This window comes from Temperatibacter marinus (assembly GCF_031598375.1).
GTDB lineage: Bacteria > Pseudomonadota > Alphaproteobacteria > Sphingomonadales > Kordiimonadaceae > Temperatibacter > Temperatibacter marinus.
Map to the genome: position 1 here is coordinate 2,042,501 of NZ_CP123872.1, position 115,343 is coordinate 2,157,843.

At 43.4% G+C, this 115,343-nt stretch carries 90 protein-coding genes, 4 tRNA genes and 2 rRNA genes (2 of these 96 running past the window's edge); 56 read left to right on the forward strand and 40 right to left on the reverse strand.

What is annotated here, in order from left to right:
- From QGN29_RS09055 to QGN29_RS09065, 3 genes are all read left to right on the forward strand, one after another.
- Nucleotides 1-733 (forward strand): 23S ribosomal RNA (locus QGN29_RS09055); it begins 2,014 nt to the left of the window's first position.
- An 81-nt stretch (nucleotides 734-814) separates the two neighbouring features.
- Nucleotides 815-929 (forward strand): 5S ribosomal RNA (rrf, locus tag QGN29_RS09060).
- A 206-nt stretch (nucleotides 930-1,135) separates the two neighbouring features.
- A tRNA-Met gene (locus QGN29_RS09065) sits at nucleotides 1,136-1,212 on the forward strand.
- A 330-nt stretch (nucleotides 1,213-1,542) separates the two neighbouring features.
- Here the strand turns inward: QGN29_RS09065 and QGN29_RS09070 are convergent.
- Nucleotides 1,543-1,944 carry a hypothetical protein gene (locus QGN29_RS09070; protein WP_310797533.1) on the reverse strand — a complete coding sequence of 134 codons (402 nt, stop codon included), beginning with the start codon at nucleotides 1,942-1,944 and terminating at the stop codon, nucleotides 1,543-1,545.
- Nucleotides 1,945-2,088: 144 nt separating this feature from the next.
- Here QGN29_RS09070 and QGN29_RS09075 point away from each other — a divergent pair, with 144 nt between their 5' ends.
- The gene (locus tag QGN29_RS09075; RefSeq protein ID WP_310797534.1) at nucleotides 2,089-4,236 is read left to right on the forward strand and encodes a TonB-dependent receptor plug domain-containing protein; all 2,148 of its coding nucleotides are present in this window, start codon (nucleotides 2,089-2,091) and stop codon (nucleotides 4,234-4,236) included.
- A gap of 5 nt (nucleotides 4,237-4,241) precedes the next feature.
- Here the strand turns inward: QGN29_RS09075 and QGN29_RS09080 are convergent, their stop codons facing one another.
- The 6 genes from QGN29_RS09080 to QGN29_RS09105 form a co-directional block, all read right to left on the reverse strand.
- On the reverse strand, nucleotides 4,242-6,164 hold the full coding sequence (locus QGN29_RS09080) for a YfiR/HmsC family protein (RefSeq protein ID WP_310797535.1): 1,923 nt from the start codon (nucleotides 6,162-6,164) through the stop codon (nucleotides 4,242-4,244).
- A gap of 198 nt (nucleotides 6,165-6,362) precedes the next feature.
- Entirely contained in the window at nucleotides 6,363-7,376 is a 1,014-nt protein-coding gene (locus QGN29_RS09085) for a hypothetical protein (RefSeq protein WP_310797536.1), read from the reverse strand.
- Nucleotides 7,369-7,836 carry a VOC family protein gene (locus tag QGN29_RS09090; RefSeq protein WP_310797537.1) on the reverse strand — a complete coding sequence of 156 codons (468 nt, stop codon included), beginning with the start codon at nucleotides 7,834-7,836 and terminating at the stop codon, nucleotides 7,369-7,371. The genes QGN29_RS09085 and QGN29_RS09090 overlap by 8 nt, the downstream gene beginning before the upstream one ends.
- Nucleotides 7,811-8,728: a class I SAM-dependent methyltransferase gene (locus QGN29_RS09095; protein WP_310797538.1), complete on the reverse strand. Its 918-nt coding sequence runs from the start codon at nucleotides 8,726-8,728 to the stop codon at nucleotides 7,811-7,813. The genes QGN29_RS09090 and QGN29_RS09095 overlap by 26 nt, the downstream gene beginning before the upstream one ends.
- Complete coding sequence (locus QGN29_RS09100; RefSeq protein ID WP_310797539.1) at nucleotides 8,718-10,394, reverse strand: HAD-IIIC family phosphatase; 1,677 nt, start codon at nucleotides 10,392-10,394, stop codon at nucleotides 8,718-8,720. Before QGN29_RS09100 ends, QGN29_RS09095 begins: the two co-directional genes overlap by 11 nt.
- A gap of 21 nt (nucleotides 10,395-10,415) precedes the next feature.
- Nucleotides 10,416-10,700, reverse strand: a complete 285-nt coding sequence (locus tag QGN29_RS09105; protein WP_310797540.1) for a hypothetical protein — start codon at nucleotides 10,698-10,700, stop codon at nucleotides 10,416-10,418.
- Nucleotides 10,701-10,837: 137 nt separating this feature from the next.
- Between QGN29_RS09105 and QGN29_RS09110 the strand changes: the two genes are divergently transcribed.
- Both QGN29_RS09110 and QGN29_RS09115 read left to right on the forward strand, forming a co-directional pair.
- On the forward strand, nucleotides 10,838-11,761 hold the full coding sequence (locus QGN29_RS09110) for a polysaccharide deacetylase family protein (protein WP_310797541.1): 924 nt from the start codon (nucleotides 10,838-10,840) through the stop codon (nucleotides 11,759-11,761).
- Nucleotides 11,762-11,806: 45 nt separating this feature from the next.
- Nucleotides 11,807-13,183 (forward strand): ADP-ribosylglycohydrolase family protein, encoded by a 1,377-nt coding sequence (locus QGN29_RS09115; protein ID WP_310797542.1) that lies wholly within the window; start codon nucleotides 11,807-11,809, stop codon nucleotides 13,181-13,183.
- Between the two features lie 38 nt (nucleotides 13,184-13,221).
- Here the strand turns inward: QGN29_RS09115 and QGN29_RS09120 are convergent, their stop codons facing one another.
- The 6 genes from QGN29_RS09120 to upp form a co-directional block, all read right to left on the reverse strand.
- Nucleotides 13,222-13,620, reverse strand: a complete 399-nt coding sequence (locus QGN29_RS09120; protein WP_310797543.1) for a nuclear transport factor 2 family protein — start codon at nucleotides 13,618-13,620, stop codon at nucleotides 13,222-13,224.
- A gap of 123 nt (nucleotides 13,621-13,743) precedes the next feature.
- Nucleotides 13,744-14,925, reverse strand: coding sequence for an acetyl-CoA C-acyltransferase (locus QGN29_RS09125; RefSeq protein ID WP_310797544.1), 1,182 nt, complete (start codon nucleotides 14,923-14,925; stop codon nucleotides 13,744-13,746).
- An 11-nt stretch (nucleotides 14,926-14,936) separates the two neighbouring features.
- Entirely contained in the window at nucleotides 14,937-16,031 is a 1,095-nt protein-coding gene (locus tag QGN29_RS09130) for an acyl-CoA dehydrogenase family protein (RefSeq protein ID WP_310797545.1), read from the reverse strand.
- A gap of 14 nt (nucleotides 16,032-16,045) precedes the next feature.
- A complete protein-coding gene (locus QGN29_RS09135) occupies nucleotides 16,046-17,221 on the reverse strand; it encodes an acyl-CoA dehydrogenase family protein (protein ID WP_310797546.1) in 1,176 nt (391 codons plus the stop codon).
- Between the two features lie 129 nt (nucleotides 17,222-17,350).
- Nucleotides 17,351-17,935, reverse strand: coding sequence for a thymidine kinase (locus tag QGN29_RS09140; protein ID WP_310797547.1), 585 nt, complete (start codon nucleotides 17,933-17,935; stop codon nucleotides 17,351-17,353).
- Nucleotides 17,936-17,949: 14 nt separating this feature from the next.
- Nucleotides 17,950-18,585, reverse strand: a complete 636-nt coding sequence (gene upp / locus QGN29_RS09145; protein WP_310797548.1) for a uracil phosphoribosyltransferase — start codon at nucleotides 18,583-18,585, stop codon at nucleotides 17,950-17,952.
- Nucleotides 18,586-18,735: 150 nt separating this feature from the next.
- On the opposite strand from upp, the gene cdd reads away from it, so the two are divergent.
- The 3 genes from cdd to QGN29_RS09160 are packed head-to-tail and all read left to right on the forward strand — an operon-like array spanning nucleotide 18,736 to nucleotide 21,770.
- On the forward strand, nucleotides 18,736-19,176 hold the full coding sequence (gene cdd / locus QGN29_RS09150; RefSeq protein ID WP_310797549.1) for a cytidine deaminase: 441 nt from the start codon (nucleotides 18,736-18,738) through the stop codon (nucleotides 19,174-19,176).
- A gap of 14 nt (nucleotides 19,177-19,190) precedes the next feature.
- Entirely contained in the window at nucleotides 19,191-20,534 is a 1,344-nt protein-coding gene (deoA, locus tag QGN29_RS09155) for a thymidine phosphorylase (RefSeq protein ID WP_310797550.1), read from the forward strand.
- A gap of 3 nt (nucleotides 20,535-20,537) precedes the next feature.
- Nucleotides 20,538-21,770, forward strand: coding sequence for a NupC/NupG family nucleoside CNT transporter (locus QGN29_RS09160; RefSeq protein WP_310797551.1), 1,233 nt, complete (start codon nucleotides 20,538-20,540; stop codon nucleotides 21,768-21,770).
- 2 nt (nucleotides 21,771-21,772) lie between these two features.
- Here the strand turns inward: QGN29_RS09160 and QGN29_RS09165 are convergent, their stop codons facing one another.
- A complete protein-coding gene (locus QGN29_RS09165) occupies nucleotides 21,773-22,279 on the reverse strand; it encodes a hypothetical protein (RefSeq protein WP_310797552.1) in 507 nt (168 codons plus the stop codon).
- A 208-nt stretch (nucleotides 22,280-22,487) separates the two neighbouring features.
- Between QGN29_RS09165 and QGN29_RS09170 the strand changes: the two genes are divergently transcribed.
- Nucleotides 22,488-23,804 (forward strand): methyl-accepting chemotaxis protein, encoded by a 1,317-nt coding sequence (locus QGN29_RS09170; RefSeq protein ID WP_310797553.1) that lies wholly within the window; start codon nucleotides 22,488-22,490, stop codon nucleotides 23,802-23,804.
- A gap of 231 nt (nucleotides 23,805-24,035) precedes the next feature.
- Here the strand turns inward: QGN29_RS09170 and QGN29_RS09175 are convergent, their stop codons facing one another.
- Together QGN29_RS09175 and QGN29_RS09180 are read right to left on the reverse strand one after the other, a co-directional pair.
- Nucleotides 24,036-24,641, reverse strand: a complete 606-nt coding sequence (locus tag QGN29_RS09175) for a peroxiredoxin (RefSeq protein ID WP_310797554.1) — start codon at nucleotides 24,639-24,641, stop codon at nucleotides 24,036-24,038.
- A gap of 182 nt (nucleotides 24,642-24,823) precedes the next feature.
- A complete protein-coding gene (locus tag QGN29_RS09180; RefSeq protein ID WP_310797555.1) occupies nucleotides 24,824-26,620 on the reverse strand; it encodes a hypothetical protein in 1,797 nt (598 codons plus the stop codon).
- A 420-nt stretch (nucleotides 26,621-27,040) separates the two neighbouring features.
- Here QGN29_RS09180 and QGN29_RS09185 point away from each other — a divergent pair, with 420 nt between their 5' ends.
- Entirely contained in the window at nucleotides 27,041-27,523 is a 483-nt protein-coding gene (locus QGN29_RS09185) for an Lrp/AsnC family transcriptional regulator (protein ID WP_310797556.1), read from the forward strand.
- 74 nt (nucleotides 27,524-27,597) lie between these two features.
- On the opposite strand, the gene greA is transcribed toward QGN29_RS09185, so the two are convergent.
- The 3 genes from greA to carA all read right to left on the reverse strand — a co-directional run bounded on the left by greA (nucleotide 27,598) and on the right by carA (nucleotide 32,757).
- Nucleotides 27,598-28,071, reverse strand: a complete 474-nt coding sequence (gene greA, locus QGN29_RS09190) for a transcription elongation factor GreA (protein WP_310797557.1) — start codon at nucleotides 28,069-28,071, stop codon at nucleotides 27,598-27,600.
- 215 nt (nucleotides 28,072-28,286) lie between these two features.
- Nucleotides 28,287-31,574, reverse strand: coding sequence for a carbamoyl-phosphate synthase large subunit (gene carB, locus QGN29_RS09195; RefSeq protein WP_310797558.1), 3,288 nt, complete (start codon nucleotides 31,572-31,574; stop codon nucleotides 28,287-28,289).
- Between the two features lies 1 nt (nucleotide 31,575).
- Nucleotides 31,576-32,757 carry a glutamine-hydrolyzing carbamoyl-phosphate synthase small subunit gene (gene carA / locus QGN29_RS09200; protein WP_310797559.1) on the reverse strand — a complete coding sequence of 394 codons (1,182 nt, stop codon included), beginning with the start codon at nucleotides 32,755-32,757 and terminating at the stop codon, nucleotides 31,576-31,578.
- A 327-nt stretch (nucleotides 32,758-33,084) separates the two neighbouring features.
- On the opposite strand from carA, the gene QGN29_RS09205 reads away from it, so the two are divergent.
- Nucleotides 33,085-33,540, forward strand: coding sequence for a GatB/YqeY domain-containing protein (locus QGN29_RS09205; protein ID WP_310797560.1), 456 nt, complete (start codon nucleotides 33,085-33,087; stop codon nucleotides 33,538-33,540).
- A gap of 64 nt (nucleotides 33,541-33,604) precedes the next feature.
- Here QGN29_RS09205 and QGN29_RS09210 read toward each other — a convergent pair whose 3' ends face one another.
- Nucleotides 33,605-33,937, reverse strand: a complete 333-nt coding sequence (locus tag QGN29_RS09210; protein ID WP_310800029.1) for a glyoxalase superfamily protein — start codon at nucleotides 33,935-33,937, stop codon at nucleotides 33,605-33,607.
- Between the two features lie 120 nt (nucleotides 33,938-34,057).
- Between QGN29_RS09210 and dnaG the strand changes: the two genes are divergently transcribed.
- Both dnaG and rpoD read left to right on the forward strand, forming a co-directional pair.
- A complete protein-coding gene (gene dnaG, locus QGN29_RS09215) occupies nucleotides 34,058-35,980 on the forward strand; it encodes a DNA primase (RefSeq protein ID WP_310797561.1) in 1,923 nt (640 codons plus the stop codon).
- A gap of 140 nt (nucleotides 35,981-36,120) precedes the next feature.
- Nucleotides 36,121-38,091, forward strand: a complete 1,971-nt coding sequence (gene rpoD, locus QGN29_RS09220; RefSeq protein WP_310797562.1) for an RNA polymerase sigma factor RpoD — start codon at nucleotides 36,121-36,123, stop codon at nucleotides 38,089-38,091.
- Between the two features lie 56 nt (nucleotides 38,092-38,147).
- Here the strand turns inward: rpoD and QGN29_RS09225 are convergent, their stop codons facing one another.
- From QGN29_RS09225 to QGN29_RS09235, 3 genes are all read right to left on the reverse strand, one after another.
- The gene (locus QGN29_RS09225) at nucleotides 38,148-39,443 is read right to left on the reverse strand and encodes a DUF418 domain-containing protein (RefSeq protein WP_310797563.1); all 1,296 of its coding nucleotides are present in this window, start codon (nucleotides 39,441-39,443) and stop codon (nucleotides 38,148-38,150) included.
- Nucleotides 39,444-39,524: 81 nt separating this feature from the next.
- A complete protein-coding gene (locus QGN29_RS09230; RefSeq protein ID WP_310797564.1) occupies nucleotides 39,525-40,394 on the reverse strand; it encodes a hypothetical protein in 870 nt (289 codons plus the stop codon).
- Nucleotides 40,395-40,579: 185 nt separating this feature from the next.
- Nucleotides 40,580-41,992 (reverse strand): calcium-binding protein, encoded by a 1,413-nt coding sequence (locus QGN29_RS09235; protein WP_310797565.1) that lies wholly within the window; start codon nucleotides 41,990-41,992, stop codon nucleotides 40,580-40,582.
- A gap of 155 nt (nucleotides 41,993-42,147) precedes the next feature.
- Between QGN29_RS09235 and QGN29_RS09240 the strand changes: the two genes are divergently transcribed.
- Nucleotides 42,148-43,074: an aspartyl protease family protein gene (locus tag QGN29_RS09240; RefSeq protein ID WP_310797566.1), complete on the forward strand. Its 927-nt coding sequence runs from the start codon at nucleotides 42,148-42,150 to the stop codon at nucleotides 43,072-43,074.
- A 1-nt stretch (nucleotide 43,075) separates the two neighbouring features.
- On the opposite strand, the gene QGN29_RS09245 is transcribed toward QGN29_RS09240, so the two are convergent.
- Entirely contained in the window at nucleotides 43,076-43,906 is an 831-nt protein-coding gene (locus QGN29_RS09245) for a flagellin (protein ID WP_310797567.1), read from the reverse strand.
- 250 nt (nucleotides 43,907-44,156) lie between these two features.
- Between QGN29_RS09245 and QGN29_RS09250 the strand changes: the two genes are divergently transcribed.
- From QGN29_RS09250 to QGN29_RS09280, 7 genes are all read left to right on the forward strand, one after another.
- Nucleotides 44,157-44,372 carry a Clp protease/crotonase-like domain-containing protein gene (locus tag QGN29_RS09250; protein WP_310797568.1) on the forward strand — a complete coding sequence of 72 codons (216 nt, stop codon included), beginning with the start codon at nucleotides 44,157-44,159 and terminating at the stop codon, nucleotides 44,370-44,372.
- Between the two features lie 104 nt (nucleotides 44,373-44,476).
- Nucleotides 44,477-44,553, forward strand: a tRNA-Met gene (locus tag QGN29_RS09255).
- A 164-nt stretch (nucleotides 44,554-44,717) separates the two neighbouring features.
- Nucleotides 44,718-45,725, forward strand: coding sequence for a hypothetical protein (locus QGN29_RS09260; RefSeq protein WP_310797569.1), 1,008 nt, complete (start codon nucleotides 44,718-44,720; stop codon nucleotides 45,723-45,725).
- Nucleotides 45,726-46,083: 358 nt separating this feature from the next.
- A complete protein-coding gene (locus QGN29_RS09265; protein WP_310797570.1) occupies nucleotides 46,084-46,509 on the forward strand; it encodes a GntR family transcriptional regulator in 426 nt (141 codons plus the stop codon).
- On the forward strand, nucleotides 46,502-47,410 hold the full coding sequence (locus QGN29_RS09270; protein WP_310797571.1) for an ABC transporter ATP-binding protein: 909 nt from the start codon (nucleotides 46,502-46,504) through the stop codon (nucleotides 47,408-47,410). The genes QGN29_RS09265 and QGN29_RS09270 overlap by 8 nt, the downstream gene beginning before the upstream one ends.
- A 9-nt stretch (nucleotides 47,411-47,419) precedes the next feature.
- Nucleotides 47,420-49,243, forward strand: a complete 1,824-nt coding sequence (locus QGN29_RS09275; RefSeq protein ID WP_310797572.1) for a hypothetical protein — start codon at nucleotides 47,420-47,422, stop codon at nucleotides 49,241-49,243.
- 100 nt (nucleotides 49,244-49,343) lie between these two features.
- On the forward strand, nucleotides 49,344-51,332 hold the full coding sequence (locus tag QGN29_RS09280) for a S9 family peptidase (protein ID WP_310797573.1): 1,989 nt from the start codon (nucleotides 49,344-49,346) through the stop codon (nucleotides 51,330-51,332).
- Nucleotides 51,333-51,348: 16 nt separating this feature from the next.
- Here QGN29_RS09280 and QGN29_RS09285 read toward each other — a convergent pair whose 3' ends face one another.
- The gene (locus tag QGN29_RS09285; RefSeq protein WP_310797574.1) at nucleotides 51,349-53,070 is read right to left on the reverse strand and encodes a response regulator; all 1,722 of its coding nucleotides are present in this window, start codon (nucleotides 53,068-53,070) and stop codon (nucleotides 51,349-51,351) included.
- Nucleotides 53,071-53,387: 317 nt separating this feature from the next.
- Between QGN29_RS09285 and QGN29_RS09290 the strand changes: the two genes are divergently transcribed.
- The 7 genes from QGN29_RS09290 (at nucleotide 53,388) to QGN29_RS09320 (ending at nucleotide 65,534) form a co-directional block, all read left to right on the forward strand.
- Nucleotides 53,388-54,515, forward strand: coding sequence for an endo-1,4-beta-xylanase (locus QGN29_RS09290; protein ID WP_310797575.1), 1,128 nt, complete (start codon nucleotides 53,388-53,390; stop codon nucleotides 54,513-54,515).
- 137 nt (nucleotides 54,516-54,652) lie between these two features.
- A complete protein-coding gene (locus QGN29_RS09295) occupies nucleotides 54,653-55,207 on the forward strand; it encodes an RNA polymerase sigma factor (RefSeq protein ID WP_310797576.1) in 555 nt (184 codons plus the stop codon).
- A complete protein-coding gene (locus QGN29_RS09300) occupies nucleotides 55,204-56,232 on the forward strand; it encodes a FecR family protein (RefSeq protein WP_310797577.1) in 1,029 nt (342 codons plus the stop codon). The genes QGN29_RS09295 and QGN29_RS09300 overlap by 4 nt, the downstream gene beginning before the upstream one ends.
- 5 nt (nucleotides 56,233-56,237) lie before the next feature.
- Nucleotides 56,238-59,624 (forward strand): TonB-dependent receptor, encoded by a 3,387-nt coding sequence (locus QGN29_RS09305; protein ID WP_310797578.1) that lies wholly within the window; start codon nucleotides 56,238-56,240, stop codon nucleotides 59,622-59,624.
- Nucleotides 59,625-59,680: 56 nt separating this feature from the next.
- Nucleotides 59,681-60,880, forward strand: a complete 1,200-nt coding sequence (locus tag QGN29_RS09310; RefSeq protein ID WP_310797579.1) for a M14 family metallopeptidase — start codon at nucleotides 59,681-59,683, stop codon at nucleotides 60,878-60,880.
- The gene (locus QGN29_RS09315) at nucleotides 60,880-62,436 is read left to right on the forward strand and encodes an N-acyl-D-amino-acid deacylase family protein (RefSeq protein ID WP_310797580.1); all 1,557 of its coding nucleotides are present in this window, start codon (nucleotides 60,880-60,882) and stop codon (nucleotides 62,434-62,436) included. The genes QGN29_RS09310 and QGN29_RS09315 overlap by 1 nt, the downstream gene beginning before the upstream one ends.
- 107 nt (nucleotides 62,437-62,543) lie before the next feature.
- Complete coding sequence (locus tag QGN29_RS09320) at nucleotides 62,544-65,534, forward strand: TonB-dependent receptor plug domain-containing protein (protein WP_310797581.1); 2,991 nt, start codon at nucleotides 62,544-62,546, stop codon at nucleotides 65,532-65,534.
- 77 nt (nucleotides 65,535-65,611) lie between these two features.
- On the opposite strand, the gene QGN29_RS09325 is transcribed toward QGN29_RS09320, so the two are convergent.
- Nucleotides 65,612-66,994 carry a sensor histidine kinase gene (locus QGN29_RS09325; protein WP_310797582.1) on the reverse strand — a complete coding sequence of 461 codons (1,383 nt, stop codon included), beginning with the start codon at nucleotides 66,992-66,994 and terminating at the stop codon, nucleotides 65,612-65,614.
- 202 nt (nucleotides 66,995-67,196) lie between these two features.
- The gene (locus tag QGN29_RS09330) at nucleotides 67,197-67,499 is read right to left on the reverse strand and encodes a hypothetical protein (protein ID WP_310797583.1); all 303 of its coding nucleotides are present in this window, start codon (nucleotides 67,497-67,499) and stop codon (nucleotides 67,197-67,199) included.
- 130 nt (nucleotides 67,500-67,629) lie between these two features.
- On the opposite strand from QGN29_RS09330, the gene QGN29_RS09335 reads away from it, so the two are divergent.
- The 4 genes from QGN29_RS09335 (at nucleotide 67,630) to chrA (ending at nucleotide 72,786) form a co-directional block, all read left to right on the forward strand.
- Nucleotides 67,630-68,442 (forward strand): helix-turn-helix domain-containing protein, encoded by an 813-nt coding sequence (locus QGN29_RS09335; protein WP_310797584.1) that lies wholly within the window; start codon nucleotides 67,630-67,632, stop codon nucleotides 68,440-68,442.
- 46 nt (nucleotides 68,443-68,488) lie between these two features.
- On the forward strand, nucleotides 68,489-69,397 hold the full coding sequence (locus tag QGN29_RS09340) for a haloalkane dehalogenase (protein WP_310797585.1): 909 nt from the start codon (nucleotides 68,489-68,491) through the stop codon (nucleotides 69,395-69,397).
- 210 nt (nucleotides 69,398-69,607) lie between these two features.
- Complete coding sequence (locus tag QGN29_RS09345; protein WP_310797587.1) at nucleotides 69,608-71,557, forward strand: DEAD/DEAH box helicase; 1,950 nt, start codon at nucleotides 69,608-69,610, stop codon at nucleotides 71,555-71,557.
- Between the two features lie 53 nt (nucleotides 71,558-71,610).
- Entirely contained in the window at nucleotides 71,611-72,786 is a 1,176-nt protein-coding gene (gene chrA / locus QGN29_RS09350) for a chromate efflux transporter (protein ID WP_310797588.1), read from the forward strand.
- A gap of 66 nt (nucleotides 72,787-72,852) precedes the next feature.
- On the opposite strand, the gene QGN29_RS09355 is transcribed toward chrA, so the two are convergent.
- Entirely contained in the window at nucleotides 72,853-73,923 is a 1,071-nt protein-coding gene (locus QGN29_RS09355) for a saccharopine dehydrogenase family protein (protein ID WP_310797589.1), read from the reverse strand.
- Between the two features lie 215 nt (nucleotides 73,924-74,138).
- On the opposite strand from QGN29_RS09355, the gene QGN29_RS09360 reads away from it, so the two are divergent.
- From QGN29_RS09360 to QGN29_RS09370, 3 genes are all read left to right on the forward strand, one after another.
- The gene (locus QGN29_RS09360) at nucleotides 74,139-77,219 is read left to right on the forward strand and encodes a TonB-dependent receptor (RefSeq protein ID WP_310797590.1); all 3,081 of its coding nucleotides are present in this window, start codon (nucleotides 74,139-74,141) and stop codon (nucleotides 77,217-77,219) included.
- A gap of 91 nt (nucleotides 77,220-77,310) precedes the next feature.
- Nucleotides 77,311-78,069, forward strand: coding sequence for a DUF4886 domain-containing protein (locus QGN29_RS09365; RefSeq protein ID WP_310797591.1), 759 nt, complete (start codon nucleotides 77,311-77,313; stop codon nucleotides 78,067-78,069).
- 60 nt (nucleotides 78,070-78,129) lie between these two features.
- Nucleotides 78,130-78,921 carry a substrate-binding periplasmic protein gene (locus QGN29_RS09370; protein ID WP_310797592.1) on the forward strand — a complete coding sequence of 264 codons (792 nt, stop codon included), beginning with the start codon at nucleotides 78,130-78,132 and terminating at the stop codon, nucleotides 78,919-78,921.
- 656 nt (nucleotides 78,922-79,577) lie between these two features.
- On the opposite strand, the gene QGN29_RS09375 is transcribed toward QGN29_RS09370, so the two are convergent.
- Nucleotides 79,578-80,948 (reverse strand): sigma-54-dependent transcriptional regulator, encoded by a 1,371-nt coding sequence (locus QGN29_RS09375; protein ID WP_310797593.1) that lies wholly within the window; start codon nucleotides 80,946-80,948, stop codon nucleotides 79,578-79,580.
- Nucleotides 80,941-81,345, reverse strand: a complete 405-nt coding sequence (locus QGN29_RS09380; protein ID WP_310797594.1) for a hypothetical protein — start codon at nucleotides 81,343-81,345, stop codon at nucleotides 80,941-80,943. The genes QGN29_RS09375 and QGN29_RS09380 overlap by 8 nt, the downstream gene beginning before the upstream one ends.
- Before the next feature lie 199 nt (nucleotides 81,346-81,544).
- Here QGN29_RS09380 and QGN29_RS09385 point away from each other — a divergent pair, with 199 nt between their 5' ends.
- The 9 genes from QGN29_RS09385 (at nucleotide 81,545) to QGN29_RS09425 (ending at nucleotide 93,338) form a co-directional block, all read left to right on the forward strand.
- Nucleotides 81,545-82,093 carry a heme NO-binding domain-containing protein gene (locus tag QGN29_RS09385; protein WP_310797595.1) on the forward strand — a complete coding sequence of 183 codons (549 nt, stop codon included), beginning with the start codon at nucleotides 81,545-81,547 and terminating at the stop codon, nucleotides 82,091-82,093.
- Nucleotides 82,094-82,103: 10 nt separating this feature from the next.
- Nucleotides 82,104-83,483 carry a response regulator gene (locus QGN29_RS09390; protein WP_310797596.1) on the forward strand — a complete coding sequence of 460 codons (1,380 nt, stop codon included), beginning with the start codon at nucleotides 82,104-82,106 and terminating at the stop codon, nucleotides 83,481-83,483.
- A 113-nt stretch (nucleotides 83,484-83,596) separates the two neighbouring features.
- Nucleotides 83,597-84,262 carry an ABC transporter ATP-binding protein gene (locus tag QGN29_RS09395; RefSeq protein WP_310797597.1) on the forward strand — a complete coding sequence of 222 codons (666 nt, stop codon included), beginning with the start codon at nucleotides 83,597-83,599 and terminating at the stop codon, nucleotides 84,260-84,262.
- Nucleotides 84,259-86,736 carry an ABC transporter permease gene (locus tag QGN29_RS09400; RefSeq protein ID WP_310797598.1) on the forward strand — a complete coding sequence of 826 codons (2,478 nt, stop codon included), beginning with the start codon at nucleotides 84,259-84,261 and terminating at the stop codon, nucleotides 86,734-86,736. Before QGN29_RS09395 ends, QGN29_RS09400 begins: the two co-directional genes overlap by 4 nt.
- Before the next feature lie 71 nt (nucleotides 86,737-86,807).
- Nucleotides 86,808-87,932, forward strand: a complete 1,125-nt coding sequence (locus tag QGN29_RS09405; RefSeq protein ID WP_310797599.1) for a type 1 glutamine amidotransferase domain-containing protein — start codon at nucleotides 86,808-86,810, stop codon at nucleotides 87,930-87,932.
- Between the two features lie 35 nt (nucleotides 87,933-87,967).
- Complete coding sequence (locus QGN29_RS09410; RefSeq protein ID WP_310797600.1) at nucleotides 87,968-88,672, forward strand: response regulator transcription factor; 705 nt, start codon at nucleotides 87,968-87,970, stop codon at nucleotides 88,670-88,672.
- Nucleotides 88,669-89,928 (forward strand): sensor histidine kinase, encoded by a 1,260-nt coding sequence (locus QGN29_RS09415; protein WP_310797601.1) that lies wholly within the window; start codon nucleotides 88,669-88,671, stop codon nucleotides 89,926-89,928. The genes QGN29_RS09410 and QGN29_RS09415 overlap by 4 nt, the downstream gene beginning before the upstream one ends.
- Nucleotides 89,929-90,100: 172 nt before the next feature.
- Nucleotides 90,101-92,179, forward strand: a complete 2,079-nt coding sequence (locus QGN29_RS09420) for a methyl-accepting chemotaxis protein (protein WP_310797602.1) — start codon at nucleotides 90,101-90,103, stop codon at nucleotides 92,177-92,179.
- A gap of 244 nt (nucleotides 92,180-92,423) precedes the next feature.
- On the forward strand, nucleotides 92,424-93,338 hold the full coding sequence (locus QGN29_RS09425; RefSeq protein WP_310797603.1) for a TolB family protein: 915 nt from the start codon (nucleotides 92,424-92,426) through the stop codon (nucleotides 93,336-93,338).
- A 64-nt stretch (nucleotides 93,339-93,402) separates the two neighbouring features.
- On the opposite strand, the gene QGN29_RS09430 is transcribed toward QGN29_RS09425, so the two are convergent.
- Nucleotides 93,403-93,476 (reverse strand) — tRNA-Cys (locus QGN29_RS09430).
- A 245-nt stretch (nucleotides 93,477-93,721) separates the two neighbouring features.
- Between QGN29_RS09430 and QGN29_RS09435 the strand changes: the two genes are divergently transcribed.
- From QGN29_RS09435 to QGN29_RS09450, 4 genes are all read left to right on the forward strand, one after another.
- On the forward strand, nucleotides 93,722-94,378 hold the full coding sequence (locus QGN29_RS09435; protein ID WP_310797604.1) for a protein-L-isoaspartate O-methyltransferase family protein: 657 nt from the start codon (nucleotides 93,722-93,724) through the stop codon (nucleotides 94,376-94,378).
- Nucleotides 94,379-94,577: 199 nt separating this feature from the next.
- Complete coding sequence (locus QGN29_RS09440; RefSeq protein ID WP_310797605.1) at nucleotides 94,578-95,951, forward strand: TolC family outer membrane protein; 1,374 nt, start codon at nucleotides 94,578-94,580, stop codon at nucleotides 95,949-95,951.
- Between the two features lie 245 nt (nucleotides 95,952-96,196).
- A complete protein-coding gene (locus QGN29_RS09445; RefSeq protein ID WP_310797606.1) occupies nucleotides 96,197-96,814 on the forward strand; it encodes a DUF2497 domain-containing protein in 618 nt (205 codons plus the stop codon).
- A 161-nt stretch (nucleotides 96,815-96,975) separates the two neighbouring features.
- A complete protein-coding gene (locus QGN29_RS09450; RefSeq protein WP_310797607.1) occupies nucleotides 96,976-99,642 on the forward strand; it encodes a valine--tRNA ligase in 2,667 nt (888 codons plus the stop codon).
- Nucleotides 99,643-99,723: 81 nt separating this feature from the next.
- Here QGN29_RS09450 and QGN29_RS09455 read toward each other — a convergent pair whose 3' ends face one another.
- From QGN29_RS09455 to hutI, 3 genes are all read right to left on the reverse strand, one after another.
- Nucleotides 99,724-100,107, reverse strand: a complete 384-nt coding sequence (locus tag QGN29_RS09455; RefSeq protein WP_310797608.1) for a VOC family protein — start codon at nucleotides 100,105-100,107, stop codon at nucleotides 99,724-99,726.
- Nucleotides 100,108-100,177: 70 nt separating this feature from the next.
- Nucleotides 100,178-101,686, reverse strand: coding sequence for a UbiD family decarboxylase (locus QGN29_RS09460; RefSeq protein WP_310797609.1), 1,509 nt, complete (start codon nucleotides 101,684-101,686; stop codon nucleotides 100,178-100,180).
- Between the two features lie 63 nt (nucleotides 101,687-101,749).
- Entirely contained in the window at nucleotides 101,750-102,973 is a 1,224-nt protein-coding gene (gene hutI, locus QGN29_RS09465; RefSeq protein ID WP_310797610.1) for an imidazolonepropionase, read from the reverse strand.
- Nucleotides 102,974-103,076: 103 nt separating this feature from the next.
- On the opposite strand from hutI, the gene QGN29_RS09470 reads away from it, so the two are divergent.
- From QGN29_RS09470 to hutG, 5 genes are read left to right on the forward strand one after another with little or no spacing between them, the layout of a single operon-like run.
- Nucleotides 103,077-104,453, forward strand: coding sequence for a formimidoylglutamate deiminase (locus tag QGN29_RS09470; protein ID WP_310797611.1), 1,377 nt, complete (start codon nucleotides 103,077-103,079; stop codon nucleotides 104,451-104,453).
- Nucleotides 104,450-105,160, forward strand: a complete 711-nt coding sequence (hutC, locus tag QGN29_RS09475; protein WP_310797612.1) for a histidine utilization transcriptional repressor HutC — start codon at nucleotides 104,450-104,452, stop codon at nucleotides 105,158-105,160. Before QGN29_RS09470 ends, hutC begins: the two co-directional genes overlap by 4 nt.
- A 37-nt stretch (nucleotides 105,161-105,197) precedes the next feature.
- A complete protein-coding gene (gene hutU, locus QGN29_RS09480; protein ID WP_310797613.1) occupies nucleotides 105,198-106,859 on the forward strand; it encodes a urocanate hydratase in 1,662 nt (553 codons plus the stop codon).
- A 12-nt stretch (nucleotides 106,860-106,871) separates the two neighbouring features.
- A complete protein-coding gene (gene hutH / locus QGN29_RS09485) occupies nucleotides 106,872-108,401 on the forward strand; it encodes a histidine ammonia-lyase (protein WP_310797614.1) in 1,530 nt (509 codons plus the stop codon).
- 30 nt (nucleotides 108,402-108,431) lie between these two features.
- Nucleotides 108,432-109,208, forward strand: a complete 777-nt coding sequence (gene hutG / locus QGN29_RS09490; RefSeq protein WP_310797615.1) for an N-formylglutamate deformylase — start codon at nucleotides 108,432-108,434, stop codon at nucleotides 109,206-109,208.
- 10 nt (nucleotides 109,209-109,218) lie between these two features.
- Here the strand turns inward: hutG and QGN29_RS09495 are convergent, their stop codons facing one another.
- The 5 genes from QGN29_RS09495 to QGN29_RS09515 form a co-directional block, all read right to left on the reverse strand.
- Nucleotides 109,219-109,674, reverse strand: a complete 456-nt coding sequence (locus QGN29_RS09495) for a methyltransferase family protein (protein ID WP_310797616.1) — start codon at nucleotides 109,672-109,674, stop codon at nucleotides 109,219-109,221.
- A gap of 54 nt (nucleotides 109,675-109,728) precedes the next feature.
- Nucleotides 109,729-109,953 carry a helix-turn-helix transcriptional regulator gene (locus tag QGN29_RS09500; RefSeq protein ID WP_310797617.1) on the reverse strand — a complete coding sequence of 75 codons (225 nt, stop codon included), beginning with the start codon at nucleotides 109,951-109,953 and terminating at the stop codon, nucleotides 109,729-109,731.
- Nucleotides 109,954-110,424, reverse strand: coding sequence for a hypothetical protein (locus QGN29_RS09505; protein WP_310797618.1), 471 nt, complete (start codon nucleotides 110,422-110,424; stop codon nucleotides 109,954-109,956).
- Between the two features lie 137 nt (nucleotides 110,425-110,561).
- Nucleotides 110,562-111,530: an alpha/beta hydrolase gene (locus QGN29_RS09510; RefSeq protein WP_310797619.1), complete on the reverse strand. Its 969-nt coding sequence runs from the start codon at nucleotides 111,528-111,530 to the stop codon at nucleotides 110,562-110,564.
- Between the two features lie 54 nt (nucleotides 111,531-111,584).
- Nucleotides 111,585-112,004 (reverse strand): VOC family protein, encoded by a 420-nt coding sequence (locus tag QGN29_RS09515; protein WP_375164701.1) that lies wholly within the window; start codon nucleotides 112,002-112,004, stop codon nucleotides 111,585-111,587.
- 140 nt (nucleotides 112,005-112,144) lie between these two features.
- Between QGN29_RS09515 and QGN29_RS09520 the strand changes: the two genes are divergently transcribed.
- Nucleotides 112,145-112,234: transfer RNA gene (locus tag QGN29_RS09520), tRNA-Ser, on the forward strand.
- A 220-nt stretch (nucleotides 112,235-112,454) separates the two neighbouring features.
- Here the strand turns inward: QGN29_RS09520 and QGN29_RS09525 are convergent.
- The gene (locus tag QGN29_RS09525; protein WP_310797621.1) at nucleotides 112,455-114,245 is read right to left on the reverse strand and encodes a tetratricopeptide repeat protein; all 1,791 of its coding nucleotides are present in this window, start codon (nucleotides 114,243-114,245) and stop codon (nucleotides 112,455-112,457) included.
- Nucleotides 114,246-114,568: 323 nt separating this feature from the next.
- On the opposite strand from QGN29_RS09525, the gene QGN29_RS09530 reads away from it, so the two are divergent.
- On the forward strand, nucleotides 114,569-115,343 hold the 5' portion of the coding sequence (locus QGN29_RS09530; protein WP_310797622.1) for a TolB family protein. Its footprint extends 125 nt past the window's final position; only the first 775 of its 900 coding nucleotides appear in the window; it begins with the start codon at nucleotides 114,569-114,571; its stop codon lies beyond the right edge, outside the window.

A 115,343-nucleotide genomic window follows, 5' to 3' on the forward strand; every position in this document is an offset into this window, starting at 1 on the left:
GAGCCAACCCTTGAAATACCACCCTTGTTGTCTCTGATATCTAACCACGGCCCATGAACCTGGGCCTGGGACCCACTGTGGCGGGTAGTTTGACTGGGGCGGTCGCCTCCTAAATGGTAACGGAGGCGCGCGAAGGTAGGCTCAGAGCGGACGGACATCGCTCGTTGAGTGCAATGGCATAAGCCTGCCTGACTGTGAGACTGACAGGTCGAACAGAGACGAAAGTCGGTCATAGTGATCCGGTGGTTCTGCGTGGAAGGGCCATCGCTCAACGGATAAAAGGTACGCCGGGGATAACAGGCTGATACTGCCCAAGAGCTCATATCGACGGCAGTGTTTGGCACCTCGATGTCGGCTCATCTCATCCTGGGGCTGGAGCAGGTCCCAAGGGTATGGCTGTTCGCCATTTAAAGAGGTACGTGAGCTGGGTTTAGAACGTCGTGAGACAGTTCGGTCCCTATCTGCCGTGGGCGTAGGATACTTGAGAGGAGCTGCCCCTAGTACGAGAGGACCGGGGTGGACGTACCTCTGGTGGACCTGTTGTTGCGCCAGCAGCATTGCAGGGTAGCTATGTACGGAAGGGATAACCGCTGAAAGCATCTAAGCGGGAAGCCCCCCTCAAGATAAGGTATCCCTTGAGAGCCGTGGAAGACCACCACGTTGATAGGCCAGGTGTGGAAGCGTAGCAATACGTGAAGCTTACTGGTACTAATTGCTCGATAGGCTTGAGAATTCCCCATAGCCAATGATAAGAATCATTACACAAAAGAACTTTAATCAACTTTCTCGAAAACTTATAAGACTTATATGATGATCTGGTGGTCATAGCATGCCTGTCCCACCCGATCCCATCCCGAACTCGGAAGTGAAAGGGCATCGCGCCGATGGTACTTCGGCTTAAGCCGCGGAAGAGTAGGTCGCCGCCAGATCTTCATATCAGTCTTATCCTTATAATTTATCACAATAAAGTCCATTTAAACCAGCCAAAGGCTGGTTTTTGCTTTTTATAAACCAGTCTGGGTATAAAATTATCTACCGCGGCAGGGCGCGCCGCAAAGCTTTGAACACTCAAAGCCGAAAATAAGCTCCCAGGGAGTATTCAGGATTATCCAGGGTTATCCCTTAACTATACCGACGCGGGGTGGAGCAGCCCGGTAGCTCGTCAGGCTCATAACCTGAAGGTCGTCAGTTCAAATCTGGCCCCCGCAACCAATTAAAGGCCCAAGGCACTCAGTGCCTCGGGCCTTTAACTTTGTTACGAGGACACAGCTTTTAACTGTGCACGCTAGCAGGAAAGGCTAGTGTGCCAGTTCGGCCAAAGTGAGCAAGCGAACGGCGGCAACGTGAGGATCGCAGAGCGACCGCAAACGGTAAATCTGACACCGCAAACGTCGCGAAGCGGACGGAGTATAACGACGTCAACTAAGGCCCGTTAACTCAATAAGTTAACGGGTTTTGTCGTTTTAGAAGGGCTACAGATCCGAACACCACGGTAGCAATGCGGAAGCAGGGGAAAGAGGTATAGAACATATATCATTAAGTTTATATATAATTAGTATAAGTTGATTTGACCTTGCCACCACTCTTCAAATAAGTCTGAGGCTGCAACTGAGAGGGGAAGGGTGCGAGGGGAGGCTTGATCGTGTTGCCTTGAATATAGGACCATTTCAGTGTTTGCATTTCTCCAAGCTTGCTGCCAGTGAGGATGAGCATCTTAAAGGCGGCGATCATAGAAGGGCTCTCCAGCCTTTCCTCTAGGCGCGTATCAAATACTTGCCAAAGCTCTCTCAGTTCTTCAGGTGATAGGAAGCGTTCTCGCTTCTTTTCCGGATATTTCTTCACATGTCTGGTGGGATTGCTGCCATCAGGCCGTAAGCCCCATTCTTCGGCCATATTAAACATCTTAGAGTGAACACCGAGTGTTCTATTCGCCTGATAGGGCATTTCATTATTCTTATGAAGGAGAGCCTCGCTTTCATTCTGTATTCTATGATTTTGCAAGGCTGAGAATATTTTCTATAAAATTTGATGACAGATGAGACTGTTTTGTGGATAGTAAACGAGACACGGTAATAGGGGAAGTTTACAATGCCAGCAGATGACAATACCATTGGTATATGCATGATCTTGTGCCTTGCGGGGATGCAGGGCATGAGCCAGATGTCTGTAGCTGACGATCAATTGCAAGAACTCTCCTTACAAGAGCTATTAAGCATTCCAACCAAGCAGGCAACGTTGATTGAGACAACGATTGGTGAGGCTCCGGCAACCATCACCACGATCACAAAAGAAGATATTGCTCGGTCCTCGGCTCGAAGTTTGGATGAATTATTGCGCATGCATGTTCCTGGATTTCAGACAATGCGGAAGTCTAACGGCACAGCAATTGGTATTCGGGGTGTCATCAGTGATCGAAATGGAAAATTCCTCTTAATGGTGAATGGTCGAGTTATGAATGAGCGTTCTGTTCTTGGGGGGATTTCCGAACGATTTATGACGATGCTTGGGGATATTGAATATGTGAATGTGATTAGAGGCCCCGGCTCAGTGATTCACGGACCAGGCGCCATCGCAGGCACAATTGATATTATTACACGAAGCGGCAAAACCCAAAGCGGCGGTCAAATCTCTGCGCGGCAAGGATTTATTGATACTTTCACATCTCTGGAATATAGCCAGACAATCGCTCTCAGCAATGGTACCCTTTATGGCTATATTGGAATCGACAATGATAACGGCGCCAGTACAAAAGAAGCAGAGCATATCTTTAGTCATGATTTTGTAAGCTCGCTTGGCCCTGTTGAGGCAGGGGTTCCCGTTGGGTATGATTTGCCCAACAACGGTGTCTCCTATCGCGGGGAACCTCGCCTGAAGGCTCATATTCAATATAATAGCGACAATTTAGAAATTTGGGCTCGTTATACCAAAGGTGGGGAGTTGATGAGCTCAGCCCCTGGCAATTGGCGTGAAAGATTTGACACTTCTTCTATAACATTTCGCGGTCTTGGATATCAGCAAGTCACTTTGATGGCTGACTATGACTATCAAGTCTCGGAGGCCTTTCGCGTGAATTTCCAAGCCAGTTTTGACACCCTCGATTCTGAACGAGAGAGTGGTCATCAGACTCCAGAATACCGCGCCTATAAAGAAACAGAGTTTTATACAAGGGTTATAGGACACTGGATGCCAGGCGACCGCCATGAAATAGCTATTGGTCTAGAATATCGTAATGAAGAATTTGGATTACCATCAGATGGATACCCAAATCAGGATGCTTTTGTAAGCCGCAGACTACCGCTTGGTGTGGAGCCTTGGCGGACAAAAACTTTATCGCTCATGGGGGAATATCAGTGGCGCATAAGCGATTATTTTGCTTTTCACGGAGGGCTAAGAATTGATGATAGCAGTGATCTTGATGCCGCGACGTCGGCACGTCTTGCCGCCGTGTTAAAACCAAGCGACTCTGATCGAGTGAAGCTCATATACAATAGCAGTGTGCGGACGCCTGCAGAAGAAGAAAAAAGACTAAGTCAGCTTCGCGGAGTGAACGCGGGCGTTAATGAGAGTATAGACTTTTTCGAAGCACGGTGGGAGCGTCAATCAACAGATTCCTTTTTCTTTGCCCTATCGACTTTCTATGCAGATCATAGCATTTCTGCGCATAATGAGCGAGATACCAGAACAGAAGTACTTGGAGATGCTGAATATTATGGAGTTGAGGTTGAACTAAATTATAGAAAAGACAATTTTAGTTTGACCTTCGCACACAGCCTTACAGAGCTCATAGATTTCACATTGGTTGATCCAAGTGTTGATCGTCAGTTTATATCTGCAGCTCCTTATGGGTATGGCTCAGATTTTGCCAATTGGCACAACCATCAAACAAATCTGAATATGAATTATGATTTTAGTGATGACATGTCCGTCTCTGCCTCACTGACATGGCTTTGGGGTATTCCTGGAGGGCAAGATTTTGCGGCTTATAATGATGAGGTTCTAGGAAATATAACATTTCTGCCTATATCGGATGGAAGTACAAGAGCTTTTGGTCAATCGATCTTTTTAACGATAGGCGCGCGCTACCAACTTTCAGAGTCCGTTGATCTGCGCTTTCATGCTTACAATGTGCTTGGTTGGCTTGACCGTGATTTAAATAAAGTCAATGTTTTCTTAAGGAGCGGCTATTATCAAAATGAAGCCCCAGCCTTTGGTTTTGCTATCGACTATCGCTTCTAGGTCTTTTAATTTTTTAACAATCTCTCAGGAAAAGTAAGTGTGATGATCGTGCCTTTGTCCAGTTGACTGTCAATGGTAATGCTACCTTCAAGGCATTTTGTAAATTCTGAAACAATCGAAAGACCAAGGCCTGTGCCTTCGTGGCTAAGGTGGCTATGTCCATGAACTTGGTAAAATGGCTCGAAGATATGAGATAATTTATCTGAGGGTATACCGCATCCATAATCACGGATGGTTATTTTTAAACTCTTGTCTTGTTGAAGAGATGCTGTGACTTCAACTACTGACTTTGCCTCGGAAAATTTAACGGCGTTTGATAGAAGATTGATGAGGATTTGATTGAATTTGAGCTTGTCTGTGTAGAGCTGGCACTTCACTTTGCTATATTGATTTCTGATTTCAATATTCTTCTCTGAAATCACACCACTTAGAAGGCCTATGATTTCATCAACAGTCTCTGAGATAGGAATATATTCCTGCTGTAGATCTAGTTGATCTGACGTCACTTTTGAAAGATCTAAAATTTGGTTCACGATACCCAGCAAATGTGTACCGCTTTGGTGGATATGGTTCATGGGTTCTTTCATCTTCTCAGATGTGATTTCCCCGTAGATGCCGTGCAAGATTGATTCAGAGAAGCCAATGACAGCATTGAGAGGCGTTCTAAATTCATGGCTCATATTCGCTAAGAAATCAGATTTGGCATGATTGGCTTTAATCGCCTCATCACGCGCTTTGGCCATGTTCTCAGTGCGCTTTAAGACCTTTTCTTCTAATTCTTCATTAGATTTGAGAAGCTTAAATTGTGCAATCTTTCTGTCGTTACTGACTTTCCAGAGACGCAGTACTAAGATCAAGAAAATTACAGAAACTGCCAAAGCCATGAATAAAAATATATCTTTCTTCGCAGTCATTTGTGTGAGAAATGTGATGTTATTCTCAAGATCGTTGAGGATTTCCTTATCCGATTCAATTCGCTCTTGTTGTTCAAGAAGGAGCCTCTGACGTTCTTCTTCTTGCATCTTTAGACGATCAATGTCTGCTCGGCTGCGCTCAAGGCTCTTTATCTGTTGACCTAGAAGAACTTTATTTTCTTCAGCTGTTTTCACAGCTTCGCTATTATTTTTTTGCAAGCTATAAATAGCTCTTTCTTTTTCTCGTATTTCTGCAGTCTTGTTGCTGATCTCGTTCTCTTTTTGCTTCAGTTCATTATCTTTAAGAGTGATCAACTTTTCTTGTTTTTTTAGGGCTGCATTTTCAAGTGCTAACTTCCGCTGTAGATCGGTTAATTGCTCTTCAGCCTTTTGAGAATCTGCTTCTAATTGCTGGAAATTTTCTGCCATTGCGGCCATCTTATTTTCCATTTCACGGTATAGGGTCGCAATATCTAGCTCTGTGCCCCCGAGGAGCAGGATGTCGGTATCCATGGTTAACCGTTCAAGGATAATATTCGCTTTATTTACATCAAAGGCAATGGTTGTGTCGGGCAGTTGCCGATAATTTATCATGTAATCAGAGGTGTCAGAGAGTTCATCGGTGATGACCAAAGTATAGCTACCTCTGAGGCGACGAGCGATGTTTTTCACACGATCAATATTTTTGTATGCAATGAATGCAATATCAATAAGCGGGATGTCTGAGGTCTCCTTAAAGGAGATAATTCGAATTGAGTTCCCGGCAATTATACGATTTGCACTCTGCGCCTTTAAAAGAGAAGCGTAAAGATCTTCATCTTCAAAAACTCCAATGATAATCTGGTCGGAAGACGCTTTTTGGGGCCAGCTGAAATAGTCAATAAACCTCAGAGTTAGTTCGGCTTTTATTTGATTAGGGGTGAAAGACTGCGCAAGCAGCGGCTTGTGACCTATCAGAAAGATAGCCACAATCAATATCGCCAATGACTTGAGTATGTTTGTTACTTGAAACATATTTCTTATCTCTCGTGTCCCCGTTAGGAAAAATATATCTCCTAACGTCCCCCGAGAAAATATATTGCCTATATTGCTTAAGCTATATTTTTAAATTTTTCAATAGGTTACGTAATAATGGTTTTGCGTTCTGCAAAAGGATGAACTCTTAATGGCCTCAACAGCGCTCTCCGCCATATAAAAGATGAACATCTTAACTTAGCTCGGTCGATCTTGATCTCCATCTCCTTTAAAGAGACAATAGGGGGTGTCTATTTTTTCATGCGACTTGAAGATAAAATGTATATCAATATTCTTGTACTCAAAGGGTTCGAAATGATCTGGAATAATCCGATCTGCCCCCCTGTCCTTTAGACTGAAGCCGGCCTGATTTAAAATATCCGCAGGAAGGCCATATTCGTAAAAATCAACATAACTGATATCGTTTTTTTGCATCATGGGTCTTAGGTATACAGGCGCCGCTAGGAGAGACAGTGCGTCACCGACAAAATCAATGATCCTCATCACAGTAAATTTTTCAGTTTTTATTTTTCTGGTGACGATAAGTCCAGCATGATTATTATGCTCTAGCTGCCAGATTTGATAGGTATAGGTGGGGTGTTTTAAATAACGGTTGATTAAATAGACAGCGTTTTTATAGGAATTGTTTTCATTGAAAACCTGAGAGTCGCCTAGAGTGTCTTGAGTTAATTCAATGAAACTCTTTGTGTGAATTTCATGATCTTCTTTAAGGGAATTTACAGTATTATTATCAATAGGATAAATGGATGCTTGGTTGGGGTGTGCAAATATATACCAATGATTTAACGTTCCAATTTCATATTTCAAAGCCTTATAAAGAGGGGCGACATCCAAAGACATTCCCACGCCTCCGATGGAAGAATGAGGGATGATTTTAGCAATATACTGCAGCATCTGCATTCCTGTTAAACTCGGCGCAGTGGGCTTTACCTTCCAAGTGGTCAGCCAAAGTGTGACTCTCTCGCTCTGGCTTGAATATTGAGTACTAGGAATAAAGCCAAGGATACCAATAAGATCGTTTTGAGGGTCACGTGCGATGATGAAGTTTAAAAGATCAGAGTTTATCGTGTGGTGCTGCCATTCAAAGAGGTCATTATCTCTCGCAAGGATGAAATTTTTGCGCCAATACTGGTGCAGAAAATTTTGAATTTCTTGCATTTCTGATTTCATGGCTTGGCGGATATTAGCCATTGCTCTTTTCTTCCTCAACAAGCTCTATGAGACCGAGGTTTGCATGCAGGAACCAGGCAATTCTTCTGTTTTCAAAGGCTATTGCCGGAACGGGTTTTTGAATCAGAGAAACCCTATTATCTTTCGCGCATTTTAGGGCCACCTCAAGGCATGGCACAGAGAAGCACATATGATATAATTTAATATTTTTTTTAATATTTGAAGAAACAGGAGATTTATCGCTCAGAGGTTCGACCAGTTCTATTTTGAAACCATGCAAGTCGATAAAGGCAACGCGAACCTTTTGAAGAGGATCTTCAATGATTTCAATATCTGGATAGTGTGCGCGGATGTCTTTACAGGCCAGTCCTACGTGATTGAAGGTGGCTTGCTCCCCAAAAAAAGTAATTTTTTCCTCTTGGATGGCCCAAAGAGAAGATGGCAGAATCATTGGCTTATTTGTGTTTGAGTGTTGCGACATAATTCATTGCTTCGTGGGACATGCCCTTTGTGTGAGGTTTTAGAGAAACAGGTAAAATTAACTCATCTTCAACATGAAAATAGCGAGACAGCATCTCTGTCACTTCTTCTGCAGAGGTGAAAAGATAAATATGATCAATAGCTGCTGCGAATATTGCAGTTGTTAGGATGAGTGTTCCTTCAGTATCGAGTAGGCTTTGAAGCTTTTTCAGCAAATTTTCTGGGTCTTCAAGATGCTCTAATAATTCTCCACAGAAGATAAAAGGATATTTCTTATCTTCCTTCAATGCATAGATAGAAAGTTCATGGGTTTCATACTGCGTCTTTTTAACCCCCCCTTTTTTTAAAACATTTGTGGCATAGTCTATGGAAGACGGACTTAAGTCCACTAAGGTGGAGTGCAGGTTTGAATTTTCTTGATGGAGGAAAAAAGATTGGACCCCCGTTCCACAAGGAGCATCGAGAAGTTCGTCTGGTTTTCCTGCTGCTTCATATTTATTCACAAGATAAGATATAATGCGGTAATGATTGGGCCATAAAAATTGCGACAACAGCAGACCATCCAAATAGTAGTCATCCATTAACGCGGATTTGTAAACTTGCTGTTCGACTTCTTCATATGAGGCATTTATGTACTGACCTGTCTTAATGAGCTTGGCCTGTAATACTAAATATTCCTTAGAATATTGAGCGAAAGCTTTGATGCATTTGGATGAGGTCGAAGACTTGTCATTCAGGCCTAAGCTCGAAATGATCGCATCAAATCGGTTGTAATAGGTCTCATCAAATTGATCTTCTATATAAGCACGACTTTTAACGAAAAGAGGAAAAGATTTTTGCGCCATATTAAAGGTTTTTGTCACGGATTCCCGAGCTTTTGAGCTATGCGTCATTGTCTACCTCGATCGTAAAAGATGAAATATGTTTAGGAAGAGTGCTATATTTTTCTATGGGAAGTTCAAAGGCAAAGGGTTTCTTTTCATTCCATAGCATCTTGAACTTATCATAGCATGGGCTATTTTTTTGTGTCGGGATATAGGTTGCAGTGATGGTTGATGCGTTTGCGTCACGGGCGCGAAGGGTTAGTAAATGGAGTAAACATTCTTCAACCCCTTTATTGAATACACGACAGCTTACAAAAAAGTCTGTAATGTTAAGTGTTTCTTTACTCTGTTCAAAGCCTAACCCTGCTACTAGGCCAGATTTTCCAAATTTATCCTCCAGAGAGAGCCCCCACATTTCTCGTCGGCCGTTGTTGAGCCAGTTTTTTAAGGACGCAGAAGTTTCTCGCCGAGTGGTTAAATTCATCTGATTGGTTTTATTCATTAATTGGATAAAACGAGCTTCATTGCTCGCCTTAAGGGGAGCCAAGTAAATTTTCATCTCTAGAGAGTGTAACCATTCATCAATCGATAAAATCTGAGCACTTTCCTGCCGCTTCTTCTCTTCCTTATAGAGCTGTGTCCTTTGCTGATCTTCGCCGGAGGATGTTGAGAAGTTAAAAACATCTAATGAGGACAAAGTCGATACATATTTCATCGGATCTTTTGGGAGGTCCGGGACAAGAACTTCAGGGAGAGCACTGGCAACACGATCGCGTTCAGATGGATTGTCATCCAGAAAAATGAGAGACTGAAGACCCAAGTTTAATTCTTTCGCTATCTCCTTGATATTGGTGGCTTTATCATCCCAGTTTATGCGCCAAGCTGAAAAATCATTTTCAGATAAAATCATATGATCATGACTGTTGATGGCCTCTAAGGCGATGGCTTCTTCGTTTTTACTACATAAGGCAAGAATAATGCCTCTCTCTTTTAGGCGATAGAGACATTTCTGAAAGTCCTGATAGGCTTCCCCTTTTGGAGACGATGGTCCAAGGACAAGGTTTTCTTTACCCGCATCCCCTAAAATACCGCCCCAAAGAGTATCATCTAAGTCAAGAATGATGGCCTTCTTTTCTTTGCCGGCTTGATTCAGTAGGAAAGCAGAGATTCTCTCAGCGACACCTTTGAATATTTGATTTGAATAGGCAAGTTTCGCAGAATACCAAAGCTTCGGATTAAAAAAGTCATCGTGCAGCAAGGGGGATAAATTGATAAGAGTTATTGTAGAGGATTGTTTATATTTATTAAGTAAAAGAGAATTTGCTGTGTCGATGATTTCTTTGGGACATAGGGCGCCTGAAATTGTTTCAGATGTGTTAAGACCCCATCTTGGATGAAGGATGAATAGGGGAAGAAAAACTTGTGTCAGGGTACTGGCGGCCCTCTCAAGATGAGTGCAATATGCTTCTATCTCTTCAAGAATGGCAGTTAGTTTTGAGGGCTTTCCTTGAAGAAAGGCTGCGAAAGTAGGACTTACTGCATCAAGGTCTACCCAATTTAATAGGAGGTGAGGAGTAGGGCAATCGGCTTGGGTGTTGCTCAAAATGATCAAATTTGGGATGACCTGATTAAAACTCAGCTCATGATGAACAATGGACGAGATATAAGGTTTAAGATGTCGTACAACAGGTGTAATGACGGCATTTGAGTTTGTTGAGAGTGTAATGTCCGTCATGATAAAGCCTGATTATCGTCATTAGAGTTGATTGCTGATATAATCAGCAAAGCTGGTCACAGTTTTTAATACAGTTTCCGTGCCAAGAACATTTTCATCACTAATTAATTCAATTGATGTTCCTGTTTCTTCCTCAACGGCTTCTTCAACTTCAACGATTAATTGAACGAGTGATAAGGATTCAAGCTCACTTTCATCCCCAATTAAAGGGAAGGTTTCATTAATCTCAGCATTGATTTCTATGCCCAAATCGTCCCGCAAGGCCTTCAGGCTATTCATGATAATGGTTTGAATTTTCTGCTGCATTTATATTTTGCTCCAAAATAATACATAGAATACATTATGGTTTTACGCTCATATTTGCAAGGAGAGAGTGACTAGTCTACTGTCGGAACAGTTTGGTTATTTCTCTGGTTAAAGGAGGCCACAACTTAGGGGGCAAAATGAATCAAAATTTAACAATTGTTATGTATCATTATGTACGGGATCTAAAGGGTAGCAGCTATCCACTCATTAAGGGGTTGGATAAGGAAAAATTTTATAATCAGCTCGGTTACATACAGAACAATTACACGCCAGTCACGAAACAGCAGATTATAGATGCTTATGACGGGGAACAACTGCCAGCGAATGCGATATGGCTCACCTTTGATGATGGATATAGCGATCACTATGATGTTGTTTTGCCAGCCTTACTGAAATTTGGTATCGAAGGAGCTTTCTTTCCGCCTGCATCACCCTATAAAACGCAAAAATTATTAGACGTGAATAAGATCCATTTCATTTTGGCAGCTCAAGAAAACGCGCTCACTTTAATAGATGAAATAAAAAAATGCCTTAAGAGCTTTGATGGGCTTGAGAGCTTTGAACATTATTATCAAAAATGGGGGCATGCTAATCGGTATGACGGGGCCGAGGTGAACTTTATAAAGAGGATGCTTCAAGTTGGCTTGCCAGTTTCTGTGAGGCATGAAATTGCAGATCAACTATTTAAATCCTATGTTACACAAGATGAAGCGGGTTTTTCATCAAACTTATATCTTTCGAAAAGTCAAATTCAAGAAATGTTGCAAGCTGGGATGCAATTCGGAAGCCATGGGACTGATCATGTTTGGCTTGATAGCTTATCACGCGCAAAGCAAAAAGAAGATATCAAGCAATCCATAACTTTTATGAGGGAGATGAATATCCCCCTTAAAGATTGGATGATGTGTTATCCCTATGGCGGGTATAATAAGGACACAATTAAGATCCTTCAGGATATGGGGTGCGCCCTCGGGGTCACGGTAGAAAGCAGAAAAGCATCGATACCTCAAGATTCAAGGCTTATTTTACCCCGGTTGGATACAAATGATTTACCCCAGTGATCAGAATGCATTTTAATATAGACACAGTCTATGAGGGAAGAAAAAATGAATATTAAGCAGGGAATACGATGCACATTTGTCGCGATGATGTTGGCCAGCGTAAGCGCAGCAAGCCATGACAAAGAAATACAGTCTGATCCAGAGTTGACGTATAAAGCCTACCAGCCAAAGCCTAAGGATAAAGTGATATCGAGAGCTGCGTATAAAGATAAACTGCATGGATTTTGGTTGGCTCAATCGATCGCTAATTGGACAGGGCTCATGACCGAAGGAGATCGAAATGAAGCGCCATTTTATACGGATGCTGATTGGGGGACCTTGGATCATCCTAATACATGGGGAGGCTATCGATCCCACTTTGCCTATATCGATTATTTTCTCGTTGAGAAGGATCGAGTTTGGGGATCCGATGATGATACTGATATCGAATATATGTATCAGCACCTCTTAGATCAAAATAATACATCAATCTTAACAGGTGAACAAATTAGAGCAGGGTGGTTAAAGCATATATACTCAAATGAAGATGCACGCATTGATAATGATAGTTTTAGTCGTGAAAATCATCTCTGGGTCTCAAACGAGAAAGCTTACTATTTGATGAAGGATAAAGGCTTAGTGCCTCCGGCAACCAGCGAGCCTGAATATAATGATAAATACGATATGATCGATGCACAGTTGACCACAGAAATCTTTGGATTGTTTGCGCCAGGAAGGCCAGATCTTGCCCTAAAAATGGCTCATCTGCCGATCCGGACAACCGCAAAAGATGAAGCAGCCTGGATCGCCCAATTCTATGTGGTTATGCACGCTCTAGCAGCCAAGGTTGATGTCAGTCTTTCTATAAAGGAACAAACTCAGTGGATGGCCGCGCAAGCCCGCACATATTTGCCAGAGGGAAGCTATCCAGCTGCCATGTATGATTTTGTTAAAGCGCATTACGACAGAAACCCTGATAAAGATAATTGGGAAGCAGCTCGGGACGCGGTTTATCAGACATATCAAATCGAAGGTGCCGCTGGTTATCGCTATAAAGAACTGTTTGATGCCGGTATTAATTTTGCCAGTAGTATGGTTAGCCTATTTTACGGGGAGGGGGATCTTAAGAGAACCATTCGCATCGGTTCCCTCACCGGATGGGATTCTGATAATCCGACAGCGACATGGAGTGGACTTATTGGCTTTATGATCGGCAAGGAAGGCGTTGAAAAAGCCTTTAACAACAATAAATTATCTGAGTTATATTGGATCCATAGAACTCGGCGGGCTTTTCCAGATAGAACATCTGATAAAATGGGGGAAGATACATTCTCCATGATGGCACAGCGGGGACTTTTCGTTATTGACCGTGCTATTCTAGAAGAGATGAAGGGCGGGGTGAATCTCCAAGAAGATTTATGGTATATTCCTGCTGCAAACTAGAGAGAGCCTTTAAAACTCTCCCCACTCAATCTTTTGGGTTAGTCCTGTTTCATCGTTTGTAAGAGTTGGCCCATCATTTCATGGATAAGATTTAATCCTTGAAGAGGTCTGATCATGACTTTAAATTCTATGATCTTGCCGTCTTCATTCCATTTGATCATGTCTACACCATTGATATAGATGCCATTAATTTCTGTCTCGAATTCGAGAACGGCGCTGGTATCGTTGACCAGTTCGCGGACATAGTTGAAATGGTCGTTTCCAAAAACATTTACTGCCGCTGCAAGATACATAAAGGTAATATCCTTTCCGACTTGAGGGGTATGTACCACTGGCGAGATCATTGTGGCCTCTTCTGCGAGTAAATCCTTAAGGGCTTCCATGTTTCGTGTCTTAACAATAGTATGCCAGTCTTTAATAAGATCCTGCATTGTCATCTTTCGGTCTCCTGATTGCGGGGGAATAAGTACAAGGGCTTCTTTCTTCAAAAGCTTTTTTATTCAGCGGCATAAAAAAAGGCCTGCCACAAGACAGGCCTTTGTGCCTTAGTCTGCAGTGCTTTAGCAGACTTCGAATAATCCTGCAGCACCCATGCCGCCGCCAACACACATGGTGCAGACAACGTATTTTGCGCCGCGTCGTTTGCCTTCGATGAGAGCATGCCCCACCATACGTGCGCCAGACATACCATAGGGGTGCCCAATAGAAATAGCCCCGCCGTTTACATTCATCAACTCGTTAGGGATTCCGAGTTTATCGCGGCAATAGAGAACTTGCACGGCAAAGGCTTCGTTTAATTCCCAAAGGCCAATGTCATCCATGGTCAGGCCATGTTGTTTCAACAATTTAGGAATGGCATAGATAGGCCCAATGCCCATCTCATCAGGCTCACATCCTGCGACAGCCATGCCGCGGTAGATACCTAGCGGCGACAGCCCCCTTTTCTCGGCTACTTTTGCTTCCATAAGAACACTTGCAGAGGCGCCGTCAGAAAGCTGTGATGCATTGCCAGCACTAATGGTGCCCCCCTCAATCACAGTGCGTAATCCTTGCAGCCCTTCTAGGGTTGTTTCAGGTCGATTGCCTTCGTCTTTTGATAGGGTGACTTCAGCAAAGCTGAGAGCGCCAGTTTCTTTGTCTTGAATAGCTTTTTGTGTCGTGATTGGCACAATTTCATCATCAAATTTGCCAGCGTCTTGAGCTGCAGCTGTCCGCATTTGAGATTGATACCCATATTCGTCCATAGCATCTTTAGACACGCCGTACCGACTTGCGACAACTTCTGCTGTTTGAAGCATAGGCATATAAACATTTTTATGGAGGGCGACTAGGGATTTATCCACCATATATTCTGTGTTCATCTTAGGCGTTTGTACCAATGAAATGCTTTCTAATCCTGCGCCAATGGCAACGTCTTGACCGTCATACATGATCTGTTTCGCCGCAGTAGCGATGGCCATCATTCCACTGGAGCACTGACGGTCTAATGTCATCCCTGACACAGAAACCGGTAAGCCAGCCCTTAAGGCTGCAAGGCGTCCAATATTGGGGCTTGTTGTCCCTTGTGGGAGGGCACAGCCCATAATTAAATCTTCAACGTCGCCGCCATCAATACCCGCGCGATCAACAGCGTGGGAAACGGCATGTGCAGCAAGGCTAGGGCCTTGTGTAGCGTTGAGGGCCCCTTTGTAAGCACGTCCAATTGGTGTCCGTGCCGTTGAGACTATTACTGCTTCTCTCATTCTCTTTCTCCTTAATAACCGCTGAGGGTTGCAAAACGATCGGTATGATAATTTTGACCGCCATATAGATTTGATACAGCCCGTGCCCGTTTGATGAAGAAACCAATATCATATTCGTCAGTCATGCCAATTCCACCGTGCATTTGAATGCCTTCATTGGTGGCCAGCTCAGCGGTTTTACAGGCTTTGGCTTTCGCAGCAGATGCCAACATCGATAGATTGGGTGCACTTGCATCAGCAGCTTGAAGCGCAGCAAGAATGATAGAACGGGTCACTTCTATTTCTGCAAAAAGATGCGCAGATCGATGTTGCAGGCCTTGGAATGTACCAATGATTTTTCCGAATTGTTTCCGCTCTTTCAAATAAGCAGTCGTCATATCGAAGGCAGCCTGAGTGAGACCGAGTAATTCTGCGGCCAGCACGATATTTACCTTGTCAATTGCCGGGATTAATTTTTCGAGACCATCATCAGAAAGTAAGGTTGCTGGGGTGCCTTCAAAAGTAAGTTTTGCCCAATTTCTACTGTCTGCCATGACGGTGCGATCCGTTATTAAATTCGCAGCCCCTTTTTGAACGGTATAGAGGGACAACCGATCGTCATCTGTGCGAGCAAGAACAATGATGTGATCCGCAGTATGCCCCTCGGGGACAAATGTTTTCATACCAGAGAGTTTATAACCATCCCCATCAGCAATCGCTTTCGTTTTTACAGATTCTGGACTGTAATGTCCTGTCTCATCAAGGGCAACTGTTGCTATCGCTTCACCTGAAGAGACCCGCTCTAGGATTGCGGAGCCTGTTGATTTCAGAATTTCTGTGGCCAAAACACAAGAAGCAGTAAAGGGCGATGAAACAAGTGTCGTTGCCATTGCTTCAGCAACAATCCCAGCCCCAACATAGCCAAAGCCAGTGCCGCCTTCTTCTTCAGAAAGGAGAAGCGATGTGAAACCCATCTCAGCCATTTCTGACCAAAGATCAGAATCATAGCCTGTTTCATCCCTTTTGTCTCTCAATGAGCGGAAAGCTGTGATGGGGGATCGTTCCTTAAAAAAACCAACTGCCGATTCTTTAAGCAGGGTTTGATCTTCGTTATATACTAATGCCATAATCTTTCTCCTGCTTATTCGTCTGGTAATTCTAGAAGGCGTTTAGAAATGATGTTCAGCATCACTTCAGATGTACCGCCTTCAATTGAATTTGCTTTTGTGCGTAACCAGTCCTTAGCTGTTTTACCATCCATCGATGACTGGCCTTCCCATTCCAAAGCGTCAGAACCTTTAATCTTAAGCATGAATTCATGACGATCTTTATTAAGTTCGGTTCCGTAATATTTTAAGGCACTCGAGAAGGCACCTACACCTTCGCCAGCTTTTGCCCGGTCCATTGTTCTTTGCATCGTCATCATAAAGCTCAGGCCATCAATTTCGTGAGAAGCTATATCTTGACGAAGCATCAAGTCATTCAATTGACCGTTCTGGTCCAGCCCCATCTCTTCTTTAGCAATATTTGAGAGAGGAACCATATTCCCGAGATCTCCAATATTTGTTCTTTCGTGCGTGAGAAGGTATTTTGCGACATCCCAGCCCTTATTTTCTACATAGACTGTCTGTGATCGCGGAACTCGAACATCATCAAAGAATGTTTCGCAGAAAGGTGATTTTCCTGAAATCAACTTAATTGGCTTTGTAGAGACACCCTCTGAAGTCATGTCAAAAAGGATGAAACTGATGCCAGTATGTTTTGGCTCTTGCGGGCCAGTTCGAACAAGACAGAAAATCCAATCTGCTTGATCCGCATATGAGGTCCATACTTTTTGGCCATTCACCACATAATGATCGCCGTCAATTTCTGCCTTGGTGGCAAGAGATGCTAAGTCAGATCCAGAATTAGGTTCGCTATAGCCTTGACACCAACGGACTTCACCGCGAGATATCGGCGGGAGATATTCTAGTTTCTGTTCTTCTGTGCCAAATTTTAAGAGCGCTGGTCCAAGCATCCAGATGCCGAAGGATAAGAGAGGTTCACGTGCATTGATCCGGTGCATCTCTGTTTTTAAAATTTTTGCCTCTTCTCGGGTTAGCCCACCACCGCCATATTCTTTTGGCCAGGTAGGAACCGTCCAACCTTTCTCGGCCATCTTATTCAGCCAGCTTTTTTGGTCTTCACTTTTGAACGTAAAATTTTTGCCTCCCCAGCAAACATCGTCTTCGCTCATTACGGGCGCTCGCATGCTCTGTGGGCAGTTATCTTCCAGCCAGGCTCTTACCTCACTGCGAAATTCATTTAGATCCGTCATACTTAGTCCTCCACTTCCCTAATACGATAAAGATAGCAACATTCTATTTGAGATCAAGTAACTTTACGTGCACGTAAACTATAGCGAAAATGAGTTCTCCAGAAAAGCTTGATTTTCAGCCGTTTCTACTCAGGATCTTGCCGATAATTTTTCCATGAAGTGTTTTCGGCAGAGAGCGATATATCGATCATTGCCACCAACTTCGATAGAGGCACCTTCTTTTACGGCGTCGCCTTTTTCATCGATTCTTAAATTCATTGTGGCTTTTCGTCCGCATTTGCAGATGGTCTTCAGCTCGTGCAATTCATCACCAAGCGCGAGTAACCACTGGCTCCCTTCAAAAAGATTTGCCTGGAAGTCCGTCCTCAAACCATAGCAAAGTACAGGAATGTGAAGCGTGTCTGCAATTTTACCAAGCTGAAAAACTTGGTCTTTTGATAAAAATTGTGCTTCATCGACTAAAACGCAGTCCGCTTCACCGCGGGCATGATTTTCCTTCACCAGTCCAAAGATGTCTGTACCCTTCTCGAAGACATTGGCATCGGCTTTTATGCCGATCCGGCTGGCAATAGTGCCCACCTGTACTCTGTCATCCAATTTGGCTGTAAAGAGGATTGTTTTCATCCCGCGCTCATAATAGTTAAAACTGGATTGCAGAAGCGTTGTAGATTTTCCTGCATTCATCGCGGAATAATAGAAATAGAGCTTAGCCATAGAAAAGTCTGCCTTTAAAGGTTTGTCCCAAAGATTCGGTCGCCAGCATCCCCTAAGCCTGGGGTGATATAGCCAATATCTGTGAGACGGTCATCAACTGCTGCTGTTGTTATCTGTACGTCAGGATGTGCATCTGACAGGGCCTTGACACCTTCTGGTGCAGCGACAAGGCAGATGAATTTTATCTTTTTAACGCCAATTTCCTTTAGTGCATTGACGGCATAAATTGCAGAGCCACCTGTCGCTAGCATAGGGTCGATGACCACAGCGAGTCGTTGATCCATGCGCTCGGGCATTTTGAAACTATACTTATATGGCTGTAATGTTTCTTCATTCCGCGCCAGTCCAATCTGACCAATTTTGGCTGTTGGTACAATATCCAGCAGGGGAGCCAGTAACCCGTCACCAGCCCTTAAAATAGAGATAAGCGCTAGTTTCTTTCCTGCAATTTCTTTGCCTGTCATCGGCGCAACAGGGGTTTCAATTGCTTTATCAGTCAGAGGTAGATCTTTAAGAGATTCCATGCCTAGGAACCATCCAATCTCTCTTAAATACTCACGGAAATTCTTAGTGCCGGTCTCAGTTTGGCGTAAGAGTGTAAGTTTATGCTGAACCATAGGGTGGTCGACGATTTGTACTTCTGCTGACATGGGCTTTCCTAAACTGTAAAAGAAGGTTAACCATATAAATCTAATTGGAAAGGTGCAATATAAAGATTAGTTCTGTTCATATAAATTTTAAGAGTATAGAGTTACACTCAATAAAAGGGTGTTCAATCACAGATCATCTAAGGGGAAAAAATGACTTCAAATGATATTCAGCAGATGATTAAGCGCGCCATTCAAGCGAAAGATTCTGCTTATGCACCATACTCTAATCATCCTGTCGGTGCCTGCATCATGACTGAAAACGGTCAAATCTTTGCAGGCGCAAATGTTGAAAATGCGGCTTATCCACTTAGCCGATGCGCAGAGAGTACGGCAATTGGAAATATGGTCTTGGGCGGGAGCGATAAAGATGACGGGGCTCGGATAATAACGAAAATTGTCGTTGTTGGTCCTGGATATGAGGCCTGTACGCCGTGCGGTGGATGCCGTCAAAGTTTACGTGAATTTGCATCCTCTGAAGCCATTGTCTATGTTTGTGACAAAGACGGAAAGGTCATGTTAGAGACAGACTTTTCAGCTTTACTGCCTCATTCTTTTGGCCCAGATAATGTCAAAGAAGTTAATCCTCAATAAGGAAAAATAGTCAAATGCTAACACAAACATTTTTGCCGCAAGATGTCATTCGCAAAAAGCGGGATCAATTCCCTTTAACTTCAGATGAAATCAGTTCTTTTGTAAGGGGAATCGCGGATCAATCTGTTTCAGATTCTCAGATTGCGGCTCTGGGCATGGCGGTCTTTTTTAATGGTATGAGTGCCGAGGAAGGGGCCAATCTTACATTGGCTATGCGCGATAGCGGGGATGTCATTAAATGGCAAGAGTACGGTTTCGATTCAGAGGCACCGATCGTCGACAAACATTCGACAGGGGGCGTTGGTGACAAGGTCAGCTTTATGCTTGCAGCCATCGTTGCTGCTTGTGGGGCTGTTGTGCCAATGATTGCAGGCCGTGGTCTTGGTCATACGGGCGGCACCATCGATAAGTTAGAAGCCATTCCAGGCTATGATACAATGTTGGATACACCAAAATTTGTTGATGTCGTACGTCGTCATGGCTGTTCAATCATTGGGCAGACTTCAAACTTAGCGCCTGCAGATAAACGATTTTATGCGGTCAGGGACGTTACCTCTACAGTTGAGTCAATTCCTTTGATAACCGCATCTATTCTCTCTAAAAAACTAGCCGCTGGTCTTCATTCTTTGGTTATGGATGTCAAGTTTGGGAATGGCGCCTTTATGGAAACGGCTGAACAAGCTGAAGCATTGGGTCGGTCCATTGTACGGGTTGCCACCGCTGCGGGAGTTCCTACATCTGCACTGCTTACGGATATGAACCAGGTTTTAGGCACCTCAGCTGGGAATAGTGTCGAAATTTATGAAACCATCGAGTTTTTGAAAAACCCTCACCAAGCAGACACGCGCCTTAAAGCAATTGTGAATGACCTGGCAGCAGAAATGTTATGGCGAGCAGGCTTGGCTGAGACAGTAGAGCAAGGGGCAAAAAATGCGGATCGTGCTTTATCAGATGGTCGTGCGGCAGAGAAATTTGCAAAGATGGTTGAACTTCATGGTGGCCCTGCGGATCTTATGGAAAACCCAGAGAAATCCCTTAGTCTCGCTCCCTATAGGAAGCCTGTTTTCTTGCCGAGGTCTGGCTTTATCTCTTCTATGAAAACCCGCGATATTGGCCAGATTATTGTCTCTATGAAGGGGGGAAGGGCTCACCCTGATGAGGATATTGATCACTCTGTAGGATTTTCAGGCTTTCTTCAAAATGGTGATGCTGTTGATGCAGAAACGCCCGTCTGTATGCTCTATGCCCGAGATGAAGATCAATGGACCATGGCGGCAGATACATTGATTAAAGCGATTACGGTTTCTGAAGAACAGCCGTCTCTTTCACCGATCACACAAAAAATTATTAGGGATTAAGTAATGATTAGTATTCTAGGAATTCTTCTGCTCTTAGGTGTTGCATGGTTTTTGTCTAAGGACAAAAAAGCAATTTCATATAGGACTGTGCTTTCTGCCTTTGCTTTGCAGCTGGGTATTGCAGCTTTCACACTATACAGCGAGAGCGGCCAAGTCATAATGGCGGCTATTTCAAGCTCTATCTATTCTGTGATTGAATATTCCCAAGCTGGAATAAATTTTATGTTTGGTACTCTTGGGGGCACAGAATTTGCTGGATTTATCTTTCTTTTTCATGTTCTGCCAATTTTAATTTTTATGTCCGCTTTAATGTCTGTCCTCTATTACTTGGGGATCATGCAGTGGATTGCTTTGGGGATCGGGACTGTTTTAAGGAAAGTGACAGGCGCCAGCTCTATGGAAAGTCTTGGGGCTGCGGCCAACATTTTCGTCAGCCAGACCGAAGCGCCTGTAGTTCTGCGTCCCTATGTTAAAGGATTAAAAGATCATCAATTCTTCACACTTATGGTGGTTGGCATGGCATCCGTGGCAGGGTCAGTTCTTATGGGGTATGCAGCGATGGGTATTGAACTTAAATATCTAGTGGCAGCCTCATTCATGGCCGCTCCAGGGGGTATTCTTATGGCTAAAATGCTCTATCCAGCTGATGAAGCAGTAGAAGAGCATGATACCAAGGCCATTCTTGATGTTAAGATTGAAGACGAAGAAGGTAAAACGCCAACCAATGTCATCGAAGCCGCAGCAGACGGGGCTACCCTTGGGCTGAAGCTTGCAGCAAATATAGGGGCGATGCTGATAGCTTTCGTTGCCTTAATCGCTCTCGTGAATGGACTATTGTCAGGAATTGGTGGTTTGTTTGGCTATGAACAATTAAGTCTGGAACTCATTCTCGGGGCTTTATTCTCCCCCTTGATGTATGTGCTCGGTGTGCCTTGGGAAGAGGCGATGATTGCCGGAAACCTTGTGGGTCAGAAAACAATATTGAATGAGTTTGTGGCCTTTAGCTCAATGTTGCCAGTTATGGATAGTCTGACACCGCATACGGCTGCAGTTGTCACTTTTGCTCTTTGTGGGTTCGCTAACTTATCGTCGTTGGCTATTCAACTTGGCGGGCTGGGAGCCCTTGATCCCTCACGTAAGCCCTTTATCGCAAAAAATGGCTTACGCGCTATGGCAGCAGGAACCCTTGCCAACTTTATGAGTGCAGCGCTGGCGTCTTTAATGCTCTCGCTGTAGTCTTATTTTAACTGCTTATAGAGGCGTGTGGACCACTTGGACCATGCGCCTTTTGATTTCATCCGACTTGAGACAACCATGTGCCCCTCTGCTGTAATGCTGGATTTTGCCTCAACATCGGTAATACCTCCTGTATTCCCTTTTACAGTCTCGTGAAAATGAATTTCTTCACCGACCTTTTGAGCAGATCCAACCGTATAAAATCCAGCAGTTGTGACATAGTTCATTAAAATAGTCTTGGTTGCCGGGTCATAAAAAATATGAGTTTCGCCTTCATAGACGCCATCATTAACTGAATGCGATGTGCGGATCGCTTTTTTATTTAAGATCCAGCGCCATTTTGAAATGTCTTGAAATCTTTCGGGGGTTGATTTTCCATTGTCATGGACCCAATTTTTGTCTGCATAGGAAGCAAAGATCGCAAGCGGATTGTCTTCTGCTATAATGGCAGGGGCTAAACTTAAGACTAAGAGAAGGGATGAAATTATTGCAAATAGTGAATTTCTCATGTGAATGTCCTAGTTGAAGTTAAATTTTGATACAATTTTATACTTTAATTGAATAGTTTGCACTAGAGTATGTAAAATTAAATTTACTTTAGAACTGTTGAAATTTATATAGCAGTTCGTTTGACCCGAGAGGTAATGGTCAACATTTTTTAGATTGGGATAGATTCATTAAAAGGAATTATTCGCTGAAGACATAAAAGGGAAAAATATGTCAGCTGAATTTGAGCAGAAATTATTACAAACACTCGCAGATAGCGGGTCTTCTTCGATACTTACAATTATGTTGGAGCAACTTAATGCAGGGATAATTCTGATAGAATGGTCGAGCAAGACAATTCACTATACGAATAAATATATTAGAGAACATCCCCTTTGGGTTGGTTCGATTGCAACTGATCCTGTTGAAAAGAATTTATTAGATATTATTAATGATAAGACTTTAACGGGCTATCTAACAGTGGATCGCTTTGAAGTCTTTAACTGCATGGTCACCGTAGGTGAGGGGGTCTACGAAGTGGATGGAAACCCGATCTATAATGCCGATGGGTCTTTTGATTTTATTTATCTGACAACAATTGAGCGTACAAAACGGGCTCGCTTAGCCGAGCATATAAGTGTCGTCATGGATCAAATTCATTCTGAATCATCTGCAATTCGCAATGAAGCCGAGACAGTTTTAGATAGTACACAGCAAGTTATGATTATGGCAAATAGCCTTGCTGAGCAATCCAGTGATGTGACCGAGACTGTTCATAATGTTGCAGCAGCTACAACAGAATTGACTCAATCCATTGGGGAAGTATCACACCATTTCGATAAAGTCTCTTCTGTACTTAATGAAGCTGGTCAACGAGCCAATCAAGCCACAGACACGGTTGCTCTATTGGACAAGGCCTCTCATAATATTACGAATGTGGTCAAACTGATTGATGATATTGCATCGAAGACTAACCTTCTAGCCCTGAATGCGACCATTGAGGCAGCGCGTGCTGGAGAGGCAGGCAGGGGCTTTGCTGTTGTTGCAGGTGAAGTGAAAAGCTTATCAGGGCAAACCAAAGACGCCACTCAAGGCATTGAGCAAAATATCGCTGAGATTAGAAACACGACAGATGATGTGGTGAAAACCATGGGGCTTTTAAAAGAAAGCATGGGAGAGATTAATCAGACCACAGATACGGTTAATCAAGTAGCCCTTCAGCAAAATCAGGCAACGCTTGATATTTCTGATAAAATTAACAATGCGGCGCAAGTTACCGCAGATGTAACAGAGAATATGCAGCAAATTCGTGCAGGCGCTGATGTCAGCGGCAATTCAGCTCAAAATATGTTCAAATCTTTACGGGAACTTGTGACCCTTACTGGGGTGATGCGCGAGGATATTCTCTCGATTATATCTTCAAGTGAGGGCGAAGTGCCTGAGAGTTCTACAAAATCCAAGAAGAGCGCTTTGGACAGCCCTGTACAGGCAGCCCCTGTTCAAGCTTCCGCTTCTGAAGATTTTGATGATGACGTTGAGCTTTTCTAATTAAGTTTATAGGCACTTCTGCAGGGGGGTCCCTACGAGGATATCTCTGTCGTGATTGACGGAGTAACGCTATCTCGTCTTGGATAGGCCATAAAGTAACACAGTCTCTATGAAACAACTGATACTTATTGATAAGGGCTGATTTCATCTGCTCTAGACAAAAATAAAGGGACAGCAAAGCCATCCCTTTAATTTCTTGAGCATTGCTATACCTTCTAGAGAGTGTCTCTCTTAAAGGTCGTCAGCATGTTTAGAAAGGTAATCTGCTACACCAGCAGCATCTGCTTTCATGCCATCATCGCCTTTATTCCAACCAGCTGGGCATACTTCACCGTGTTCTTCGTGGAATTGAAGGGCTTCAACAAGGCGAACAAATTCATCAACATTACGACCAAGCGGCAGGAAGTTGACATATTGGTGCCAGACATTGCCATCTTTTCCGATAATGAAAGTACCACGAAGAGCAACACCGGCATCATCGATAAGAACATCATAATCGCGTGCAATTGTCTTGTTCAAATCTGCCACCATTGGGAAATCTACAGGACCTAGGCCGCCCTCTGAAGTTGGTGTGTTGCGCCATGCAGCGTGACTGAATTGACTGTCTACAGATACTGCAACAACTTTCACACCAAGCTCTTTGAACTTGTCCATACGGTTGTGGAAGGCAAGAATTTCTGATGGACATACAAAAGTAAAATCAAGTGGATAGAAGAATACGAGGCCGTAATCATCCCCAATATATTCTTTAAGATTGAAACTGTCGTTAATTGAACCATCTGCCATTACTGCTGTTGCTGTAAAGTCAGGAGCTGGTTTGCCTGCAAGTACTGCCATAAAAGCCTCCTACTAATTTAATTTAAAATTCCATGTCAATTTGAAACCATATGATTTCATCTCGTTACCCTTGCAAGATAAGATCTCTGGTTAAAAAAGCAATGACAGAAATTCGATTTATTTAATCGACTAGATCGAATAAGGGGTGAAGTATTAATGAAGAAAATAGAACGGGACTGTAATTACCGTAGCAAGTCTTTCAAGCTTTGGAAGCATGCTGCTGCGATGTTGCTATGTAAACGAATATGGCTTTTAACCGTAGCAAGGTCTGTCTGATCCTCATGGTCAAGTGCATGAATTGCCGATATGGCCTTCTCTAATTGTTCCAGGGCTAGAGATGCTGCTGAATAATCGAGTTGAGACTGTTGGGATAACGGGGATGCCATCGAGGCTGATACATTCTCTTCTTCTGTGATGGCGCTTTCTCGCGAGAGGGGAAGCTCCGCTTTGTCGTCGTCCTGATGTTGAGGGGACGGATCGCTATCTTCCACAGGTAACTCTATTGAGCTCATGTATTTTGAGACAGTTTGCTCAATGCTATCTTGCAGTCGTGCAATTTCTTTTTCAGCACCAGCTGATAGTAAGCGATTGAAATCAGATGTTTGTGATTCTGATAGGGATGAAAGGGATTTGCTATTTTCAAATGCCCTATCAATGTCATCTTCTATGATGTTGACAGAGGCCGTCAACGGCGTGTTCTCTAGCCTATCTGGGATATGAATTTTGGTCTCGGGTAATTGCTCGGGCAGTTCAAAGTTATCATCATCCGAGCATGGCAATACACCAGTTAATTTGCCCACATAGCCTTTGAAATTTCCTGTATCCATACTAAAGGAAGGCGTTGCTTCCATAGTCCAATAGCGATGTCCTTTTGGGAAACTTTTCAGATATAAAGGCGCATCATGTATTGTGCCTCGTCTATTAATTGCTTTGACGATTGGATGATTAGGCTTTTCGTCAAGGCCGAGTAGGTCGATTAAAGAAGAACCTTCTTTAAATGGTAAGGCTTTGTGGATCTCGGGTGTTAAGCCAACAATATCTTCGATGACAAGGCGCTTATTGCAGCCCCATTGCCATTGTACCATCCCATCAACAGGCTCCGGGCTTTCAGGGCGAGATAAAGAGGATGCTGCATCAGGAGTTTTCAAGTCAACAGGGTCATCAAGAAAGGCCTGAATGTCACTATCATCAAACAGAGGTGGGTTTTCTTCACTCAGAACAGGGGGTGTTTTCCATGCCCCATGGTTTTCTATGCTTGTTTTATCGCTGTTATGGACAGGAGAGGACGCTGGAATATCAGGTGTTTCAAAAACATCCATCCCAATAAAGTCTTTCTCTTCGCGTAAGGACTTTTGTTGTTCCGATAAATCTTTCAGGTCCATAGAAGCCGTTTGTGAAGGTCTTAGCGCTGTAACTGTGGCACTTTCTCTTTTTACAAAGAGATGATCATCCCAAAGTGCCTGAGTATCAAAATTAGGTTCTATGACTGGGGCCGCGCGCGCGAGTGAAATCCAAACGTTGGCAGATAAATCATTTCTGGTGGCTAGCAATTGATGATGAGATCTGCCCGTGTTTTCGATTATCTCAATCAACTGATCTTCTGTTAGTGTTGCCTTGCATAGTAGGCTGGAAACGATTGACGCTTTATCATTTATAAGAGCCATCACGATATCCATCGGAGGCTCAGTAACAGTTGCAAGAAGGTCTGCTGATGTTTGACGTGTCTCTTCTTCAGTATGAGGAATAAGTGCTTTGATAACATCAATAAGTTGACTACGCGTTGGGTCAGACTTTGGCGCCTTCCCTGTAATAAACATATCGATTAAATTTCTAAAAAGGGTTGAACGGTCATTGACATCATTGTCGCGTGCATAGCGAACCAGCTCATGAATTCGTGCATCTAGCTGTTTGCTTACAGTTCTAGACTCTTTAGAATCCATAGAGTCAGAGTCAGTAGTTAGTGGAGTGTTCCAGCCCATTTTACCCTAATCCCATTTAACCCATTGTCATCAGCGACTCGCCAGACTGCCCAGTACTTCGACGATTTGATGACTGAATATTTTATGCCTGAGATAGGGGGTGTTAATCAAGGAAAATTTTCAATTTTAAGTAATTTAGGGCCATATACATGGATAATCGGGTGACCATTTCAGGGTAAACTAAAAGTATACGTCAAAAGCGGCTACAAAACAGAAGGAATGAGAGCTGATGCTCTTCTTGCAATTTTTTTCGTAAGATTGAGAAACATTATGCTTTAAAAGTGGAATTTTATTTCTAGACTGCGATAATGTACGTATGATTAATGCTTAATATTGAAATTTTCATAAAGTTTTGATTGACTTTTGCCGATTACGGCATAGTGTCGCGTAGAAATTTAATATGATTCTTGGAGGTTGTTTATGGGACGCGTGAAATTGGATGCGGTTGATAGGAAAATTCTCTCTTGTCTGCAAGATAATGGTCGGATGACCAATGTTGAACTTGCTGATAATGTTGGAATTACTGCGCCGCCATGTTTGCGTCGCGTGAGAGCCTTAGAGGAAGAGGGCTTTATTAAAGGGTATCATGCTGATTTAGACCCGGATACTCTTGGATTTGGTCTTACGGTCTTTGCAATGGTTGGGCTTCATTCTCAAGCAGAAAGTGATTTGCAGAATTTCGAGGTTATGGTCGAGAAATGGCCGATGGTTCGTGAATGCTATATGTTGAACGGTGAGATTGATTTTATCCTGAAGATTGTCGCGCGAGATTTATCTGAGTTTCAAAAGTTCCTGACATCAGAGTTAACACCTGCTGAAAATGTTGCGAGCGTTAAAACATCCTTGACCATTCGCAATAGCAAGAACAAGCCTGGTGTGCCGATCGATACAACGGTCAGATAAAGTATGTTTTCTTTCTGAATAAGAAAAAGGCCGGATTGAGTTCCGGCCTTTTTTATTCTTCAGTATCTATAGTTTTATAAATAATCGACAGTGTCGATTTCATAATACCGTTCCCCGCCCGGTGTCTTGACTTCAACTTCGTCGCCAAGTTTGCGGCCAATCAAGGCGCGAGCGATCGGGGATTTAAAGCTAATACGGCCAGCTTTTACGTCACCTTCATCTGCCCCAACAATTTGGTATTTAACTTCTTCATCGTCTTCGTCCAGAAGTGTGATGGTAGCACCAAACATAACTCTTTCACCCGAGAGTGTTGCAGGATCAATAACCTCAGCGCGTGATAATTTACTCTCGAGTTCCATAATGCGGCCCTCGATATGCCCTTGCTTTTCTTTAGCGGCATGATACTCAGCATTCTCAGAGAGATCGCCGTGCGCGCGCGCTTCCTCGATAGCGAGGACGACTGCAGGGCGCTCAACAGATTTCAAATTCTTCAGTTCAGCTTCTAATTTATCGAAGCCTTCTTTTAGCATTGGTTCTTTTTCAACCATTGTTCGTCCAATTCTTTTTCTTATTCTTTTTAAGGGTATAACTCACCCTGTATAAACAAAATCGGACGCCGACCCCAGCTAAGGGATCGGCGTCGCTCTGAAAACTATATAGTGCAGATATGTCGCTTTTGCAAGGAATTTAGGGAAAGCAGGCTTTGCTGCCTATCTGATGCCTAAATTTTTAAAGAGTCCCCATAAAGGAGACATCTCTCAGCTTACATATAATTTTGCAATCGTTTCACCTCAAGGCTATCTTTGCGGATGGATTTTAGAGAGGCTACGGTTGCTCTAGAAGCAGCCATGGTTGTATAGTAGGGCAGCTTCATCAGAAGGGCTGTGTTGCGCAGGCTAAAGCTGTCTTGGATCGCTTGTTGACCTTCTGTGGTATTAAACATCAATTGCACATCTCCATTTTTCATAATATCGAGTACATTTGGACGCAAACCAGAGGTTACTTTGTGGATTGTTTCTACCTCTAGCCCATGATCTTGTAAATATTGCGCTGTGCCTTCGGTGGCCACGACACTATAGCCCATATCGGTTAGATCTTTTACGATCGGTACGAGGCTATATTTGTCTCCATCTTTAACCGATACAAAGACTTTTCCTTCGAGAGGAAGTGTCACTCCTGCTGCAAGCTGAGATTTGTAAAAGGCTTTAGCAAAGTTTGTATCGAGACCCATGACTTCTCCGGTGGATTTCATCTCAGGACCAAGCAATACATCAACTCCTGGGAAACGGGCCCAAGGGATAACAACTTCTTTTACAGCGACATGACCAGGAATTGGATCTTTTAAATCTTGGTCTTTAAGCTTTTCACCAGCCATAACACGTGCAGCAATGCTCGCAATGGGACTATTAATTGCTTTTGCAACAAAAGGCACAGTGCGACTTGCACGAGGGTTCACTTCGATGAGATAAACAGCTTCATCCTTAACAGCAAATTGAACATTCATGAGGCCCACAACATTCAATGCTTTAGCGAGTTCTACAGCCTGCCGCTTTACTTCGCCCACAAGGCCAATTGGTAAGCTATAAGGGGGAAGGGAACAGGCACTATCACCTGAGTGGATACCTGCTTCTTCAATATGCTCCATAATCCCACAAATGTGCACATCTTCTCCGTCCGACAAGGCATCCACATCAACTTCTATGGCATTATCTAAGAACCCATCAATTAGGACAGGGCGTTTTTCATTGATCTCTAATGACATATCGCCAGCATTGGTTACTGTCTTGATGTAATTTTCTAGACCGGCTTCATCATAGACAATTTCCATAGCACGACCACCCAGCACATAAGAAGGGCGAGTCAATACAGGATAGCCCACTTCACGTGCAACATCACGAGCATGTTCAAGTGAAAAGGCGATTCCATTTTTAGGTTGTTTCAAGCCGAGCTTTTCCACCAGCTCTTGGAAGCGCTCTCTATCTTCTGCGAGATCAATGGCATCAGGGGATGTGCCAAGAATAGGGATCCCAGCATCCTCTAGAGCTTGAGCCAATTTTAGAGGAGTTTGCCCTCCAAACTGTACGATCACACCTTTTACAGTGCCATTTTCCTGTTCTTTGCGGATCAGCTCAATTACATCTTCCGAAGTAAGGGGCTCGAAATAAAGGCGATCAGAGGTGTCGTAATCAGTAGAGACAGTCTCAGGATTGCAGTTGACCATAATGGTCTCAAATCCTGCGTCGGACAGACTAAAGCAGGCATGACAGCAGCAATAATCAAATTCAATACCTTGGCCAATTCTATTGGGCCCTCCTCCAAGGATGATTACTTTTTCGCGATCTGTCGGTCGAGATTCACAGTCAGCTTGCTGTCCAGCGGCGAAGGTCTCATATGTTGAATACATATAGGGTGTACCAGCCTCAAATTCTGCTGCGCAGGTATCGATGCGCTTATAAACAGGACGGACATTCATTTCATGGCGCGTTGCAACGACGGCTGCTGTTGACGACCCTGTGATCTCTGCTAAGCGATCATCAGAAAAGCCTTTCATTTTCAATTTAAGCATATCGCGAGCAGAGGCAGGTAAGCCGTGATCTCGCAGACTTTCTTCAACGTGCACTAAATCCTCGATTTGGCGCAAAAACCAAGGCTCAAACAAGGTTACTTTACGGATTTCTTCAAGGGAAAATCCCTCACGAAAGGCTTGTGCTATGCGTAAAACGCGTCCAGGTTTTTGAATGGCAAGATCTTGAAGGGCAGGTGTCTCGAAGTCTACTTCATTAAAGCCAGTAAGACCTGTCTCCATGGATCGAAGTGCCTTTTGCATACTTTCTTGGAAGTTACGACCGATGGCCATCACTTCGCCTACTGATTTCATAGCAGATGAAAGAGTTTCTGAGGCGCCTTTAAATTTCTCAAAAGTAAATCGAGGTATCTTGGTGACAACATAATCGATTGTTGGTTCGAATGAAGCCGGTGTTTGGCCGCCAGTTATGTCATTGTCAAGTTCGTCAAGTGTATAGCCAACTGCAAGTTTTGCAGCGATCTTAGCGATGGGAAAGCCAGTCGCTTTTGAAGCCAGAGCCGAAGAGCGGGACACCCGAGGGTTCATCTCAATTACAACAAGACGTCCATTATCAGGGTTCACTGCAAATTGAACATTTGAGCCGCCTGTTTCGACACCGATTTCTCTTAGCACAGCCAACGAGGCATTGCGCATCACTTGATATTCTTTATCTGTGAGTGTTAAGGCTGGAGCAACCGTAATGCTGTCTCCTGTATGGATGCCCATTGGATCCACATTTTCAATCGAACAAACGATGATGCAGTTGTCCGCCTTGTCGCGCACAACTTCCATTTCATATTCTTTCCAACCTTTAATGCTCTCTTCAACCAATACTTCATTGGTGGGAGAGGCATCGAGGCCTTTTGTGACAATCTCTTCGAATTCTTCTTTGTTATAGGCGATGCCGCCTCCAGTTCCGCCCATAGTGAAAGAGGGACGAATGATAGCTGGAAGTCCGCCAATATCCTCTAAGATTTTTTCTGCAGATTCTAAGCTGTGTGCTGTAGAGCCTTGGCAAACTTCAATGTCAAACAAATCCGTTTCGCTATTGATTTTTGCAACGGCAGCATTAAATCGCTCTCTATTTTCAGCTTTGTCTATGGCATCAGCGGTAGCCCCAATTAACTCTACATCATGGCGCTCTAAAGCACCGTTTGCATCGAGGGCGAGGGCTGTGTTTAGACCTGTTTGGCCTCCCATTGTGGGCAGGATTGCCATAGTTTCATTAGGAAAGTTTTTCTTTTCCTCTATAATGATTTTTTCGACGACTTCCGGTGTGATGGGTTCCACATAGGTGCTGTCTGCTAAATCAGGGTCCGTCATGATTGTCGCTGGATTGCTGTTGACCAGAATAACGCGGTACCCTTCTTCTCTGAGCGCTTTACACGCTTGAGTGCCAGAGTAGTCAAATTCGCAGGCCTGACCAATGATGATAGGACCAGCGCCGATGATTAAAATACTGTCAATGTCATTACGTTTTGGCATTTTAGGCGGCCTTATTCTTGAGGATGTTTGTCATGAAGTCTTGGAAGAGGTAGAAGCTATCCTGTGGCCCTGGAGACGCCTCAGGGTGTTGTTGAACACTGAAAATAGGCTTCTCTTTATGGGCGATGCCACAGACTGTTCCATCAAAGAGTGAAGTGTGAGAAATGATCACTTCATCTGGAAGGCTTTCAGCGTCAACACTGAAACCGTGGTTCATGGAGGTGATTTCTACTTTTTGCGTGCGTGTGTCTTGTACGGGATGATTTGCACCGCGATGGCCTTGATGCATCTTATAAGTCTTGCCCCCGAAAGCTATTGCCAACAGCTGGTGTCCTAAGCAAATCCCAAAGATTGGTAGGCCAGTCTCGATAAGTTTATGTATGACGGGAAGGGCATATTCACCTGTAGCAGCAGGATCACCTGGGCCATTGGATAAGAAAATACCATCAGGGTTTAAGGCCATGATGGTGTCAAAATCAGTTTCTGCAGGGACGACTGTAACCACAGCATTCGTATGTGCAAGGCACCGCAGAATATTGTCTTTAGCCCCATAATCCACAGCCACAATATGTGTGTCAGTCTCAGTGATCTCGCCGTATCCTTCTTTAAGAGACCACCGTGTTCCATCCCAGCCGTAGGTTTCTAGACAGGAAACATCTTTTGCTAAGTCCATTCCTTGCAGGCCTGGCCAATCATTTGCTTTAGCAATGAGAGCGGCGATATCAAACTCACCTGTGAGGCTGTATGCAATGACGCCGTTCGGCGCGCCGTTGTCTCTGATGTAGCGAGTCAGTTTTCTTGTATCCACCCCTTGGATACCGATCAGTCCGTTTGCTTCGGCCCAGTCTTGTAAGTTGCCGTCTGCTCTGAAGTTTGCTTCTTCTGTGATCATTTCACGCACAACAAGGCCGCGACATGCTGGCTTGTTACTTTCCATATCATCCATGTTGGTTCCCACATTACCGATATGAGGAAAAGTGAAGGTGATGATCTGTCCAGCATAACTCGGGTCTGTCAAGATCTCTTGATATCCAGTCATCGAGGTATTAAAGCAAACTTCTCCGACAATGCTGCCTTCAGTGCCAAAGCCATATCCCCAGAAAAGGGTGCCATCGGCAAGAACAAGAACAGCAGAAATATCAGAAGCAGGAGGCGAAAGAGTGTCGGCGGGGGAATGGGTCATGGACAATCCTTTTTAAAATTGAACTCTATTATAGTATAAAGCACAAACCTGAATAGCAAAATCGTAACATTTCGTAGGATTGATCCCACTTAGCTACGTGCAGCCAAATTGACGGGAAACTAAAGAAATGGCAGCTCTTTGTCAAGGGGTAATTTAATAAAAAAATCGTTTAAAATCAAAGGCTTGTAAAATATTTATAAAGACTTGCTGAATCCTAAAACATGCTATAGGATGTCGTCTTTCGACTCACCTTCTAGATTGGCGCGATTTTTTCGAGAGATGCGCAAAAGATGAGTCTTTCGGGTTAATTTACATGGGATATTGGGTATGTTACGGGACACTCTTTCTGCTGCAATGAAGGACGCGATGCGTAATAAAGAAAAGAAGCGGCTTACTACAATCCGCCTTATCAATGCTGCGATCAAAGAATTTGACATCGACAATCGGACTAAAGAGGACGAGGTTAAAGATGAAGATGCGGCCATAATTGATATTTTATCAAAAATGGTTAAACAGCGTAAGGACAGCATTAAAGCTTATGAAGAAGCTGGTCGGTGCGAATTAGCAGAACAGGAAAAAGATGAGATTAAAATCATCGAAGATTTCTTACCGCGTCAATTGAATGAAGAAGAGATTGAGGCTGCGGCCAAAGCGATCGTCACAGATCTAGGGGCTGAAGGCTTAAAAGATATTGGGCGCTGTATGGCTGCACTAAAAGATAAGCATGCAGGATCCATGGACTTCGCTAAAGCAAGTGGTATTGTTAAAGGCTTATTGAGCTAGGGTTCTTTCCTAGTGTCATGACAGGCAGTCATGAAAAAAGACATGTTTCTAACATGTCTTTTTTTTATATCTCATTGAATATTAAGCGATTTGAGAAGGGGTCTGTGACTTCAAACATTCGGTCTCCCCAGGCTGCCAATTCAATCTTAGGCCTTGAATATCTATAAGGACGACTTGTTATGTCACTATAGAGTGTGTCAAGTGAGTCTGTATTGATCAAGATTTTTATACCAGGTCTGCCATCCCCAGAATGTTCGCTAAGATGAAGGACCATGTCATTGTAAGAGACTTGCATGTAAAGGGGCAAGTTAGGCTCAAAGCGATGTTCCCAATCGACAGTCATGCCCATAAAGTCACAATAAAATTCCCGCGCTTTCGCTTCGTCAAAAACACGGATGACAGAATTGTTTGTAGTTTCATCTTTCCTCCCCTAGCGCACTAAAGTCTATCACATTTGATTGCAAGACTGTAAGTGATTTGCTAACAGTTGATGAAAGATATTCAGGAATAGTACTCTATGGCTTTTAGTCCGCAATTTCTTGACGAGCTCAAGCATCGTTTCACCCTCTCTGATTTGATTGGGCGCTCGGTTAAACTTGTGCGCCGTGGTCGAGAGCATACGGGCTGCTGTCCTTTCCATAATGAAAAAACACCATCTTTTACAGTGAATGACGTTAAGGGTTTTTATCACTGTTTTGGCTGCGGGGCACATGGATCCGTTTTTGATTTTGTGATGGAAAATGAAGGGCTAAGCTTTCCAGAAGCCATTGAACGATTGGCCGGTGAAGCGGGGATGGAGGTGCCAAAGCCCTCCCCAGAGGAAATGCGCCGCCATGAAGAACGCGCCAGTCTGACAGAAGTGATGCAAATGTGTGCGGACTGGTATCACGAACAACTGACAACTACCCAGGCTGGGCGCAGCGCTTATGAATATATATCTGGTCGCGGTTTGTCAGATGCCACGCTTATGCGGTTTGCTATCGGTTATGCACCGAATAGTAAAACAGCTCTAAAACAGGCTATGATGAGCCGAAATATAACGGAACAGCAATTGGTTGAAACAGGGATGCTCATTAAACCAGAGAACGGTGGGATGAGCTATGACCGTTTTCGTGATCGCCTAATGTTTCCTATTTCTGATCGGCAGGGACGAATGATTGCCTTTGGCGGGCGCGCTCTTAGTAAGGAAGCCAAAGCCAAATATCTGAACAGTCCAGAGACGACGCTTTTCCATAAAGGACAGACTCTGTATAACTGGGCCAATGCACGGCAGTCCTCTTATAAATCTGGCCAAGTACTTGTTGTCGAAGGATATATGGATGTTATTGCTTTAGCGCAATTTAGCATTGAGGATGCAGTTGCCCCACTTGGGACGGCGCTCACAGAAGAACAAATTACGCATTTATGGCAAATGACAGATGAGCCTTTTCTATGCTTTGATGGAGATAATGCAGGTCGGCGTGCAGCGGAACGTGCCATGGAGCGTGCTCTGCCTATGGTCCGTCCAGGAAAGTCTCTCCGATTTGTCTTTATGCCTGAAGGAGATGATCCGGACACTTTAATTCAACGGGAAGGCAAGGGGGCTTTTGAGAAGTTTCTGGACACAGCCACACCGATGGCGACCATGCTGTGGGAAACATTGACTCATTCTGTGGATGCGAGCACCCCAGAGCGTCGTGCAGGGCTAGAGAAAACTATATTTTCAAAGCTAGCCGAAATTCAAGATGAGCAAATTAAAAAGCTGTATCAGCAAGACTTTCGAAACCGATTGTTTGAAAAGTTCAAAGTTCAACGGGAAAGCTCTCCTCAAAAGGGCGGCTACCGCGGCGGAAATTTTAAACGCGGTGGCGGTAAATGGGGAAAACCAGATACTCACCAAGCCAGTGAAATTGGGAGTGGTAGTCGGTTAGCAAAAACCCAAATTGGTGGTTTAACAGGATCTGGCGGTACGCTTGATCGCCTTGAGAAGATTATTATTGCGACCGTTGTCTTCCATCCTGAGATTTTAGTGCGCTATGAGGAGAGTTTCTCGCGGTTCGAATTTTCCATTGCCTCTTTCCGGCCTGTACAAACGCATTTACTCAATATTGCAGGAACTTTGGATGCCGAAGAGGCTGAGGGTAAGTTGAAGATGGCGGGTGTTTGGGATATAATAGAAGTGCTTAAGGCGGACCCAATTTTAAAGAAAGACTGGTTTATTTGGCCTGAGGCAGCGTTATCTGATGCACTTACAGGATTTGATCATGTTTTGGCGCGCTATTACAGCCTGACAGACTCTCTTGCCTCATACCGGGAAGCAGAGCGAGATTACATGGCAGAAATGAGTGAAGAAAGTCATGAGCGCTTCGTGGCTGCGCAGGCTGCTTACCGCGAGTCGGAAGAAAAAATCGCTAATATTGATAACTTTGGTCTCGAATCGGGAAGAATTAGGGCCTTATAGCCCCTTGAAACGCCATAAAAAACACCCATATACCCATTTAATGATCGATTTTAGCATTAAATATGTTATAGAAAACGAATCGTATAAAAGCCCTCTTGAAATCGTGTTCGAGGGCCTTTCTTTTTCGGAGACGTGACCCTATGGTTAAAACACCATCTAAAGCTGATGACAAAAAAGAAAATCAGGATGAAAGCCCTCTCGTAGATACTGCCCATGAAGCCGTTAAAAAGATGATCGCCAAAGCTAAGAAGCGCGGTTACATCTCTTATGACGACTTAAATGAAGCATTGCCTACAGATCAAATGTCTTCTGAACAAATTGAAGATATTATGACCATGCTTTCTGATATGGGCATCAATGTTACTGACGGTGATGAAGACGCCGAAGAAGAAAAAGAAGAAACCAAAGAAGGCGAAGACTTTAAAGTCGCTGAAAAGAAAGAAAGCGCTGGCGATCGGACAGACGATCCTGTGCGCATGTATTTGCGCGAGATGGGCTCAGTAGAGCTGCTGTCTCGTGAAGGTGAAATTGCTATTGCTAAGCGTATTGAAGCTGGTCGCGCGACCATGATTCAAGGCTTATGTATGAGCCCCCTTACATTTAGAGCCATCGCTGATTGGGCGAAAGCGCTAGAAAATGAAGAGATGCTTCTTAGGGATATTATTGACCTGGAGGCAACCCTCGGTAAAGAGCCAAACACCAATGATATGAAATCAATTGAATCTGGTGAAGGATCTGACGAGGAAGAGGAAGAAGACGAGGAAGAGGAAGGCCCAAAGAGGGATGAGGATGGTAATCCTATTGGACCGCGCAGTGATGACGACGATGAAGACGATGAAAATAACATGTCTCTATCGGCGATGGAAGAACACCTGAAGCCTGAGACAATTGACAAATTTAAAGTTGTTACCTCGACCCATAAAAAATATGCAAAGCTAGAAGACCAGCGCCTAGAGTTAGCAAAAACGGGCGAAGGCCTATCGGCAGCTCAAGAACGTCGCTTTAAAAAGTTGCAACAAGAGCTTGTAGAGTTAATGTCGAGCTTGAAGTTGAACAACAACCGCATTGAAGAACTTGTGGATGAGCTCTATGGCCTGAACCGACGGATGATTGGTTTGCAAGGTCGTATGTTGCGCTTGGCTGAAAGTCACAAGGTGAAACGCGTCGAGTTTTTGACAGAATATGAAGGCAGCGAGCTTGAAGATAATTGGCTGGACCGTATCGCAAAGCTGAAAGGCAAAGGCTGGGCAGCTTTTGCAACGGAAGAAGCCGAAGCAATTATCAATTTACGTGAGCAAATCTCAGATATAGTGAACCGGACTGGTCTTCATGTTGCTGAATTTAGAAAAATTGTAAGAACCGTTCAAAAGGGTGAAAAAGAAGCGCGGATTGCTAAGAAGGAAATGGTTGAAGCTAACCTACGTCTTGTGATCTCGATTGCTAAAAAATACACCAATAGAGGCTTACAGTTCCTTGATCTTATTCAGGAAGGTAATATTGGATTGATGAAAGCGGTTGATAAATTTGAATATCGCCGTGGTTATAAATTCTCGACATATGCCACATGGTGGATCCGTCAGGCTATCACCCGCTCAATCGCGGATCAGGCCCGTACAATCAGAATTCCAGTGCATATGATTGAAACAATCAACAAGCTGGTTAGAACAGGCCGTCAGATGCTTCATGAAATTGGTCGTGAAGCAACACCTGAAGAGCTGGCTGAGCGTTTGTCGATGCCGCTTGATAAAGTGCGCAAGGTTATGAAGATTGCAAAAGAACCAATCTCTCTTGAAACGCCTATTGGGGATGAAGAAGATAGTTCTCTAGGCGATTTCATTGAAGATAAAAATGCGATTTTACCTGTTGAGGCAGCGATCCAGTCCAACCTTCGTGAGACGACAACTAAGGTATTGGCGTCGCTGACACCGCGTGAAGAGCGCGTTCTTCGTATGCGTTTCGGTATTGGAATGAATACGGATCACACGCTTGAAGAAGTAGGTCAGCAGTTTAGCGTCACGCGAGAGCGTATTCGACAAATTGAAGCCAAAGCCTTAAGAAAGCTGAAGCATCCAAGCCGATCACGTCAATTACGGTCATTCCTTGATACGTAGACTATTTGATATACTGACTAAAGAAAAGGCAGCTGCGAAGCTGCCTTTTTTATTGTTTACTTTTTGAAGGCTTGTCTCTCGCCGTAGGTCAGAGATCGCCAAACCCATTCTAAAGGTCCGTATTTATAATAGGAAAGCCAGAGAGGGCTGAGAATTAGTTGAGAGACACAGATTATGGCCCAAACATAAATCAGCTCATGGCGCATTAGTTCACCAAACATAGACAAACCAACACCTGTAAACAAAAATACAAAGATTACAGAATGCATAATATAGTTGCTCAATGCCATGCGGCCTACAGCGCCCAAAGCCTTTAATAGGAATCCTAGGATGTTATACCTGACGAACAAAAGGAGAAGTCCAATATGCCCCATGGCAAGCGCTAAACGGCTCACATCAAGAAAGATATCCATCACCTTGAACGCAATCGGGTTGAACCCACTGTTATATATTTCCATGGTGATATAATAACGAATAGGGAGGCCTATCAGATATCCTACGATCATCATGCCACCATAAAAGCCTGTACTTTTCTCTAAGGTGAAAATGCCTAATCTGTAGACCATCATGCCAACGAGCATGGCGAGGAAAGCGTCAAAGAAAAAGAAATCATACATGACATAGGATTCCATTGTCATAACCCGACCTTTGAAGGCCAGAACATTATCCCACCAGCCTTTATGACGTTTTTCTATCTCTTCTTTGGCTTTTTCTGGTTGGGTGTTTCTTCGTTCCCAAATGCCAGTCCATTTTTTAATGGCGCCTTCTTCTTTTTTCGTCAGAGTTTCTCCCGCTTCTTTTTTGGTTTCTGCTGCGATTGATTTTTCATAATCGTCGATTAATTTATTATATTTCAAAACACCCTTGGTGATCTGAATGCTCATGATGAGCAGGCAGACAGCGATTAAGAATTTAAAGTTTGCTTTTCGGAATGAAAAAAGGATCAGGGCGGCAATACCATAATAGAAAAGAATATCCCCGAACCACAGAAGAAGATAGGCATGAATTGCGCCGAATAAAATCAGCAAGCTATTGCGCCGCATATATATTTCTGATGCTTCATTCCCTGGCAATTTTTCAGATAAGCGGTCCATGAAGAGGATGGCTCCAGCCCCAAAAAGCATAGAGAAAATTGTTCTCATGGTACTTTCGAAAAATATGTTCACAGTAAACCAAGTGGTCAAGTCCCAGCCAGAAGCGCCGCCCCATGCATTGGGATTTCCGTAGCCACTTCCTGGTAAAGCCATTCCGTTAATATTCATAATGAGAATGCCGAATAGCGCAACGCCTCTCAAAATATCGAGAGAGTTGATCCGCTCTTGCCCCATAATTGGCACGGCTGATGATGTCATAATTGTCTCCTAAGTTTGAGTAATAAAACTCAAAACTGGGGAAACTGTATCATAAAGAGTAGTGTTCACCTAATCGGGGGCTTAATAGGCTGTGGTGCTCTCAGTTCCATTAATCAGGTTGGGGAGTAAACTGCTTGCCCCAAATCGGAAGTAGGTATCACAGTAGAAGTCGTTGTTGACAAGTTCTTGTACTAAATAACGGTATTTTTCACAGTCCGCCGCAGTTTTTACTCCGCCTGATATTTTTACGCCAACAGTTTTAGGATGCGCTTTATTGTAATCAGAAACAGCCTGAAGGACAGTGGCGCCAGTTAAGAGCGTTGAAATATCAGCAGATCCATTGCCAAAGCCACTCTTGGGCAATTTTCCTGTGCAGGTTTTGACAAAATCAGCACCGCATTCGCAGGCCAGAATAGCAGCATCATATAAACTCTGGTAATTTTCGTAGACGCTTGCTTTGAGAATAACCTTTAAAGTCTTTTTTGCTGCGTGAGAGGCAGCGCTGGTGATCAAGAGTTTCTCTTTGCAGGCATCAATATCCCCCTTTAGAAAGGCTTGATAATCAATAACGGTATCAATTTCATCGCAGTTTATAGAGGTGAATGTCGCTATTGTTTCCTTTATATGTTCTAGGGAGTTGTCCCCATGAGGGAAGTTATGAACAATGGCAACTTTTGTCGTGCTAGAGTCTAAGAAATTTGAGGCCGTAGAAGCATGATTGGGATAGACACAGACTGCAGCTGCTTTGTCTTTAGCAGCCTCGCATAGAGTGAGAATATCCTCTGTCGTCTCAGATCCTACCATAGTGTATGCTGCCTCCTCTAAAGAGGTATGATCAATTAAGCTGATGGAAAGGGAAGGGGTGTCAGCCTGAATATCGGTCATCTCATAAGCCTTGTTGACCAGAGACCAGAGTGTGATGGGTAGGGTCTGTGCGAAAGTGGTATTCATGCTTCTATCCTTTGCTTCACACAGGTCATACTGTTATTTCATGCAGAGATAAATGAAAAACGCTCAAATTAGAAAATCAGGCCTCAAAAGAATGATCAAAAAAATAAGCAGACCACGAAAAAAGCGGACAGAGATGCCCGCTTCTTCACTCGTTTTTCAGCCACGTGTCTGTGGCTAGGAGGAAATTATGCCCATGAATCCAAAGATTGGACAGAATGGAAGGTCATGCCGCTCAGAGTGATATCCTCTTCGGTCACTAGATCGCCGTAAACTTTGATGGTTCCAAGGGGATCTTCATCGTGAGCGCCGCCGTTATCGCCTTGCTGACTGGTGAGTGTAATCACAGTATAGTCGTCAATGCCGTCCTCATCCTCATCAATATAATCAAGTTCAAAAGTCACTGTATGGCCTTTTAAGAGAATGGTATCACCTTCTTCACGACTGAAATCCATGATGACATCATTGCCAACGCCTTCAACCCAGTGATCATGGACGTTATCATTTTCGCCGGCAATGCCGCGCCAGTCGATCTTGCCATTTTCATTGGTATATTTTTCAATGATCTCTTCTTTGGCATTCAACAGAGAAATAAAAACGAAAGTATCAGCACCGTCACCGCCATAAAGCGTATCATCTGAACCGTGCTCTGGCCTTTCATTGACACGCCCTTCAGGGTCTTGTGCTGGCTCAGGCTCTCCGCCATCGCCTAGGGAGATGATAATATCATCGCCGTCTCCGCCGTCAGCATAATCATTGCCTTCTCTAAGTCGGATATAGTCGTTCCCTTCTTCGCCAAAGAATTCATCATCACCGAAGTGGTCAATCATGCGATCATCATTAGCACCGCCGTAGAGAACATCATTTCCATCTCCAGCAACAAGTTTATCATTGCCAGCATCACCGAATAAAACGTCATTTCCATCGCCGCCAGAGAGTTTATCATTTCCATCGCCAGCCATGAGCCAGTCATCCCCATCGCCGCCCCAGAGGCGATCATCTCCGGCTTCACCCTTTAATTCATCATTGTCATCACCGCCTGACATTCGATCACTTCCATCGCCGCCATTCAGGTAATCCTCGCCGTTACCACCTCTCAGAGTGTCATCCCCTGCTTCACCGAACAGGGTATCTTCATCATCGCCCCCTGATAATTTGTCATTATTGTTGCCTGCAAAGAGTATATCGTTGCCGTTTCCGCCGCTTAACTTATCTGAACCATTCCCCCCTTCAAGAGCGTCATCCCCATCGCCGCCAGACAGGCGATCATCGCCGTCGCCACCATCTAACATATCATTATCATTACCGCCGCTTAACTTATCATCTCCCTCACCGCCTATGAGTGTATCTTCTTCGTCCTGGCCTTTTAGGATGTCATTACCTAGACCGCCTTCGAGATAATCATTGCCATTACCGCCGTGGGCTTTGTCATCGCCATTTCCACCACTCACGCTATCATTCCCGTCGCCTGCTGAAATTACATCATCTCCTGCGAGACCTTTCAATTCGTCATCGCCGTCATGGCCTTTCAGGAAATCATTGAGTTCTGTACCCATGAGAATATCATCACCGTTAGTGCCCATTATACGATTATAGTCCATAGTTATCTCCTGTAATTCAAAGCTAAATATTGAGTCGAGATGAAAATAACAGTGACGATAATAAACTGAAATATATGGATAAAATTCAGATATACTTTAGATAAAAGCCGAATAAAATTCTGATAAAATTAAAAGTATATCTATGATACAGTCTCATGATGAATAGACTTATATCCAGTTTTAATTTGTTTGGGCTTTGCTTAACACTAACCCTGTTGTCTTTGTCTTCCCATGCTTTTGAAAAAGACTTTTTCAAGCGTCAACTTACCCTTGATTTTGAGTGGGAGAGGAAGGGGCGTATCTTAGTGCCTGTCACCGTTCACTCATTTGGACAGCAGCTTTTTCTTTTTGATAGCGCAGCAGGGGGGACGACCATTTACCAAGATCCAGCACGACTTGTGGGGGCTGAACGATTAATTGGGAAATCTCAGAAAATTCTGACATCAACGGGAATGGAAACAGCAAGTCTGTATAATATACGAAAGCTCTCTTTTGGGATGCGTTCACAGACATATGCTGGTCTGCCAGCCCTGAGAGAGTATAGTCAGCGAAAAGAATTCGGTGTTCTCGCGTTGGATCTTATTTTATGGCAGGTTTATGAAGTAAGTCCGAAAGAGAATAAAATTCATATTTATAAATATGCAGATCATTTCGCCAAAAAAGCAGAATGGGTCCAGCTTGAAAAGGGCACCATGGCTGGAAATGCGGTCTTTGTTAAGCTGTTGTTCAATGATCATTTGGTGGAAGCGATGGTCGATACTGGCGCCAGCACGACTATTTTAAACAGAGCAGCTTATGAGAAAATTGCGCGGCCAGATGAGGGGAGGGCAAAGAAGTATAGAAAGATTACTGGCAGTGCCAGTTCTTCTGTGGTTGGGCAAGAAGTTCTGATCGATGTGAGCTTTCACAAAGAATTAGGAACAGGCGTAAAAGATCACAAAGTACTCATCACTGATCTGCCGGCATTTTCAGCTCTTGGCTTACAAGATCAGCCAATGATTTTGCTAGGGATGGATTTGCTCTCGTCAGAGAATTTTGTTTTGGATATGCGCCATAGCCGTCTTTTTCTTAGAAGAAAATAACTTACTCATTAAATAACTTAAGTAGTTGTTTAGGGGCGTTGTTGGCGATGGACAGACTTTGAATGCCTAAAGACTGCTTTACTTGTTGCGCAGCTAAATTTGCGGCAGTGCTTGCTAGATTGGCATCCGTTAAATTACTTATCCCTGTTTCAATGGCATCAGAGCTTATTTGATTAAATGACTTGGCTTGTTCTAGTCTGTTGAAGCCGGACCCCAGATCTGAGAGAACCTGACTCACATTATTAATGGAATCTTCAATGTCAGAGACAGCGCTACTTGCGCTTGTGGAGCTCAGGATATTCTTTCCATCGCTCAGAGTAATGTTACTGCCCCCTAGAGACAAGTCCTGCTCTGAGATTGAGATGACGTCATCTCCCTTTTCATTAGATAAAGCGGTGATATCACCGCCCCCTGATACCAAGGGGTTAGTGCCGTTAAAGCCAGCGGAAGACAGAGTTGAAGTGATTTGTTCTTTAAGTACTTGAAATTCTGTATCCAAAGCCCGGCGACTATCATCATCTAAACCTGGGTCAGAAGCTTGGACAGCTTTTTCTTTTAGATCAAGTAGGAGATCTGAAACAATGCCGCCTGCAGCTAGTGAAACATCAACTGTGGAGAGCGCGCGGTCCAGCGAGTCGCTAACAGCATTTCGTCCCTGAAGGGAAGAAAAAAGCTGTTGAGCAATAGCAAAAGTCGCCGCATCATCCGCGGCACTATTTACAGATCTACCAGTCGTTAGTTCATTTTGTGTCTTATTTAACAAGCGATTAGTCGATGTTAAAGACTGTATGCCTAACGCTGATCCTGCATTGGAATTTACAGAATCTACCATATGGCTACCCAATTGTTGTTCTGGATATCAGTCCCCACCGATATCCGATTTTCAGCATGCTTATTTTAGCAAGTTTTCATGCAAATGAAAAGGATATGGACAATTTTAATCAATAAAGAAAAGAAAAATCCTCTTGAAATCTCTGCATCACTTCCCAAATAGGATATATAAGATACACGCAGTTTAAGCGTGTGCGAAGAGTGATGCTCTCTTTGAGAGGATCATAAAAATGAAGACAGGGAGATCCAACATGAGCGGTACAACTATGGCATTTTTGATCGTAGCCGTTGTAATATTAGGCAGTATCATTTCAGAGCATTTAAAAAAACAAAGACTTCAGCACAGCAATGGCCTTGATGACAAAAGTGAAGGGCGGATCAGAGAGCTGGAAGAACGCGTGGCTGTTCTTGAGAAGCTTGCAACGGATAAAAGAGTTCGTCTTGCAGATGAAATTGATAGTCTTTAAGGGTTTTACCCCCTTTTTTTCGGGTATCAGAATAAAAATTCAAGACAAATGAAATTTGCGCTTGCCTTATTTCATGGATTTGCTAGGAAAAGCGTCCGTGGTATGGGGGTATAGCTCAGCTGGTTAGAGCAGTCCGCTCATAACGGATTGGTCGGGAGTTCAAGTCTCTCTACCCCTACCACATATTCAAGCCCTGTGACTTTGTGTCGCGGGGTTTTGTTTTTTGATCTGCTCGACTAAGGATCTGAAACTTGCTTCCCTTTTAATCTCAGGAATGAAACAGCTTACCGCAAGGCAATTGATCGGCCGGATGCTCATTCTATGGTCACTTTTTTGGAGGCTTTTATGCGATTATTTATTTTATCTCTTTTCATGATTATTCATGCCATTCCCGGTTTTGCACAAGAGAAAGGGAAATATTATTTGAAATGGAATACAGATCATACAGAGCGTAAAATTGAACCGGAATTTTTGATATCTGACGCCGATTATAATCAGCACAAAGTATATTATATTGAACGTGACCGCGAGGGCAGGCTAGAAACGATCAAATTTTTCTTTTATGGAAAACCATCGAATGCTGCGGATTTCGGGGCCCATGAACTGCGTATACTTTATTTCAATGAGAAAGTCGTTCGGCAGTATTTTAATGTCGAAGGACAACGTGTATCTGGTGGAGCCGGCGCCTATGCTGAAATATATCAACTTGATTCTTCAGGGTTTTATACAAGAAAGTCATATCTGAATGCGGCAGGTGAGAAAATTGCTGATAAATACGGTGTTGCAGACTATCAAATCCTTTCAAGAGACTCACAGGGAAGAAGGGTAAGCGAACGTCATATAAATCTTTCTGGGGATGTCATCCCTGATCGCTATAATGATTTTCTTGAAACGCGCTTTACTTATGACAAGAATGATCACTTGAAAACACGCGCTGCCTATGACCTTCAAGGTAATCGGGCCCTTGGTGGCGGTGGGTATCATACGGCTTATTTTTGGTTTGATAAGAAAGCCAATTTCAATAAAGAAGAATTCAGAAATTTGGAAGAGGCGCTGGTGGTGCCTAACGATATCCACTTTGCCAAAATTGAATTTAACAATATCGACGACTTTGGACGCATCCAAGAGGTCCGATATTACGGCCCTGATAATCAGCTTTTAAAGGACAATCCAGCGATCAGTGTACTGTCTTATGATGCCCTCGGGCGCATTATAAAGCGGACATATCACTCCCCAGATATGGAATTGATGAATAACAATCGCGGTGTGGCGACCTATGTTTATTCCTATAAAGAAGATAAAACCCTCAATTTACGTCAGGGCTTTGATCATAAGGGCGTCCTCATTCCTTAAGAGTGGCCTATAACCAGTATATAGACAGCTATAGAACGAGTCGGTGACCTGTTCTAGCTGTCTTGCGTGGAAAAGTTTTAGGCGTAGGCAGCCTTTTTTTCGTACTTTCCTTTTTGCGGGCATGGCTGCGATTGAAGGTGGCTTTCAAAAAGTGATATTTATATAACATATTGTAATTAATTACTTTTATTTTAATTCTTAAGGGCGACCTGAAAAATAGTGTCTGCACCTCCCCTCTATTCACCCCTTGTACATTAGCCCTTTTTGACCAATGCGGACTTGACATTGCTCTTTAGGTGCACTAAGTGCACTAGCAGAGGTAGTACACTTAGTGCACTCAAAAACAAAAGGACTTTGTATGACGCAGGACGCTGCAATCAAAATTCAAATTGTTACAGGTGATAGTCGACCCATTTTCAAGCAGATCGTTGATGGCCTGAGACTGGAAATATCGACAGGAAATTTGCCTGTGGGCAGTAAATTACCAAGCTATCGTGGGTTAGCTATTCAATTGATGATCAATCCGAACACAGTTGCAAAAGCTTATTCAGAACTTACATCGCTTGGTTTGGTCGAAAGCCGCAAAGGCTTAGGCCTGTTTGTGGCCGAGCCACGACAGATTTTTAGCGAGGATGAGAAAGACAGCAGACTGGAGAGAGCCATTGAAGGATTTATCAATGAAACAATCCACTTGCAGATAAACAAAGATGTCATTCTAGATAAAGTAAAACGCAAACTAGATGAGATTGACGACAGCAAAAAGAAGAGACAAGACAATGACTAACTATTGTATAGAAACTGAAGGCTTGACCAAACGCTTTGGTAAAAAGTCAGCCTTAAAAGACTTAACACTTGAGATACCATACGGTGGAATTCATGCCATTGTGGGCAGTAATGGTGCAGGAAAATCGACTTTATTTAGAACGTTGCTGGGTGTTGAGACTCCCTCTGCGGGTCGTTCTACTCTTCTAGGAGAGAGTAGCCTTTCGCTTAGCCCAGAGGTGCGGGGCCGTGTTGGGTATGTGAACGAAGAACATACACTGCCTCTCTGGATGCGAGCAAAGTCTGTGATTGCTATGCAGAAAAGCTTGTATCCTGAATGGAATGAAGAAATTTTCAATCAAGTGATTTCTTATTTTGATGTGGATCCATCACAGAAAGTTTCTGGATTGTCCAGAGGGGAGCGTGCCGGACTTAATCTATCAATGGCGCTGGCACAGCGACCAGAAGTTTTAATTCTGGACGAGCCTACTCTTGGTCTGGATGTGGTTGCTCGTCAGTCCTTTCTAGAGGCTGTCATGTTTACCGAAACCCATGATAAGACCACCATTATTTATTGTTCCCACCAGATGGAAGAAATTGAACGTTTGGCGGAACAATTGATCATTCTAGAAAAAGGGGAGTTGAAAAATAACTCCTCGCCGGACGCTTTTGTAGAACGCGTTCAATATTGGGTCTTTAATCACATAGACGTTACAAATCAGATTAAAACCCTACCAGGGTATCTTTCGCATAAAGCAATTGACGGCCAACTTCATGTCATGACTGCTGATCAGGGAGACGAATTTGGACAAATTCTTTCTGAATTAGGCGCGGCTGATGTGAGTCGTATGCCTATAAATCTCGAGCGTGCCGTGAACGCTTTCCTAACAGCAAACCATAATAAGCCTGACAGCGCACTATAGGAGATAAAAATGTTTGAACTGTTTAAAGCTGAATTTATTAGATATCGAAAGTGGGCAATCCTATTCCTAATTTTACAAATTGCCTTTTGGAGCTTTCTGACCCGCCTCAAACCCTTGCTACAGCCATCTGGAGAGCAAACCGCTTTAATTACTTTTGTTTGCGTCGCGATTGGTCTTGGCTTTGGTATTGTACAGATGGTGCTTAATCGACGTAAAAATAATTGGACATATCTGATCCAACGGCCTTTGAAGTTAAATTCAATCTATCAAGCCTTGGCATCAGCGGCCCTTGTCAATCTAATCATTGCAATTCCCCTTGGGTGGTTCTTAACCGTTACTGTGATGGATTTATTCACTGAAACAGTGGTGGACATGAGGCACTATCTGTATGCGCTTTATATGGCTGGGCTATCAATAACCGCCTATTTTATTGGAACCTTGACAGTTTTAAGTGCTTCAAAAGGGGCTATTGGTCTTGTCTATTTCCTAGTCATTTGGATTTTTCCAAAGCCAGATTCCTTATTGGTTCTATTCTCTCTCATGGCTGGTGTTCTGGCTCTGCTTTACTATTTGAATCTTCAGTGTTTTAAACCAGACCTCTCAACGCATGTCACCCGGCCTCTTTTTGTTGTGCTCATGGGCATCCCGATGCAAGTAACATTACTTTTTGTTATAATTATTGGATCGACAGTCTATTACCATATTCCGCGATTTATAATTGGGGATCATCCTGATAACAATCCAGTTGTAAATTCACTCAGCTATTTATGGCATATCGATGACCCAAAAGTTGTGGGATATATTCTAAAAGACCATGACAGCATCAAAAATAAAGAGAGTATCTCTCGCCAGGCAGAGCTTGCAGATGCTGATTACATCTCTAGTGGATATTGGACCTACCCCTCTGTTGGCCAGCTCTATACCCGGGATACTGCATATGGATTGTTTGACAGTGCTAACAGAACACACTGGATTTTCTCTCATGATGATATGATGCTCAAAGGTGTGGATAGTTTGTCACGTAGAGCAAAAGGATGGATTGGAAAAAATGGCTTTATAGAAACCAGACAGCCCACTGCCGATGATCGATTTGAGAGTGTTCCCTTTATGGTTGCCGATAAATTTCTCGCTACAAAGACAACTGTCTTTCAAGTGAATTATGAAGACAAAGAAATGATCGTAAAATATCAAACCAAGCCCGGTGAGTATTTCGCTAATCCCCCACAGATAAGAGACCATTTTGTTGCTCTTGTCTCTGAGCAGAATACATATCTCTTTGATAAAGAAGACTTTGTTGGCGAAATGATAGAGGCGAACCCAAACTATACAATTCCACACCCAATCGCTCTCAATAAAATCAGGAATATGGAAACAAGACGGATGGTTGACGGCTATTTGGTTTTATATTTCAGTCGTGATTATAATGGCTATCTCAAGTCTGCAGTCTCTATCAACTATGCCCGGCTTGGTAAGGCAGTAGAGATGATCGCAAAGACGGATTATCCTGAGATCCGGCACCCAGCAGTTATATTAGATATTGAATATGTCGCCTCACCAGGTGCTTATATTCTATATAAAAGTATCTATCGTATCCTTGAGCCTTCTGAAAAAGATAATTTATCCGTGAGCGAGATATTAAATCGCGAGTATTGGCCTTCGGTACAATGGACAAGCTTATTCTTGCAGCTTTTCTCGATGATAGCATTGTTTATGCTAGCCAGACGTCAAAAATTGAGCATGGCCCTAACGGTGATATGGACTGTTATGGGGGCAACATTCAGTCTGGCGGCTTGTGCAAGCTATTTGTTAATGAATAGGATGCGGGCGAATTAGCCCCTTCCTCCCTCTGTGCATAAAAATAATAAAATAGCGAGACTTTACAATGCATACAAGATACATGACCTTAAGGGCAGGGCTACTTTTAGCGTGCCTGATGAGCCTAGCTTTACCTAAAATTGTTAAAGCAGATCAATTAACAAAAGCTGTTTTAGAGAGTGAGAAGAGACCTCAAGCGCGCCTCTTGAAGCGGGATCAGTTTATCGACCGCCGTGATATCACTGCTCTTCGCCTCTCTCCGAAGGGGGACAGACTTGCCTTTGTGACGCCCAAAGGAAAGCATTCTTCTCTATGGGTCCACCATGTCGAAAGCGGCCTGAATAGCCATTTGTTCACTTCTGAAATCATGAACAATATATATTGGTCCAGTGATGGAGATTATATCATCATGTCAACAGATCGAGGGGTTGCCGCTGCTAAAATTACCCAAGCCTCTTTCCCTGAGTTTTTGCTGAAGCTGGATCCTGCTGTCGGCGATGTTTTTCACGGCGTTGATCCCTCAAGTCCTCATCATATCTTTGTCTCACTCTATAATGAAAAAGAGGATGACTTTTCACTCTATAGAGTTGATATGAAAGGGCAAAAAGAGCTCTTATATCGCGGGGAAAATAAGCTAAATAATTTTGTAACTGAACCGCTTGGACCGATGAAGTTTTTAATCAAGACAGAGGGGTTGACGCAAACGATCACTCACCGTGAGGGCAATGTCGATGAAGCTTTAGTGACTTGTGTTTACGGCGAAAACTGTGTGATTGCGCACTATAGCAAAGAGACAGATCAGCTCTATTACTTTGGACGAGATCAGCATGATAAACAAGGTTTGTTAAAGCTGGATATGCACACAAAAGCTATATCGCGAATCCACTGGGATCCAGAAAATAGATTTGACATTGATGAAGCCTTTTTTTCTAGGCGAACAGGCAAGCCTTTGTTAGTAGGATATGATACTGATTACCGGAATACCTATGCTGTCGATACAGAGATAGAACAAGATGTTTCTTTTATTAAACAAAGCCTTAACTCTAAGGTTCTTTATTTCAAGCCGACATCAGACTCACATTGGTTGATCATCAATAGCCCTCCTGAAAGCGCGCAACCTAAGATTTTCCTCTATGACAGGAAGACACGGAAGTTATGGGAGCCTTTAAAGGAGTTTATTGCAGAAAACCCAGTGAAGTCAGACCCAATTAAGGATGAAGATTTGGCCCTTCGGATTGCTTTTTGGTATCCCGCCAGTGACGGCTTTAAGGTGCAAGGCTATCTGACGCTTCCAAGGGGCGTGGAAATCGCGAAAGCCCCGATGGTGGTTTTCCCGCATGGCGGGCCGTGGAATAGAGTGTATGGAGGGTTTGCTGGAGTACCTCAGTTACTGGCAAATAGAGGTTATATCGTTTTTGAACCTAATTTTAGAGCCTCTACTGGTTTCGGGAAGGCTTATATCATGTCTGCACAGAAAGACTTTGGTGATGGTCGTGTGCAAGATGATATTATTGACGGTGTATCCTATCTTCTAGGCCGAGGGATCGGTGATGATAAAAAGTTAGCAATATTCGGCCATTCATTTGGGGGGTTTTCAACTATGGCTGCCTTGGCTTTTCAACCTGAAATGTTTCAGGTTGGGATCGCAGGAGCACCGCCACCTTCCCTTTCTAAAGCCGTCAAATTTCTTGTGAAAAACCAAGAAAAAACTAGCATAGGAGTGTTGCGCAAAGATATTATGGCCGAGCTGGCTGTGAATATTGACGTTGAAGCAGATGTTCAGCGTTTATATGATCAATCGCCGGATAAAAACTTTTTCAAGGTCAAAAGGCCGCTCTATATCGTCGCGGGTGAAAAAGATCGTCGAGTTAATATTCTTGATGTCAGAGATTATGCCCTTAGAGTAGAAGCAAATGGCACGACGATTGGTATGCTGACAGACAAGAAAGAAAGGCATAATTTTAAAAAGAAAACTGCGCGGGAGGCCTATTTTTATTTGATTGAAAAAGTTCTAGCCCATCATCTTAAAGGACGATATGAAGAAGTAGGTTCAAAAAAGCTTCAGAAATATCTGACTAAAAATATGGTTATGGGGGCTATTCCTTGATCAAGCTATTTCAGGATTAGACTGATTTAGATCTTATGACGCGGCTAATTTCTTTAATTAAGCGCTCTTCTTCAACAGGCTTGGCTATAAAACCATCCATTTTAGCTTTGATAAAGGCATCTTGTTGGGTTTCCATAGCATCTGCAGTGAGAGCAATAATTGGTGTTCTAATGCCTGCCTTGCGGATGATCTTGGTGGCCTCAATCCCGCTGAGGAAAGGCATTTGATTATCCATAAGGATCACATCAAAGCGGTATTGGGCTGAGGATGCCATCTCTACAGCTTCTTGACCATTGCTGGCTATATGGACTGAATGACCTAATTTTTCTAATAGCTTCGACAATAGTTGTTGCATTAAAGGAATATCTTCTGCGACTAAGATGCTTAGGGAGTGATCAAACTGATCCTCCCTGGAAACTTTAGGCTCTTTTGGAGAAGCCTTTGCCTCTTTTATTGGGATCATAAATTTAAAGAGACTGCCTGTCGCCCCGTCACTTTCAACAGTAAGATCACCGCCCATCAAGTTAACGAGCTCTTTTGTTATAGCCAGGCCTAGTCCTGACCCCTCTATTGATTTTACGCTATGTTCTACTTGAACAAATCTATCGAACAAGGTGTGTTGATCTTCTGGTGTGATGCCGGGCCCTGTATCTTCGATTTCAACATCAAGAGAATAGGACCCCTGAGTGTCTTTGATGGATGCTCTGATGATAACATATCCTTTTGATGTGAATTTCAGAGCGTTTCCGACTAAATTATTGATGACTTGGCCGACCCGGATCTCGTCACCCCAATAGTAACACTCGGGGGGGAGCTGGTTTTCAACTTTAAATTCTAAGCCTTTTTCCGCCGCTGTCTTGGCCATGAGGTCCGAGGTGTTTGTTATAAGAGCATAGGGGGACCATTTTTCTTTGCGGATCGTTAGTTTGCCGCTTTCTAACTTTGACAAATCAAGAATGTCGTTAATGATTCCAAGCATTAAGTTTGATGATGTGATCGCAGAATCTAATAGCTTTTTGATTTCCTTAACATCTTTTCCAGAACGCGCTAGCTTTAACGCAAGGACTATCGCATTCATAGGGGTTCTAATTTCGTGGCTCATATTTGCCAAAAATTGATTTTTTAAGGCATTCGTATCACGGATCGCTTTGACGGCTAAAGCTGTCCAGATAAGGCTAAGTAGCATCAATAGTTCTGTTAAACTAATCCATTTCCCTCGGAGTTCCATGCCGTGCACAATAATGGTTTCTTGCCGTTCATGTACTGCATCTCCTGTTGAAATTTGAATATCTGTAATTTTATCCAAAGTCGTTGTGCTGTCTCGATTTGGAAATGAAAACATCCACCAGGACGGTACAAGAAATCTATTTAAAGGTAAGGAGTGGTGATTGATGCCGGTTCCGGGATCTACGGTCCTTAGCATTGCTTTAATTATGGGCTGCCCTTGCGCATTGTTCCCTTCGTCTCCCATCAGATAGATAAGCACTGTGTCCCGGCTTTCTGACTTAAGCTCTAACGAGAGTTCTAAACTATCGTAGGCTGATATATCGATCGATTTTAAGTCAGGAGTGAGTGGCTGCCTAAGGCTGCAAAAAGGGAAAATGTCTCCCACGCGTATTGTTTGACAGTCTAGAGTGAGTTTGCCTTCTGCAAAGGATAATATACCGATGGAGGCGCCGCCGTTGATTGAATCATTATAGGCTATAGCTAAGTTACCTTTATCAGGCAATATAGTCATGGTTTGGTTCATGCCGAACCGTTGCCAGATTATCAATAATATCGAGACTATTAAGAGGAGAGGATATATGATCTTCGAGATTCTCATATCTAAAGTCTTCCCTTTTATCCGTGGTGGTCACCACCTTTTGAGTGCTATCTGTCGACATCTCGATAAATAAGAGAATAAATTCAGAGGGGATGCAAGACCTATTTTCTCTTCTCTGAAGGGAAAACTATTTTGCATATTTCCAGAGGGGTACTGGTAGGAAAGGGTTTTATTTTACTTAAAGCTATAAACTGCTTATTTTAGCCTTAAGACACTATGAGGAAAATGGAATGGCTTTGAATAGGCGAAATTTTTTAGCGGGACTATCTTTATTAGCAGCATCCTCTGCGCTCAGGAAAGGGTTTGAATTTGAGGATTTTCATTCTTTAAAAGCCCTGTATAAGGATGACTTTTTGTTTGGAAATATTATCACAGGCAAGCAATTAGAAAAGTCATCCGGACCTGAGTTAGAGTTGCTTGAGCGTGAATTTAACGCGCTCACAATGGAAAATGATATGAAATGGCAGTTGGTTCATCCAGCCCCTGAAGTCTGGCATTTCGATCCTGTAAATCGGTTTATGGATTTTTGTGATCGTCACGGCCATCAGGCAATTGGACATGTCCTTGTTTGGCATTCGCAGACACCTTCCTGGGTTTTTGAAACGGAGCAGGGAAAACCAATTGGCCGGCAACAACTATTGGATCGAATGAAGGGACATATTCAAACCCTTGCAGGACACTGCAAAGGCCGCCTTTATGCGTGGGATGTGGTGAATGAAGCCATTGAAGATAATGGCACTTTTAGAAAGAGTGCTTGGTATCAGCAAATTGGTGCTGATTTTATTGCAGAGGCTTTCCGCACAGCTCATGAGGCTGATCCATCGGCGCAGTTGCTTTACAATGATTATAATATGCATATTCCTGCGAAAAGAAGAGCAGTCGTTGCCTTGATCCGGTCGTTGAAGGCTCAAGGTATCCCAATTCATGGCGTTGGTATGCAAGGCCATATTGGACTTGACTATCCTGACTTGAATGAATTTGAGAAGAGTATAAAAGCCTTCGCCAATGAAGGCGTGAAAATACATATTTCTGAGATTGATATCGATGTGTTACCAAACCCATACCGCAGTGCAGAGATTTCAACTCGCTTGAATTATGCCCCTTGGAAAGATCCTTATAGAGAAGGCTTGCCACCTGCAGTTTCAGATGAACAAGCTGATCGAGGCGAGGCTTTATTTAAAGTCCTCTTGAACCATAAAGAAAGTATTGAACGCGTCTCATTTTGGGGGCTGGCTGATGGCATGTCATGGAAAAATAATTTCCCAATCCGAGGACGGGTGAATTACCCTTTGCTTTGGGGCCGAAATTTTGAAGAGAAAGAAATTCTGAGAAGGTTAAGGGCTTTAAAAAGTCAATAAACTGTGTGCCTAGATAATTTTGATCCAGTAAGTCAAAGAAGAATATATGAAAATATTTTTATTTTTTGAGGGACGGCGGATTTTACACGTACTCTAGGTATGTGATATAAATTCTGCACTAGGGTGAAGGACAGTCTGTGAAAGCAACGATACTTTTTTTTCCGAAGAAAAAGGAACAAGAACGTCATGATATGCTTGCTGTGATCTTTAAAGAACATAGTGAAGCGATTAAGAGGTTTTTGAGAATGCGGCAGCTGACAGTCAGTGATGCAGATGATTTATTACAAGATTTGCATGTACGTCTTGCCGCCATGGAAGATTTAACCGACAGATTAGGGAAGAGCCCTGACACTGTTAGAAGTTATCTTTTTGCGATTGCGAGTAATTTAATCAAAGATAAATATCGACGCGCACAAGTGAGGCAAGAAGGAAAACATCAGAATATTGAAGAGAGTGTTTTACCTCTTCAGCCCATAACACCTGAAACTGTTTTAGAAGGGCGTCAAAATATATTTGCTGTTGAAAAAGTGTTGAAGAAACAAAAAAGTAATTGTCGGAAGGCTTTCGAAATGAGCCGCTTTGAAGACAAGAGTTATAGAGAAATCGCGGATGAATTATCAATATCCGTGAGTAGTGTTGAGAAATATATAAGCCGTGTGCTTTATGCATTAAGGCAGGAGTTAGGCTCATGAGTATAATGAGTAAAGATACAATAAAAAAAGAGGCCGCTGACTGGGTTGCTGTTGTTTATTCTGGAAATGCCTCCCAAGAAGATGAAACAAATCTAGACCTTTGGCTTGGCCATAGTGATCAACATATGGCTGAGTATGAGCGAGCACTTGCTTTATGGGATCTTGCAGTGGATGCGGCCCCAACAAAAAAGAAACAAGACTCGGTAGGTTTCGTTCAGTTGACTAAAATAGGGGCAGTTGCAGCTGTTTTACTGATCGTCTTAACCTCCTTTATGATGCGGCCTGTCATGAATGAGACCGCTCCTGTTAAAACTGTAGAGATTTACACCACTCATAAAGGAGAAACGCAGGATATAACTTTGCTTGACGGCAGTGTGATCACACTTAATACGGATACCAAATTATATGTGGATTATAGCGATGGCCTCCGTCGGGTAATACTGGATAAAGGCGAAGCTTACTTTGATGTCGCCCGTGACCCTGCCAACCCTTTCGTTGTGAGCGCGGGCAATCAAATGGTCACAGTTCTTGGCACGCAGTTCAATGTTCGACAGAAAGCAAGTCAATTAACCGTTGCTGTTGTGGAAGGTTTGGTGGCTGTTCATGAAATTATTGAGACAGATCTTCTTAAAGAAAAAGCTCAACAGATGGTGTCATCATCAGAGACGAACGATCTCGAAAAAATGACCCTTATAAAATTAGAAGCAGGTTCCGTCGGAGTTTTCCACAAAAAGGCAGAGCTTCTTAGTGACATCATGAGTACAGATGCAGAAAAGTTTCATGAATGGAGGCAAGGAATAGTTAAGTTTTCTGACCAGCCTCTCTCAGAATTTGTAATGGAAATGTCGCGGTATACGCCAATGGAAATTATTATCTCAGATCCTCGTCTTGCTGATTTGAAGATATCAGGTGTTTTCCATTATGAAGATATTCAAGGGATAATGAGTGGGCTTGAAGTGATGCTGCCTGTCAAAATTCGTCGTGTGGGCAACCGTATTCTCATTGAAAAGAAAACAGAGTCATAGGTCTTATGATTGAGGCCAGCTCCTATCCTTCTTTGAAACCTAACATTAGCAGAGCGCTCTTTCACTTTGTAATGAGCGCTTGTTTCTTGATCGGTACTGCTCTTTTTGGGGCGGCTCAGAAAGTGAGTGCAGAAGACATCAGGCACGTTAAGCTGATGGAACAGCCTACAGAACAAGCTTTGTTGAGTTTGGCAGAACAATTTGATGTTCAAATCATGTTTGATCCTGCTTTGGTCAGGGCACGTCAAAGTCGCCCGCTTTCAGGCAGGATGACATTGACATCTGCTGCTGGCTATCTACTAAAAGGCGCGTCTCTCAGGCTTCAAAAAGTATCTCGCGGCGTTTTTGTTGTTATACGGCCACCACCGGCTAGGCGAGAAAAGCCGATGAAAAAGATAAAAATACGGCCTGTATTTGCGTCAGAGATATTCTCGGAAAATGTCATTGAAGAAATAGAAGTTGTCGGCTCTCAGATCAAGGGGGCCAAAATTGCTGGTGCCCTGCCTGTTACGTTAGTTTCTGTGAATGAAATTGAGGCAACAGGCGCCTCCTCTTTTGAAGAGTTACTAGGCAATATTCCTCAGGCAGGCTTAAGTGGGTTCAATAGTACAGCAGAACTCTCAAATGATACGAGAGGGGATATCGCTTCAATAAATCTTAGAACGCTCGGCGCAGACTCCACCCTTGTTTTGCTCAATGGGCGTAGGATGGTTTCCCATCCCCAGACCCAAGTGTTTGGAGGCGTGCCCATTCAATTCGTTAATATGAATGCCATTCCAGTTTCAGGGATTAATCATATAGAAATATTGAGAGATGGTGCTGCAGCTCTTTATGGTTCGGATGCAGTAGCAGGGGTTATTAATGCTGTTCTTGACCAGGACCATGATGGTTTTTCATTTGAAGTAAGACGTGCAGATGTTTTTAAGTCCCGCATGAAGGAAGATTTATTAGCTTTGCGCGGGAGCCAACGTCTATTTGAGGCGCGAGGAAAAGTTACGCTAGTAGCCAGTTATTTCAAAGGCCTAGGCTTGGATGCTTCGGAGCGTCCTCAATCCGCGGATGCAGATAAACGATTTTTATTGGACCCCAACGATCCGTTCTATAATCATCCACGTCTAAGAAATAATAGTTCTTTCGGTCCTTATGGAGAATTTATTGCTGGTCATCCTGATAACAGCAGTGATCGAATTCAAGGACAGGCTGTATTAAGTGATGATGGCCTTCAACTCTTGTCCTCGAGTGGTCGATTTCATCTACAACCTGCAGGGGTTTTTGCCTTCCCGTCACAAACAGGTTACGCTTTTTCGCCCTCACTTGAATTAGATGACGGAAGATCTGGAGCAACAGACCTTGAGACCGGTAATGCTCTCGATCTGGGGGCAGGGAAAGTCATAAACCCTTTACAATATAATATGAATCAATTCCGACGTCTTATTCCTGATATAAAACGCCTGAATTTTATGGTCAGATATGACCACAAGATATCGGATGACCTGTCCTTTTTTGGCGATATTGTTTATTACAAATCGAAGGCCTATAAATTTTTTGGCCCTCCTGTATTATCCACTTCTAATAATTTTACTGTACCAGCTTCTTATACGTTTAATCCTTTCGGGCCATTGTTGTCAGCCAGTGGGGAAGAAAACCCTTATAGACTGACTGGGTTTGATATTCCTGAAGAGGGCCTTGACCTTCAAATTAAACATTATCGCTTCTTAAATCTAGGGCCGCGCTGGATCGATGTAGATCAGACTCAAAGTCGCTACCTAGGAGGCTTTGCAGGGAAATATAAAAGCTGGGATTGGGAAACGGCCTTCGCTTATTCTAAGGCTTATGCCATAGATAAGGGTCTTCTCATCAGTCGCTCTCAATTGTATCGATCGGTTATGGAAGGCGGTGAAAAAGGATTTAATTTTTTTGCAGGCCCAACTTTGGACCAAACAATACAATCACAAGCTTTCGGGGTTGAAGTGGTTAGAGAAAGCGAAAATACATTGAAGACCTGGGATTTTCGCTTTTCAACCCCATCCCTATACGAGTTTCCAGGAGGGGGGTCAGCCGCGGTGGCTTTAGGCCTTGAGTGGCGAGAAGAAACAATTTTCGATAACCGTGATCAACGGCTTGATGGGTCAATAACTTTTACAAATCCAGTTACGGGAGAATTTTTTAATAGCGATATTATGGGGGTAAGCCATACACCAGACATGGAAGCCTCACGTAAGGTATATTCACTATACGGTGAACTCCTGTTGCCGCTCTTTCGATCCCAACAGAAAGTTCAAGCCTTTGATTTGCAAATTGCCTCGCGCTATGAACATTACAGTGATATCAATCACTCTGTTTTGAAGCCCCGCCTTTCAGCAACTTGGGTGCTCAATGAATGGATGACCGTGAGATCGGCATGGTCGCAAGGGTTTAGGGCGCCTAATCTTGTGCAAGTTAACCAGCCTGAGTTTTCTCGGTTTACCAATTTTCAAGTTGATTATGCGCGATGTTCGGCTGTTGGAGACTGTGACAATCGAGCAATTACTTCTTTGATATCTGGCAATTCATCTCTTAGGCCGGAGACAAATACAAATATTTCCATAGGGGTTGTTCTCACACCTCAGCTACTCGAGGGGCTAACACTCACGATTGACTATTGGCAAATTCGGCAAAAGGGTTCTGTAGGAACCCTTACAAGAAATGATCAGATCGCTTTGGATGAATATTTACGGCGAACATCAAATTCTTTTAATTCAGCTGTAATTCGTGCTGATGTGACAGAGTCAGATAGACTTGCCTTTTCTGAATCTGGCATCGACCCTTTTGGGGAAATTATTTATGTAAATGAGACATTTTTAAACTTGCAAACACGCCAAGTATCAGGCGTTGATATGAATCTTGTCTATCAATTCCCCGAACAAGACTGGGGAAAGCTCATTGTAAAATTTAATGCTGCCTATCTTGATAAATTTATACAGGACCCTTTTCCTGAATTGGTCCCATTGACTGGTGATCAGATTGCCTTGGATAATTTAGGGGATGACTCATACGGTGATTTGCTGAGGATTGAAAGTCGACCAAGGTTAAGGTTTAATGCTTCCATGTTATGGCGCAAAGAGAAATGGAGTGCGTCTTTAAACATGCGCTTTGTTGGCAGCGTCGAAGACAGAGATATTCAGGTACAGACAGATCAGGGAAGCCCCTTGTATTTTCAGGTCGATCCATGGTTCACTGTAAACGGACTAGTTGACTATGAATGGCAAGAGAAAGAGGTGCGTGTTCGACTTGGTATGAAAAATATTTTCGATAAAGCACCGCCTCTTTTTGACAATTCTGCTGGCTATAACGCAGGAACTCATAGCATTCGAGGACGAGAATTATATGTTTCTCTGAAGAAGTTTTTTTGAGGGATGCTTTATTTAAGGCGTATTATAAATAAGGGACAAAGACACAAGAGGGACCTATGAATAATTATATATCAATTTTCTTAGCCGTTTGCCTTGCAGTTGCAAGTGGGCCAGTGCAGGCACAGGCAGCCTGTGAAACAACAGACGTTGCCATAAAAAGTGATTTTGAATCAGCCAGGCTTAATGGGTGCAAGATTGCGGAGAATGGTCAGATCCATTTGAAAATTACACCGGAGGATTCACCGCCTATCAATCCTAGCCCTTGGTATGCTTTTAAAGTTGTTCCTAAATCAAATGCCTCCATATCTGTTTTGTTATCCTATGAGAATGGAAAACATCGGTATTGGCCTAAAGTCAGCACGGATGGACGGGAGTGGGCTCCACTGCCAGCTGATAAAATTGAAAAAATTGATCCTGCAACTGTCAGGCTCACGCTGCCAGAAATGGCACAGCCATATTATGTCGCCGCCCAAGAGATGATTACAAATCATGTGCATACGGCTTGGATTGATGAAATGGCAGAAAAATCATCCTTCAAAAAATCACTGATTGGTCATTCAGAACAGAAGAGGCCTATCTACAAAATAGAGAGCCAAAGCAGAAATGGAAACCATTCATATTTGGTCATTGTAGGTCGCCAACATCCCCCTGAAGTGACAGGTGCTCTTGCTCTCATGCCTTTTGTAGAAACACTTATGGCAGAGACGCCGCTCGCGACCCGTTTCCGAGAGAATTTTGGTATTGTGGTTGTTCCCGTCATGAATCCCGATGGGGTTGCTCTAGGCCATTGGCGCCATAATACCCGAGGGCAAGACTTAAATCGTGATTGGGGGCCTTTCAAACACGCAGAAACACAAGCTATCAAGAACGAATTAGAAAGATTTCAAGTCAATAATTCGAAGCCTAAAGATAGATTGGCTATGTTTCTAGATTTTCATTCGACGGGTCGAAATGTCCTCTATACTCAAAGCAATGAAGAAGAGACCTATCCGAGGGACTTTGCTAGAAAATGGCACAATTCTACCAGTGTTCGGTTCAAAAATTATAAAGCCGAGCGCGCAGAGCGTCCCTTAGCGAATTACACGCCAAATCAAGCTGCTTACAATACGTCAAAGAATTATATTTACCGCAAGTACGGTGTCGCAGCAATTACGTATGAGGTTGGTGACAACACAGACCGGCAAGCGCTTAAAGAAGCTGCAATTATCTATGCTGAAGAGATGATGCGGTTGATGTTAGAGGAGCTTCCTTCCTAATGCTGAAAACATCAATCATTGGTTTGTTCATCTTAAGTATAGTCTCTGTCCCCTTTCTTCAGGATAATGATGGTTTTGATGTCCTTCTTAAAGGAGGGAGCGTCTATACGGGGGCGAGTACTGTTGCCCAAAATTTATCCATTGGAATCAGAGGCGATAAAATCGTTTATCTCGGGCGAAACCAAAATCTGAAAGCAAAAAAGGTGATCGATGCATCTGGATTGATTGTTGCTCCTGGCTTCATCGATCCACATACTCATGCGCTACAAGGCTATCGGGGTGAAGTTGCGCATAGAAACATCAGTTTCATGACCCAAGGTGTGACGACATTATTTGCAGGTAATGATGGGGGTGGTCCGGTTCAAACAGGTGTAATTCTTGACCAAATGGAGCGGCAAGGATTGGGCACAAATATGGCCCTTTTCCTTGGGCATGGAGCTCTTAGAAGAACAGTTTTAGGCATGGAAGATCGAGCCCCAACAGATGTTGATATAGCGCAAATGAAGTCGATCGCAGAAAAAGCCTTTTACGAGGGGGCAGTCGGCTTATCTGCGGGGCTTTTTTATGCACCAGGTAGTTTTTCTGAAACAAAGGAAGTGATCGAGATTGCTAAAATTGCAGCTTCGCATGGCCGAATATACGATGTGCATTTAAGAGATGAGAGTAATTATTCTATTGGCCTGCTTCAATCGGTTGAGGAGACCTTAGAGATTGGTAGAAAAGCCAACATTCCAGTCCACATTGCTCATATCAAAGCTCTTGGTGTAGATGTCTGGGGTCAAAGTGTTAACGTCATTGAGATGATTGAGCAGGCTCAATCGCAAGGTGTGATTGTTTCTGCGGATCAATATCCATGGTCAGCATCGGGCACACGAGTGAGCAATGCGCTCTTACCAAGATGGAGTTTGGCTGGTGGCCAGGTGAAACGCGATGCGCGGCTAAAGAATGACAAACTTTTAGCAAGAATTAAATTAGAAATGGCGGAAAACCTTAGAAGAAGAGGGGGTAAACAATCGATCCTCCTCACAGGCGGTGCTGACAAATGGATCGGACAATATCTGGGTGATTATGCCTCTACAATTGGAATGACACCCGTAGACGCCGCGGTTTCAATCATTCTTGAAGGAGATGCTTCCATCGCTTCTTTTAATATGACTGAAGAAGATATTCAGAACTTTATGCAAAAAGAGTGGGTTGTGACTTCTTCGGATGGGGGCAGAGGCCACCCTAGGAAGTTTGCAAGTTTTCCAAGGAAATATGAGAGATATGTCCTAGGAAAGACGATAACTCTTGGTCAATTTATACGAAATTCTAGCTATAAAACTGCTAAAATTTTTGGTCTTAAAGGGCGCGGTGAGTTGGCTGTAGGAGCCTATGCAGATATTCTCGTGTTTAACCCTGAGACATATCGCCCTCAAGCCACATTCTCAAATAATACTCGTTTATCAGTAGGGGTTGACTATCTGTTGATCAACGGCCTTTTGGCCATCGAAGATGGAAAAGTCATGCCAGTGAATGCAGGGAAACCCCTTAGGGAATTTTATCGGCTGAATTAAAATATTTTTTTGAGGGATCCTCCTTCGTCTGCGTACTCGTTAATAGAGCATTCTTTTTGTCTAAAAAAGAGGCTCAGCAACGGAGAACATAGATAGGGAGTACCATCATGGATTGCCATGTTTCAGGGGAAGATCAGAAAAAATTATACCGTAAGGCGCTACTGGCAGGGATTTCTGTCGCAGCTTTACTTAGTGTTTCAGCTCATGCTCAAGATGATGAGAGTAATGAAGAGCTAGAAGAAATTGTAGTTGTGGGGTCACAAATCAAAGGTGCAAGAGTTTCAGGAACCTTGCCTGTGTCAGTAATGTCCAGTGATGACATTGACAACACAGGGGCTGCATCCGGAGATGAATTGTTTAGAGCTATCCCGCAAGCCGGTTTTGTCGCATTTAACGACAATAATGTTGGGGCTGGTGTCAATGCGGCTCGAGGAGATGTTAACTCCATTAATTTAAGAGGCCTTGGCACAGGCAATACGCTTGGGCTATTGAATGGCCGTCGTATGGTTCTTCATCCAGGCTTTCAGACCGAGAATTTAGTTCCTGTGGTAACTGTCAATTCAAATACCATTCCAACTTTAGGCGTTGGACGTGTTGAAGTCTTACGAGACGGTGCAGGCGCGATCTACGGTGCTGATGCGGTCGGCGGTGTTGTGAATACAGTCTTGCGTCACGACTTTGAAGGCATAACTGCTCAAGTAAGGTACGGCGCTTCGGATGGCACAAGTCGTGATGAGCTAACGGCTAGTTTCCAGGCGGGCTTTAACTTTAATGAAGGCGCGACACATTTGGCTTTATTCGGTTCTTATCAGACCCGCAGCGGCGTTCCTGCATCAGAGCGCCCGTATTCAGCATCTTCCGACAGGCGCCCCTTGGTAGAGGGAACAGCGTTTGAGGGAGATAGTGAGTTTAGGAATACGTCTAGTTCTTCGCCATGGGGCCGCTTCAGACTTGAGACGCGCATTGATAGTTTAGGGGATGATGATTTCCACATTCAACCGTCTAGCTTGTCAGGCTGTATTCATGATTTAGGGAATGGTTTGTGTATTGATAATGGTGGATCTGTTGATGAAAGCCTGCGGTTTGATTTTGATGCAGAGCGATATCTTAATCCAGACCTAGACCGTTTGAACTCCTTTGCAATGCTCACACATGAATTTGAGAATGGTGTTGAATATTATGCTGAGCTTGGCTTTTATAAATCTAAAACCCAGCGTCCTCAAACATATGGTTTGACATTAAGTGCATCGCGGTATCGCTTGCCGGCGGATGCTTACTGGAATCCTTTTGGCCCCACTACACTTGCAGATGGGACACCAAACCCAAACCGTCTTCCTGGCTTAACTGATGTACCTGAAGAAGGGTTGGAGATGACAGTTTATGGATATCGCCCAACAGATTTAGGGCCGCGTCTAGGGACTGTTCGCGGTGAGAGTTATCGCTTGTTAAGTGGTTTGCGCGGCCAGTGGAAGGACTGGGATTGGGACACAGCAGTTGTGTATTCTGAGGCAAAATCTAGGGATTTAACAAAAAATAGAATTTCATCTACGTTACTTCAGCAGGAGATTTCGAAAACAACGTCTGATGCCTTTAATCCATTCTTGGGCCCGACAGGTGGGAATTCTCAGGCTAGTCTTGATGCGATTGCCATCGATGTAAGACGTAATAATTCGACATCACTATTCCTTGCTGATTTTAAAGTATCTAATCCTGCGATCTATTCACTCCCAGCTGGTGATGTGGGTGTGGCTTTAGGCGTTGAAGCACGGAGAGAATCATTTGAAGATGATCGCGACGAACGTCTTGATGGAACGATTACTTTCACTGATGCTGTAACGGGAGATTTCAAAACAGAAAGTGATGTTGTGGGGTCAAGCCCTACGCCTGATACATCAGGGAGTCGTTGGGTAAAATCGGCTTTCGTTGAATTTGCCGTGCCTCTGGTTAGTCCTGAAATGGATGTGCCCCTGATGCAAAGTTTAGATCTACAGATTGCGGGCCGATATGAAGACTTTGATTACTCAGGTACGACTGCGAAACCAAAAATCGCACTTTCTTGGGTTCCCACAGATGGTCTACTTTTCCGAGGATCATGGTCGAAAGGATTTAGAGCGCCGAACTTAGTACAGCTCTTTGATACAGGCATTCGACGCCAGAATACACGCGATGATTATGTCCAGTGTCAGGCTCAAATTGAAAAAGGAATTATCAGCGATTTTGGCGATTGTTCTGGCGATGGTATCGAAAGTGTTCGCTCTGGTGCGAGAAGCCTTGAGAATGAAAATTCCACTCAATTTGGAGCTGGGATAGTTATTCAGCCAGAAGTCTTTCCTGGTCTTACCATTACAGCTGATTATTGGAGTCTGAAGCAGAATAATTTGATTGGTATCCTTGGAGATCAAAACCAAATTGCTCTAGATCTTGTTTTGCGTCAATCGGGCGGCTCAAATCCGAATGTTATCAGAAGAGCCCCTGATGCAGATCAGCAAGACCTTTTCGCAGGTACTAGTCTTGCTGCTGTGGGTGAAATCATAGAAGTACGGGATGCTTATCTCAATCTTGATAGTCGAAAAGTTGAAGGGTTGGACCTTGCTATTATTCAAGACATTGAAACTAACGACATGGGTAACTTTACCATTAAACTGAATGCGGCCCGCTTGCTGACCTTTGAGCAGTCTGCAGGGGAAACAAGTCAAAGCCTCATCGATAATAGTCCTGTCAATATTACAGGATTTGGTGACTTAATGGAGCAAAATGGTCGGCCCAAATGGCGCATGTCTTTGAGCATGAACTGGAAGAAGGATAATTATGGTGCGGGCTTGTTTGCGCGCTACGTTGGGGCCTTTGATGATACCAGTGCACGCATTTCCGTTAACGGTGAAGATGTATACTGGCGTGTCGAAGATTGGACAACAGTGAATGCTAATGTTCATTACACTTTCGAGAAGGGAGCGTTGGAAGATACACAGTTGCGATTAGGGGTGAATAACCTATTCGATAAGCAGCCTCCTCTTGCTGATGAGAATTTCGGTTTCTTTGGGAGTATGCACAATCCGATTGGACGTTTCTTCTATATTGATTTGAAGAAAACATTCTAAGACTTGTCAAAACTGAACAGAAACAGAGCCGCGGAAATTTTTCTGCGGCTTTGTTATATAGGCCTAAAAGAGCATCTTTAGAGTGCGACTTTCAAGCATGCCTTTGTTCCCTTGTTTGGGCTGCTTTCTATGATGAATTTCATATCAAGAAGCTTAGCGTAAGCTGCAACGATTGGTAGTCCCAGGCCTGTTCCTTCGACTGTACGCGTATAGACATTTTCGACCTGAGTGAAGGCCTTCATGGCAGAAGAAATTTGTTCATCTGTCATGCCAATGCCCTCGTCAGCAACAGTCAAGGTCACTTGCTTCTTTGTCCGTGTAACCTGTATAGAAACAGGGCTATTCGTCGGGCTAAATTTTAGTGCATTTGTAAGTAGATTTATAAGAATTTGACTCAGTAACCTTTTGTCAGTTTCAATGATAATCTTTTCATCCTCTTGGATAATGTCGACCTGTCTCTGTAATGTATCTGCACTTCCTGTTACAAGGTTTTTGCAGTGGCAAAGAAGGGCATTCAGATTGACAGAGTTTGTCTCTAATTTCATTTGACCAGCTTCGACTTTAGAAAGGTCAAGGATGTCATTGATCACATCTAGTAAATGCTTGCCGCTTGAATGGATTATGCCGAGATATTCTTGTTGTTTCTCGCTAGAAACCTTATTTCCAGTCTGATCTAGCATAAATTCAGAGTAGCCTAAAATGGCATTTAAAGGGGTTCTTAATTCATGACTCATGTGAGCAATGAAGCGGGATTTAGCGGAATTCGCTTCCAGTAAAAGAGTATTCGAATATTCAAGTTTTGATTGATATGATTTTGTTTGTTCTAATTGCTCGTTAATTGCTTGTTGGGCAGCAAATTGGCCCCGTCTTTGATATTCCATGGTAATGGCGAGCATCGAAGCAACAATGATGGTTGAGACGATTTCCACAGCGACCATACTGCCTTGCAGCTCAAGAAAGTAATATAAGCAAATCACTAGAGTGGTGGAACTGATGGTAAAGAGGGATAGTAAAATTGGGATTCTAATTGAGATCATTGCGGCAATTGTTAAGTGACCAATAGCAAAAGCAAGGACCCCGCTTCCATATTTAATATCTAAGAAAGTAATATAACTGTTTAAAATTAGATTTGCGCCAACAAAGCTCATTGCTATGTAAAATTTTAACTGGTCATTCTTTAAAAAAGATAAACTTAGTGCTGTAGCAAAGCAAACAAGACAGTGGAGTGTAAAGGTGGATGTATAGCTACTCTTTTCAAAGAGATCCATAAAAGTCGACTTAGGGTTTTCAATAACCCCCAACAAAGTCATGCCCAAAAGAAAAATGCCGATCACGTAAGCAAATATTTCAGAACGGATAATATTAATGCGCTTGGAATGATCAGAATAGTGCGGCCCAAGAACAGTAAGTGAGTTCTGGTCGTATAGGGTTTTATACCTATTAATCAATTCCTTAAACATTCATCTCTCTCCTGAGGAAGGCAAAAGTCACAAACTTAGTTTAAAATATTTTACACTGAAAGGATATAGTTTTCATGGCGAGAGAAGATGCAAATCATCGACAATTGCAGAACAAAAATCTGAAGATGATCTTCTTCCAATGTCTCTAATCAAAAAAAAGGCCTGATGAACAGGCCTTAAGGTAGGGAGTGGTATTGGGAAGTTACGAAGAGAGTTGCTGATCTTTATCTTTCGTTCCAAGAAGATAGAGAAGTGGCCCGATCACCCCTAAAAAGAGAGTAACCATGACAAAAGGCCAAGGGTTGCGACCATTTTCTCTTGCATTTGGGATCATCCAAATCAAAATCAGCAACAATGAGAGAACCAAATCAAAGAAGACTTGCCAACCTGCGGGGCTATGACGCTGATAGTCAAAGACCCCAATATAACCAACTTCCATGACAGCATAAACGGTTAAAAGGCTAAAGGGGACTAATAAGATAAGGGCTAAACTTCGGAGTGACATTTTACATCCTTTCACATTGGTGGGTTATCATGGCCCTATTATCGCGCTATGTAGGTATGGGATCAATAACCTCAGAGGTAATTGAATGGAATATTCTTTTGATTAGAATAAGCTGACTAGGAGAAATGATATGGCCTTAAAAGCAACAACTTCTTTTACAACGTCACTGAAAGAGTGGCGTGAGTATAGAAAATTTTCACAGTTGGATTTAGCCTTAGAAGCTGATGTTTCTCAAAAGCATGTCAGTTATCTAGAAACTGGACGCAGTAATCCAACACCTGAGATGATTGTTCGACTTGCAGAGGCGCTTGATATCCCTCTTCGTGAAAGGAATTTACTGTTACTTTCTGCAGGGTATCGGGCAGGGTACCAAGAAACAGACCTTACAGACCCTTCAATGACGTTTGTGAATGAAGCCCTTACAAGGATGTTGAAACATCATGATCCGTTTCCTGCGCTTGTCGTTGATCGGTATTGGACAATTAAGAAAACCAACAGTGCTGCGGATGCGCTCATCGCTTTATTGCCTGACGTTCAAGCGTTGGCGCCCTCAGCAGATTCGATGAATCTTGCTTTCATGACAGTTCACCCTCAAGGGCTGAGGCAATATATTACCAATTGGGAACAAGCCTTCCCCTTATTTATACAGCGCCTCAAGCGCGAAGCTGCCGCTACAGGAGATCCAAAGCTGATGACAGCAATCGCCGAGTTGTTGACCTTGTCTGGATCAGCAGAGACGCTATCCTTTATCAATGAAGATCTTATGCCAGTCATTCCTTTAGAGATGGATATTAACGGCTTAAAATTAAGTTTATTCACTGTCATCGCAACATTTGGCACGGCACAAGATATCACAACCGATGAACTGAGGATTGAGAGTTTTTATCCGGCCAATGCAGAAACAGAAGCTTTCTTCACTAATTTGTCATTAAAGGGCATTTGACCCTCAGATCGATCTTTGCCACTTTAGGCATTAAGGGAGATGACAGATGGAATTAATACAAAGCAGTGAAGAGCAATTTACAACTATTCCAGATTATCCTTTTAGTCCCAATTTTGTGGCTATAAAAGACCGGGACAGTGGCAGTGATATGCGGATGCATTATGTAGATGAAGGCCGAGCTGATCATCCTTTGGTTCTCCTATTGCACGGTGAACCTAGTTGGTCTTTTCTCTACCGAAAAATGATCCCATTATTAGTACAGGCAGGGTACCGCGTCATTGCACCTGATCTGATCGGGTTTGGCAAGTCTGATAAAATACTAGAGAGAGACTATTATACATATGCGCGGCATATTGAGTGGATGACAGACTTTGTTGATAGACTTGGCTTAACCAGCATCAATCTTTTTTGCCAAGATTGGGGCGGATTGATTGGTCTGCGATTGGTCGCTGCAACGCCTCATCTATTCGCCTCTGTGGTGACAAGTAATACTTTCTTGCCCACTGGGGCAGATGAGCCGTCAGAGGCCTTTTTGAAGTGGCAGTCATTTTCTCAGTCTGTGCCTGAATTCCCAACAGGAAAAATCATTCAGGGGGCCACTGTTTCGACTTTGACCGAGGCAGAGGTTTATGCTTATGATGCACCCTATGCAGAGGAAGCGCATAAGGCAGGTGCCCGTCAATTTCCTACATTAGTCCCGACAAGTTTGGATAACCCTGAATCTGAAAATAATCAAAAAGCATGGGAAGTGTTGCAAACTTTCACCAACCCCTGGCTATGTTTGTTCGGCGATAGTGATCCTGTCACAAAAGGCGCGGATCAGTTTATTATGAAAATGGTTCCTGGTTGTCAGGGACAGCCTCATAAGATCATGGAAAAAGGGGGGCATTTTATTCAGGAAGATTGTGGACCCGCTCTCGTAGAAATGATGGTGTCTTGGTATCGTTGTTTTTAAGGCATTTATCATAAATGGATAAAGAGCTTGACATTTATTGTTGCACCGCACATAAGGTGCGGCATTAATCAGTGCGCTAGGAATAGAGCGCATGTAGTACCTTTATGCGATTGTATGAGTTTCTGTTCGCGAAGAAGGTAGACAGAAACATACCGCTGGCTGACAAAAGATATAGAGTACAGCGCAGGAATTCGCATAAAGGAGATCAGCATGTCTGAATTCTCAGTCCTTGGCTTGGACAAACGTATTATCAAAAACCTTGATGCCCTAGGCATTGATACACCAACTCCCATTCAGGCGCGGGGTATTCCGCTCATTATGAATGGGCGTGATGTTATGGGTCTAGCGCAAACAGGGACCGGTAAAACGGCTGCTTTTGCCTTACCCATCATTCATAGACTTTTAGAAGAAGGCGGACAGCCGGCGCCAAAGACAGTTAAAGCGTTGATTTTATCTCCAACACGTGAGCTGGCTAGCCAGATTGCTGAAAACCTTTATAACTACACCCGATACACACCCCTTAAAGTCCTCTGTGTCGTTGGCGGACAGCCGATCCATGTTCAAAAGCGAAAGCTTGAGAAAGGGATTGATATCCTTGTGGCCACACCAGGGCGCCTCTTGGACCTTGTTTCGCGCCGGGCTATTGAACTTGATCAATGTCATAATCTAGTTTTGGATGAAGCGGATCAAATGTTGGATCTCGGTTTTATTGAGCCGCTCAAAGAAATTGCTGAGCTCTTAAATCCTGAGCGCCAAACGCTCCTCTTTTCTGCGACCATGCCTAAGCAAATGGCGGAATTATCCAAAGCTTATTTAACAAATCCTGAAAGACTGCAAGTGTCAGCACCAGGAAAAGCGGCTGATAAAGTCCGTCAAAGCGTTCACTTTTTAAATCAGCGCGGTAAGACAACCCTTCTTAAGAAATGCTTTAATGAGAATCCTGATGATATTTCGTTAGTCTTCGTTAGAACAAAGATTAATGTTGATAAGATTGTTAAACATTTGAGAGAATGTGGGTTTAAAGCTGAAGGCATTCACGGTGACAAGCGTCAGAGAGAGCGTGATCGTGCGATCAAAAAGTTTAAAGCTGGAGAAGTGAATATTCTCGTTGCGACGGATGTTGCCGCTCGGGGTATTGATATCCCATCTGTGAGCCATGTTTATAACTATGACTTGCCAGAACAGTCTGACAACTATGTGCATAGAATTGGACGAACTGCAAGAGCAGGAAGAGAAGGGGATGCAGTTGCCTTCTGTAGCCCAAATGAAGTGCCTCTCTTAAGAGACATTGAGCGCTTGATGAAAATAAGAATTCCAATTGCAAGCGGCGAAGAGCCAGACGAATCCGAAATTGAAGAAGATAGCCGCAGACGTGGTAAAGGCGGCCGAGGTCGTGGTCGCAGCGGAGCTTCACGCAGCGGATCAGCTCGGGGTGGTAAAGTCTCTCACAACAAGAGTGGGTTCGAAGCGCGCAAATCAAAAGGGAAGCGTCCAGATCTAAGAGAGCAAGAAGATAGAAAAGAATTCTTCAAAAAGCCAAATGATAGATCCGATGATAAAAAGTCACGTAAATCATGGGGGGAACGCAAAGCGGCTGAAGAAGGAATGCCTTCTGAAAGACAATCTAAATCAAGGTCTGAGCGCGAAAAAGATGGATCAAAGTTTGTGAAGGGTCGCTCTTCTGACACGCGCCGCAAAGGACCTAAAGATCCTGATGCTCGGGGTCAATATGATGATCGCCGCCCTTCTAAAAAACGCCGTGACAATGATGAGGAAAGACCTGCTCGTCGCGGTAAGTCTGAGAGTAGATCTCGACGTGACTATAACGACGATAGACCAGCCCGCCGGGATCGCAGCGACGACAGCAGACCTGCACGCCGGGATCGCAGTGATGACAGACCAGCACGCCGGGATCGCAGTGACGACAGACCAGCACGCCGGGATCGCAGTGATGACAGACCAGCCCGCCGGGAACGTAGTGACGACAGACCAGCACGCCGGGAACGTAGTGACGACAGACCAGCACGCCGGGATCGCAGTGATGACAGGCCAGCACGCCGGGATCAGAGCGAACGACGTCCTACCAACACTAAGGGGGAAGGCCGTCCTCTCAAAAAACGCGTTAGCAAAGGCGCGAATGCTAAACTGAAACGCAGATAATCTCCTCTTCTTAGAGGGATCTTAAAACTAAGGGTAAAGCGTCAGGAGAGGGTATGTCTGTCTTCACGATATTTACAATTTTTCTCAGGTTGGGGCTCACTTCCTTTGGGGGGCCTGTCGCGCATCTTGGGTATTTTCGTACTGAATTTGTTGAAAATCGTGGATGGTTTTCTGAAGAAGATTATGCTGACCTTGTTGCGCTTTGCCAATTTTTGCCGGGCCCAGCTTCTAGTCAAGTTGGGTTCGCCATCGGCTACAATAAAGGGGGATACCTTGGTGCCTTTGCTGCATTTCTGGGTTTTACCCTGCCTTCAATGGCAATCATGATGGCCTTTGGCTATGGCATTGTCTCTACCGAAGGGCAGATAGACGCAGGCTTGCTTCAAGGTTTGAAAATTGTGGCTGTTGCCATCGTTGCTCAAGCTGTTTGGGGGATGGCTAAAGGGTTATGTACGGATGGGGTTACCCGAACTATTGCTATTTTATCTGCGCTCTTCCTTCTGGTTTCAGGACTTTACTATGCCCAGTTTATTGTCTTGGTTTTCAGCGGAATTCTAAGCTTTTTGATCTATACAAGACCTAATGAAGAAAAAGATGGCGGGTTGAAATTTCCTCAGCCGTCTTCAAGGAAGGGCTTTTTCTTTATTGGGGTTTTCTTCTTTTTATTGGTTGGGCTCCCTTTCGTCACTCAGTTTAAAGGCTCAGATCTCATTCAACAATTTGATAGCTTCTTTCGATCTGGTGCCCTCGTCTTTGGCGGCGGCCATGTTGTTCTTCCGCTTCTGCAATATGAAACTGTGGATTCAGGATGGATATCAAAGGATGTTTTTCTTGCAGGCTATGGCTTAGCTCAAGCGATACCGGGCCCGTTATTCACATTCGCAACTTATCTTGGGACCGTTACAGGTATGGGGCTGAGTGGTTGGCAAGGAGCGCTGTTTGCTTCTGTAGCAATTTTTTTACCAGGGTTTTTACTTGTTCTTGGGTTTTTACCCTATTGGGATCGACTACGTGTCAATCCAGCGGTGAGACATGCTTTGAAAGGAGTGAATGCATCTGTGGTTGGTTTGCTCTTGGCGGCTCTTGTAACACCTGTGGCGACAACAGGCCTGCTTACCGTACTTCATGCAATTATGGCCCTTATCGCTCTCGCTTTACTCACCCAATTTAAGCTATCCCCGTGGATTGTTGTTTTGGGGACAGCCTTAACAGGTTATCTTTTTCTTTGATTAAAGTATTTGCAGAGTTTCTCACATGGGCCGTTTTTTATGACAGGCCTTTGTGCCCCTCATTGTTTAGGTGTCTTTTGAAGTAAGTGTTATTTCGCTACAGCCATCAAGTGTGCTCACAAAGTTTTTCCCAAAGAGGAGGGCTGGTGTTTGACTGCCTTTGGCAAGAGAGGCACCGCAGAGATGTTCTATAATCATCACAGGGGCTATTTGGGTGAGTGTATATCCATTCGCTGTGGTTAAGTGAGCTTCTATTGTTTGGCCTTTCGCATTGGATGCTTTGCCCCATAAATGAGTGGAGCTGGCATCACGAGCAGTTTTGTCGGGTCCTTTCACGGATGCCTCAACTTTTTTCTTTAGATAGTTTTGAACAAACGTCATTTTAAAGAGCCAGCGAAACCACGCTGCTTTCCCTGCTGCGTTGATCTGCTTTTCAGGCAGACCTATGTAGAGAGCGATATTTGGAATGCCAGTGGTGTAATAGGCAGTAGAGACATCCCCCCATGACATTTGCAATACCTTTTGAGGGCCAGTGCTCATCGGGACCGTTTTTACTTTTGCCTTTACTGATTGTATACGGCCATTAATGCGCTCCAAAGTGCCTTTGGCAAGACCTTCAATAGAAGTTTTGGCAGTGCCAGGGCTCAGACTTGCTTTTGATGCAAAAGCCATTTCTAAATGGGTTGCATCTGGCATGGCTTCTGACAAAGTTTTAGCGATACAATCTGTGGGAATGACGTCAAAGCCAATGCCTGGGCAGATGGTGATGTCTGCAGCAATGGCTCTGTCATTGATCTCTTTACTATGGGCATGCTCAAAGACGCTGATTTCACCGGTGATATCAAAATAATTTGTTTTTGCCAGCAAACATCCTTCTATCATTGGGGCGCTGGTAGCGGAGAAAGGACCTGCGCAGTGAATGACAGTGCTCACACCCGTGAGGTTTTCTTTGATGACAGTATGATTAGTTAGATCAAATGCTCGAGATTCAAGATTGAACTTCTCGGCAATTGCCTGTGTTTTTTCTTGATTTCTGCCTGCAACGATCGGTCTTAAACCTTTGTTGACAGCAAGTTCTATGATTAATTGGGCGCTATAACCATAAGCGCCGTAAATCATCCATTGATGATCAGTCATCTTCATCCCCTTATCGTTGAGATTATCTTAAGCTCCCAAGATTTTAATTCAATTGAATTTCTGGTGAGACCCTCATAACTAAAGATTAGTGTGCAAAAAAAAGATTATGAAAGTACACTAAATATCTATTGTCTAGAAAGAAGATTACGACCATACTCTTATTAAGGGTAAATAAATCTAGATACTTAATGTTCCGCAGCATTCGGGAGGTACTTATGCAGGATTACTTAAAAGAGAATATTTTCATGGCACGTCGCCGCAAATCTTATTTGATGGGCGTGTCATTAATCGCATGCTTGTCAATGCCAGGCCTTGCTCAAGACGATGAACAGGACGATGAAAAAGATATCGAAGAGATTGTCGTTACGGGGAAACGTGGATCGGTTGTTAACTCCATTCGTGATAAACAGAATGCAGATGCCATTATTGATGTGCTCTCTGCGGATGCTGCTGACCGTCTGCCAGATCCTAATGTTGCAGAATCATTAGCTCGTCTTCCAGGGATTTCTTTCCAACGTGAGAATGATACTGGGCAAGGGGAGTTTGTCTCTATTCGTGGATTGGATGCTGCCTATAATACAGTTACATACGATGGTATTCGGTCTGGAACAGCGGACCGATATCGCCGAACGGCTCTAGACATTGTTACGTCCTCAAACATTAGTGGTATTGAGGTTATCAAAGCCCCTCTGCCAGAGCATGCGTCTGAAGGATTAGGCGGTGTTATTAACATTATTTCAAGAAGCCCGCTAAAAAGACGGGATCGCTTTTATCTGAGCGCTTCTGGGGCTCAAAATACCTTTGACGATCGCACGGGCTCTCGTTTTTCTGGTGGATTTAACAAGAAATTGGCAGACTGGGTAGCGGTGAATTTTTCTGCTTCTTGGCGCCGCAGTTACATTAATACTCTTTATATTAATCCAGCGACGAATGTGCCGGAATTGAATGTGGCAACGACCCTTACAGGTAAGAATGGCACTTCTTTAACCTTCATTGATGAAGATCCTTTAGAGCGTGTCCCAACTGGGTTTATACCTATTGAGAATTTCAATGTGGAGCAAGTGAATTACGAAGACAATAATATTGAAAGAGATAATCTTACTTTGTCGGGGATGATTGACTTTAAATTATCGGATAGCACAACTTTTACTCTGGGCGGACGACGGACAAAAGAAGACACGATTGATACATATTCCAATCTTGAAATGGATGTGGATAATGGTGATATTCTTATGGATAGCAATGGGATCTATCAGGTTGCCACATACCCTGACCCTGAAATTACTTTTGAGGGGGAAGTGCAGGATTCTGTTGAAATAAGAGAACGATATTTTGCTAAGGGTCAGACGATAAAAAATAACTGGACCTTTGATTATATTGTTGGCTACTCGCGCGCCTTTGAAAATCAGCCGATTATGTCCATGGATTTCACACATGAACTCGAAGATACCCCGTCTGGCTTAAGTGATAACAGCGCTGAGAATATCAATACCTATGCACCTTTTGACTTCTCAAATAGCCCTTTCATCATGCCTGTGCCTGTCAATCTAGCTGCTTTTCAAGAAGCATTAGACCCTTTCTGTGATGACGGTGGTTGCGGTGAGATGAATGACTTTGATGAAGAGTTGGAAGATTCGCTAGAAAATAAGCGTTGGACCGCTCGTTTTGATACAACCTATGACTTTGATAATCATGATTTCATGCAGAACATAAAGTTCGGTCTACAATATGAAAAATCCAAATATCGAGATTACCGCGCTGTGATTGCACTGCAAGATGAAAGTATCAGCGAAGACGGAAATTATGTGGGCTATGATCCAAGCGGTGATAATAATGCGGATCTCGGTGATTACGGCATAGTCGATGGATCTCTCAGAAGTTTTGACGATATTGGCAATCCATTTGATTCTGTCGGTTTTTACGGTATTCCACTATGGAACGGCGATGCAATGCGTGCACTGCGTCAGAACTTCCGAAATGGGTATTTTGCATCAGGAGATGCGCCTGTTGAGACGGAAATAACATCAACAGAAGAATATTATACGGCCTATTTACAAGGGAAAATGACTTTCGATAAATTGGATATCATTGGTGGTCTACGAGTGGAGAAATATAAGGCTTCTTTCCGGGCGCCAACTGACTTGTCCTCGCTCGTCTTCTTTGATGATGGGAATGGACAAGGCGACAGCCTATCCCTTGTTGATACAAGTGTTTCCTATAATGAAACCACAGAAGAGAATACTGAATATCTTCCTCGGATCGCCTTCATCTATAATCTTCGTGACGATATGAAAGTACGCTTTGCTTATACAACTGCCCTTGCAAGGCCGACCTTTGATCTTCTGGCTGCAGAAGTTGATGGGTCTTTTAACATCGAATTGGCGGACGGCGTTCAGCTTGCAAATGCGACGGCAGCAGATGTGGTGGATGTTTCTATTAATTATAACTTGGGCAACCCCACTTTGAAGAATGGCTATTCTCATAACTTTGATCTATCATGGGAATATTATATCGATAGCGAGAATGCAATTTCTGTTGCCGCCTATTACAAGCGGATTGATAATTTCATTTTCAATACTTTTACGTTAACGGATGTTGATACAAATGTATCCTTTGATGCTGCGACTGCGATTCAAGCAGGCCCGTTTACGGATGAAGGCCTTGCAGTTCTTGAACAGTTAGGCGGAATTAATTCTTTAATTGCTTCTGGCGTTGGGGATGTATCGATTAACATTCCTGATAACGGCCGCAAAGCTGAAGTCTATGGAATTGAACTTGGGATTTATCATACCTTTGATTGGCTTGGTGGATTTTGGGAAAATGTTGGCTTTGCAGGAAATTTAACCATTCAAGATACAAAGACAACCGTGCCTCTTGGTGTACTTGAAGCGGATGATGCTCTTGTGTTGTTAGGGGATGCTCAAGAAGGTGAAGTCCTTTATGATGAATTCCAATTCTTTAACTCACCTAATGTGCTTTATAATGCAGCTCTGTTTTATCAAGATGATAAATGGGAAGTGACAGTAGGATATCGCTACGGAGGTCGCCAGCTCGAAGAGATTGAATTATTCGGTATGAGTCAATATCAGCAAGGTCGTGGGTTCTTGGACTTTAGCTTAGAGCGACGTCTTGACCTTGCAGGGGTTAGAACAACTGTTTATTTCTCTGCGAATGATATCTTAGATGGCGGAACCAAGCCAACAACATTCGAAACACGTGGCACTGCACCGATCTATTCAGACTTTGCTACTTTCAATGGTCGTTCCTTTAGATTAGGAGCGCGTTTATCCTTCTAAATTGAGTGGAGAGCTAGTTCCTTTGGGAGCTGGCTCTCTTTTACCACGAAGGGTATGGGTGCAAATTCCATAGAATTAGAGACTTAAAAATATGACGATTAGACTTTTAATACTTGTATTAACTGTGGGCTTTAGCATACAGAGTTTTGCAAACGATGAGGCAAAACGTATCTTGTTTGTGGGCAATAGTTTTAGCTACTTTAATAACGGCCTGCATAATCATACAGCTAATTTAGTCCGGGGAAATAATCAGTGGCAAGTCAGGAAAGACCGTTTTCGTTTGCTGACACTCTCTGCAGGACGGTTTAGAGAACAAGTTCATCTTGTAGAACCTATTCTATCGACGAGCAGAAAGAAATGGGACTATGTTGTTTTGCAAGCGCACAGTAGAACCCCTCTCTTGGCAGAGGAGAAATCTAACTTTTCTAAATTATCAAAAGAGTTGATCTCAGTTGTAAGGGATCACGGGGCACAACCAGTGCTTTTCATGACCTGGGCCTATAAAAATAGCCCTGAGATGACCAAAGGGTTATACGAAGCATATAAAAAAGTTGCCGATGCAGAGGGCGTGCGTCTCGTTCCGGTTGGCCTCGCTTTTGAAAAAATTCAGAGAGATTATTCTGAAATTGATCTTTATGTGAGGGACTTTAACGGCACTGAGAACGGTGAATTGGTTTATAAAAAAGCGATAAAGCATCCTAGCTTAGCAGGTACCTATCTTGCGGCCTGTGTTTTTTACGCAAGCTTTTACGGGGCTAGTCCTGAAGGCAATGCCTATTCTGCAGGGCTTTCAGAAGACGTAGCGAGAACCCTACAAAAAGTTGCTTGGGAAATAGTTTCCAAGCATTAACACATCTGTTATAGTCTTCGCGGGGAATGAGTAAAATTATTATAAATGTAATTGGATTCTATGAAGTCTATTCAAATAAAGCTTTTTACATGCTTAAGCATGTGCACCTTTTTTGCGCATATAGTTCACACGCAAGATGTAGCGATTGAGGTAAAAGATATTCATGATATTTCTTTTGTTACCCATTCTGTAGATCAACGGTCTGCCTCCTATATTGATGGCATCCTGCGGGGACAAGAAAAAAGTGGGCGTCGCGCCATTGACGTGGAAATTATTCAAGAATTGAAGAAACGATTAGGCCATAAAAAGCCTCTCACCAATATCGCTTTCACACGCGCAATCCGCACTCTTGAAAAACAACCTGGCTATGCACTCTTTAACGTGCTGAGAACACCGGCTAGAGAGTCCAAATATAAGTGGGTAGGCCCCCTGCAGCATTATAAAACATATTTCCACGATTCAGCACAGAAACCATCTTTGATTGAAACTATGGATGATGCGAAGAAGGTAAAAGGTGTTTGTGTGGTTCGGGGGAATGCACAGCATGATTTGCTTAAAAAGCTGAATTTTAATAATTTAATCATGGTATCAAAATATACGCAGTGCATAAGCCTGGTCATGCAAAACAAAGGCGTGATTATGCCCTCAAGTGCGAGCGCAGCTTATTTTGAAAAAATGAAGGTTAAAGACCTTGTGAACAATACAGAGGTGGTTGTTACAGAATTTGATGGCTACCTTGCCTTTTCAAAATCAACTCCTGATTATCTTATTAAGCAAGCTCAAGAAACCCTTGATGAGATTAAAGCAGATGGAACTTTTGAAGCCATTGTTAAGAAATATGGGGTCAATTAAGCAGGTCTGCTCTGATAAGGTACTCTTTCTCCTGCGTCCATCTCTCTTTAATAGCATGTTTCGACCTAATGTTAGGCAGGTCATATAGTAGATAGACCTTATATATAACTGAGTTTCGTTTTATCTGACTGTTAATTCCCTGATTACGGTTCAGGCAATTCCCTGTTTACCGCTCAGGCAAATTCAAGAGTATGGCTTTTTGCTTAAGCGAACTTAGTATTTTTCCGCGTCCAGAATGCGCGAGCAACATTTTGCATTTTGCATTTTTGTTTGCAAAATAACAGGAGCTCCTTGAACTATTATATGTCAGAATCTCTGCGCCTGTGTTCGGTGATTTTAGCGGCGCTAAAGACTTCTCAACATATTGTTTTGTATGGTAATTTTGTAATATTTCTTCTATGGAAGTTAAGGGCGTGACATTGCCCACTGGTCTGAAATACATAATCATTACTCCTCAATACTCAACGCTCCCTCTGGTATAAGAGCAATGCTCATGCCAATGTTTTACAAAATGCTTTTTTGGCTGCTTCGTTCTTAGATTTTACGCGCGTAGATTTGATCCCCTGAATGAGTAGGAGATCAAAGTGTCTTAGAGTTTCATATGCTAGTTTAAGGTCATAAATACGATTAAGGTTAGGGCTAGTGCATGAGGCGATTTACAATTTCTGCCATTCTTCTTTTTTCCTATATATTGTAGAAGGGCTGATGCCTAGTGTCTTTGCTGCTAAAGGAATTGACCCGCTGCAAACCCTGATACGTTCTTCAATCACTTCTTTTTCTATGTCTGTGAGGGGCCTTAAATGGCCATTATCATGACCCTTCACTTCCTCTGGCATTTCTGTTTTTTCTTCTTTAAAGATGTCGTCGCCTGTCATGGAAGGAAACATAGAAGGAGTTACGAGTTTACCTGTATGCAAGACAGCGATATTGCGAATTGTGTTTTGCAATTCCCGCACATTTCCGGGCCATGAATAAGAGGCAAGAAAAGCTTTGGCCTTCGCATCAAATCCTGTGAAGCTTTTATTTTCTTCAATGCTATATTTCTTGAGAAAATGTTCAGAAATTTCTTGAATGTCTTTCTCACGGTCTTTTAGGTTGGGTAAGTGGATGGGCACAACATTTAACCGGAAATAGAGATCCTCCCTGAAACGGCCTTCACGGACCTCTTTAATAGGATCTCTATTGGTTGCACATATGACGCGCACATCAACTCTTTCTGTTCGGCTGGTACCGACAGATTGAATTTCTGATGTTTGCAGAAATCGTAAGAGTTTTGATTGTAGGTTCAGATCTAATTCACACAATTCGTCTAAAAATAAAGTACCGCCATTGGCTTCTTTCGCAGCTCCTTGGCGATCACTGATGGCTCCAGTGAAAGAGCCCTTTAAGTGCCCGAATAGTTCAGATTCAAGAAGGTCTTTAGGAATAGCGGCGCAGTTTACAGGGACGAATGGTTTTCGAGCGCGGGGGCTGGATTTATGAATTGCTTCTGCGCAAACTTCTTTACCAGTGCCGGAACTTCCAAGAATGATAACAGTTGCTTTTGAGGGAGCAACATTTTCAATCGTGCGATAGACCTTTTGCATCACACGGCTAGACCCGATGAATCCTTGGAAATTGGCCAACTGAGAATCTGTCCTTATTTCTTCTAGGTGATCTCGGAGTTGAATGCGCTCTAATGTATGAGACACAGTCATGAGCATACGATTATCTGCGAACGGTTTGACAAGATAGTCTAAAGCGCCAAGCTTCATAGCTTGGATTGCCTTATTAATGCTTGCATCTGCGGTTATAACAATGGCTGGAATTTCATGAGGCGTCCCGAGGTTGCCCTCAAGGAAGTCCAAACCATTCCCGTCAGGTAAGTTTAGGTCTAATAACATGAGATCATAAGAAGTCGTTGATAGCTTTTCTCTTGCTTCAGATAGTGTTGCTACGGTGTCTGCTTTATAGCCCGCGGATTTTAAATGCTGGCTATAAAGTAAAGACATAGAGAGAGTGTCTTCTACAATTAATATATTAATCATCTGGTTTTTCATCTTTAATTTCCACTTGTTTCAATTCACTCAAAGCGAGATAGATATTGTCATTCAGCCATTTGTGAAGGTCTTTTGTTTGCTTCATCTTATCTTGAGTGAAGCCGTCACACAGTTGCTCAGTTTTTTTATAAAGGCGTTGAAATCCAAAAGTGCCGCTAATGGTTTTTGCCCTGTGGAATATGGCATGAAGTATCTGAGGATTATCATCTTCAGAAGCTTCTATAATGTCATTTAAAATGCTGCATAAATCCAATTTGATTTGATTGATGATGACCTTTTGACTTTCTTCGTCCAAGGGAAAAAGAAGCTGTTGAAATGTATAAAGATCGAGCACTGGTTCAGTCTCAATCACTTCATTCATAGATGGTATTTTCATTTTTTTCACGCGATCTTCCACTCATTACATTGCGCTCGTTAACCTTATATTTTAAATAATACAACAATTTAGAGTTTTAATATTTATTTATAAAGTTGTATTTTTGACATATCAGATGTATATGAAGAAAGGAAGTCAAAAGACCAAGTGTAAAGTAAAAAGTAATGATTTCGCTTGGTACCATCGTTCAGAGTGTAAGGAGTAAGCGATGTTAGGTATAGTGTTTACCGAATTCCAAGAATATATCGAAGAGACATATTCTCCGGAATTGTATGATGATGTAATCGAGGATTGTAGCGACTTAAAAAGTCAAGGGGTGTATACTTCGATAGGACGCTACGATTATTCTGAGATGTTAAAGTTGGTTAACACACTTAGTGAGCGAACCTCTATTTCTACACAAGATTTAATTAAAACCTTTGGCCACCATCTTTTTGGCCGATTTCAATGTCTTTATCCCGAGTTTTTCGAGGGAATCTCCGGCTCTTTTGAGTTTTTGAAAACGATTGAAAATCATATTCATATTGAAGTGAAAAAACTATATCCCGAGGCTGAATTACCAACCTTTGAATTCGAACAAGAAAGCGAGAAAGTTCTCATTTTTGACTATCAATCCCAAAGGCCTTTTGCTGACTTGGCCGAGGGGTTACTGCGGGGCTGCATGGCTTATTATCATGAAGAAATAGCCATCCAACGTGACGATATTGAGATGCAAGATACTCAATATCATACGCGATTTATTCTAGAGCAGCGATAGGACTGGAAATATGGACCAAACGATAAGATTAGAAAAGCGGGCTACACGCGAGCGGCTCGCACGAAAACAAGCAGAACAATTGTTAACGGATAAAAGCCGCGCTTTATATCAGAAAAACCAAGAGCTTGTTGAAATGAGAGACTCACTAGAAGAGACCGTTGATAGTAGAACTCTAGATTTACAAGATAAAATCAGAGAACTCATAGAGCTGCAGGCTGAGTTAAAAGAGGCAAAAGAGCAGGCAGAAGAGGCCAGTCGATTGAAATCACGATTTGTAGCAGCCATCAGTCATGAAATAAGAACGCCGCTGAATGGCATCATCGGTAGCTTAGACGTTCTGTCTTATGAAGAGCTACCGCTCAAAGCACAGGAACTTGTCACCCTTGCAATGAAAAACGGCGAGACTTTGAATGTTCTACTTACAGATATTTTGGACTTTTCAAAATTTGAAGAAGCATCATTTACACTGGATGAAGAGTGTTTCTCGCTTCAAGAATTGCTCACATCTCTACAACAATTTTGGGCGCCTCAATGTTCAGAGCATGCAATTAAATTTGATGTGAAATATGAAGGACAGAACGGTGATATTTTCAAAGGAGACCCCGGTAGAATTCGTCAAATTCTTAATAACTTCATTTCGAACGCTGTCAAATATGCAGACTCTGAAGCAATTGAGGTCTTAGCAAAAGTCATGAAGCAGAAACAAGGAGGCAGCCTTCTATATTTAGCGGTCAAAGATTTTGGTGTTGGTCTTTCTCAAGATGAGAAGGATATCATTTTTAACGCCTTCACTCAGTCAGAAAAAGTAGACCCTGTTAAAGTTCAAGGATCAGGTCTTGGGCTTTCTATCTGTAAGCAATTAGCAACCTTAATGCAGGGGTCTGTTGGGGTGAGAAGCTATCCAGGCCTTGGGTCTCAATTTTGGTTGCGTATTCCTGCGGAACGTGTTTCTGATGCGGCAGCGATACAAGAAATCCCTTCTTTTGAAATGCAGCCCTTTGGCGATTTGTTAAGTTTCACCCCTAAAGTATTAATTGTAGAAGATGTTATTTCTAACCAAATGATTGTCAAAATGATGTTGGAAAACATGGGGATAGCTGTACGCGTGGCAAGTACAGGAAAAGAAGCCTTTCATGCGTCGCGAGAAGAAAATTTTGATGCCATCTTTATGGATATTGGCTTGCCAGATGTGGACGGTGTGACTGTGACAAACTCTATAAAGAAAGATGTAAAGAATAAGAATTCTGAAACACCTGTGATTGCTTTTACTGCCTATGGGATGGAAGAGGAGAAGCAGCGTTTCCATCAAAATGGGATGACAGGGCTTATTCGCAAGCCAGTTAAACATGAAGATATCTATAAGGGCTTGATGGATATCTTAGTGCGCTAGTCCTCAATCTGTATCGAACAAACGAGGAAGAATCTTTCTTTTTTGCGCCTGAAATTCCTCGTTCACATCTATTTCACATCTTGTTTTCTATTCTTTAAAAAAAGGAGAGTTAGATGACAAGGAATACATATATAGATTTGAGTAATGTTGGGCACTATTTTGAAAGTGGTGACCAGACTATTCATTTGTTTGATGATTTAAACCTGACGTTAAACAGAAAAGAGGTTACCTCTATAGTCGGATCTTCTGGGGCAGGGAAGTCTAGTCTTCTCTCTCTCGCAGCTGGGTTAGAGGAACCTAAACTAGGCACAGTGACTTTTGTCAAAGATAAAGAGAAAGTTAGTGCTGAAGACTACAGACAAAATATTGGGTTCATCTTTCAACAATTCCATCTATTACCTGAGATGGATGCACTCAATAACCTAGCCCTTCCCATGCGATTGAAGGGGATGGATAGTGCTTTTGAAGAAGCTGCAGAATGGCTTTCTTTTATTGGCCTTTCTGATCGTGCTGGCCATAAGCCGTCTCAACTGAGTGGCGGAGAACAGCAAAGAATTGCTATCGCACGCGCTTTCATCAGCGAACCTGATTATATCTTTGCTGATGAGCCTACTGGAAATTTGGATGTAAGTACTGCGGCCAGTATTTCTGATCTCATGTTAGACTGCGCTGAAGAGACCGGTTGTGGTTTAGTACTTGTAACCCATTCAAGACAGTTAGCGGAAAAAGCCTCCATTCAATTTGAACTCGTGAACAACCGTTTGGAGTGCGCGGCATGATACGATCTTTTGCATGGAATAATTTTAAGCAATCTCTGGGAACCAAAGACCAAAAGGTCGTTTTATGGACACAGGGAATTTTAGCAACAATCCTTTTAATACTCACCCTAACAACATCAAGTATTCAGATATATTTAGAGAAAAATTTGGAAAACCTCTTGGGGGCAGATGTTGTAGTGGGGAGTAATCGTTTCCTCTCTTCGGCCGATCAAGAATTTTTGAAAAACCACTCACAGCGATATTCAGAAACTATCCAGGTCGTCGTTTCTTTAGCCCATGATGGAAAATGGCAAAGAACAGCCCTTAAGCTTGTGGATGATGGCTACCCTGTTCAAGGCGATGTTAGAGTCAGTGATCGTCTTGGAGGTCCCATTCGCAGCATGAAACAAGCCCCTGATGTCGGAGAGATTTGGATTGATGGCAGATTGTCTTCGCGCCTTGGACTTGTAAAGGGTGAAATAGTTCATATCGGAGATAAAGCCCTAACAGTTTCAGCCATTCTCGAGCATGAGCCAGACCGGCTTATGGAAGGTCACTCGGTAGAGGTGCGGGCGATTATTAATCAGCAGTCCTTGAATTTCGCTCAATTTTTGAATGAAAAATCTGTCTATCGGTATTTGCTTGCGGCGTCACCTCTCCAAGGAGAACAGATTACAACTTGGGCAAAACAGCAGGACAATGATTTGGTAATTACTGACCGCCATAACGGTAGCCACCCGCTCAAAGCTTATTGGAAAAGAGTAGAAAATTTCTTTGGCCTGACCTTTGTTCTTCTTTTCTTTATGGCCTCTATCGCAATTAATCTAGCCAGTAAACCTAAACTAGAGGCCACACAGTATCGATTATCGCTTTATAAAAGTATGGGGCTTTCTGGTACGAAGGGGCTATCCATGGCCTTAGCAGAGTGGAGTTTAACTTTCATAGTGACTCTCCTACCGGCTTTCCTGGCGGCTTTGCTCATTCACAGCTTAGTTCAGGGTGAACTGACAAACCATTTTGAAGGCATCGAGGCTACAATTGCTTATGGCGCAGTCTTTAAAACTATGGGGCTACTGGCATTGATGTTTCTTTTCATGCAGGTCCCTATGTTCATTCAACTGTCAAAAGCATCTATTCTCAGCCTGATTAGAGAGGAGCAAACACCAGCTGATATTTTATCAAAACTTGTATGGAATGGTATTTCTCTGACTGTTCTTGCTGTGCTCTATTCCGATAACTGGTTGTTGACAGCGATGATCATAGGATCAATGGTTGCTATCCTGCTCTTGTTGCTTTTCTTTACTTGGTGTGTCTTCACACTAGGCAATATATGGGGAAAAAAGCGGCCAGGCCTCTTATCATTTGTTCTTTTCCTGTTAAAGCAGCGTCTCTTTGTGAAGGCTACGCAAGTGATTGGTTTAGGCTTGTCTTTAACTCTTTTATTGATTTCTCTTGGTCTGATGCAAGATTTGAAATCCTCTATGAATAGTCAAGTACGCACCAGTAATGGCAACCTTGTGATCAGTGATCTTGCGCATAAAGATCTCAGTGATTTTCAGAAATGGGCACAGAATACAAAGAGTGAAATACTTGGATTACAGCCCTTCCTACATGCCTCAGTTATACGGGTGAACGGTCAGTCTTTAGACGATTTTGCAACCCAGCCAAGCGATACACTTGCACGATTGAAACGCCCAATACGATTGAGTTGGTCAGAGCACGTGCCTGCTAATAATCGTCAGATAGATGGTCAATGGTGGCAGCCAGAAGATAAAGAATGGCGTCAAGTTTCGGTTGAGGCTGAAGTGATGACTGATTTTGGCCTTTCTTTTGGAGACCGTTTAACTTTGTCCATTAATGGTAAAAGGGAAGAATTCAAGATTGTTTCTTCTCATGCCTTTAAGTCAGGGGGTAGCTCTGTAACATTTTGGTTTCAAATGCCCTTGATGGCCCGGCAGTATATTGATGCTGATACGCATTATATGGGCGGCGCAGAATTGTCAGATGAAGGGTGGTCAAAGATGGGGGCATTCCTTTCAAGAACACCAAACTTACACGTGGTCACTTTAAGAGAACTGACAGAAAGGCTTGATGCAACTTTTGATCTTGTCTCAAAGGCAACTAGCGGCTTTAGTTTGGTCATTCTGCTCTTAGCTGTCTTGGTGATTATTGCATCGGTCTCTGGCTTTGAATCTGAAGATAAAAAAAGAAATGGCTTAATTCTTAGTATGGGAATGACAAAAGCTACTTGTTTGAAGATGACAATTTATGAATGGGTACTCACTGCTTCAATCGCCTCTTTTGGAGCTGTTATCGGAACATGGGGGATGGGTGTTTTGATTTATGAAGATCAATTTGCCTTAGCCTATGAACCTAACTTTGTGCTCTATGCGGCTGTTATGGCTGTGGTTCTCATCGCGGTTACTTTGCTTGGGGTCTACTTTACCAGAGCCGCGATGAATATTTCCATCCGACAAATTTTAAATGAAACCTAATTCACATCCATTTCACATCGGGTGTGAGAATAAGAACTCATCAACGAGTCACGATAGTAAAGGAAATAAAAATGACTTTAAAAAAGAAAATGATAACAGCCATTGTCTCCGTTATGACCCTTTTCATGACAGCGGGAGCGGCAATTGCAGAAGAAGCAAAAAAAGTATTGATGGTGATCAGCAGTAATGGTCAGGATGAAGGTAAGACGGCACCTGGTTATGAGTTTGAGGAATTCAGTCATGCCTATCTAATATTTAAAGCGAATGGACTGAGCGTCGACATTGCGAGCCCAAAAGGCGGTGAGCCTGTGGCTGATCGTTATGACCCTAAGGACTTGATAATTGCTAAAATTCTTTCTGATGGCGAAGTAATGGCAAAGCTCACAGATACCATTCCGCTTTCAGAAATTAATGCAGCCGAGTATGGCGGTGTTTTTGTTGTAGGTGGTAAGGGCGCTATGTTTGATTTCCACGATAATCAACACTTGCAGTCGATTATTTCAAAAGTATACAGCAGTGGCGGCACCGTGAGCGCTGTCTGTCATGGGCCAGCAGCACTTGTGAACGTGAAACTTGAAGATGGCAGCTATCTTGTCGCTGGCAAAAAAGTGAATGGCTTTACGAACCTTGAAGAGAAAATGTTTGGTAAAAAATGGATGAAAGACTTTGAATTCATGCTAGAGGATGAGCTTCAAGCACGCGGCGGTGTTTTCCAATCTTCGCCGATGATGTTGAGCCATGTTGCAACAGACGGTCGTCTTATTACAGGACAGAACCCTGCTTCGACCCCCAAAGTGGCAGAAGAAGTTGTTCGTTCTATGGGATTGACGCCTGTGGCGCGCACGGTGGAAAAAGACGAACGGACACTTGATATGGTTCAGGCTGTCTTCTCACAAGGTATTAAAGCAACAGCGCCTTATCTTGAGAATAAAGAAGCGTATAATGGTGCTTTAATTTCCACATATGGATTTTACTTCTCCATGACAGCTGAGACTAAGGAAGATCAGTCTTTGGCAGTAGACCTTATGAATGTGAAGACAGAAATGTCAAATCATCACCGTCTAAGGTTGCAGGTCGCTCAAACATTGAATAAGTTGGGTAGAACTCAGGAGGCGAGTGAAGTTGCTCAAGCAATTCTTGTTAAAAAACCTGATTTTAAAGAGGCCCAGGCCTTTCTTGATAGTTTAGCAAAATAAGTCGTAAAGATACACAACAGAAAGGAAAGAGAGACATGACCAAACTTCATATTCTCGTCGTAGAGGATGAAGAGAATATCGCGCTCAATATCGCGGATTACTTTGAGCCTAAGGGTCATGTTCTGGATTTCGCTATTAACGGAGAGCAGGGGTTAGAGATGGCCCTTGCTCATCCTTATGACGTGGTGCTTTTAGACGTTATGTTGCCAAAGATGGATGGATTTACAGTCTGTGACACTATTCGAAGAAAAAGTACGCGTCAGGTGCCGATCTTAATGCTTACAGCCCGAGATACAGCTGATGAGAAAATCTCAGGATTCCATGCTGGCGCGGATGATTATTTAACCAAACCTTTTTCACTTGGCGAGCTGGAGGTCAGATGTATTGCTTTATCAAGGCGACATTTACTCAATATTGATCATGTCTTAGACTTGGGTGACTTGAAGATTGATAGAAGTGCGCAAAAAATATGGCGGGAAGGGAAAGAGATCACTCTTAAAAAAATTGGTTACGATATTATGGATTTGCTGATTGCAGCCCATCCAAAAACAGTCAGTCGATCAGAAATTATTCAGAAAATTTGGAGTGACGATCCCACGGAATCAGATGCCTTGAGATCCCATATTTATCAGTTGCGTACTGCTCTTGATAAGCCGTTTTCTACCCCGATCATAAAAACTGTGCACGGGGTTGGTTTCGCCCTTGATATAAGTGAAAAAAATAAAAGGAAAAACTCATGAAAAAATCTATCCAGCCTGAGTTTATTCTAAAAGTTTGCATGATTGCCTTGGTGACATCTGGCGTCTTCATTTTCATGAATTTCATTTTCCTATTTGTTGTTGAGGATGCCTTTCTTAGCAGAAATTTAAACAAGGAAGCCCAAGTATTAGAGAGCCATTACAGTAATGCTGGCAGCTGGAAACAGCCTGAAAGTAAGTCGATGAAACGCTATGAAACAGCAGCAAGTCTCCCAGATAATCTCGAACGACTGATGAAAGAAGAACCTGATAGGAGTGAATTTTACGGTCAAGAAGGGCGGCATTATCATCTAGCAACACTGTCTGATGGCAGCTATCTGGTTTCGGAAGTCAGTCAGCAGTTGTTAGTGAGGCCAATGCGCAAAGGGCTTTTTGTCGTCTATGGTGTTTTGTCGTTACTTGTGACAGTCATCGCTTGCTTGGTCGCCTATGGCATGGCGCGGAAAACCATAAGACCCATTACACAATTGGCCAATGAAGTCGCGAGCCTAGAGCCTTCAAGAGCCCCCGAAACATTTGCAGAAGGGTACCCCAAAAACGAGATTGGTCAATTAGCCCATCAGTTAGAAAATTCTATGCAGAGGATTTATGCCTTTGTGCAGAGGGAACAGAATTTTTCACGAGATGTAAGTCATGATCTTCGCACCCCACTTGCCGTGGCCTCTGGCGCCATAGAAATTCTGGAAACACAGGAGGAGACAACTCAAGAGCAAAAAGCTTTACTAGAGCGGATTAAGCTTTCTCATGTGCATATGTCTTTGACCGTCAGGGCATTGCTTTCAATGGCAAGAGAATCGTCATCTGTGGATCTGGTAGACCAGAAAGTCATGCCAATTGTTGAACAAACAATTCTACAATATGGGGATAGATTAGAGGGAAAACCAGTAAAATTAGAGGTATCTGTTCCGTATGCAGCAACGATTGCAGCAGCTAATGGTGTGCTTGAGATCCTCTTATCAAATATTCTCGGGAATGCATTTCAGTATACAATGGAAGGCGCGGTCCATGTGACATTCAAGGACGGAGAGTTGACCATTTCTGATACTGCGGGGGGGATTCCTGAGGCGTTGAAATCAACCCTTTTTGAGGCAAATTCAAAGTCTGAGCATAGCAGTGGCTATGGCCTTGGACTTTCAATCGTAAAACGACTGTGTGAATATCATTCTATTGATCTTTCCATAACTCATCTTGAGGGAGGTACGGCAATATCTTTGAAGTTCAATTCCAAAGTATCGTAAAATCATCATCCAAAGCACACTGAAGAGTGGATTCTATGTATGGCCTAGGTTGAGCTTTTTTTAGCAGAGTGATGTTTTGCAAATAAATTAACATTTTACCCTAAAACAGTTGTAGGAAGTTTATTCTATAACTAATGTTAACAGTTCTAAATATCTTGTTTGAGGGTGGAATATGAAAAATTTAAGAGTAACTTTGCTGTTAGCCTTTATTGGCGCGGCTTTATTGCCGTCTACTATTATCAGTACTGTAACTTTTCTTCAGGTTTCTGAATCCTCGCGAGACTCTGCTTTTACTTCTATCGACCATGAAGTGAAGCAGGTTGAAAATAATTTCATCACCTTTTTTGAGCAAATCGAAAATAACGTAAACTATCTGTCAAAGCATCCTATGGTTGCCGGTAATTTGAAGTCGGTTCAAGGATTTATGAATTTGGAGGGCGCTGCCTCTTTTAAGCCTGATCAAGAGCAGGGGACGATGTCTGCAGAAGATTATGCAGCAAATGCTGATTTGTATAAGCTTTTTGTAGATTTTGCCGAAACACACCCAAATTTGGCATATATTTATGCGGGAAGTGAGCAAGGCGGTTATATCCAGTGGCCTTCTGGTACAGTGACAGATCATTATGATCCAAGAGTTCGTCCATGGTATGAAGCCGGCATTGTTGCTGAGCAAGGGCCGAAGAGAGCACAGGCTTATTATTGGGCGCCAGATGAGACAGCAATCTTATCAACAGTCGCACAGATCAAAAGCCCTTTAGGAGATCTTCATGGTGTTCTGGGAATGGATGTTTCCCTTGTTGGGTTAACAAAGATTGTGAATTCTATTAAAATTGGCGAAACGGGCTATTTGATGGTCGTTGAAGACAGCGGGAATATTCTGGTAGATCCTAGCAATTCAAATCATAATTTTAAGAAATTATCCAGTGTAAAAGAGGGCGTATTTCAGCCGCTTATCGAACAGCAACAGCAAGTGTATGAGATCACAATTGATGAAATTGATTATTTTGCTGTGGTCCGTAACTCTGACGTGCTGGGGTGGAAATTCATCGCTATTCTCAATCAAGATGATGTGAACAAGAATACTGACTTTTTACTTTTAACATCTTTTTTAATCACATTATTAGTTGTGGGGGTGTTTGCAGGGATTAGCTATTTTCTCTCGAAACGCATTTCAGGCACAATAGACAGCCAGCATGACGAGCTTCTAGAAATGAATAAATCCATAGAAGAGAGGCGATTAAAAGAATTAGAAGAAATTGAAGCTCGTAAAGTTATTGAGCAACAAAGATTAGAGGAAGATGCCAAAAGAGAGGCGGACGCAATCTTGCAAAAAGAGCAACAAGAAAAAGAACATCAAATTACTCTTGCGCAGGAACGGAATATGATTGTCTCTAAATTCGAAGGTGCTATGAAGGAGGTCATTTCTAATCTCTCTATGTACGGTGCAAAACTCAGTCAGGCTTCTTATGAAATGCAAACAGCTACTCAAGCATCCTCAGATAGCACAAGCGCAACTTTGGATAATATTGAAACGGCCTCGACAATGGTGTCGTCTATGGCCTCTGATACAGAACAATTGCTTTCGTCTATTACAGAAGTCACGTCTGAGGTTCAGAATGCTCAATCCGTTTCAGTCCATGCAAAGCAACGTGTGAATGAAGCGGCGAAGAATGTTACTGAGCTTGAAGAAACATCTAAAGAAATTTCTCAGATCATTACTGCAATTGATACCATCGCTGAACAGACAAAATTGCTCGCACTCAATGCGACAATTGAAGCGGCGCGAGCAGGGGAGGCTGGGAAAGGGTTCTCTGTCGTTGCCAGCGAAGTCAAATCTTTGGCATCACAAACGGAGAGCGCAACCCAACAAATTTCGTCGATCGTGAACCAGATTGGTGCAAAAACACGTACGACGGTTGAAAGTGTTAAAAGTATTGAGGAATCGATCGCTCAAATATCGGAAGCATCTGATGTGATGGCACAGTCCATTAATCTTCAAAATCAGGCTACGCACGATATTACTCATAAAGCCCAGGAAACTCATTCTGTGACCAATGAAGCTCAGATGACAACGACGAGTGCACAGCAGGCATCTGAGAGAAATATGGCAAGCTTTGCTCTTTTAGAAGAAGCAACACAGGATATCTTCAAGCAAACGGATTTCCTTATAGACTCTGTCGATTCACTAAGTAAAGAGCTGTTAAGAGAGAGCGATAACGATGATGACGATGATGGCATTGAGCTCTATTGATAATGGCGGCCTTCTTCTAAAAAGAAAGCTGCAGAACATCTGTCGTTCAACTTAGTCTCAAGGGTCTTGAAAAAACAAGTGTAGAAGCAAGTAAATCTGAAATGTTACGTTTTTTTGCAAGGCAGATCGTTAAGGGTCATTCGTCTTGTGAATGCACCTTTTCATCGCAATCCCATTGCAGATAAATTCAGCCCCGCCTACGTGAAGACTTATAAGCACTAGAAGTTTTATTTAAGGAAGATAGATGAAGCCACTATACAAGTCTATGTTGATGGTGACAGTAATACTAATGGGGGCTACCTGTCCTACGAGTTCCAGTCCCAAAGAGGGCAGTGACGCTCTTGAGCTTGCTATCCCGAATGGCCCTTATTTTGGTCAGGTCACACCTGGGTCTACGCCTCAACCATTTGCCCCAGGTATTGTGTCAACAAAGCGCTGGGATTACGGGGGTACTTATACTCATGATATGAGTGAGTTTTATTTTTTGAGAGAAAATAAAGAGACAAAAAAACAAGAATTTGTTGTTTTTAAGAATAAGAATAATCGTTGGTATGAAACAGTTATCTCACGAAGAGTTGGGCAGCCTTTTGTCGCTCCCGGCGATCAAACCATTCATCTAGGGCGCCGTTATATTGAGCGATCTGATACAGGATTGTCCGAAGTGAAAAGCCTTGGCGCCCCTTTTGATAAGTACCTGATTATGCGACTCTCTGCGTCTGCACAGGGCACTTACGTCTTTGATCAAATCATCAGAAATAACGATGGGGGGTATAATGATGCTCCTATTCATGTCTCGCGCCTCATTGATGGGAAACGGGAAACACCGAAACAGATGAATAATGAGATTAATGCCGGTAAATGGAATTCACATCCCTTTATTGCGCCCGATGAAAGCTATCTTCTCTGGGATAGTGAGAGAGAAGGCGGATTTGGTGGTAATGACATTTATGTAAGCTTTCGTCAAAAGAATGGTTCTTGGGGAAAGGCAATTAATTTAGGTGATAAAATCAATACACCAGGATGGGATGCTGCTGCCAGTGTAACTCCAGATGGCAAATATATTCTCTTTCACCGCAGTGTCGATCCTGATGGCGATGATAACGTGGATATCTATTGGGTAGAGGCCGCTATTCTAGAAACGCTCAGAGACCAAGAATGAATTTCAGTGGAAAGAAAGTTCGTATCAAACGGATGAGGATATTAGCGAAGTGAGGAGAAAAGGATGGAGGCGCGAACGAGAATCGAACTCGTGTACACGGATTTGCAATCCGCTGCGTCGCCACTCCGCCATCGCGCCATCCTTGTTCCTCTGTGGCTTGCCAACCGTCTGTCAGCTTGAGGTGGGAAACGTATAGTGGGGAGAGGGTGTTCGGTCAATAGACTTTTTTATAGTTCCGGAAAAAATATCTCATTTTGTCCACAAGAATCTATAAAAAGCACATAAAATCCATTGTCACAGGGATTGAAGAACAGTATAAGACGCGGTAAAAGAAAATGCAGGGATTTGTAGGCCTGCCTTTATATTAGTAGAAGGAAGATATCGTGACAGATTTCGTAACAGCTAGAACAGCGATGGTGGATAGCCAATTGCGTCCTAATGAAGTGAATGAAACATCAATTACCAAAGCGATGCTTTCTGTTCCTCGTGAGCGCTTTGTTCCGAAGGCAAAACGCGCTGTTGCTTATGTTGATGAAGATATCGAAGTTGCCAGTGGTCGTTATATCATGGAGCCTCGCGTTTTTGGTCGCTTGCTTTCTGCAGCTACCGTTCAATCGACAGACCTCGTCTTGGATATAGCACCTGCAACAGGCTATTCTTCTGCTGTTTTATCGCAGATGGCTGACGCAGTTGTTGCATTAGAGGCTGATAAAAAATTGGTCGAATCAGCGGAAAGTAAGTTGGCTGAAATTGATGCGGTGAATGTGGCCGTTATAGACGGCGATATGGCAAAGGGTGTCGCAAAACAAGGGCCTTTTGATGTGATTGTCATTAATGGGGCTGTTGAAGAGGTGCCGAAAGCCTTGATCAAGCAACTTAAAGACGGTGGGCGACTTGTATGCGTTTTGATCGAAGGCGGTGTTGGTCGCGGACATTTGGTGAAGAAAACTGAAGACGGCATTGAAGCCCGTCACTTGTTTGATGCAAATGCGCGCCCTGTACCAGGGTTTCAAAAAGAAGAAGCCTTTACATTCGCGTAAGTATTTTTATCTGGGGCGGTGCTTACCCCCTTGATATTTTTTAAAAAAGTCAAATATTGGTAAGGAATTTTTGACAAATAGGTCCGTAAGGATTTAAACTGCGTATTGAGTAAAATAACTCGTTCTAGATTAGTATAGTATCCCGCTAATTTAGAAATTAAAAATAATAATGATAAGAGGAAACGACAGGAGAATAACAATGAATAATAAGGGACTTGTCTCTCGCCTTGCTATTGCAGCTATTTTGGGAACATCATTCGCGGGAACGTCTGTTTCTGCAGACACACTCAAAGAAGCTTTAGCAAAAGCTTATAAAACCAATCCAACATTGATGGCTCAGCGTGAAGCGCTGAAAGCGACGGATGAAACTGTTGCGCGTGCACGCAGTGGTTACCTGCCATCTTTAAACGGATCCTATACAGATGTGCATAGCAGGCAGGAAGATTCCCGCCTGAATGCCTCAGGAAATATTGATAATTCTAAATCACAGCGCCGCTCTTTATCTTTGACAGCGCGTCAGAATATTTTCTCAGGCTTCAGCACGCGTTATGCTGATAAACAAGCGCAAGAAAATGTGAAAGCAGGTGTTGCTCAGCTGCTCAATACAGAACAGCGTGTTATGCTGGACGGTGTTACGGCTTATATGAATGTACTCCGTGACAAATCTGTAGTTGAGTTGAATGAAAATCAAGTGAAAGTTCTTGAGCGTAATCTTCAAGCTGCGCAAGATCGATTTCGTGTTGGTGAAATTACACGTACTGATGTTGCTCAATCTGAAGCGCGCTTAGAAGGTGCTAAATCTAATTTGCAGTCGGCAGAAGCATCGTATGCATCTAGTCGTGCAACCTATCAACGTATTGTTGGCGAGCTGCCGCAAACGCTTGAAAATCCTGACGCTTTGCCTAAGCTACCAGCATCTCTAGATGATGCAGTTGTAATTGCGACAGAGCAGGCGCCAGGCGTCATGATTGCCCGACATACAGAACGTGCGGCTGCTTACGGTGTAAACCGTACACAGGGTTCGTTATATCCTTCTGTAGACTTGTCTGCTAACTTTACACGCAATATGGAACCCCATAGCAGCTTTACAAATTCTGCGTATAACAGTCAGTCTGTAACCTTGAGTGTAACTGTGCCGCTCTATCAAGGCGGGGCTACTTATGCTGATATTCGTCGAGCAAAGCGTGTTAAGTCACAGCGCCGTCTTCAAATTCTAGAAGCGGAGCGGACTGCGACAGCTAACACATTCATTGCTTGGGATAATCTCAGAGCTGCTTCAGGTCGTATTAAATCTTCTCAAGCACAAGTTCGTGCCAATGAGATCGCTTTGGAGGGTGTTCGTCAAGAATCAGCTGTTGGCTCAAGAACAACATTAGATGTATTGAACCAAGAGCAAGAATTATTGAACGCTCGTGTGGGGCTTATTCGTGCTCAACGTGATGAGTTTGTTGCGGCCTATAACTTACTTGCTTCAACTGGACAGTTAACCGCTAAGTCTCTGGGGTTGAGCGTTGAGTATTACGATCCAAAGAAAAACTATAAAGCCGTAAAGAATAAATTTATCGGTGGCTAGTTAGGGAAAATTGAACTGAGGAAAAGGAGCTTTTTTAAGCTCCTTTTTTTATTTTCTTGTATCTTATTGAAAAATGGCCTTTATTTTGCTTCTTACTTCTGAGAAAGTAAGGTAATGAGTCATAAATGTACCACTAAGAGGCTTTTTTAACCTTTTATGTGCAATTATGAGTAACAATTATTGACAGAAGACTCCCTGTTAGATAACAATTTTAATGTTATGGGAGTGGAGCGACTGGCTGGCATATGAGCGATACAGACGAAGAACCAACTATGGAAGAAATTCTGGCGTCCATCCGCCGGATTATATCTGACGAGTCTGAAGAGGAAGACTTACCTCAAGAAGAAGCTGCTGATGAAGTGGCTGATGAAGTCGTGCCTGTAGCAGAGCCTGAACCTGAGCCAGAACCAGAGCCAGAGCCAGAGCCAGAGCCAGAACCTGTTCCGGAAGTATTCGAAGAGCCAGAGCCCGCGCCCGCGCCTGCGCCTGCGCCTGCCCCTGCGCCTGCGCCTGCCCCTGAGCCGGCACCAGCACCTGTTGCAGCCATGGAAGAAGATATTCTTGATTTAACAGAGCACGCACCTCAAGAGCCTGTTTATGAGCAACCAGCAGCATATGCAGCACCGATGAATGCTCCTGTTGATCCGATTGTGTCTAATTCTACCGAGCAGATCACTCAAACTTCGTTTGAACAGCTGACTCATATGATGGTTGCAAATTATCCTGGAGCTGAGAATACTTTAGAAGGTTTGGTTCGTGAAATGCTGAAGCCAATGCTTCAGGGCTGGTTGGATCAGTATTTGCCGGGTATAGTACAAGATGCTGTGGACCGTGAAGTCGCAAGGATTTCTCGAAGAAAGTAGCATAGATGTAGGATGAATTTATAAAAGCCTCAGTATTTGCTACTGGGGCTTTTTTAATGTCAAAAGGGATTGGTCGTTGACCTTAAGACATAGAACCCTTAAAACGATCAAAATTTAAGTAAAACTGCGGAAAATGCAGCCTTTAATATAGAGAAAAAACTATGGCACTCGACAAGACATATGATCCGAAAGAGATTGAGACAAAATGGTACGCCCACTGGGAAACTTCTAATGCTTTTGCTGCTGGAAAAGGTGCAGTCGATGGCGCAGAACCATATGTCATCGTTATGCCGCCGCCTAATGTTACAGGCAGCCTTCATATGGGGCATGCTCTTGATAATACGCTTCAGGACGTCTTGATCCGTTTTGAACGATTACGTGGTAAGGATGTTTTATGGCAACCGGGGACTGATCATGCGGGTATTGCAACTCAAATGGTTGTTGAGCGTCAAATGGATGCAGAAGGGATTAAACGGACTGATCTTGGACGTGAAAAATTCCTAGAGCGTGTTTGGGAATGGAAAGCGGAATCAGGAGGAACCATCACCAGTCAATTACGGCGTTTGGGCGCCAGTTGTGATTGGTCTCGTGAGGCCTTTACTATGGACGAGCCTCGTAGCAAGGCTGTTCTGAAGAAGTTTGTCCAGCTTTATAAAGAAGGACTTCTCTACAAAGATAATCGTTTGGTGAACTGGGATCCTAAATTAAAAACGGCGATTTCCGATTTGGAAGTTGAACAAAAAGAAGTGGATGGTCATTTTTGGCATTTCAAATACCCTTTAGAGGATGGCTCAGGGTTTATCGAGATTGCAACAACCCGTCCTGAAACAATGTTGGGGGATAGCGGTGTTTGTGCCCATCCGGATGATGCGCGGTATAAAGATTTTATAGGTAAGAAGGTGAGACTTCCTCTTACAGACCGCCTAATCCCTGTCGTCGCTGATGAGCATGCAGATCCGGAGCAGGGGACCGGTGCATTGAAAGTAACACCAGCACATGACTTTAATGATTTTGAAATTGGAAAAAGGCACGATTTAGAGCTGATTAACGTGATGGATCAGAACGGTGCTATGACCAATTGTCCCGAGAAATATAAAGGGCTGGATCGCTTTGACGCTCGCAAGCAAATAGTTGCGGATATGGAGGCTCTTGGCCTGCTTATAAAGGTTGAGCCCCATAAACATATGGTGCCCTATGGAGACCGCGGCGGTGTTGTCATCGAACCGTGGTTGACAGCTCAGTGGTACGTAGATGCTGAAACTTTAGCGAAACCTGCTCTCGAAGCAGTGAAGACTGGCGCTACGAATTTTATCCCAAAAAATTGGGAGAAAACATATTTCCACTGGATGGAGAACATCCAGCAGTGGTGTGTTTCTCGTCAGCTTTGGTGGGGGCACCGCATTCCTGCTTGGTATGCGCCAGATGGTACAGTATTTGTTGAAGAAACAGAAGAGCTGGCGCAGGCTGCTGCTTTAGAAAAATTTGGAGAAGCTGTTGCTCTCACAAGGGATCCAGATGTTCTTGATACTTGGTTCTCCTCTGCAATGTGGCCGTATAGCACATTGGGATGGACGGGCGATGAGAGTGATACTGACAGCGAAACTGTCGCCCGTTATTATCCGAATGCAACGCTTGTCACTGGATTTGATATCATTTTCTTCTGGGTTGCCCGCATGATGATGTCTGGTATTCACTTTATGGGTGAAGCACCGTTTAAGAATGTTTATATCCATGCTCTTGTTCGCGATGAAAAAGGCGCGAAAATGTCCAAATCAAAAGGCAACGTGATTGATCCTCTTGAGTTCTGCGATAAATACGGGGCGGATGCTCTGCGCTTTACGCTGACATCTATGGAAGCCCAAGGCCGTGACATTAAGATGAGTGAGAAACGTGTCGAAGGCTATCGTAATTTCGGCACTAAACTTTGGAATGCAAGTCGTTTTTGTGAAATGAACGGGATTGCAGGCTCGAACAGTGTTGAGGCTCCTGCAGCGACTCTCGCTGTGAATAAGTGGATTATCGGGGAGGTGGCTAAAGCCGCTCAAGGGCTGACAACTGCGCTTGATGGCTTTAAATTTAATGAAGCATCCGATGCGATCTATCACTTCACATGGGGAACTTTCTGTGATTGGTATGTAGAATTAATCAAGCCTGTATTCTGGGGCGAAGACGAAACGCTGAAGGAAGAAACACGTCTAGTTGCTGGCTGGGTATTGGATCAAATTTTGGTTTTGCTTCATCCCTTTATGCCGCACATTACGGAAGAACTATGGCATGCAACCAAAGAGGACCGTGCTTATGACCTTATTCATGCCAATTGGCCTACAGCAACAGCTATAGATGTGACAGCATCTGAGGATATTGACTGGTTGACGTCATTAATCTCTGAAATTAGATCTGTGAAAGCGGAGGCAAATGTTGCCCCATCTGCTGAGGTGGATCTGCACGTGTTAAAAGCTGGGGAAGAGGCAGCTCTTGAAAATAAAATGGAAAACTACTGGGGTTTCATTTCTAAGCTCGCGCGGGTGAAGAATGTTAGTTTCACTGACCCGTCCGACTTACCAAAAGCGTCACTTCGGTTTGTTGTAGCCGGTCAGGGGTATGGAATTCCTCTTGAAGGCCTGATTGATCTTGATGCCGAACGCAGTCGTTTGAAGAAGAGTATTGAGAAGCTAAACAAAGAAGCTGGTTCTATTCGAGGGCGATTGAAGAATGCTGGCTTTGTCGCGAAAGCACCAGAGCATGTGATTGAACAGGCGAAAGAACAATTGGCTGATCTAGATGCTCAAATCGAAAAAACAGAGGGTGCTCTCGATCGACTTGGGTAAGAATGTTTCTAGTACACTGATATAAAATATTGATATAAAAGGAAAAAGGAGCCAATGGCTCCTTTTTTTGATATGCTGAGGCTATTCCCCAGTGGTGCAAAAACAGTTGAGTTTATTGCCATCTAAGTCACGAAAATATGCGGCATAAAAATTCATGCCGGGTACACCGCGGTCACCCGGGCCCCCTTCACAAGTTGCACCAAGTTCAAGGGCTTTTTTATAAACAGCATCAACATGGGCATTGCTTTCACCTGTTAAAGCTATCATTGTCCCGTTTCCAACTGTCGCCGTCTTGCCATCAAAAGGTGCAGTAATTGAAAATCCAGGCTTGTCTAAACTGCTGCCCCATACGATGAAATTACCGTCGTCCATAATACGTTTTGCCCCTAATTCAGCCATAAGGGCGTCATAAAAAGCACTGCTTTTCTGTAAATCATTTGTTCCAAGTGTCGTATAACCGATCATTATTCTCTCCTCTTTTGGTTACACAGAGTAGCCTAACGATTCAGAGAAAATAGGAAAGTAGTTTTCTGCGTTACTTCCAGATTTTTTTATAGTTGCCCGAAATGCCAAGGTCGGACCAAATGCTGTCGACTTTATCGATGACCTCTTGATCCATTCTGATCTCAGTCCCCCATTCTCGGTGGGTTTCATTGCCCATTTTATTGGTAGCATCCATCCCTAGTTTGCCGCCAAGCCCGCTTTCTGGACTGGCAAAGTCAAGGTAGTCTATGGGGGTGTTCTCAACAGTGACAATGTCTCGCACAGGATCCATCCGTGTTGATATGGCCCACATGACATCTTTCCAGTCACGGCAGTTGATGTCCTCATCGACAATAATAACAAATTTGGTATAAACAAATTGTCGTAGATAGGACCAAACACCCATCATGACGCGTTTCGCATGCCCAGCGTAGGCCTTTTTGATGCTAACCACTGCAATTCTATAGCTACAACCCTCTGGTGGAAGCCAGAAATCAACAATTTCAGGAAATTGTTGTTGGATTAGCGGGATAAAGACCTCGTTTAGAGCTTCTCCGAGGACCGCTGGTTCATCTGGTGGCCTGCCCGTATATGTTGATAAGTAAATTGGCTCTTTGCGCATTGTTATAGCTGTGATTGTCATAACGGGGAATTGTTCTACACTATTATAATAGCCCGTATGATCCCCGTATGGACCCTCATCTGCATAGTCGTCTAAGCTTATATATCCTTCTAGAACGATTTCAGCCGTGGCTGGGACTTTTAGGGGGACTGTCTTGCAATCAACCAAGGGGACTTTTTTGCCGCGCAACAATCCTGCGAATTGATATTCAGAGAGCGTGTCGGGCACAGGCGTCACGGCAGCTAGAATCGTGCCTGGGTCGGCACCAAGAACACAGGCAACAGGCAAAGGTTCTGGTTTTTCTTTCTTCCAGCGTGCATATTGTTGTGCCCCCCCGCGATGCTTGAGCCAACGCATAATGGCTTTGTTTTTGCCAAGCCGTTGCATCCTATAGATGCCTAGATTGTAATCATCTTCCTTATCCTTGGAAGGGCCTTTGGTGACCACAAGAGGCCAAGTGATTAGCGGCGCAGGTTCGCCAGGCCAGCAAGTTTGAATTGGTAGTGAGAAGAGATCAACATTTTCACCCTCTAAGACCACCTCCTGCACAGGGCCTTTAGAAACATTTTTAGGACGCATTGATAAAACTTTTTTAGCCAGAGGCAATAGATCAAGAGCATCCTTAAAGCCTCGCGGCGGTTCTGGCTGTCTGAGGAAGGCTAACGTCTCACCGACTTGTCGCATGTCCTCAGGCTTACATTCCATTCCTCTGGCAACGCGCTCGACCGTCCCAAATAAATTTACCAAAACTGGCATTGAGGATTTTTCACCGCGTTCATTCAGCACGTTTTCAAATAAAAGTGCTGGGCCTCCAGCATGAAGGACACGGGTTTGGATTTCAGTCATTTCAAGTTCAGTGGAAACCGGATGTGAGATGCGCACCAAATCACCGTCGGCTTCTAATTCATCCATAAAATCCCGTAAGCTGTTATATGCCATATGAAAAGCCCTTCAATTTATTAAGCTACATATAGTGTAAAGTCGTTTTTGAAGCTAGAGGAATTATAACTGGATACCGTCTTTAAAGGTCATTTGAGGCTCTATGCCCCCTATGTTATAAACAAGGTCAGCAGGATCCGTGATTTTGAAAAGATTAATATCTGCCACTTTTCCTACTTCTAAACTGCCGTGGGTCTCATCCATACCAAGCGCAAGTGCTGCATTCTTGGTAATGCCAAGCAAGGCTTCATCGACAGTTAAACCAAAAAGTGTACAGCCCATATGCAGCATTAATTGAATATTCATTACGGGGCTGCTGCCTGGATTACAATCTGTTGCCAGCGCGATGGGAACGCCGTATTCCCTTAAATGTTTGACGGGGGGTGTTTGTGTTTCTTTTAAATTATAAAAGGCACCAGGTAAGAGGGTTGCAACTGTATTTTTTTCTGCCATGGCCTTTATGCTTTCTAGGCTTGCATATTCAATATGATCAGCTGAAAGAGCATTGTAGTCAGCAGCAAGAGCACCACCGCCAAGGTCAGAGAGCTGATCGGCATGAAGTTTAACGTCTAGACCCTCTGCTTTGGCATAGGCAAAGACGCGTTTCACTTGCTCCGGTGAGAAGGCAATGCCTTCACAGAAGGCGTCGACTGCATCAACACATTCAGCTTCAAGAGCAGCAGGAATGATTTCAGCGCAGATATGATCAATATAGGCGTCAGCTCGGTCTTTATATTCTGGCGGTATAGAATGCGCTGCAAGTAGGGTGGTTGTTACAGTAATGCCTGTAGTGGCTTCAAGCTGGATGGCCGCCTTTAGCATTTTAATTTCATCTTCTAAAGTTAGGCCGTAGCCGGATTTTATTTCGATGGTGGTTACGCCGCTTTGGATTAATGCTTGAAGGCGGGGCAGGGATTGTTCAATAAGTTCTTCTTCACTAGCCGCTCGCGTGGCCTTTACAGTGGCTAAAATACCGCCGCCTGCTTTGGCTATGTCTTCATAGCTTGCACCGTCAAGACGGGCTTTAAATTCGCCGCTCCTATTGCCTGCATAGACAAGATGTGTATGGCAATCAATGAAACCTGGAAGCGCCCAACCCTCTTCGCCGTCTATGATGCAGTTTGAAAGCTGATCTAAAGGTTTTTTAGGGAGGTTTGATTCTGGACCGATGTAAACAATATCGCCGTCTTTGATGCCAAGGGCGGCATTTTTAATATTTCCTGTGGCAGAATCATTAGACCCTGCCATAGAAGAAATATGTATATTTTTAATGAGCTTATCCCACATTCTTCGACCCTTACCTTTATTTTTTTGGAGTCATAGCATAGCTTTCTCTTGACTCCAAGCTCTAGTTGTATACACCTGTCTATACAACTGGGGAATATAGGAAATGCTTAACGTTCATAAAAACCAAATTGTGCAGATTATTTATTGCAAATCAGCTCATGTTGAAGGTAAGTTTCGAGAGAATGTCCAGATCACTATTGACGATCTAGGCGTCATATCCTCCATTGAGTGGCATAAAGATTTTCCAGAGGATGTTCAGATTTTTGGGCACGCTCTACCTGGTATGGCCAATGTGCATTCACATGCCTTTCAGCGAGCAATGGCAGGCCTCGCTGAGTATAGAGTACCCGGTAAGAATAGTTTCTGGAGTTGGCGAGAAGCCATGTATTCCCTTGCGGATTGTATGAGCCCAGACCTGCTTTATGCCATCGCACGGCAGCTTTATGTAGAGCTCTTAAAAGCAGGCTACACATCTATAGGTGAATTCCACTATGTGCATAATAGCCATGAAGGCGAAGCCGCTCAGATGGCTCAGTCTGTCATAGGTGCAGCACAGTCGGTCGGGCTACCAATGACGTTTTTGCCTGTTTTGTACCAGACGTCAGATTTTGGCGCCATGGGTGCTGAAATGCAGCAACAGCCATTTTTGCACCGAATTCCGGCTTTCTTTAGATTGCTGGATGAGATCAGACCGTCTTTGGGCAAGGATGATAATTTAGGGATTGCCATTCATAGCCTCCGGGCCGTTCCCGAGGCGCCGCTAAAAGAAGCGATTGCCCGGTTTTCTTCTGGACCCATTCATATTCATATCGCGGAACAAAGAAAAGAAGTCGAGGACTGTATAGCATTTACCACAAAACGTCCTGTTGAATGGTTACTGGATACATTTTCTATAGATGAGAGATGGACACTTATTCACGCTACGCATCTCACAAAAATTGAATGTGAGCGGCTTGCATTTACTGGAGCTGTTGCGGGGTTGTGTCCTGCAACAGAAGCAAATCTAGGGGATGGTTTCTTTCCGTCTAAGGAATATATGGATTACGGGGGAGCTTGGGCAATTGGATCTGATAGCCATATAAGTACGGATCTAAGAGAAGAATTGAAACAACTTGAATATAATGAGCGTCTCTTAAAACAAGAGCGCTGTGTTCTAGCCAAAGAAGATGGTCATGTAGGTGAATTCCTCTATCATAATGCAGCCCTTGGAGGGGCTCAATCCTTGGATCAGCCTATTGGAGAATTAAAAGTTGGCAAACGGGCTGATCTGGTGATTTTAGATCTGACGGCCCCGCAGCTAATCAATGCTTCCTATGGTCAAATTTTAGACAGTTTTATCTTCACAGGACAGGCATGCCCAATTGACAGAGTTATGGTTGCGGGACAGTGGCGCATCGTTGACGGCCAGCACCCCATAGAAGAAGAAGTATTAAACGAGTATAGAGAGGCGATTAAAGCCTTAAACGAGAGAGATGTATGACCCAGCCAGTGGCAAGATATTTACGCGTAAAAAATCATATTATAGATCTGATCGCCAAAGGTGATCTAACTGTTGGCGATCAAGTGCCCTCAGAAAATCAATTGGTCAAAGATATGGGCATCTCGCGCATGACAGTGAATCGCGCTTTCAAAGAACTCGAAGCAGAAAGTCAGATTGTACGGCGTGCAGGGCTCGGATCATTTGTCGCTGAGAAAAGGGTTCACGGTGAAGCATTAAAAGTTGTGGGAATTCGCAATGAAATTGAAAGCCGGGGAGAGATTTGGTCTACGAAAATCATAGAATGCGGTTTTGCTAAGCTCGCGGTAGCAATGGCTGGCGAAATGGAGCTGAATGCTGGAAGCCGCGTGTTTAGGTTGCGAGCCGTGCATTTTGGGAACGGGATCCCCATTGAGTTAGAAGATCGCCTTATAAACCCTAAAGTCGTTCCTGAAGTGGATGGTGCAGATTTCACAAAGACCTCATCAGCAGAATTTTTGCTTGATATTGCGCCGCTGTTAAAGGCAGAGCACCAAATTCGAGCGCTCGAGGCCGGGAAAGAGGAGGCCATCTACCTTGATGTAGATCGCGGAGACGCCTGTTTGCAGATTAAGAGAAGAACTTGGACAGGTAAACAAGTAGCCAGTGTTGCACGCCTAACCTATCCAGGCAGTCGATATGAGCTGACGGCCAGATTTGATAACGCATAAGTGACTATAAAAGTGACATAAATTTAGGGAGTATATCATGAGAAATAGAGCAGAAATTATCGCGCCCACAGGGACGGAAATATCATGTAAAAGCTGGGCTTTAGAGGCCCCAATGCGCATGATGATGAATAATTTGCATCCAGATGTCGCTGAAAACCCTGAAGATTTGGTTGTTTACGGGGGTATTGGTCGTGCAGCAAGAAACTGGGAATGTTTTGATCAAATCGTTAGTACGCTTCAGTCTATGGAAGAAAATGAAACATTACTGGTTCAGTCTGGTAAACCTGTGGGTGTTTTTAGAACCCATTCAGATGCGCCCCGCGTGCTCATTGCCAATTCCAATTTAGTACCTGCCTGGGCTAACTGGGACCATTTTAATGAGCTCGATAAAAAAGGCTTGATGATGTACGGGCAAATGACCGCTGGCAGTTGGATTTACATTGGCTCACAAGGTATAGTTCAAGGAACGTATGAAACCTTTGTTGAAATGGCGCGTCAGCATTTTGAAGGCTCAGCAAAAGGGAAATGGATATTAACTGCAGGCCTGGGCGGCATGGGCGGGGCACAGCCTTTGGCCGCAACGATGGCAGGATTCAGCTGCCTTGCTATCGAGTGCCAAGAGAAGTCCATCGATTTCAGGCTAAGAACAGGCTATCTGGATGCACGGGCCGATACTGTCGAAGAGGCAATCAGTATGATTGAAGCGTCACACAATGAGGGGAAACCTCTTTCAGTTGGTGTGCTTGGAAATGCGGCAGAATTATTACCTCAGATGGTTACTAAAGGCTTGCGGCCTGATGCGCTGACAGACCAGACATCTGCTCATGATCCTGTGAATGGGTATTTACCCCTAGGCTGGACTGTAGAAGAGTGGATATCTAAACGCGAAACAGCAAAAGAAGAAGTATCAGCTGCAGCAAAAAAATCGATGGCGTGTCATGTGCAGGCCATGCTGGATTTTCATCATATGGGTGTGCCTACAGTTGATTACGGCAATAATATTCGTCAAGTTGCATTTGATGAAGGGGTTGAAAATGCTTTTGACTTTCCTGGTTTTGTTCCAGCCTATGTCAGGCCTTTATTCTGCCAAGGTATTGGGCCGTTCCGTTGGTGTGCCCTCTCTGGTGATCCAGAAGATATCTATAAGACAGATCAAAAGGTTAAGGAACTTATTCCAGATAATCCTCATCTCCATAATTGGCTTGATATGGCTCGGGATCGAATTCAATTCCAAGGCCTACCGGCTCGAATTTGCTGGGTTGGGTTAGGAGACCGCCATCGTTTGGGCTTGGCTTTTAATGAAATGGTCAAAAACGGGGAATTGAAAGCGCCTGTTGTGATCGGCCGCGATCACCTGGATAGTGGTTCAGTTGCCAGTCCTAACAGAGAAACTGAATCCATGAAAGATGGGTCAGATGCTGTGTCAGACTGGCCTTTGTTAAATGCTTTGCTCAATACAGCCTCAGGAGCCACTTGGGTTAGTCTGCATCACGGCGGCGGCGTTGGCATGGGATATAGCCAGCATAGCGGTGTTGTTGTCATGGCTGATGGCACAGAGGAAGCTGCAGCTCGTTTAGAGCGCGTCCTATGGAATGATCCAGGAACAGGTGTGATGCGTCACGCGGATGCAGGCTATGACATCGCTAAAGACTGTGCTCATGAAAAGGGCCTCACTTTGCCAATGCTAAATAAAGAATAGGGCACATAAAAAATGAATATATTAAAAATAGAAGCTGGTCATTTTACCCTAGCGCAGCTGCGGGCTCTTTATAAAGAGCCGGTGAAGCTCGTCCTTGCAGGAGACTGGAAAACTAAAGTTGAGATTGCCAGAAAAACAGTGACAGATTTGGTGGACCGCGGTGATACAGCTTATGGTGTGAATACTGGTTTTGGTCTGTTAGCAAACCAAAGAATATCAGCAGAGGATGTTGAAAAGCTTCAAGAAAACCTTGTTCTTTCTCATGCAACGGGGACAGGTGAGGCCCTGCCGGATAATGTGGTTCGTTTAATTATGGCTTTAAAAGCATCTTCAATGGCTCAAGGACATAGCGGTGTGCAGGTCTCGACCATTGAAGCCATTTTGACCCTGATTGAAAAAGAGATCTATCCCATTATCCCTGAAAAAGGCTCTGTAGGGGCCTCGGGTGATTTAGCGCCTCTTGCACATATGTCATCAGTTCTGCTCGGGTACGGGCATGTTCGGTACAAGGGCGAGATTATCGATGCCAATGAAGGATTGAAGATTGCAGGCCTTTCCACTCTTCAATTGGGGGCCAAAGAAGGTTTGGCTCTGTTGAATGGCACACAAGTTTCAACGGCGTTAGCCCTGCGTGGTTTACTGATGATAGAAGATGTATTCGCTGCGGCAACAGTGGCAGGGGCCATGAGTGTAGATGCCATGAAGGGCAGCGATGTCCCTTTTGATGCCCGGATCCATGCAGTGCGTCGTCAGCAAGGTCAAATTGATTTTGCAGCGTCTATGCGGTCTTTGCTTGTTGGAAGTGATATTCGTAAAAGCCACGAAACCTGTGAAAAAGTTCAAGACCCATATAGTCTAAGATGTCAGCCGCAAGTCATGGGCGCTGCCTTAGGTGTTCTTCGCCAAAATGCAGAAATTTTACTCACTGAGGCGAACGCTGTAACAGATAATCCCCTCATATTTCCAGAGGAAGGGGATATTCTCTCTGGCGGTAATTTCCATGCTGAACCTGTTGCTTTTGCTGCAGATTGTTTAGCCTTGGCTGTGTGTGAAATAGCGAGCATTTCAGAGCGCCGGATGAGTTTGCTAGTAGATCCAAAAATGTCAGGATTGCCTGCTTTCCTGGTTCAGGATGGGGGGCTAAATAGCGGTTTTATGATTGCGCAAGTAACCACGGCCGCTCTTGTCAGTGAGAACAAGACCTTTGCTCACCCTGCAAGTGTTGACAGCATCCCGACATCCGCTGGGCAAGAGGATCATGTCTCTATGGCGACTTTTGCAGCAAGACGCTTGAAAGATATGGCCGAAAATGCTGCCGCTGTTATTGGTATAGAGTTGCTAGCAGCTGCGCAGGGGATTGATTTTCACCGGCCCTTGACTTCCTCTAAGCCGATAGAGAAATCTTATGAAATGATCAGACAGAGGGCAGACTTTTATACAGAGGACCGATATTTTTCTCCTGACATAGAAGCCTTGAGAAACTTAGTTCTTTCAAGTAGTTATCTTGACTTTGTTGAGGGTTTAGTGCCATCTTCAACCTAGAGAACCCATGCTGCGGAGAGGAGGAATAGGATGTTTGATTTATTTGGACTTAAGGAAGGCAATAGTCGGCTGATCGTTTCGATGCCGCATTCTGGAATTCAATTGGGTCCAATTCAAGGGAAATTGACGCTTGATGCCATGAGATTGCCAGATACGGATTGGCATTTGCCTCAGCTGTATAATTTTCTTCACGCGCTTGACGTGACTCTCATTTCCGCAAATTACAGTCGTTACGTTGTTGATCTCAATCGAGACCCCTCAGGGGAAAGCCTTTATCCAGGGCAAAGTGTAACAGAGCTTTGCCCAACAACGCTGTTTGACGATCAACCGCTTTATTTAGATGGCGAATTGCCAGACGGCAGTGAAATTTCCGATAGGCAAACACGCTATTATGATCCGTATCACGCAGAAATTCAAAAACAAATTGATCGGTTGAGAACGCTTCACAGTGATGTCATTCTATTTGATGCCCATAGTATAAAATCGGAAGTACCACGATTTTTTGAAGGCAAACTTCCTGATTTTAACATTGGGACCAACAGTGGGAAAAGTTGCTATACAGATTTTGAAACACTGGCCTATAATACTCTTAGTCGAAGTGCCCGGCACAGCACTGTGCTCAATGGTCGCTTTAAAGGCGGCTTTATTACCCGTAAGTATGGTAATCCTGTAGAAGGTGTTCATTCAATACAACTAGAGATGTCACAAGCGCTCTATATGAATGAAGAAACCCTGTCCTATGACACTCAAAAAGCTTCAGTGGTTCAACCCTTGCTTCGGTCAATGATCACTCAGTTGATGCGCTAGATTTATCTCTCTAGATCCAGCGTCTCACCCGCTTTTTGTAGGCTTTATATGTATCGCCAAAAAGCTCTTCTAAAAATTCTTCTTCATTCTCAATGAAGTTTTTCTCAATATGAGCCACGAAATATAGAGGAGCGAGCGTACTGAGTAAACTGCCCGACATCCAACTGCCACCTAGAAGCATGAAAAGCATTCCGAGATACATAGGGTTGCGGCTAAGGTTGAATATGCCGCTATCAACAATTTGAGAAGCCGTTGTCCCTGGAACTAAGGGCGTTTGCGCACGTCTAAATTGTAGTGCTGCAGTTACCATCGTGATGATACCAAGGAGAACCAGGGCATTGCCGTATTCAGGGTATATGGGGGTTGTTATGGTGAATTTCTTCACCGCAATAATGAAAAGAGCACAGAGTAGAAGGATAACAGGGGGCACTAATTTGCCTTTGAATCTGGAATTGATCTTACTCATGCTCTTTCCTTTGCTTTATGTCAGAAACTCAGTGGGTTTTTCACAGGAACAGTCTTAATCCTGTGGCTCATGTGTGACGGAGAATACATCTCCAATCTCAACATTAAAAGCCATAGCTACTTTAAAGGCAAGCTCGAGAGACGGGGAGTAGCGACCAGCTTCAAGGGCTAAGATTGTTTGACGGGTCACGCCAGTTTGTTTTGCCAAGGAAGCTTGGGTCATCTCATTTGAATGAAAGCGTAGCTCTCTGACTTTATTTTTTATTTTGAGTTTCGTCATTTAAAACTCCTTGCGGTAATAGATAAGAGATGCCACGTCTTTTGCTAAAGTTGAAAGTGTAATAACAACTAATAATACATTACCAATGACAAGAGGCGAGAACCGGACCCCTTTGTAGACAGCTTCACCATCAACGAGGGCCGTAAATGCGTCCAGATAAGCAGCACCTATTAGATAGATCATTAAGCCACCCAGAACATAGTATCCGACTTTCATGCCTTTTAGGGCAATAAGTTCATCCCGCTCATCCATATCTTCTAATTCATGAGCTTTTGAAAAAATGAGGCCAAGCGTGCTGGCGATAACGATGCTGACAAGAGCAACGCCTGCAACAAAACTAAATAATTCCGTCTTATATGCCTCAACAGTGGCAGGTGTGGTCGCTAAAAAGTAGGCGAACCATGTGAGGGCAATTACATCGATGATGATATTGACCCATAAATTCTTCTCTCGGGGGGATAGAGTATTCATTTTTTTATTCCTTGTATGTCGTGTCTCGGGTGTATTCTATTTCAAACGTTATGTATGAAATATATTACACAATATGTCCGATTCGCAACATGATGTCAAATATACATTACATAAAGTAAAAAATAAATAACGACGGACTAGGATTTTTCTTTCATGAAAGATGCGATCTCTTCCCCGTACTTAGGGTCAATCATATGAAAAGAATTCATATAGGCCTTCATAACAGTCATCTGTTCTTTATCTTCCATGGCCTTCAAAATATGGTTGCCTTTTTTAATCACGACCAGCTTTGCTTGCGGGTTAGAGCGCAACAGGAGCTCGGCTTCACTCAAGGGTGTTTTTGTATCATTTTCACCGTGGATGATCAGCGTTGGAATGGATATTTTCTTGATTAAGTCGCTTGCTGTATTGGCAAAACTGCTTATGAGGTAAGGCTGGAGATGTTCCCCGAAAAACCGTCTTAGAGGCGGGATCATTTTTTCATTTGGGATAGGCCTTGCAGCTTTTAATTTGCGCACCGTATGGCTGATTTGGGGCATTATCCTCATGTTATCCTTAATAGTCTTTAGTCTTGTGATCATAATGCTAGAAAGATTACGGCCTGCTGTAGAGATTAAAATAAGGCCACATGTTTGGGTATTATTTTGAGCTGCGATGAGCGAGATAAGACCGCCTTCGCCGTGACCGATAAGCCAAACACACTCATCAGAGCTATAGGGTAGGGCTGTTTCAATCCACGTATGCAGGTCAGCTTCATAATCATCAATGGTTACTGGGGGCGTTGTTGTCTCTTGCGTGCGGGGAGGGGCTTTTAGGTCTCTTTTTTCAATTCTGAGCGTATTAATCCCGAGTATTGAAAGTTGATCTGCAAGTTGTTTATAGATCTTTCCGCGGACTTCTCTGCCTTCATCTCCATTTCGATCCGTTTTTCCTGACCGGGGAACGATGATCGCGGTGGGGCGTTTGGTGGCTTCAGAATAGACTAATGTGCCGGAGAGTTTATGATTTGATGATGATATTTCTTTTTCAGTTTCCGCTGCTGCTTTGAATGTCAGACTTGAAACAGCGATCAAAATAATAAAATTAGCTCGAACCATAAGACCCATGGGTTCCTCCCTCTTGTGGGCGAAAACTAACACGGAAATAGGGTTTAGTATAGGCTATTTGGCGAAAATTTGGTTCCGATCCCTAAAACTCTTAAATTCAAGGGCATTACCGGCAGGGTCTTTGAAAAACATTGTCGCTTGTTCACCGGGTTGTCCTTGAAAACGGATTTTTGGCTCAATAATGAACTTTATCTGTGCCGTCTCTAACCGTTGAGCGAGAGCCTGCCACTCATCCCACATGAGAATGGCACCGTAATGGAAGCTGGGCACTGAATCGCCGTCTACACCATTTATGTCGGGCTCTATCAGGGGGCTTCCAAGATGTACAACAAATTGATGTCCATAGAAGTTGTAATCAATCCACGTCTCGCTTGATCGACCTTCTTCCAGGCCTAAGAGATCACCGTAAAAGCCGCGTGCCTCTTCGAGAGAATCAACGGGGACAGCAAGATGAAATAAACTAGGAGGTGGCATCATATTTCCTCATTAAGCAAAGATGTTTATCCACTATACTATACTGAGGAAAGGAATGGTTTCCAACGGTTTTCGAAAAAAGTGAGAAAAATGTAAAAGAGCTGTTGACTTGGCCAGCGTGTTTCACTATCAACGGCGGCGGAGACGTGGCTGAGTGGTCGAAAGCGCTCCCCTGCTAAGGGAGTAACGGGGCAACCTGTTCGAGGGTTCGAATCCCTTCGTCTCCGCCATTATTCAAAGGGTTACGGTTGATTTTATATCCCGTAGCCCTTTTCTTGTTTTGGCTCAGATAAAACCAATTTTCCTAAGATTCATAGAGTTTCTTTAGACAATAAAAAGCCCTGCATAAATTGAAAAATGAAAGCTAATGCTGTCGGTTTAATGATAATTTGGGCGACAGTCATTAGCTTTCGAATGTGGATCATCTTCTAACAAGAGCTCTGTAAAAGTTTACTGAAACCCTATGCCAGACTTTGGTTTTGGTGGCAATGCGGGTTTTGAGCGTATGTGTGCTAACCATTTTTGCAGGTTATTTTCAAGTTCTATACGTTTGTTGGATGAAAGTGTGTTTCCAATTTTTTCTGCTATATCCATATATTTTTGTTTACTGTCAGCTTTAGAAAATTGTTCTAAAAGTTTCGCCCATTGGTAGACCTCGCCAACCGAGATGACAGTATTTTTCTTTTCTAAATGCAGATCAATTATGCGTACCATTGCATTGGAATTGGCCTCGTAATAAGCACCAAGTGAATATAAGCGCAGTGCAAGACTTAGATCTGCCGGCTTAGCCTTCTCCTTCAGTCTTTTAGAATAGAATGGGTCATACTGATATCCTTCTTCGGCATAATATATTCTGTAGCTATATCCTAGTTGTTTTGCTTTCTGAAGATAGGCAATGCCTTTCTCAATATTCTTTCTTATATGTGTTCCGTGTACATAATATACCCCAAGTTTCTTAAAGCCACTTGCGGAACCAAGTTCGACACTTTTATGAAGCCAGTAAAGGCCTTCTTGAATATCCTGTGGTATGTCATATGTTTTACGCTCGGCACCGTCGTCGCTTTCTAACATTTCTACCGCTAGGTAGTAAAATAAGTCAGGTGATTCACCCGCATCACTGGCCCGCGTATACCACATCTTTGCTTTGGTTTTATTTCGGGGAATATGCACACCTCTCAGATACAACTGACCTAGATTGGTCATTGCACTGGCAAACCCTTTATCTGCCAGTTCTTCAAGCCAGCCAATGGCTTTTGGGGTGCTTTTTAGAGTTGTTTTGTCACTTAGATAAAATGAGGCCAGTGCTAATCCAGCTTCTTCTTGATATTTATGGCCATCTGTACTGCCAAATGCTGTGCCTAAAATAATCGCTTTTCTAAGTTGGTCTTCATTGGTTTTGTGGGCAGATAGTGTGAGCTTAGTAAAGTTCCATTCATACTCATCGCCTAAGCCACGATCAGCTAAAACACCATTCCAATAACCAGCCATAGAAGCTTGGCTAAAGTTTTGGAAACTCAGCATGTCTTTCTCGTAAAACTTTGCTAGATGTTTCTGAGCTTCTAAATGGCCAAGCTGGGCAGCAACTTCATACCATTCAAATCCATAATAGTTTCCATCATGACGTGTTACTCGGTCAATGTCACGGGATGTTAATTTCTTAACAGGTCTTCCTCCCACTTTGTCTTCTTTTGGATCGTTCTTATATTGAATACTACTATCTTTCATACGTGCCCAATAGTAATAAATTTCCGCTTCATCTTTACGGTTTAGGTTATTATAAATGACTTGCTCTTCTTGACGATCGAAACCAAAAAGGTCGCCATTAATTCTCTTTTTTACCATATACTTACCGCTTTTATAGTCATACCCATCGTGTCTAACGCGTTCGAATACACTATTATGATAGCTGGCAGCCAGCACCCATCGCAAAGTTTCCTTATAGTCTTGTTTGACTAACTTCCCTTCGAAATAGGCACGAGCTAATTTATAGGAACCGTAACGATTGCCGTGCTGTGCGATTTGATGATAAATGTTTAGTGCTTTTTTTTCATCGACTGAAACGCCGCCCGTACCTTCCTCATAATGCTTTGCAATTTTGCTCCAGACGTTTAACTCATTTCCAATGAAAAGAGGCTCATTTAGGCTGGCCTTAAGCTGAGCAACAGATTCGTCAGTCGCATGAGTTGTGCTGGGCTGTAAAGATATCAAAAATAGCGCCGCGAGGAGGTGCAATGGTTTCATTATTAGGCCTTTCAAGTGTCAATTAATAGGGGCAATTTATTGATTATGAATGGTTTTTATTCTGAATCAAGTCTTTATGAGTTGCCCTAGATTTGTAGACACCTTGCCCATCATAAAATGGAATTAAGGAGGTTATGATTATGTCATCAGTTTTACGTCTCTAATGACTCTACCTGTTTCTCTACTGAACAAATCGGTTCATCGCAAAAAAGATACCATTCACAGCATACACCATGCATTTTGGCGCTGGCGTCATTAAAAGGTGGAAAATTATTTTCACCCTGTTCCGATCTGTAGGCAGGCCAGTTTGTTAAGGAATTGTCATGACATTTAATCCACTTCCCCTTTTGACCCTAGTCGTATTCAGCCTAACCGGCCCATTGGGTGCACAAGATATAAAGCCAGAGACAACCGGTGCCTATATGGGGCAGAGCAAACCGGGGAAAATACCCCGGCTTTTTGCGCCAAACCTTATCTCTGTAGAAGGTCGATATGAGTTTGGAATTACCTTTTCCAAGGATTTGAAGGAGATCTATTTTTCAGGCAATAAAGAAGGAGAGCTTTCTACAATTTTCTATACAAAGCAGGTCAACGGCGTATGGACGCCGGTTAAAAAGGCCAATTTTACAAAGGATAAAGTTGCTGGTGAACTGCATCCTTTCATTAGCCATGACGGCAAAAGAATATATTTTACGGGGCATGACGCAGAATACGGCAATAATGATATTTGGTATGTGGAGCGTCATCAAAAGTCTTGGGGAGAAGCGAAAAAACTTGTCTCCCCGATCAATGAGGCTGAAGTTTTCGATTCTAACGAGGCGCAAAATGGCGATCTTTTTTACACAGACATCTACAAAGCCAAGATCTACCATGCCCCCAAAATTGATGGAAAATTCCCTAAGAAGATTGAGCTTCCCATCGAAGCAGGCTTTCATGGATTTGCCTCGCTCGATCAAGATTTTATTATTGCTGATGATAGACATAAAGAGAATGCTAGCCGCAAAGATAGAGACCTCTATGTCTATTTTAAAACCAAAGATGGCAGCTGGTCACAGCCAATAAATATGGGACAAGAGGTAAATTCATCCTTTAATGAGA

What these genes read in the sequence shown, in the direction of transcription:
- QGN29_RS09095 (WP_310797538.1), bottom strand. Translation starts at nt 8,728, where the DNA reads ATGACGCATAGCTCAAAAGCTCGGGAATCCGTGACAAAAACCTTTAAT.
- rpoD (WP_310797562.1), top strand. Translation starts at nt 36,121, where the DNA reads ATGGTTAAAACACCATCTAAAGCTGATGACAAAAAAGAAAATCAGGAT.
- QGN29_RS09105 (WP_310797540.1), bottom strand. Translation starts at nt 10,700, where the DNA reads ATGCAGCAGAAAATTCAAACCATTATCATGAATAGCCTGAAGGCCTTG.
- QGN29_RS09230 (WP_310797564.1), bottom strand. Translation starts at nt 40,394, where the DNA reads ATGAATACCACTTTCGCACAGACCCTACCCATCACACTCTGGTCTCTG.
- QGN29_RS09495 (WP_310797616.1), bottom strand. Translation starts at nt 109,674, where the DNA reads ATGAGTAAGATCAATTCCAGATTCAAAGGCAAATTAGTGCCCCCTGTT.
- QGN29_RS09315 (WP_310797580.1), top strand. Translation starts at nt 60,880, where the DNA reads ATGCTGAAAACATCAATCATTGGTTTGTTCATCTTAAGTATAGTCTCT.
- QGN29_RS09170 (WP_310797553.1), top strand. Translation starts at nt 22,488, where the DNA reads ATGTCAGCTGAATTTGAGCAGAAATTATTACAAACACTCGCAGATAGC.
- dnaG (WP_310797561.1), top strand. Translation starts at nt 34,058, where the DNA reads ATGGCTTTTAGTCCGCAATTTCTTGACGAGCTCAAGCATCGTTTCACC.
- QGN29_RS09235 (WP_310797565.1), bottom strand. Translation starts at nt 41,992, where the DNA reads ATGGACTATAATCGTATAATGGGCACTAACGGTGATGATATTCTCATG.
- QGN29_RS09285 (WP_310797574.1), bottom strand. Translation starts at nt 53,070, where the DNA reads ATGACTATATTGCCTGATAAAGGTAACTTAGCTATAGCCTATAATGAT.
- carA (WP_310797559.1), bottom strand. Translation starts at nt 32,757, where the DNA reads ATGACCCATTCCCCCGCCGACACTCTTTCGCCTCCTGCTTCTGATATT.
- QGN29_RS09400 (WP_310797598.1), top strand. Translation starts at nt 84,259, where the DNA reads ATGATACGATCTTTTGCATGGAATAATTTTAAGCAATCTCTGGGAACC.
- QGN29_RS09185 (WP_310797556.1), top strand. Translation starts at nt 27,041, where the DNA reads ATGGGACGCGTGAAATTGGATGCGGTTGATAGGAAAATTCTCTCTTGT.
- greA (WP_310797557.1), bottom strand. Translation starts at nt 28,071, where the DNA reads ATGGTTGAAAAAGAACCAATGCTAAAAGAAGGCTTCGATAAATTAGAA.
- QGN29_RS09500 (WP_310797617.1), bottom strand. Translation starts at nt 109,953, where the DNA reads ATGACGAAACTCAAAATAAAAAATAAAGTCAGAGAGCTACGCTTTCAT.
- QGN29_RS09180 (WP_310797555.1), bottom strand. Translation starts at nt 26,620, where the DNA reads ATGGGCTGGAACACTCCACTAACTACTGACTCTGACTCTATGGATTCT.
- carB (WP_310797558.1), bottom strand. Translation starts at nt 31,574, where the DNA reads ATGCCAAAACGTAATGACATTGACAGTATTTTAATCATCGGCGCTGGT.
- QGN29_RS09265 (WP_310797570.1), top strand. Translation starts at nt 46,084, where the DNA reads ATGACGCAGGACGCTGCAATCAAAATTCAAATTGTTACAGGTGATAGT.
- QGN29_RS09410 (WP_310797600.1), top strand. Translation starts at nt 87,968, where the DNA reads ATGACCAAACTTCATATTCTCGTCGTAGAGGATGAAGAGAATATCGCG.
- QGN29_RS09415 (WP_310797601.1), top strand. Translation starts at nt 88,669, where the DNA reads ATGAAAAAATCTATCCAGCCTGAGTTTATTCTAAAAGTTTGCATGATT.
- QGN29_RS09125 (WP_310797544.1), bottom strand. Translation starts at nt 14,925, where the DNA reads ATGAGAGAAGCAGTAATAGTCTCAACGGCACGGACACCAATTGGACGT.
- QGN29_RS09275 (WP_310797572.1), top strand. Translation starts at nt 47,420, where the DNA reads ATGTTTGAACTGTTTAAAGCTGAATTTATTAGATATCGAAAGTGGGCA.
- QGN29_RS09075 (WP_310797534.1), top strand. Translation starts at nt 2,089, where the DNA reads ATGCCAGCAGATGACAATACCATTGGTATATGCATGATCTTGTGCCTT.
- QGN29_RS09090 (WP_310797537.1), bottom strand. Translation starts at nt 7,836, where the DNA reads ATGTCGCAACACTCAAACACAAATAAGCCAATGATTCTGCCATCTTCT.
- QGN29_RS09160 (WP_310797551.1), top strand. Translation starts at nt 20,538, where the DNA reads ATGATTAGTATTCTAGGAATTCTTCTGCTCTTAGGTGTTGCATGGTTT.
- QGN29_RS09245 (WP_310797567.1), bottom strand. Translation starts at nt 43,906, where the DNA reads ATGGTAGATTCTGTAAATTCCAATGCAGGATCAGCGTTAGGCATACAG.
- QGN29_RS09455 (WP_310797608.1), bottom strand. Translation starts at nt 100,107, where the DNA reads ATGATCGGTTATACGACACTTGGAACAAATGATTTACAGAAAAGCAGT.
- QGN29_RS09120 (WP_310797543.1), bottom strand. Translation starts at nt 13,620, where the DNA reads ATGACAATGCAGGATCTTATTAAAGACTGGCATACTATTGTTAAGACA.
- QGN29_RS09395 (WP_310797597.1), top strand. Translation starts at nt 83,597, where the DNA reads ATGACAAGGAATACATATATAGATTTGAGTAATGTTGGGCACTATTTT.
- QGN29_RS09515 (WP_375164701.1), bottom strand. Translation starts at nt 112,004, where the DNA reads ATGCCACCTCCTAGTTTATTTCATCTTGCTGTCCCCGTTGATTCTCTC.
- chrA (WP_310797588.1), top strand. Translation starts at nt 71,611, where the DNA reads ATGTCTGTCTTCACGATATTTACAATTTTTCTCAGGTTGGGGCTCACT.
- QGN29_RS09130 (WP_310797545.1), bottom strand. Translation starts at nt 16,031, where the DNA reads ATGGCATTAGTATATAACGAAGATCAAACCCTGCTTAAAGAATCGGCA.
- QGN29_RS09115 (WP_310797542.1), top strand. Translation starts at nt 11,807, where the DNA reads ATGAATATTAAGCAGGGAATACGATGCACATTTGTCGCGATGATGTTG.
- QGN29_RS09345 (WP_310797587.1), top strand. Translation starts at nt 69,608, where the DNA reads ATGTCTGAATTCTCAGTCCTTGGCTTGGACAAACGTATTATCAAAAAC.
- QGN29_RS09360 (WP_310797590.1), top strand. Translation starts at nt 74,139, where the DNA reads ATGCAGGATTACTTAAAAGAGAATATTTTCATGGCACGTCGCCGCAAA.
- QGN29_RS09100 (WP_310797539.1), bottom strand. Translation starts at nt 10,394, where the DNA reads ATGACGGACATTACACTCTCAACAAACTCAAATGCCGTCATTACACCT.
- QGN29_RS09440 (WP_310797605.1), top strand. Translation starts at nt 94,578, where the DNA reads ATGAATAATAAGGGACTTGTCTCTCGCCTTGCTATTGCAGCTATTTTG.
- QGN29_RS09390 (WP_310797596.1), top strand. Translation starts at nt 82,104, where the DNA reads ATGGACCAAACGATAAGATTAGAAAAGCGGGCTACACGCGAGCGGCTC.
- QGN29_RS09450 (WP_310797607.1), top strand. Translation starts at nt 96,976, where the DNA reads ATGGCACTCGACAAGACATATGATCCGAAAGAGATTGAGACAAAATGG.
- hutH (WP_310797614.1), top strand. Translation starts at nt 106,872, where the DNA reads ATGAATATATTAAAAATAGAAGCTGGTCATTTTACCCTAGCGCAGCTG.
- QGN29_RS09340 (WP_310797585.1), top strand. Translation starts at nt 68,489, where the DNA reads ATGGAATTAATACAAAGCAGTGAAGAGCAATTTACAACTATTCCAGAT.
- hutC (WP_310797612.1), top strand. Translation starts at nt 104,450, where the DNA reads ATGACCCAGCCAGTGGCAAGATATTTACGCGTAAAAAATCATATTATA.
- QGN29_RS09355 (WP_310797589.1), bottom strand. Translation starts at nt 73,923, where the DNA reads ATGACTGATCATCAATGGATGATTTACGGCGCTTATGGTTATAGCGCC.
- QGN29_RS09135 (WP_310797546.1), bottom strand. Translation starts at nt 17,221, where the DNA reads ATGACGGATCTAAATGAATTTCGCAGTGAGGTAAGAGCCTGGCTGGAA.
- QGN29_RS09525 (WP_310797621.1), bottom strand. Translation starts at nt 114,245, where the DNA reads ATGAAACCATTGCACCTCCTCGCGGCGCTATTTTTGATATCTTTACAG.
- QGN29_RS09505 (WP_310797618.1), bottom strand. Translation starts at nt 110,424, where the DNA reads ATGAATACTCTATCCCCCCGAGAGAAGAATTTATGGGTCAATATCATC.
- QGN29_RS09330 (WP_310797583.1), bottom strand. Translation starts at nt 67,499, where the DNA reads ATGTCACTCCGAAGTTTAGCCCTTATCTTATTAGTCCCCTTTAGCCTT.
- QGN29_RS09280 (WP_310797573.1), top strand. Translation starts at nt 49,344, where the DNA reads ATGAGCCTAGCTTTACCTAAAATTGTTAAAGCAGATCAATTAACAAAA.
- QGN29_RS09240 (WP_310797566.1), top strand. Translation starts at nt 42,148, where the DNA reads ATGATGAATAGACTTATATCCAGTTTTAATTTGTTTGGGCTTTGCTTA.
- cdd (WP_310797549.1), top strand. Translation starts at nt 18,736, where the DNA reads ATGACTTCAAATGATATTCAGCAGATGATTAAGCGCGCCATTCAAGCG.
- QGN29_RS09225 (WP_310797563.1), bottom strand. Translation starts at nt 39,443, where the DNA reads ATGACATCATCAGCCGTGCCAATTATGGGGCAAGAGCGGATCAACTCT.
- QGN29_RS09445 (WP_310797606.1), top strand. Translation starts at nt 96,197, where the DNA reads ATGAGCGATACAGACGAAGAACCAACTATGGAAGAAATTCTGGCGTCC.
- QGN29_RS09405 (WP_310797599.1), top strand. Translation starts at nt 86,808, where the DNA reads ATGACTTTAAAAAAGAAAATGATAACAGCCATTGTCTCCGTTATGACC.
- QGN29_RS09375 (WP_310797593.1), bottom strand. Translation starts at nt 80,948, where the DNA reads ATGATTAATATATTAATTGTAGAAGACACTCTCTCTATGTCTTTACTT.
- QGN29_RS09425 (WP_310797603.1), top strand. Translation starts at nt 92,424, where the DNA reads ATGAAGCCACTATACAAGTCTATGTTGATGGTGACAGTAATACTAATG.
- QGN29_RS09305 (WP_310797578.1), top strand. Translation starts at nt 56,238, where the DNA reads ATGATTGAGGCCAGCTCCTATCCTTCTTTGAAACCTAACATTAGCAGA.
- QGN29_RS09140 (WP_310797547.1), bottom strand. Translation starts at nt 17,935, where the DNA reads ATGGCTAAGCTCTATTTCTATTATTCCGCGATGAATGCAGGAAAATCT.
- QGN29_RS09290 (WP_310797575.1), top strand. Translation starts at nt 53,388, where the DNA reads ATGGCTTTGAATAGGCGAAATTTTTTAGCGGGACTATCTTTATTAGCA.
- QGN29_RS09165 (WP_310797552.1), bottom strand. Translation starts at nt 22,279, where the DNA reads ATGAGAAATTCACTATTTGCAATAATTTCATCCCTTCTCTTAGTCTTA.
- hutI (WP_310797610.1), bottom strand. Translation starts at nt 102,973, where the DNA reads ATGTGGGATAAGCTCATTAAAAATATACATATTTCTTCTATGGCAGGG.
- QGN29_RS09320 (WP_310797581.1), top strand. Translation starts at nt 62,544, where the DNA reads ATGGATTGCCATGTTTCAGGGGAAGATCAGAAAAAATTATACCGTAAG.
- QGN29_RS09205 (WP_310797560.1), top strand. Translation starts at nt 33,085, where the DNA reads ATGTTACGGGACACTCTTTCTGCTGCAATGAAGGACGCGATGCGTAAT.
- QGN29_RS09470 (WP_310797611.1), top strand. Translation starts at nt 103,077, where the DNA reads ATGCTTAACGTTCATAAAAACCAAATTGTGCAGATTATTTATTGCAAA.
- QGN29_RS09335 (WP_310797584.1), top strand. Translation starts at nt 67,630, where the DNA reads ATGGCCTTAAAAGCAACAACTTCTTTTACAACGTCACTGAAAGAGTGG.
- upp (WP_310797548.1), bottom strand. Translation starts at nt 18,585, where the DNA reads ATGTCAGCAGAAGTACAAATCGTCGACCACCCTATGGTTCAGCATAAA.
- QGN29_RS09270 (WP_310797571.1), top strand. Translation starts at nt 46,502, where the DNA reads ATGACTAACTATTGTATAGAAACTGAAGGCTTGACCAAACGCTTTGGT.
- QGN29_RS09070 (WP_310797533.1), bottom strand. Translation starts at nt 1,944, where the DNA reads ATGCCCTATCAGGCGAATAGAACACTCGGTGTTCACTCTAAGATGTTT.
- hutG (WP_310797615.1), top strand. Translation starts at nt 108,432, where the DNA reads ATGTTTGATTTATTTGGACTTAAGGAAGGCAATAGTCGGCTGATCGTT.
- QGN29_RS09250 (WP_310797568.1), top strand. Translation starts at nt 44,157, where the DNA reads ATGAGCGGTACAACTATGGCATTTTTGATCGTAGCCGTTGTAATATTA.
- QGN29_RS09420 (WP_310797602.1), top strand. Translation starts at nt 90,101, where the DNA reads ATGAAAAATTTAAGAGTAACTTTGCTGTTAGCCTTTATTGGCGCGGCT.
- hutU (WP_310797613.1), top strand. Translation starts at nt 105,198, where the DNA reads ATGAGAAATAGAGCAGAAATTATCGCGCCCACAGGGACGGAAATATCA.
- QGN29_RS09370 (WP_310797592.1), top strand. Translation starts at nt 78,130, where the DNA reads ATGAAGTCTATTCAAATAAAGCTTTTTACATGCTTAAGCATGTGCACC.
- QGN29_RS09460 (WP_310797609.1), bottom strand. Translation starts at nt 101,686, where the DNA reads ATGGCATATAACAGCTTACGGGATTTTATGGATGAATTAGAAGCCGAC.
- QGN29_RS09365 (WP_310797591.1), top strand. Translation starts at nt 77,311, where the DNA reads ATGACGATTAGACTTTTAATACTTGTATTAACTGTGGGCTTTAGCATA.
- QGN29_RS09085 (WP_310797536.1), bottom strand. Translation starts at nt 7,376, where the DNA reads ATGGCTAATATCCGCCAAGCCATGAAATCAGAAATGCAAGAAATTCAA.
- QGN29_RS09300 (WP_310797577.1), top strand. Translation starts at nt 55,204, where the DNA reads ATGAGTATAATGAGTAAAGATACAATAAAAAAAGAGGCCGCTGACTGG.
- QGN29_RS09510 (WP_310797619.1), bottom strand. Translation starts at nt 111,530, where the DNA reads ATGGGTCTTATGGTTCGAGCTAATTTTATTATTTTGATCGCTGTTTCA.
- QGN29_RS09260 (WP_310797569.1), top strand. Translation starts at nt 44,718, where the DNA reads ATGCGATTATTTATTTTATCTCTTTTCATGATTATTCATGCCATTCCC.
- deoA (WP_310797550.1), top strand. Translation starts at nt 19,191, where the DNA reads ATGCTAACACAAACATTTTTGCCGCAAGATGTCATTCGCAAAAAGCGG.
- QGN29_RS09175 (WP_310797554.1), bottom strand. Translation starts at nt 24,641, where the DNA reads ATGGCAGTACTTGCAGGCAAACCAGCTCCTGACTTTACAGCAACAGCA.
- QGN29_RS09310 (WP_310797579.1), top strand. Translation starts at nt 59,681, where the DNA reads ATGAATAATTATATATCAATTTTCTTAGCCGTTTGCCTTGCAGTTGCA.
- QGN29_RS09325 (WP_310797582.1), bottom strand. Translation starts at nt 66,994, where the DNA reads ATGTTTAAGGAATTGATTAATAGGTATAAAACCCTATACGACCAGAAC.
- QGN29_RS09110 (WP_310797541.1), top strand. Translation starts at nt 10,838, where the DNA reads ATGAATCAAAATTTAACAATTGTTATGTATCATTATGTACGGGATCTA.
- QGN29_RS09080 (WP_310797535.1), bottom strand. Translation starts at nt 6,164, where the DNA reads ATGTTTCAAGTAACAAACATACTCAAGTCATTGGCGATATTGATTGTG.
- QGN29_RS09385 (WP_310797595.1), top strand. Translation starts at nt 81,545, where the DNA reads ATGTTAGGTATAGTGTTTACCGAATTCCAAGAATATATCGAAGAGACA.